The sequence below is a fragment of the Arthrobacter sp. SAFR-179 genome, assembly GCF_059414945.1.
Genome location: NZ_JBPFDM010000002.1, coordinates 1 through 115,343, shown reverse-complemented (window position 1 = coordinate 115,343; position 115,343 = coordinate 1). Strand labels below are relative to the sequence as shown.

99 protein-coding genes and 1 tRNA gene (1 of these 100 running past the window's edge) are annotated in these 115,343 nt (G+C 65.9%); 39 read left to right on the top strand and 61 right to left on the bottom strand.

Annotated features, from left to right (window positions below):
• Both sufB and ACR65K_RS04890 read right to left on the bottom strand, forming a co-directional pair.
• Nucleotides 1–812, bottom strand: partial view of a Fe-S cluster assembly protein SufB gene (gene sufB / locus ACR65K_RS04895; RefSeq protein WP_056333736.1) — the 5' portion only. 652 nt of this gene lie to the left of the window's left edge; 812 of the gene's 1,464 nt are visible here — the first part of the coding sequence; its start codon is at nt 810–812; its stop codon lies beyond the left edge, outside the window.
• 11 nt (nt 813–823) lie between these two features.
• Complete coding sequence (locus ACR65K_RS04890) at nt 824–1,612, bottom strand: helix-turn-helix transcriptional regulator (protein ID WP_440151566.1); 789 nt, start codon at nt 1,610–1,612, stop codon at nt 824–826.
• 126 nt (nt 1,613–1,738) lie between these two features.
• Between ACR65K_RS04890 and ACR65K_RS04885 the strand changes: the two genes are divergently transcribed.
• From ACR65K_RS04885 to ACR65K_RS04875, 3 genes are read left to right on the top strand one after another with little or no spacing between them, the layout of a single operon-like run.
• Nucleotides 1,739–2,707, top strand: a complete 969-nt coding sequence (locus ACR65K_RS04885; RefSeq protein WP_440151564.1) for an ABC transporter ATP-binding protein — start codon at nt 1,739–1,741, stop codon at nt 2,705–2,707.
• A complete protein-coding gene (locus ACR65K_RS04880) occupies nt 2,704–3,471 on the top strand; it encodes an ABC transporter permease (protein WP_440151563.1) in 768 nt (255 codons plus the stop codon). The genes ACR65K_RS04885 and ACR65K_RS04880 overlap by 4 nt, the downstream gene beginning before the upstream one ends.
• Nucleotides 3,472–3,478: 7 nt before the next feature.
• The gene (locus tag ACR65K_RS04875) at nt 3,479–4,441 is read left to right on the top strand and encodes a COX15/CtaA family protein (protein ID WP_440151562.1); all 963 of its coding nucleotides are present in this window, start codon (nt 3,479–3,481) and stop codon (nt 4,439–4,441) included.
• A gap of 97 nt (nt 4,442–4,538) precedes the next feature.
• Here the strand turns inward: ACR65K_RS04875 and ACR65K_RS04870 are convergent, their stop codons facing one another.
• Both ACR65K_RS04870 and ACR65K_RS04865 read right to left on the bottom strand, forming a co-directional pair.
• Nucleotides 4,539–6,794 carry a SulP family inorganic anion transporter gene (locus ACR65K_RS04870; RefSeq protein ID WP_440151560.1) on the bottom strand — a complete coding sequence of 752 codons (2,256 nt, stop codon included), beginning with the start codon at nt 6,792–6,794 and terminating at the stop codon, nt 4,539–4,541.
• A 188-nt stretch (nt 6,795–6,982) separates the two neighbouring features.
• Nucleotides 6,983–7,942: a heme o synthase gene (locus tag ACR65K_RS04865; RefSeq protein ID WP_056334012.1), complete on the bottom strand. Its 960-nt coding sequence runs from the start codon at nt 7,940–7,942 to the stop codon at nt 6,983–6,985.
• A 519-nt stretch (nt 7,943–8,461) separates the two neighbouring features.
• On the opposite strand from ACR65K_RS04865, the gene tkt reads away from it, so the two are divergent.
• From tkt to pgl, 6 genes are read left to right on the top strand one after another with little or no spacing between them, the layout of a single operon-like run.
• Nucleotides 8,462–10,579 (top strand): transketolase, encoded by a 2,118-nt coding sequence (gene tkt, locus ACR65K_RS04860; protein WP_056334009.1) that lies wholly within the window; start codon nt 8,462–8,464, stop codon nt 10,577–10,579.
• Between the two features lie 27 nt (nt 10,580–10,606).
• On the top strand, nt 10,607–11,722 hold the full coding sequence (tal, locus tag ACR65K_RS04855) for a transaldolase (RefSeq protein WP_056333723.1): 1,116 nt from the start codon (nt 10,607–10,609) through the stop codon (nt 11,720–11,722).
• A 5-nt stretch (nt 11,723–11,727) separates the two neighbouring features.
• The gene (locus ACR65K_RS04850; RefSeq protein WP_056333720.1) at nt 11,728–13,359 is read left to right on the top strand and encodes a phosphoglucose isomerase-related protein; all 1,632 of its coding nucleotides are present in this window, start codon (nt 11,728–11,730) and stop codon (nt 13,357–13,359) included.
• 15 nt (nt 13,360–13,374) lie between these two features.
• A complete protein-coding gene (gene zwf / locus ACR65K_RS04845) occupies nt 13,375–14,934 on the top strand; it encodes a glucose-6-phosphate dehydrogenase (protein ID WP_440151559.1) in 1,560 nt (519 codons plus the stop codon).
• Nucleotides 14,931–15,872 (top strand): glucose-6-phosphate dehydrogenase assembly protein OpcA, encoded by a 942-nt coding sequence (locus ACR65K_RS04840; RefSeq protein ID WP_056333718.1) that lies wholly within the window; start codon nt 14,931–14,933, stop codon nt 15,870–15,872. The genes zwf and ACR65K_RS04840 overlap by 4 nt, the downstream gene beginning before the upstream one ends.
• A complete protein-coding gene (gene pgl / locus ACR65K_RS04835; RefSeq protein WP_056333717.1) occupies nt 15,862–16,680 on the top strand; it encodes a 6-phosphogluconolactonase in 819 nt (272 codons plus the stop codon). Before ACR65K_RS04840 ends, pgl begins: the two co-directional genes overlap by 11 nt.
• On the opposite strand, the gene ACR65K_RS04830 is transcribed toward pgl, so the two are convergent.
• The 17 genes from ACR65K_RS04830 to ACR65K_RS04750 form a co-directional block, all read right to left on the bottom strand.
• On the bottom strand, nt 16,633–17,031 hold the full coding sequence (locus tag ACR65K_RS04830) for an RNA polymerase-binding protein RbpA (protein WP_056333714.1): 399 nt from the start codon (nt 17,029–17,031) through the stop codon (nt 16,633–16,635). The genes pgl and ACR65K_RS04830 overlap by 48 nt on opposite strands.
• 136 nt (nt 17,032–17,167) lie before the next feature.
• A complete protein-coding gene (secG, locus tag ACR65K_RS04825; protein WP_056333711.1) occupies nt 17,168–17,425 on the bottom strand; it encodes a preprotein translocase subunit SecG in 258 nt (85 codons plus the stop codon).
• Between the two features lie 48 nt (nt 17,426–17,473).
• The gene (tpiA, locus tag ACR65K_RS04820; protein ID WP_056333709.1) at nt 17,474–18,289 is read right to left on the bottom strand and encodes a triose-phosphate isomerase; all 816 of its coding nucleotides are present in this window, start codon (nt 18,287–18,289) and stop codon (nt 17,474–17,476) included.
• Nucleotides 18,290–18,412: 123 nt separating this feature from the next.
• Complete coding sequence (locus ACR65K_RS04815) at nt 18,413–19,639, bottom strand: phosphoglycerate kinase (RefSeq protein WP_440151558.1); 1,227 nt, start codon at nt 19,637–19,639, stop codon at nt 18,413–18,415.
• Between the two features lie 10 nt (nt 19,640–19,649).
• Nucleotides 19,650–20,660, bottom strand: a complete 1,011-nt coding sequence (gap, locus tag ACR65K_RS04810; protein WP_142031193.1) for a type I glyceraldehyde-3-phosphate dehydrogenase — start codon at nt 20,658–20,660, stop codon at nt 19,650–19,652.
• Nucleotides 20,661–20,919: 259 nt separating this feature from the next.
• On the bottom strand, nt 20,920–21,546 hold the full coding sequence (locus ACR65K_RS04805) for a superoxide dismutase (protein ID WP_056333700.1): 627 nt from the start codon (nt 21,544–21,546) through the stop codon (nt 20,920–20,922).
• Between the two features lie 101 nt (nt 21,547–21,647).
• Nucleotides 21,648–22,628 carry a DNA-binding protein WhiA gene (whiA, locus tag ACR65K_RS04800; protein WP_015937022.1) on the bottom strand — a complete coding sequence of 327 codons (981 nt, stop codon included), beginning with the start codon at nt 22,626–22,628 and terminating at the stop codon, nt 21,648–21,650.
• 9 nt (nt 22,629–22,637) lie between these two features.
• On the bottom strand, nt 22,638–23,657 hold the full coding sequence (locus ACR65K_RS04795) for a gluconeogenesis factor YvcK family protein (protein ID WP_440151556.1): 1,020 nt from the start codon (nt 23,655–23,657) through the stop codon (nt 22,638–22,640).
• Complete coding sequence (gene rapZ, locus ACR65K_RS04790) at nt 23,657–24,580, bottom strand: RNase adapter RapZ (RefSeq protein WP_056333693.1); 924 nt, start codon at nt 24,578–24,580, stop codon at nt 23,657–23,659. Before rapZ ends, ACR65K_RS04795 begins: the two co-directional genes overlap by 1 nt.
• A gap of 86 nt (nt 24,581–24,666) precedes the next feature.
• Nucleotides 24,667–26,682: an excinuclease ABC subunit UvrC gene (gene uvrC / locus ACR65K_RS04785; protein ID WP_440151555.1), complete on the bottom strand. Its 2,016-nt coding sequence runs from the start codon at nt 26,680–26,682 to the stop codon at nt 24,667–24,669.
• Nucleotides 26,683–26,725: 43 nt separating this feature from the next.
• On the bottom strand, nt 26,726–27,394 hold the full coding sequence (locus ACR65K_RS04780) for a lysophospholipid acyltransferase family protein (RefSeq protein WP_440151553.1): 669 nt from the start codon (nt 27,392–27,394) through the stop codon (nt 26,726–26,728).
• Nucleotides 27,381–28,097 (bottom strand): HAD hydrolase-like protein, encoded by a 717-nt coding sequence (locus ACR65K_RS04775; RefSeq protein WP_440151551.1) that lies wholly within the window; start codon nt 28,095–28,097, stop codon nt 27,381–27,383. Before ACR65K_RS04775 ends, ACR65K_RS04780 begins: the two co-directional genes overlap by 14 nt.
• 79 nt (nt 28,098–28,176) lie before the next feature.
• On the bottom strand, nt 28,177–31,101 hold the full coding sequence (gene uvrA, locus ACR65K_RS04770; RefSeq protein ID WP_056333683.1) for an excinuclease ABC subunit UvrA: 2,925 nt from the start codon (nt 31,099–31,101) through the stop codon (nt 28,177–28,179).
• A 47-nt stretch (nt 31,102–31,148) separates the two neighbouring features.
• On the bottom strand, nt 31,149–31,529 hold the full coding sequence (locus ACR65K_RS04765; RefSeq protein WP_440151549.1) for a GntR family transcriptional regulator: 381 nt from the start codon (nt 31,527–31,529) through the stop codon (nt 31,149–31,151).
• On the bottom strand, nt 31,526–33,337 hold the full coding sequence (locus ACR65K_RS04760; RefSeq protein ID WP_440151547.1) for an ABC transporter ATP-binding protein: 1,812 nt from the start codon (nt 33,335–33,337) through the stop codon (nt 31,526–31,528). Before ACR65K_RS04760 ends, ACR65K_RS04765 begins: the two co-directional genes overlap by 4 nt.
• Nucleotides 33,334–35,079 (bottom strand): ABC transporter ATP-binding protein, encoded by a 1,746-nt coding sequence (locus ACR65K_RS04755; protein ID WP_440151546.1) that lies wholly within the window; start codon nt 35,077–35,079, stop codon nt 33,334–33,336. Before ACR65K_RS04755 ends, ACR65K_RS04760 begins: the two co-directional genes overlap by 4 nt.
• Before the next feature lie 154 nt (nt 35,080–35,233).
• Nucleotides 35,234–36,013, bottom strand: a complete 780-nt coding sequence (locus tag ACR65K_RS04750) for a trans-aconitate 2-methyltransferase (protein WP_056333668.1) — start codon at nt 36,011–36,013, stop codon at nt 35,234–35,236.
• Nucleotides 36,014–36,110: 97 nt separating this feature from the next.
• Here ACR65K_RS04750 and ACR65K_RS04745 point away from each other — a divergent pair, with 97 nt between their 5' ends.
• The 3 genes from ACR65K_RS04745 (at nt 36,111) to ACR65K_RS04735 (ending at nt 40,530) form a co-directional block, all read left to right on the top strand.
• Nucleotides 36,111–38,654 carry a DEAD/DEAH box helicase gene (locus ACR65K_RS04745; protein ID WP_440151544.1) on the top strand — a complete coding sequence of 848 codons (2,544 nt, stop codon included), beginning with the start codon at nt 36,111–36,113 and terminating at the stop codon, nt 38,652–38,654.
• A gap of 21 nt (nt 38,655–38,675) precedes the next feature.
• Complete coding sequence (locus ACR65K_RS04740; protein WP_440151542.1) at nt 38,676–39,191, top strand: GNAT family N-acetyltransferase; 516 nt, start codon at nt 38,676–38,678, stop codon at nt 39,189–39,191.
• A 64-nt stretch (nt 39,192–39,255) separates the two neighbouring features.
• Nucleotides 39,256–40,530, top strand: coding sequence for an alpha/beta fold hydrolase (locus ACR65K_RS04735; protein ID WP_440151916.1), 1,275 nt, complete (start codon nt 39,256–39,258; stop codon nt 40,528–40,530).
• Here ACR65K_RS04735 and ACR65K_RS04730 read toward each other — a convergent pair.
• Together ACR65K_RS04730 and ACR65K_RS04725 are read right to left on the bottom strand one after the other, a co-directional pair.
• The gene (locus tag ACR65K_RS04730; protein WP_440151541.1) at nt 40,516–41,922 is read right to left on the bottom strand and encodes an MFS transporter; all 1,407 of its coding nucleotides are present in this window, start codon (nt 41,920–41,922) and stop codon (nt 40,516–40,518) included. The genes ACR65K_RS04735 and ACR65K_RS04730 overlap by 15 nt on opposite strands.
• A 133-nt stretch (nt 41,923–42,055) precedes the next feature.
• Nucleotides 42,056–43,084 (bottom strand): TerC family protein, encoded by a 1,029-nt coding sequence (locus ACR65K_RS04725; RefSeq protein ID WP_440151539.1) that lies wholly within the window; start codon nt 43,082–43,084, stop codon nt 42,056–42,058.
• A gap of 340 nt (nt 43,085–43,424) precedes the next feature.
• Between ACR65K_RS04725 and ACR65K_RS04720 the strand changes: the two genes are divergently transcribed.
• The gene (locus ACR65K_RS04720; protein ID WP_440151538.1) at nt 43,425–44,750 is read left to right on the top strand and encodes an ABC transporter substrate-binding protein; all 1,326 of its coding nucleotides are present in this window, start codon (nt 43,425–43,427) and stop codon (nt 44,748–44,750) included.
• 113 nt (nt 44,751–44,863) lie between these two features.
• Here the strand turns inward: ACR65K_RS04720 and uvrB are convergent, their stop codons facing one another.
• Both uvrB and coaE read right to left on the bottom strand, forming a co-directional pair.
• Complete coding sequence (gene uvrB, locus ACR65K_RS04715; RefSeq protein ID WP_142121678.1) at nt 44,864–46,963, bottom strand: excinuclease ABC subunit UvrB; 2,100 nt, start codon at nt 46,961–46,963, stop codon at nt 44,864–44,866.
• 79 nt (nt 46,964–47,042) lie between these two features.
• Nucleotides 47,043–48,257, bottom strand: coding sequence for a dephospho-CoA kinase (gene coaE / locus ACR65K_RS04710; RefSeq protein WP_440151537.1), 1,215 nt, complete (start codon nt 48,255–48,257; stop codon nt 47,043–47,045).
• Nucleotides 48,258–48,335: 78 nt separating this feature from the next.
• Here coaE and ACR65K_RS04705 point away from each other — a divergent pair, with 78 nt between their 5' ends.
• Nucleotides 48,336–49,025 (top strand): IMPACT family protein, encoded by a 690-nt coding sequence (locus tag ACR65K_RS04705; protein WP_440151535.1) that lies wholly within the window; start codon nt 48,336–48,338, stop codon nt 49,023–49,025.
• A complete protein-coding gene (locus tag ACR65K_RS04700; protein ID WP_440151533.1) occupies nt 49,009–49,509 on the top strand; it encodes a GNAT family N-acetyltransferase in 501 nt (166 codons plus the stop codon). The genes ACR65K_RS04705 and ACR65K_RS04700 overlap by 17 nt, the downstream gene beginning before the upstream one ends.
• A gap of 105 nt (nt 49,510–49,614) precedes the next feature.
• Here ACR65K_RS04700 and rpsA read toward each other — a convergent pair whose 3' ends face one another.
• The 3 genes from rpsA to polA all read right to left on the bottom strand — a co-directional run bounded on the left by rpsA (nt 49,615) and on the right by polA (nt 55,345).
• Nucleotides 49,615–51,090 (bottom strand): 30S ribosomal protein S1, encoded by a 1,476-nt coding sequence (gene rpsA, locus ACR65K_RS04695; protein WP_440151532.1) that lies wholly within the window; start codon nt 51,088–51,090, stop codon nt 49,615–49,617.
• Nucleotides 51,091–51,328: 238 nt separating this feature from the next.
• Complete coding sequence (locus ACR65K_RS04690; RefSeq protein ID WP_440151530.1) at nt 51,329–52,627, bottom strand: GNAT family N-acetyltransferase; 1,299 nt, start codon at nt 52,625–52,627, stop codon at nt 51,329–51,331.
• A gap of 75 nt (nt 52,628–52,702) precedes the next feature.
• Nucleotides 52,703–55,345 (bottom strand): DNA polymerase I, encoded by a 2,643-nt coding sequence (gene polA / locus ACR65K_RS04685; protein WP_440151915.1) that lies wholly within the window; start codon nt 55,343–55,345, stop codon nt 52,703–52,705.
• Nucleotides 55,346–55,562: 217 nt separating this feature from the next.
• Here polA and ACR65K_RS04680 point away from each other — a divergent pair, with 217 nt between their 5' ends.
• Nucleotides 55,563–56,027, top strand: coding sequence for a hotdog fold thioesterase (locus ACR65K_RS04680; RefSeq protein ID WP_142031171.1), 465 nt, complete (start codon nt 55,563–55,565; stop codon nt 56,025–56,027).
• Nucleotides 56,028–56,038: 11 nt separating this feature from the next.
• Here ACR65K_RS04680 and ACR65K_RS04675 read toward each other — a convergent pair whose 3' ends face one another.
• The 6 genes from ACR65K_RS04675 to ACR65K_RS04650 all read right to left on the bottom strand — a co-directional run bounded on the left by ACR65K_RS04675 (nt 56,039) and on the right by ACR65K_RS04650 (nt 60,050).
• Nucleotides 56,039–56,599 (bottom strand): dihydrofolate reductase family protein, encoded by a 561-nt coding sequence (locus ACR65K_RS04675; protein WP_440151529.1) that lies wholly within the window; start codon nt 56,597–56,599, stop codon nt 56,039–56,041.
• 89 nt (nt 56,600–56,688) lie between these two features.
• Complete coding sequence (locus ACR65K_RS04670; RefSeq protein WP_440151527.1) at nt 56,689–56,910, bottom strand: hypothetical protein; 222 nt, start codon at nt 56,908–56,910, stop codon at nt 56,689–56,691.
• Nucleotides 56,907–58,154 (bottom strand): inorganic phosphate transporter, encoded by a 1,248-nt coding sequence (locus tag ACR65K_RS04665; RefSeq protein ID WP_440151526.1) that lies wholly within the window; start codon nt 58,152–58,154, stop codon nt 56,907–56,909. The genes ACR65K_RS04670 and ACR65K_RS04665 overlap by 4 nt, the downstream gene beginning before the upstream one ends.
• A gap of 152 nt (nt 58,155–58,306) precedes the next feature.
• Nucleotides 58,307–58,813, bottom strand: coding sequence for an HAD domain-containing protein (locus ACR65K_RS04660; RefSeq protein WP_440151524.1), 507 nt, complete (start codon nt 58,811–58,813; stop codon nt 58,307–58,309).
• Nucleotides 58,814–58,830: 17 nt separating this feature from the next.
• Nucleotides 58,831–59,517 (bottom strand): hypothetical protein, encoded by a 687-nt coding sequence (locus ACR65K_RS04655; RefSeq protein ID WP_440151523.1) that lies wholly within the window; start codon nt 59,515–59,517, stop codon nt 58,831–58,833.
• A gap of 101 nt (nt 59,518–59,618) precedes the next feature.
• On the bottom strand, nt 59,619–60,050 hold the full coding sequence (locus ACR65K_RS04650; protein WP_440151522.1) for a VOC family protein: 432 nt from the start codon (nt 60,048–60,050) through the stop codon (nt 59,619–59,621).
• Nucleotides 60,051–60,226: 176 nt separating this feature from the next.
• Between ACR65K_RS04650 and ACR65K_RS04645 the strand changes: the two genes are divergently transcribed.
• Nucleotides 60,227–60,847, top strand: a complete 621-nt coding sequence (locus ACR65K_RS04645) for an L-threonylcarbamoyladenylate synthase (protein WP_056333608.1) — start codon at nt 60,227–60,229, stop codon at nt 60,845–60,847.
• Nucleotides 60,848–61,009: 162 nt separating this feature from the next.
• Here ACR65K_RS04645 and ligD read toward each other — a convergent pair whose 3' ends face one another.
• The gene (gene ligD, locus ACR65K_RS04640) at nt 61,010–62,032 is read right to left on the bottom strand and encodes a non-homologous end-joining DNA ligase (RefSeq protein ID WP_440151520.1); all 1,023 of its coding nucleotides are present in this window, start codon (nt 62,030–62,032) and stop codon (nt 61,010–61,012) included.
• Between the two features lie 88 nt (nt 62,033–62,120).
• On the opposite strand from ligD, the gene ACR65K_RS04635 reads away from it, so the two are divergent.
• Nucleotides 62,121–62,807 carry an alpha/beta hydrolase family protein gene (locus ACR65K_RS04635; RefSeq protein WP_440151518.1) on the top strand — a complete coding sequence of 229 codons (687 nt, stop codon included), beginning with the start codon at nt 62,121–62,123 and terminating at the stop codon, nt 62,805–62,807.
• Here the strand turns inward: ACR65K_RS04635 and ACR65K_RS04630 are convergent.
• The 7 genes from ACR65K_RS04630 to ribA form a co-directional block, all read right to left on the bottom strand.
• Nucleotides 62,804–62,950, bottom strand: a complete 147-nt coding sequence (locus ACR65K_RS04630) for a hypothetical protein (protein WP_440151516.1) — start codon at nt 62,948–62,950, stop codon at nt 62,804–62,806. The genes ACR65K_RS04635 and ACR65K_RS04630 overlap by 4 nt on opposite strands.
• Before the next feature lie 144 nt (nt 62,951–63,094).
• The gene (hrpB, locus tag ACR65K_RS04625; protein ID WP_440151515.1) at nt 63,095–65,716 is read right to left on the bottom strand and encodes an ATP-dependent helicase HrpB; all 2,622 of its coding nucleotides are present in this window, start codon (nt 65,714–65,716) and stop codon (nt 63,095–63,097) included.
• Between the two features lie 42 nt (nt 65,717–65,758).
• On the bottom strand, nt 65,759–66,352 hold the full coding sequence (locus tag ACR65K_RS04620; RefSeq protein ID WP_440151513.1) for a hypothetical protein: 594 nt from the start codon (nt 66,350–66,352) through the stop codon (nt 65,759–65,761).
• Between the two features lie 13 nt (nt 66,353–66,365).
• Complete coding sequence (locus ACR65K_RS04615) at nt 66,366–66,668, bottom strand: hypothetical protein (RefSeq protein WP_440151512.1); 303 nt, start codon at nt 66,666–66,668, stop codon at nt 66,366–66,368.
• Between the two features lie 260 nt (nt 66,669–66,928).
• Nucleotides 66,929–67,444 (bottom strand): flavin reductase family protein, encoded by a 516-nt coding sequence (locus ACR65K_RS04610; RefSeq protein ID WP_440151511.1) that lies wholly within the window; start codon nt 67,442–67,444, stop codon nt 66,929–66,931.
• A gap of 188 nt (nt 67,445–67,632) precedes the next feature.
• Entirely contained in the window at nt 67,633–68,589 is a 957-nt protein-coding gene (locus tag ACR65K_RS04605) for a 5'-3' exonuclease (protein ID WP_440151510.1), read from the bottom strand.
• Between the two features lie 60 nt (nt 68,590–68,649).
• Nucleotides 68,650–70,506 (bottom strand): GTP cyclohydrolase II RibA, encoded by a 1,857-nt coding sequence (gene ribA / locus ACR65K_RS04600; protein ID WP_440151508.1) that lies wholly within the window; start codon nt 70,504–70,506, stop codon nt 68,650–68,652.
• 201 nt (nt 70,507–70,707) lie between these two features.
• On the opposite strand from ribA, the gene ACR65K_RS04595 reads away from it, so the two are divergent.
• Complete coding sequence (locus ACR65K_RS04595; protein WP_440151507.1) at nt 70,708–72,030, top strand: BNR-4 repeat-containing protein; 1,323 nt, start codon at nt 70,708–70,710, stop codon at nt 72,028–72,030.
• Between the two features lie 17 nt (nt 72,031–72,047).
• Here ACR65K_RS04595 and ACR65K_RS04590 read toward each other — a convergent pair whose 3' ends face one another.
• From ACR65K_RS04590 to ACR65K_RS04575, 4 genes are all read right to left on the bottom strand, one after another.
• Nucleotides 72,048–72,665, bottom strand: coding sequence for a dihydrofolate reductase family protein (locus ACR65K_RS04590; protein WP_440151506.1), 618 nt, complete (start codon nt 72,663–72,665; stop codon nt 72,048–72,050).
• A gap of 35 nt (nt 72,666–72,700) precedes the next feature.
• On the bottom strand, nt 72,701–74,701 hold the full coding sequence (locus tag ACR65K_RS04585) for a vWA domain-containing protein (RefSeq protein ID WP_440151504.1): 2,001 nt from the start codon (nt 74,699–74,701) through the stop codon (nt 72,701–72,703).
• Between the two features lie 14 nt (nt 74,702–74,715).
• The gene (locus ACR65K_RS04580; protein ID WP_440151503.1) at nt 74,716–76,104 is read right to left on the bottom strand and encodes a magnesium chelatase ATPase subunit I; all 1,389 of its coding nucleotides are present in this window, start codon (nt 76,102–76,104) and stop codon (nt 74,716–74,718) included.
• Between the two features lie 113 nt (nt 76,105–76,217).
• Nucleotides 76,218–76,961: an SGNH/GDSL hydrolase family protein gene (locus ACR65K_RS04575; protein WP_440151502.1), complete on the bottom strand. Its 744-nt coding sequence runs from the start codon at nt 76,959–76,961 to the stop codon at nt 76,218–76,220.
• A 236-nt stretch (nt 76,962–77,197) separates the two neighbouring features.
• On the opposite strand from ACR65K_RS04575, the gene ACR65K_RS04570 reads away from it, so the two are divergent.
• Complete coding sequence (locus ACR65K_RS04570) at nt 77,198–78,025, top strand: MBL fold metallo-hydrolase (protein ID WP_440151501.1); 828 nt, start codon at nt 77,198–77,200, stop codon at nt 78,023–78,025.
• On the opposite strand, the gene ACR65K_RS04565 is transcribed toward ACR65K_RS04570, so the two are convergent.
• Entirely contained in the window at nt 78,022–78,846 is an 825-nt protein-coding gene (locus ACR65K_RS04565; RefSeq protein ID WP_440151500.1) for a DUF1206 domain-containing protein, read from the bottom strand. The genes ACR65K_RS04570 and ACR65K_RS04565 overlap by 4 nt on opposite strands.
• 206 nt (nt 78,847–79,052) lie before the next feature.
• Here ACR65K_RS04565 and ACR65K_RS04560 point away from each other — a divergent pair, with 206 nt between their 5' ends.
• The 5 genes from ACR65K_RS04560 (at nt 79,053) to ACR65K_RS04540 (ending at nt 84,938) form a co-directional block, all read left to right on the top strand.
• A complete protein-coding gene (locus ACR65K_RS04560; RefSeq protein ID WP_440151914.1) occupies nt 79,053–81,611 on the top strand; it encodes an excinuclease ABC subunit UvrA in 2,559 nt (852 codons plus the stop codon).
• A gap of 48 nt (nt 81,612–81,659) precedes the next feature.
• Nucleotides 81,660–82,523 (top strand): SDR family NAD(P)-dependent oxidoreductase, encoded by an 864-nt coding sequence (locus tag ACR65K_RS04555; protein ID WP_440151499.1) that lies wholly within the window; start codon nt 81,660–81,662, stop codon nt 82,521–82,523.
• A 113-nt stretch (nt 82,524–82,636) separates the two neighbouring features.
• Nucleotides 82,637–82,936, top strand: coding sequence for a hypothetical protein (locus ACR65K_RS04550; RefSeq protein WP_440151498.1), 300 nt, complete (start codon nt 82,637–82,639; stop codon nt 82,934–82,936).
• 317 nt (nt 82,937–83,253) lie between these two features.
• Complete coding sequence (locus tag ACR65K_RS04545) at nt 83,254–84,687, top strand: flotillin family protein (protein WP_440151496.1); 1,434 nt, start codon at nt 83,254–83,256, stop codon at nt 84,685–84,687.
• An 8-nt stretch (nt 84,688–84,695) separates the two neighbouring features.
• Nucleotides 84,696–84,938: an NfeD C-terminal domain-containing protein gene (locus ACR65K_RS04540; RefSeq protein ID WP_440151495.1), complete on the top strand. Its 243-nt coding sequence runs from the start codon at nt 84,696–84,698 to the stop codon at nt 84,936–84,938.
• Between the two features lie 28 nt (nt 84,939–84,966).
• Here the strand turns inward: ACR65K_RS04540 and ACR65K_RS04535 are convergent, their stop codons facing one another.
• From ACR65K_RS04535 to ACR65K_RS04525, 3 genes are read right to left on the bottom strand one after another with little or no spacing between them, the layout of a single operon-like run.
• A complete protein-coding gene (locus ACR65K_RS04535; protein ID WP_440151494.1) occupies nt 84,967–85,998 on the bottom strand; it encodes an aldo/keto reductase in 1,032 nt (343 codons plus the stop codon).
• Between the two features lie 14 nt (nt 85,999–86,012).
• Nucleotides 86,013–86,900: an SMP-30/gluconolactonase/LRE family protein gene (locus tag ACR65K_RS04530; protein ID WP_440151492.1), complete on the bottom strand. Its 888-nt coding sequence runs from the start codon at nt 86,898–86,900 to the stop codon at nt 86,013–86,015.
• A gap of 15 nt (nt 86,901–86,915) precedes the next feature.
• Entirely contained in the window at nt 86,916–87,062 is a 147-nt protein-coding gene (locus ACR65K_RS04525) for a hypothetical protein (RefSeq protein ID WP_440151491.1), read from the bottom strand.
• A gap of 204 nt (nt 87,063–87,266) precedes the next feature.
• Between ACR65K_RS04525 and ACR65K_RS04520 the strand changes: the two genes are divergently transcribed.
• Complete coding sequence (locus ACR65K_RS04520; RefSeq protein WP_440151489.1) at nt 87,267–88,433, top strand: cytochrome P450; 1,167 nt, start codon at nt 87,267–87,269, stop codon at nt 88,431–88,433.
• A gap of 22 nt (nt 88,434–88,455) precedes the next feature.
• Here the strand turns inward: ACR65K_RS04520 and ACR65K_RS04515 are convergent, their stop codons facing one another.
• Nucleotides 88,456–89,208: a lytic transglycosylase domain-containing protein gene (locus ACR65K_RS04515; RefSeq protein ID WP_440151487.1), complete on the bottom strand. Its 753-nt coding sequence runs from the start codon at nt 89,206–89,208 to the stop codon at nt 88,456–88,458.
• A 115-nt stretch (nt 89,209–89,323) separates the two neighbouring features.
• On the opposite strand from ACR65K_RS04515, the gene ACR65K_RS04510 reads away from it, so the two are divergent.
• Nucleotides 89,324–89,839, top strand: coding sequence for a nucleoside/nucleotide kinase family protein (locus ACR65K_RS04510; RefSeq protein WP_440151486.1), 516 nt, complete (start codon nt 89,324–89,326; stop codon nt 89,837–89,839).
• Between the two features lie 25 nt (nt 89,840–89,864).
• Here the strand turns inward: ACR65K_RS04510 and selB are convergent, their stop codons facing one another.
• From selB to ACR65K_RS04495, 3 genes are all read right to left on the bottom strand, one after another.
• On the bottom strand, nt 89,865–91,661 hold the full coding sequence (selB, locus tag ACR65K_RS04505; RefSeq protein ID WP_440151485.1) for a selenocysteine-specific translation elongation factor: 1,797 nt from the start codon (nt 91,659–91,661) through the stop codon (nt 89,865–89,867).
• 3 nt (nt 91,662–91,664) lie between these two features.
• Nucleotides 91,665–92,996, bottom strand: a complete 1,332-nt coding sequence (gene selA, locus ACR65K_RS04500) for an L-seryl-tRNA(Sec) selenium transferase (protein ID WP_440151484.1) — start codon at nt 92,994–92,996, stop codon at nt 91,665–91,667.
• Between the two features lie 36 nt (nt 92,997–93,032).
• Nucleotides 93,033–93,127 (bottom strand) — tRNA-Sec (locus ACR65K_RS04495).
• Between the two features lie 58 nt (nt 93,128–93,185).
• Between ACR65K_RS04495 and selD the strand changes: the two genes are divergently transcribed.
• On the top strand, nt 93,186–94,196 hold the full coding sequence (gene selD, locus ACR65K_RS04490) for a selenide, water dikinase SelD (RefSeq protein WP_440151483.1): 1,011 nt from the start codon (nt 93,186–93,188) through the stop codon (nt 94,194–94,196).
• 15 nt (nt 94,197–94,211) lie between these two features.
• Here selD and nrfD read toward each other — a convergent pair whose 3' ends face one another.
• The 4 genes from nrfD to ACR65K_RS04470 all read right to left on the bottom strand — a co-directional run bounded on the left by nrfD (nt 94,212) and on the right by ACR65K_RS04470 (nt 100,372).
• Nucleotides 94,212–95,303: an NrfD/PsrC family molybdoenzyme membrane anchor subunit gene (gene nrfD / locus ACR65K_RS04485; protein ID WP_440151482.1), complete on the bottom strand. Its 1,092-nt coding sequence runs from the start codon at nt 95,301–95,303 to the stop codon at nt 94,212–94,214.
• On the bottom strand, nt 95,300–96,307 hold the full coding sequence (locus ACR65K_RS04480) for a 4Fe-4S dicluster domain-containing protein (RefSeq protein WP_440151481.1): 1,008 nt from the start codon (nt 96,305–96,307) through the stop codon (nt 95,300–95,302). The genes nrfD and ACR65K_RS04480 overlap by 4 nt, the downstream gene beginning before the upstream one ends.
• Entirely contained in the window at nt 96,308–99,595 is a 3,288-nt protein-coding gene (fdh, locus tag ACR65K_RS04475; protein WP_440151479.1) for a formate dehydrogenase, read from the bottom strand.
• 513 nt (nt 99,596–100,108) lie between these two features.
• A complete protein-coding gene (locus tag ACR65K_RS04470) occupies nt 100,109–100,372 on the bottom strand; it encodes a hypothetical protein (protein ID WP_056333533.1) in 264 nt (87 codons plus the stop codon).
• Between the two features lie 385 nt (nt 100,373–100,757).
• On the opposite strand from ACR65K_RS04470, the gene bioB reads away from it, so the two are divergent.
• The 3 genes from bioB (at nt 100,758) to ACR65K_RS04455 (ending at nt 102,892) form a co-directional block, all read left to right on the top strand.
• The gene (gene bioB / locus ACR65K_RS04465) at nt 100,758–101,810 is read left to right on the top strand and encodes a biotin synthase BioB (protein ID WP_440151478.1); all 1,053 of its coding nucleotides are present in this window, start codon (nt 100,758–100,760) and stop codon (nt 101,808–101,810) included.
• Nucleotides 101,811–101,853: 43 nt separating this feature from the next.
• Nucleotides 101,854–102,081, top strand: coding sequence for a biotin synthase auxiliary protein BsaP (gene bsaP / locus ACR65K_RS04460; RefSeq protein WP_440151477.1), 228 nt, complete (start codon nt 101,854–101,856; stop codon nt 102,079–102,081).
• Between the two features lie 208 nt (nt 102,082–102,289).
• The gene (locus ACR65K_RS04455; RefSeq protein ID WP_440151476.1) at nt 102,290–102,892 is read left to right on the top strand and encodes a TMEM175 family protein; all 603 of its coding nucleotides are present in this window, start codon (nt 102,290–102,292) and stop codon (nt 102,890–102,892) included.
• Between the two features lie 43 nt (nt 102,893–102,935).
• Here the strand turns inward: ACR65K_RS04455 and ACR65K_RS04450 are convergent, their stop codons facing one another.
• Nucleotides 102,936–104,102, bottom strand: a complete 1,167-nt coding sequence (locus ACR65K_RS04450; protein WP_440151475.1) for a hypothetical protein — start codon at nt 104,100–104,102, stop codon at nt 102,936–102,938.
• A 581-nt stretch (nt 104,103–104,683) separates the two neighbouring features.
• Here ACR65K_RS04450 and ACR65K_RS04445 point away from each other — a divergent pair.
• The 8 genes from ACR65K_RS04445 (at nt 104,684) to ACR65K_RS04410 (ending at nt 112,984) form a co-directional block, all read left to right on the top strand.
• Nucleotides 104,684–105,133 (top strand): rhodanese-like domain-containing protein, encoded by a 450-nt coding sequence (locus tag ACR65K_RS04445; protein ID WP_440151474.1) that lies wholly within the window; start codon nt 104,684–104,686, stop codon nt 105,131–105,133.
• A gap of 135 nt (nt 105,134–105,268) precedes the next feature.
• Nucleotides 105,269–105,745, top strand: coding sequence for a hypothetical protein (locus ACR65K_RS04440; RefSeq protein ID WP_056333507.1), 477 nt, complete (start codon nt 105,269–105,271; stop codon nt 105,743–105,745).
• 164 nt (nt 105,746–105,909) lie between these two features.
• Complete coding sequence (locus ACR65K_RS04435) at nt 105,910–106,953, top strand: LacI family DNA-binding transcriptional regulator (RefSeq protein WP_056333504.1); 1,044 nt, start codon at nt 105,910–105,912, stop codon at nt 106,951–106,953.
• 209 nt (nt 106,954–107,162) lie between these two features.
• Nucleotides 107,163–108,623: an extracellular solute-binding protein gene (locus ACR65K_RS04430; RefSeq protein WP_440151473.1), complete on the top strand. Its 1,461-nt coding sequence runs from the start codon at nt 107,163–107,165 to the stop codon at nt 108,621–108,623.
• Complete coding sequence (locus ACR65K_RS04425) at nt 108,620–109,549, top strand: carbohydrate ABC transporter permease (RefSeq protein ID WP_440151472.1); 930 nt, start codon at nt 108,620–108,622, stop codon at nt 109,547–109,549. Before ACR65K_RS04430 ends, ACR65K_RS04425 begins: the two co-directional genes overlap by 4 nt.
• Before the next feature lie 8 nt (nt 109,550–109,557).
• On the top strand, nt 109,558–110,469 hold the full coding sequence (locus tag ACR65K_RS04420) for a carbohydrate ABC transporter permease (protein WP_440151471.1): 912 nt from the start codon (nt 109,558–109,560) through the stop codon (nt 110,467–110,469).
• A gap of 23 nt (nt 110,470–110,492) precedes the next feature.
• Nucleotides 110,493–112,010 (top strand): glycoside hydrolase family 32 protein, encoded by a 1,518-nt coding sequence (locus ACR65K_RS04415; RefSeq protein WP_056333493.1) that lies wholly within the window; start codon nt 110,493–110,495, stop codon nt 112,008–112,010.
• A gap of 29 nt (nt 112,011–112,039) precedes the next feature.
• Entirely contained in the window at nt 112,040–112,984 is a 945-nt protein-coding gene (locus ACR65K_RS04410) for a carbohydrate kinase family protein (protein ID WP_056333490.1), read from the top strand.
• Nucleotides 112,985–113,048: 64 nt separating this feature from the next.
• Here the strand turns inward: ACR65K_RS04410 and ACR65K_RS04405 are convergent, their stop codons facing one another.
• Together ACR65K_RS04405 and ACR65K_RS04400 are read right to left on the bottom strand one after the other, a co-directional pair.
• A complete protein-coding gene (locus ACR65K_RS04405) occupies nt 113,049–113,999 on the bottom strand; it encodes an aldo/keto reductase family protein (protein WP_440151913.1) in 951 nt (316 codons plus the stop codon).
• Nucleotides 114,000–114,055: 56 nt separating this feature from the next.
• Complete coding sequence (locus ACR65K_RS04400; protein WP_082566754.1) at nt 114,056–115,123, bottom strand: LacI family DNA-binding transcriptional regulator; 1,068 nt, start codon at nt 115,121–115,123, stop codon at nt 114,056–114,058.
• Nucleotides 115,124–115,343 lie beyond the last annotated feature (220 nt).

Below are 115,343 nucleotides of genomic sequence, written 5' to 3'. Positions count from 1 at the left end.
ATGATTTCCACCACTGCGGAGTGCAGGGAATCCGACGTGTAAATGGGAGCCGTGCAGCCCTCAATGTAGTGGACGTAGGAATCCTCGTCCGCGATGATCAGGGTCCGCTCAAACTGGCCCATGTTTTCGGTGTTGATGCGGAAGTATGCCTGCAGGGGGATGTCCACGTGGACGCCCTTGGGAACATAGACAAAGGAGCCGCCGGACCAGACTGCCGTGTTCAGGGAGGCGAACTTGTTGTCTCCCACCGGGATGACGGTGCCGAAGTACTCCTGGAAGATCTCCGGGTGTTCCTTCAACGCGGTGTCGGTGTCCAGGAAGATGACGCCCTGCCGCTCAAGATCCTCGCGCAGCTGGTGGTAAACAACCTCGGACTCGTACTGCGCGGCGACGCCGGAAACCAGGCGCTGCTTCTCGGCCTCGGGGATGCCCAGCTTGTCGTAGGTGTTCTTGATGTCCTCGGGGAGGTCGTCCCAGGAGGCAGCCTGCTTCTCGGTGGAACGGACGAAGTACTTGATGTTGTCGAAATCGATGCCCGACAGATCCGCACCCCAGGTGGGCATGGGCTTGCGGTCGAAGTACTTCAGGCCCTTCAGGCGCAGGTCAAGCATCCACTCCGGCTCGCTCTTCTTGGCCGAAATGTCCCGGACGACTTCTTCGCTGAGCCCACGGCGTGCGTTGGCGCCGACGTCATTCTTGTCAGCCCACCCGTACTCGTAGTTGCCGATGCCGTGGAGCTCGGGATTCTTTTCCAGAATCTCCGAGATCACAGTGTTTTCGGCTACTGCTTTCTCTGATAGTTGGTCCGTCATCACGGCCTTTCTTACTGATGGTTGGTTACTTCGTCCAGGCTGGCGGGGGCTGCACCCGGCGCGGTGGCCGGTTTGGCAGACAGCCTGCCTGTAGGAATGTGGGTGGTGCAGACGTGGCCGCCGCGCGCCAGGGTGGAGAGGCGGCGGACGTCAACGCCCACCAGCCTTGAGAAAACTTCGGTTTCGACGTCGCAGAACACCGGGAAGCGGGCCGCCAGTTGCTGGATGGGGCAGTGGCCCTGGCAGAGCTGCACGCTCGAGAGTGCGGCGGGCAGCGGTGCCTTTGCCTCGATGGACGCGGCGGAGGCGACAAAGTTGTCGCGGGTCAGGGCGGCTGCGAGTGCATTGGCACGGTCCCGGATGTCCGGCCCAGCCTGCTCGATTTCGGGTGCGTAGCGGCGCTCCATGTCCGCAAAACGCTCCTCGGCGAAGGCGCGCACCGCATCCGGGCCGGCCACCTTTTGCAGCTGCTGGAGCGCAAGGGCGGCGATGTCCAGGTAGTCGTTGCCCAGGCTGGACTGGCCCTGGGAGCTGAGGACGTAGCGGCGGGCGGGACGGCCGGCACCTGCTCCGGGCTTGGCCACCTTCTTGACCTCAATGACGCCGGCACGGGAGAGGTGGTCCAGGTGGCGCCGGACAGCGGCCGGGGTGAACCCCAGCATGTCTCCGAGCTCGGCCGCGCTGACAGGTCCGTGTTCCAGGACGGCAGCGAGGACCCGGTCCCGGGTGCGCTCGTCGGCATCAGCCACAGGACTTGATGCCGCGGCACCGGCCACGGGCACAGCAGTAGCGTTGGTCATGGAATACACAACACAATCATGTCGTAATTTAGTCCCGCACTCCAGTAAGGGCAGGCTGACCTTGGCTGCCCCAGCCGCTAAGCCGGTGCGGAGATCGGGAAATACTACATCCCGTAGAATACTGTGGTGCGATTCCCCCAGTCCCCCGTCCTGTCCATCCATGGGCTCATTAAGGACGTTGGCCCCCTTTCCAGTCTCGACGGAAAGATGCTCAGGGTTGTCAGCGGCGTTTCACTTATCGCCGAACGCGGACAGGTAACCGCGCTTCTGGGCGCGAACGGCGCCGGAAAGACCACCACGCTCGAATGCGCCCAGGGCCTGCAGAAACGCAGCGGCGGCAGCATTTCGCTGCTGGGCCAGGACCCGGCGGCGGCAGCAGCTGACTTGCGTTCCCGCGTCGGTGTGATGCTGCAGGACGGTGGCCTCCCGCCGTCGGCACGGCCCCTGCCACTGCTGCGGCACATCGCAGGGCTGTATGCCCACCCGTGGCCCCTGGAGGACCTGGTGGGCAGGCTGGGCATCGACACCTTCAGCCGTACCAGCGTCCGCAGGCTGTCCGGCGGCCAGAAACAGCGTCTCGCTCTCGCCGCCGCCCTTATCGGCAGGCCGGAAGTCCTCTTCCTTGACGAGCCCAGCGCGGGGCTGGACCCGCAGTCCCGGCAGCTGGTCTTCGACCTGATCGCCGAGCTGCGGGACAGCGGGATGGGGATCATCCTCACCACCCACCTCATGGACGACGCCCAGCGCCTGGCGGACTACGTGTACATCATCGACGGCGGCCGCAACGTTGCGGAAGGGACCGTGCAGGAGCTGCTGCAGCGCAGCCCGGCCGACTCCCAGGGCGGGGAGCACATCCGGACGCTGGTGTTCGAGGCCCCGGCGGGCCTGGACCTGGCCGCGGTGCTGCCGGACGACGTGGACGTTTCCGAATCCCGCGCCGGAAGCTACACCGTCACCGGGGCCCTGACCCCGGGCCACCTCTCCGCTTTGGCCCAGTGGTGGGAAGCGAAGGGCGTCATGCCCACATCACTGAGCCTCCAGGCGCGTAGCCTTGAAGACGTCTTTCTGGACATTTCGGGAAAGGACATCCGATGAGCACGGCAGCAACGCAGGAGACGCAGGAGCCGGCCTCCCTGCTGCGCCGCGTCCTGCTGCAGGGCAAGTACGAGGCACTGACGATGCTGCGGAACGGTGAACAGCTGATCCTGGCAGTGGTTTTGCCGCTGCTGGCGCTGGTCGGCCTCACGGTGACCCCTTTCCTGGACGGAATGGGCTCCAGCCGCATCAACGTGGCGGTTCCGGGGATCCTGGCCCTGTGCGCGATGTCCACGGCGTTCACCGGCCAGGGCATCGCCACCGGCTTCGACCGCCGCTACGGAGTGCTCCGGTTCCTGTCCACCACACCGCTGGGCCGTGGCGGCCTTATTGCCGGCAAGGTCCTTTCGGTCCTGGCCGTCCTGTGCCTGCAGGTGGTGGTGGTGGGGCTGGTTGCCCTGGCGCTGGGATGGCAGCCGACGGCGGCGGGCTGGCTCCCGGGGCTGGCACTGCTCGCGCTGGGCGCAGCGGCTTTCACCGCGCTGGGGCTGCTGGTGGCCGGAACAGTCCGACCGGAGGCCACGCTGGCCATCACCAACCTGCTGTGGATCCTCCTCGGTGCCCTGGGTGGCATCGTGATACCCGCTGAAAGACTGCCTGCCGCGGCGCAGGCCATTGTGCACTTCCTGCCGTCCGGCGCCCTGGGCGAGTCACTGCGGGCTGCCTTCCTGGACGGCGCCGTAGACGGCGGCGCCGCCCTCATCCTGCTGCTCTGGACGGTTATCGCCGGGGCCGCAGCCATCCGTTGGTTCAAGTGGAATTGAGATAATCGTGACCACGGCTTCACGCCTCCCCCAACTCGCCGGCCGCCTGGCATCGCGGCTCCCACGCACTGTGGACGCCAGGATCCGCCGCCTCGCCGTCGCGTCCCTGATCGGCCAGACGCTCCTGGTGGTCACCGGCGGCGCGGTTCGCCTGACCGCGTCAGGCCTTGGCTGCCCCACCTGGCCCCGGTGCACCACGGATTCACTGGTGAACACGCCCGAGATGGGCATCCACGGCTTTATCGAATTCGGGAACCGGCTCCTGACGTTCGCGCTGGCCGCCGTTGCCGCCCTGATGCTGGTGTACCTGTGGAACCTGAGGAAGGAACGCAAGGACCTCTTCCTCCTGGCCCTGGGCCTGCTGGCCAGTATCCCCGCCCAGGCAGTGATTGGCGGCGTCACGGTCCTCACTAACCTCAACCCGTGGGTGGTTGGGCTGCACTTCCTGGTTTCCATGGCGCTGGTGGTATTCGCCACGCTGCTGGTCAACCGGGCCTTCGGACGGACCGGCCGCTTCCTTGCCTCCCGGCCCGCCGTACTGCCCGCCGTGCTGCGCCCGGTGACGGCCGCCGTCGCCCTTTTCTCCGCCGTTGCCGTGATGCTGGGTGTGGTGGTCACGGGGGCGGGCCCGCATGCCGGTGACGCTGACGCTCCCCGCAACGACCTGGACTGGGATCTGTTCTCCCACATCCATGCTGTGCCCGCCTACCTGGTGACGGCCGGGACCGCGGTGGCCCTGGTGCTGGTCTTCAGGCGTGGCATTAAGGGGCGCTTCCGGACGGCCGTCCTGGCACTCCTGGGCGTCACCGTGCTCCAGGCCGTCATCGGCTTCACGCAGTACTACAACGGCATTCCGGCACTGCTGGTGGCCGCCCACATGCTCGGCGCCGCCCTGCTGATGGCGGCGTCAACGAACGCCTGGGACATCGCCCACTCCAGTCCCCTGGAATCCTCCGGGGCAGCGGAGTAGGCGAACGCCCCGCCCCCTGGAAGCGCGGCAGGCGCCCCGGCCCCTGATGGGACCGGGGCGCCTGCCGGTTTCGGACTCCCTTGGGAAACCCGGGACGTTACCGTTCCGCGAAAGCCTTGACCTGAGACGTGGCGTCGCAGGCAGGGTCGAGATTTTCGATGCCGCTGGCCGTGATCTGCAGGACCCGGGCGGTGGAAATGTCGTAGAAGAGGCCGGTGGCCTGGACCTTCCCCGCAGCCAGCGGCGGGCCCGCCACCGGGTGGTTCTGCAGCTTGGCCAGCTGCACGGCCACATTGACCATCGCCAGCTGGTCCACGCGGCTGTATCCCGCTGCGGCCGCCTGACGGCCCACCGGATGACCTGCCAGCAACTCCGTGTGACTTGGCCGGGCATGGTCCAGCCACCGCCCGAAGGCCGGCCCCAGGCTACTGTTGTCTCCGCCGTCGGCTTCTGCGAGCAACGCCTTCATGGCACCGCAGTTGGAGTGCCCGCAGATCACCAGCGACTGCACCCCCAGGCCGTTGACGGCGAACGACAGGGCTGAAGCGGTCGAGTCGTCCTGGCCGTTGCCGCACACCACATTGCCGATGTTCCGCAGCGTGAGGAGGTCGCCGGGACCGCTGCTGGTAATCAGGTTGGGATTAACGCGGGAATCCACGCAGGCCACGAACAGGCTGTCCGGATTCTGCGCTTCCGTCAGGTCATGCACCAGCGGGCGGACCTGGTGGGCGAACCGGCGGTGGTATTTATTGACGCCCTGCAGCAGTGGCTCCTTACGGGGCGGAAGGGGCAGTTCGGCGGCCTCCTCCCGCCGGGGAGCCTGGTGGGCAGCGTCCTGGAAGACCGTGTTGCCGTGCTCCTCAAGATTTACCGTGCCGCCCGCGGCCTGGTGCTGGAGTTGCCAGGCCAACAGGGCTTCCCGGAAGGAATGGTCAACGTAGTCCGCGTTCAGCTCCACCACCACGTCCGTGGCGTCGGGGACAGACTGGAGGACGTGGTTGAGCCTTGGCAGTGCGAAGAAACTGCACGATCCCGCGACGGTGACGCGCCAGGGCGCTGACGGCGCGGCGGGACGGTGGGCCTTGATGGGGGCCCGCAGGACACGCCACAGCACACTGGCAGCGGCGAGGGCCAGGCCAATCATGACACCCTCAAGCAGGTTCAGGAACACCACGCAGACAAGGGTCACGGCGTAAATGGGGAGGTCACCCGTCCGCAGGCTGGTCCTGATATCGGCCACCTTGATCAGGCGCGCGCCGATTACCACCAGCAGGCCGGCCAGGACGGCCAGCGGGATCAGCTGGATCAGGCCGGCAAAGAGGGCAGAGAAGGCCAGGACCCACACACCGTGCAGAACTGCAGATGCGCGAGTGGCCGCACCCGCCTCAACATTTGTGGCGCTGCGGACAATGACGCCCGTTACGGGCAGCCCGCCGAGGGACCCGGAAACGATGTTGGCCGTGCCCTGGCCGATGAGCTCCCTGTTGAGGTTGGTCCGGGGGCCGGTTTGCATCTTGTCCACGGCAACGGCGGAGAGAAGCGACTCGATGCTGGCGATCAGGGCCATGGTCAGGATGGCGAAGGCGAAGGCGCGCCAGTTGCTGTCCGGAAGCTGCGGGAGGGCGACCGCATCGACGATCGAGCCGTCCAGTGAGATGCGCTCGACGCCGGGGGCAAAGGCCACGGCCAGTGCCGTGCCTGCGGCGACGGCGGCCAGTGGGCCGGGAATCCGCCGGACCGCGGCGGGCAGGAACTTCCAGCACAAGAGGATTGCAACGACGGTGAGTCCCAGCAGGGCTGCGTGCAGTTCCAGGTTGGTGATGGCTGCCGGCAGTGCGGCGAGGTTCTCGAGGGCCGAGCCTGCCGGCTTTGATCCGAGGAGTACGTGGAGCTGCTGCAGGATGATGGTGACGCCGATGCCGGCGAGCATTGCCTTGACCACTACCGGCGAAACGGCCAGGGCGGCCCTGCCCACGCGGCTGATGCCCAACAGGAGCTGCACGACGCCGGCGGCTGCGGTGATTGCGCAGGTCACCTGCCAGCCAAACTCCTGGACCAGGCCGGCCACGACGACGGTAAGGCCCGCTGCGGGTCCGCTTACCTGCAGCGGTGAGCCGCCAAGGCTTCCGGCCACGATTCCGCCAACTGCTGCGGCAATGAGCCCGGCCATGATGGGCGCTCCCGACGCGGCTGCGATGCCGAGCGAGAGCGGGAGGGCCACCAGGAACACCACCAGGGATGCCGGTACGTCGGCACCGAGATGGGCAGCAAAGGACGGGCGGGGAAATCTGAAGCGGTTTTTACCCGGCGGGCTGTGGCTGGGGGCCGGGACCGTGGAGGGACGGGCTTCCATGGATTTTCCTTTGGTCGAGGGAAGGGTCCGCTCCACCGTAAGCAGCTTGTCATTCTTGATGACAGTTAACGTGACGGATATGACAGAAAAGTCATACCCGTCCAGCCTCCCTCGGTTATGACACAGGTTGTTAAAGCAGATGGCGGCCCCCACCATCAGGTGGGAGCCGCCATGGCTGTTGCCTGGGCCTACCCGGCGATGACTGCATTCCCGACGAAGGGGTCCACCGCCAGTGCGATGAACAGCAGGGTCAGGTAGCTGATGGATCCGTGGAAGACCTTCATGGCGCGCTTGTCCTGGACGTCCTCGCGCTGGGCGCGGGCGTAGAGAGCGTGTGATTCGTAGAGGAACCATGCGCCTGCAATGACTGCCGTGACGGTGTAGACCCAACCGGCCCCTCCCGCCGGGATCATCAGCAGCGAGCAGGCCACCATGGCCCAGGCGTACAGGACCACCTGGACGGACACCACTTTGGCGCCAGCGATGGCACCAAGCATGGGGACGTTGGCGTTCCGGTAGTCCTCGCCGTAGCGCATGGACAGGGGCCAGTAGTGCGGCGGCGTCCACAGGAAGATCACCATGAACAGGATCACCGCCGGCCACTCGACGGAGTTGGTGACGGCAGCCCAGGCAATCAGTACCGGGAAGCAGCCGGCGGCACCGCCCCAGACGATGTTCTGGGCCGTGCGCCGCTTGAGGATCATGGTGTAGATGACAACGTAGAAGAAGATGGCGGCCAGCCCGAGCCAGGCCGAGAGGGGGTTGGCACCGAACCACAGGATCACGATCGCGGCCGCGCCCAGCAGCCAGGAGAAGACGAGGGCCTCGCGCGGGGTGACTTCGCCCGTGACCAGGGGCCGGTTTTCCGTACGGTGCATCAGCTTGTCGATGTCGCGGTCGATGTAGCAGTTGAACGCGCCGGCGCTGCCGGCGGCGAAGGCGCCCCCAACCAGCGTGGCCAGGATCAGCCCGATGGACGGGAAGCCCCGTTCGGCATAGATCATGGTGGGCAGGGTGCTGACCAGGAGCAGTTCGATCACGCGCGGCTTGGTGAGGGCGAGATACGCCTTGGCCTTACGGGCAAACCCGGCGCCGGAGGCCCGGGATGCGTTCAGCGGCGTATCTGTAGTGCTCACGGTGGCAGTCACCCGTTCTGTGTGGCAGTTGAGGCTGGCAATGCAGCTCCGGTCGTGCGGCCCGGACCCGGGCACGGCACAAAGGGAGGAAATGCTCCAAGAGCGTGCAACAGTCGGGAAACCCCGGGCGGCGATAGCGATGCCCATCCGGCGTTGGCCTTCGAATATCATACCGCGCCGCAGGCCCTGTCCCGGCCCTTCCATATGCGCAATTGATTGCTCACGGGCCCATTCGAGCAGATTAACTCAACCGGTCGGAATGCTGATTCACAAAAGGGGAAATTGCGTCCAAAACGTGAGATTTGGCCCGCCCGGAGAATGGATACGGGCTAAGCTGTCACCAGATCAGCACGCAGCAAGAAAGCGGTGGAAAACGCATTCCCGCTGCTGTCCGTGACTGAATGCAAGGATCAACGTTTCGATGGTGAACGGCTGGTACACACCGCAGCGGGCGCCACGCAGTGCGCCCTTAAACGGAGCCGGTGTACCGCCGCCATCAGCACAGAGAGGGGCCCGGTTTTCGTGCCACATTTGGAAGAGCAAGAACTGTCATGGACCAGCTTGGACCAGCGTGCCGTGGATACCATCCGCGTCCTGGCCGCCGACGCCGTGGAGAAGGTGGGCAACGGCCACCCCGGAACCGCCATGAGCCTTGCGCCGGCCGCGTACCTGCTTTTCCAGAAGCTGATGCGCCATGACCCGCGCGATCCGCAGTGGCTGGGCCGCGACCGTTTCGTGCTGTCCCCCGGCCACACCTCGCTCACCCTTTACATCCAGCTGTTCCTCTCCGGCTACGGCCTGGAGCTGAAGGACCTGGAAGCGCTCCGCACCTGGGGTTCGCTGACCCCGGGGCACCCCGAGTACAAGCACACCGCCGGCGTTGAGATCACCACCGGCCCGCTGGGCCAGGGCCTTGCATCCTCCGTGGGCTTCGCTTACTCCCAGCGCCGCCAGCGCGGCCTGTTCGACGCCGACGCCCCCGCCGGCGAATCACCGTTCGACCACACCATCTGGGTCATTGCTTCCGACGGCGACCTCCAGGAAGGCGTGACGGCCGAGGCTTCCTCGCTGGCCGGCCACCAGGAACTCGGCAACCTCGTGGTCATCTACGACGAGAACCACATCTCCATTGAGGACGACACCGACATCGCCTTCACCGAGGACGTCCTGAAGCGTTACGAAGCGTACGGCTGGCACACGCAGCGGGTGGACTGGACCCGGACCGGCGAATACAAGGAAGACGTCCAGGAGCTCTACAGCGCCCTGCTCGCCGCCAAGGCCGAAACCTCCAAGCCGTCCATCATTTCACTGCGCACCATCATCGGTTACCCCGCACCCAAGAAGCAGAACACCGGCAAGATCCACGGATCCGCCCTCGGTGCCGACGAGGTGGCCGCATTGAAGGAGGTCCTGGGCTTCGACCCCGCCAAGTCCTTCCAGGTGGACCAGGAAGTCCTTGACCACGCCCGCCAGGTGGTGGAGCGCGGCGCGTCCGAGCGCAAGGAATGGGAAGAGACCTTCAACGCCTGGCAGGCAGCCAACCCGGAAGGCGCAGCACTCCTGCAGCGCATCGAAGCGCAGGAACTTCCGGAGGGGATCGACGCAGCCCTCCCGGTCTTCCCGGCCGGCAAGGACGTTTCCACCCGCGCAGCATCGGGCAAGGTCCTCAACGCCCTGGGCCCGGTCATGCCCGAACTCTGGGGCGGCTCCGCCGACCTTGCTGAGTCCAACAACACCACCATTGAAGGCTCCCCGTCCTTCGTGCCGGCCTCCAAGCAGACCGGCGCCTGGTCCGGCAACCCCTACGGCCGCGTGCTGCACTTCGGCATCCGCGAGCACGCCGCGGCGTCGATCGTGAACGGCATCAGCCTTGCGGGCAACACCCGTGCGTTCTCCGGAACCTTCCTGATCTTCAGCGACTACCAGCGTCCGGCCATCCGCCTGGGTGCCCTCATGGGTGTGCCGTCGCTGTACGTATGGACCCACGACTCCATCGGTCTGGGCGAGGACGGCCCCACCCACCAGCCGGTGGAGCAGCTCGCCTCGCTGCGCGCCATCGTGGGCCTGGACGTGGTCCGTCCCGGCGACGCCAACGAAGTGGCGGCGGCCTGGAAGACCATGCTGGAAAACCACGCCAACCCGGCAGGCATCGTCCTGACCCGCCAGAACATCCCCACCTGGGAACGGGGCGCGGGCGACGCCGACGGTGACACCTTCGCTTCCACGGCAGGTGTGGCAAAGGGCGGTTACGTCCTGGCTGAGGCATCAAAGGACGGCGCCACGGTGCCGGCCGACGTGATCCTCATTGCCACCGGTTCCGAGGTCCAGCTGGCCGTCCAGGCCCGCGAAGCCCTCCAGGGCGAAGGCATCGCAGCCCGCGTCGTCTCCATGCCGTGTGTCGAATGGTTCAAGAAACAGGACGCCGCCTACCGCGAGTCCGTTCTGCCCGCCGCCGTCAAGGCACGCGTCTCGGTGGAAGCAGGACTGGCCCTGGGCTGGCGCGAATTCGTCGGCGACGCCGGCCGTTCCGTCAGCCTTGAGCACTACGGCGCTTCCGCGGACTACAAGCGCCTCTTCCAGGAGTTCGGCATCACGGCAGAAGCAGTGGCTGCCGCAGCCAAGGACTCCCTCTCCAGCCTCCAGGCCTGAAACCTCATCTTTTAGGAGATACGAAAAATGACTACTCCCACCCAGCAGCTCTCCGACGCCGGAGTCTCCATCTGGCTCGACGACCTTTCCCGCGGACGCCTGCAGACCGGCACCCTGCGCAAGCTCATCGAAGAGAAGAACGTGGTTGGTGTGACCACCAACCCGTCCATCTTCCATGCTGCCATCACCTCCGGCACTGACTACGACAACATCATCGCCGCCAAGGCAGCCGAAGGCGCCAGCGTGGAGGACACGATCTTCGAGATCACCACCACGGACGTCGCCGACGCCTGCGACCTCTTCGCACCCGTGGCTGCCGCCACCAGGGGCGTTGACGGCCGCGTCTCCATTGAGGTCGACCCACGCCTTGCCTGGGACACCGCAGGAACCATCGCGGAGGCCAAGCACCTCTCGCAGCGCGTGAACAAGGACAATGTCCACATCAAGATCCCGGCAACCATCGAGGGCCTTGAGGCCATCACGGCAACCCTCGCCGAGGGCATCAGCGTCAACGTGACCCTCATCTTCTCCCTGGAGCGCTACCGCGCCGTCATCAACGCCTTCCAGTCCGGCCTGGAGCAGGCCAGGGAAAACGGCCACGACCTCTCGAAGATCCACTCCGTGGCATCGTTCTTCGTCTCCCGCGTGGACACGGAAATCGACAAGCGCCTGGACAAGATCGGCACCGACGAGGCCAAGGCCCTCAAGGGCAAGGCCGGCCTGGCCAACGCCCGCCTGGCCTACCAGGTCTACGAAGAGCTCTTCGCCACCGAGCGCTGGGCCCTGCTCGCTGACGCAGGCGCACTCCCCCAGCGTCCCCTGTGGGCTTCCACCGGCGTGAAGGACCCGGCCTACCCGGACACCCTCTACGTCACCGAGCTCGTTGCCCCCGGCGTGGTGAACACCATGCCCGAAAAGACCCTGGACGCCACCTTCGACCACGGTGTGGTTACCGGGGACACCGTCACCGGCACCTATGACGAAGCAAACGCCACCCTCGACGCCCTGGAAAAGCTGGGGATCTCCTACAACGACGTCGTAGCACTCCTTGAAACGGAAGGCCTGGACAAGTTCGTGGCCAGCTGGAAGGAACTGCTGGCGGACGTCGAAGGCGCCCTCGCCTCTGCACGGAAGGCTTCCTAACACCTATGAGCACTCTCAGCTTCGACGCCACCGGCGCTGCCCAGCAGGCGCTTGACCAGCACCTTCCCGCCCTCGTGGAGGACCGGGTCGCCACCCGGATCTTCGCCAAGGACCACACCCTGTGGGGTCCCGACGCCGAGTCCGAGTCAGCAATCCGCCTCGGCTGGGTGGAGGCGGCAACAGTCTCGCAGCCTTTGGTCAAGGACATCCTGGAACTCCGCGACGCCCTGCGCGCCGAGGGCGTCAGCAGGATTGTGCTCTGCGGCATGGGCGGATCTTCGCTGGCCCCAGAGGTTATCGCAGGTACCGCCGGCGTCGAGCTGACAGTGCTGGACAGCACGGACCCGGACCAGGTCCGGGCTGCCCTGGCTGACCGGCTGGAGCAGACCGCGATCGTTGTCTCGTCCAAGTCCGGCTCCACGCTGGAAACCGACTCGCAGCGACGGATTTTCGAGCAGGCCTTCACCGAGGCCGGCCTGGACGCCAAGAGCCGGATCATCATCGTGACGGATCCGGGTTCCCCGCTGGACATGGCCTCCCGGGAAGCGGGCTACCGCGCTGTCTTCAACGCCGACCCCAACGTCGGTGGCCGGTACTCCGCGCTCACCGCGTTCGGCCTGGTTCCTTCGGGCCTGGCCGGCGTGGATATCCAGGCGTTCCTGGACGAGGCTGAGGAAGCTGCCGAAATCCTGAACGATGACGCCCCCGAAAACATCGGACTGGCCCTGGGTGCCGCGCTGGGCGGAACCAGCCCCTTGCGGAATAAGATCGTCATTGCCGAGGACGGCTCCGGCATTGTTGGGTTCGCCGACTGGGCTGAACAGCTCATCGCTGAATCCACCGGCAAACTGGAAACCGGCATCCTGCCGGTTGTCGCGGGTCCGGATGCCCCGGAGGTAACCTCCGGCGCCCCTGACGTCCTGGTGGTGCGGCTCGTGGCCGCGGATGCCGACGTCGAACCCGTCGACAACCAGGTGGCCATTGCCGGCGGCCTTGCCACCCAGATGATGGTCTGGGAATTCGCCACGGCCGTTGCCGGCAGGCTCCTGGGCATCAACCCCTTCGACCAGCCTGACGTCGAGGCCGCAAAAGTGGCCGCGCGCGGACTCCTGGACGCCCAGCCGGAGCCTACGCCTGCAGCGTTCGTCGATGGCGCCATTGAGGTGCGTGGCGGGGACTGGCTCGGAAACGCTGCCACCGCAGAGGGCGCCGTCAAGGCCCTGCTGGGGACCCTGGCCGCGGACAGCTACCTGAGCGTCCAGGCGTACTTTGACCGGTTGGCCTTCGCCAACCTGGAGGGTATCCGGGACGAACTGGCCGCCGCCACCGGCCGCCCGGTGACGTTCGGCTGGGGCCCGCGCTTCCTGCACTCCACCGGCCAGTTCCACAAGGGCGGACCTGCCATTGGCGTCTTCCTCCAGGTTACGGCGACGCCCGCCGAGGACCTGGGGATCCCGGACCGGCCCTTCAGCTTCGGCGAACTCATCGCCGCGCAGGCTGCAGGAGACGCCCAGGTCCTGGCCGGGCACGGCCGTCCCGTGCTGCGCCTCCACCTCACCGACCGTGCCGCCGGCGTGGCGCAGCTGCAGGACATTGCCGCTGCCTTGTCCACCCGCGCGTCCACCACCGAAAGCTAAGGCACAAAAGCAACCATGCCAGAAACTGAATACGGCAGGAAGGGCGCGGGCCGCGGGCGCAATCCGCTGCGTGACCCGCGTGACCGCCGTTTGAACCGGATTGCCGGTCCGTCGTCGTTGGTCCTCTTTGGGGTGACGGGTGATTTGGCCCGGAAGAAGTTGATGCCGGCTGTGTACGATCTCGCCAACCGGGGGCTGTTGCCGCCGAGTTTCGCGCTGGTGGGGTTCGCCCGCCGGGAGTGGGACAAGGAGGATTTCGCCGCCGAGGTGAAGGCTTCGGTGCAGGCTCACGCCCGTACACCGTTTGATGAGGCGGTCTGGAACCAGTTGTCCGAGGGCATCCGGTTTGTCCAGGGCGAGTTCGACGACGATGCAGCCTTTGAGCGGCTGGGTGAGACGATCAAGGAACTCGACGATGTCCGCGGCACCCGCGGGAACCACGCGTTCTATCTGTCGATTCCGCCCAAGGCGTTCGAACAGGTCTGCCGCCAGTTGTCCAAGCACGGCCTGGCGCAGGCCGAGGGGGACAAATGGCGGCGCGTGGTGATCGAAAAGCCGTTCGGGCACGACCTTGAGTCGGCCCGAAAGCTGAACGACATCGTCGAGTCGGTGTTCCCGCCGGACGCGGTGTTCCGGATCGACCACTACCTGGGCAAGGAAACGGTGCAGAACATCCTGGCACTGCGTTTCGCCAACCAGTTGTTCGAACCGTTGTGGAACGCCAACTACGTTGACCACGTCCAGATCACCATGGCAGAGGACATCGGCACCGGCGGCCGGGCGGGGTATTACGACGGCGTGGGCGCGGCCCGCGACGTGATCCAGAACCACCTGCTGCAGCTGCTCGCGCTCACGGCCATGGAGGAGCCCATCTCCTTCAACGCCGATGACCTGCGGGCCGAGAAGGAAAAGGTCCTCGCCGCGGTCAAGCTCCCGGAGGACCTGTCCACGCACTCAGCGCGGGGACAGTTCACCGGCGGCTGGCAGGGCGGCGAGCAGGTCCAGGGCTACCTGGAAGAGGAAGGCATCCCGGCCGATTCCACCACCGAGACCTACGCCGCGGTCCGCGTGGACATCCACACCCGCCGCTGGTCCGGGGTCCCGTTCTACCTCCGTGCGGGCAAGCGGCTGGGGCGGCGGGTGACGGAAATCGCCGTCGTCTTCAAACGCGCCCCCAACCTGCTGTTCCGGGACCACGGCGAGGACGATTTCGGGCAGAACGCGGTAGTAATCCGGGTCCAGCCTGACGAGGGCGTGACCATCCGGTTCGGTTCCAAGGTCCCCGGCACCCAGATGGAAGTGCGGGATGTGACTATGGACTTCGGCTACGGCCACTCCTTCACCGAGTCCTCCCCGGAGGCCTACGAGCGGCTGATCCTGGACGTGCTCCTGGGCGAGCCGCCGCTGTTCCCGCGGCATGAGGAAGTGGAGCTGTCCTGGAAGATCCTCGACCCGTTCGAGGAATATTGGGCCTCGCTGGCAGAACAGCCCGAGCCCTACGCCCCGGGCTCCTGGGGCCCCGCCTCCGCCGACGAGCTGCTGGCCCGTGACGGACGAACCTGGAGAAGGCCATGATCGTTAACCTGCCCGACACCACCACCTCGAAGGTGTCCAAGAAACTCATGGCCCTGCGCGAGCAGGGAGGCGTGATCGCCCTGGGCCGGGTCCTGACCCTGGTGGTCGTGACCAAATCCGGGCTCGAGGAAGAAGCGATCGAGGCGGCGAACGACGCCAGCCGGGAACACCCCTGCCGGATCATCGTCCTGGCCGACGCCGGGAAGGATAACGAGGACCGCCTCGACGCCCAGATCCGGGTGGGCGGGGACGCCGGCGCCTCGGAAGTCATCGTCCTGCGCGGCTACGGTCAGCTGGCCCACGAGTCCGAATCCCTGGTGGCCGCGCTGCTGCTCCCGGACGCCCCGATCGTAGCCTGGTGGCCGCACGGCGCCCCGGAAAATGCCTGCGAGACATCCATCGGTGCGATCGCGCACCGCAGGATCACCGACTCCGCCAACGAACCGGACCCGCAAGCGGCACTGGAACGGATCCACCGCACCTACAAGGCCGGGGACACAGACCTCGCCTGGACCCGGCTGACTAACTGGCGGATCCAGCTCGCGGCGGCCCTGGATGAGGTGGACTCCTCCCCGGTCACGGCCGTCGCCGTCGAAGGCGCCTCGGACTCACCGTCCACCATCCTGCTCGCAGCGTGGCTCACCCTGACCCTGGACGCCCCCGTCACCATCGTCGCGGACCCCGCCGGAACCGGCATCCGCCGCGTCCGGCTCACCCGCCCCGGCGGCGACGTCCAGCTCTTCCGACCCGGACTCTCCGTGGCGGAACTGACCCAACCAGGCCAGCCCGCCCAGCGCATTTCACTGCCGAGGCGCAGCCTCCGCGACTGCCTCGCCGAAGAACTCCGCCGCCTTGACCCGGACGAAGTGTTTGGGGAAGTGATTACTATTGGACTGCCACGTACCAATCTAAGGAGCGTCCGACCCAGTGAGCGTTGACCCACGAGTAAGCATCCATCCGGATTCGTCCGTCCTCATGGCCGCCATCGCGGCACGGCTGATCACCAAGCTCGTTGATGTCCAGGACAAGTACGGCGAAGCCACCGTGGTGCTCACCGGGGGAACCGTGGGGATTGGCACGCTGAAGGCTGTTGCGGATTCACCGGCAGCACCCGCCGTCGACTGGTCCAAGGTCAACTTCTGGTGGGGTGACGAACGTTTCGTGGGGTCCACTGATCCTGAGCGGAATACCAGGCAGGCGTTCGACGCATTGCTGTCCCACATCCCCGTGGACCCGGAGCGGGTGCATTCCCCTGGTTCCGCAGATGAGTTCGACACTCCGGAAGAGGCCGCCGAGGACTACGCACGCCGGCTGCGGGACGCTGCTGCAGCCGAGCATGCCGCTGACATGTCCGACGACCGGCCGGAGGAACCCTCCGCACTCCCCCGGCTGGATGTGGTGCTGCTCGGCGTGGGACCCGACGCACACATTGCATCACTGTTCCCGGAACAGGCCGGCATCCGCGAAAAGGACCGCACGGTGGTGGGCGTCAGGAACTCGCCCAAGCCGCCGCCGCTGCGGATTTCCCTTACCCTGCCTGCCATTAATACTGCGGCGGAGGTATGGATGGTTGTCGCCGGGGAGGACAAGGCAGGAGCGGTGGGATTGGCCCTGGCCGGAGCCAACCCGGTCCAGGTACCAGCCTCCGGTCCCCGCGGAACGTCGCGTACCCTGTGGCTGATCGACGAGAATGCAGCCTCACGGGTCCCGCAGCAGTTGGTCCGGAAGGACGCCGCGGGCGCGTAGCTTTTCCAACGCTCCGGCCAGGACAGCTTCGGCGTCCTGGCCGGAGCGTCGTTCTTTAACGTATTCCAGGTGGCTTTTGTAGCCGTCGTCAAAGGGGTCGTCAGCTGCCGCGGCACGGCCGTCCCGGGAAGCCGCAGCGCCGCAGCGCCTGCAGTCCCACATCCTGGGAATCTGGTCCTCCGGCATCTTCAGGAACACGGGCTGCGTCTCGTGCCCCTTGGCGCACCAATAGGACACGCGGATGCGCGGCAGCGGACGCGACGACGACGAGTCGGTGGACTGAAGGCTCGAACCGGACCCTGCCGTCACGCCGGCGCGGGTGCCCCTGAACCCGGATGATGGGTGGACCATAACGACTCCTGCCTCGAAGGGAGCGCCGGCGGACCTGCAGCTTAAACAAGACTGTGGCTGCCGGTTTTCCGACAGCCACAGTCTAATTTGCAGGCTTTATGACCGGCAGGGCCTAAAGGACCTTGTCCCGCAGGGGTCAGGAATCCCCGGCCCCGCTGAACCGCATGATCAGGCCGAGGGCAATGATCACCACGCCCCAGGTGACGCCCAGGATGATGGTGAAGCGGTTGAGGTTCCGTTCTGCCACGCCTGAAGAGCTGAGGCCCGAGCTCATGCCGCCGCCGAACATATCGGACAACCCGCCGCCGCGTCCCTTGTGCAGGAGGATCAACAGCGTCAGCAGGAGGCTGGTGATCCCCAGGAGGATCTGCAGAATGACATGAAGAACGTCCACGACGGCCTTTCAGAAGTTGGGATTGCGGGAGTATTGGCTGGCTACGGACTAGTCCGTGACCAGGTGGCTCTCGAACCTGACAATATTAGCAAACTCGGCCGGGTCCAGGCTTGCGCCGCCCACCAGCAGGCCGTCCACGTCGCGTTCCTGAAGGATCGCGGCCGCGTTGTTGGCCTTCACCGAGCCGCCGTAGAGCAGGCGGGTTTTGCCGGCCGTTTCCGCTCCAAACAGCGACTCCAGCTCGGCGCGGATGGCGGCGCACATTTCCTGGGCGTCCTCCGGTCCTGCCACTTCGCCGGTGCCGATGGCCCAAACGGGTTCATAGGCCACCACCAGTTCAGCGGCCTGCTCGTTGGTGAGCCCGGCCACGCCGGCGCGGAGCTGCTGCAGCGTGTGGTCCACGTGCGTTCCGGCCTGGCGGATCTCCAGGCCTTCGCCCACGCAGAGCACGGGAACCAGGTTGTGCTTGAAGGCAGCTTTGACCTTGGCGTTGAGGACCTCGTCGGATTCGTTGTGGATGGTCCGGCGTTCGCTGTGGCCCACCAGGACGTACTTGCAGCCGAGCTTGTTCAGGAACTGCCCCGAGATGTCACCGGTGTAGGCTCCCGAATCGAACTGGGACAGGTCCTGGCCACCGTAGGCGACCTGGAGGTCGTCGCCCTGGACCAGGGTCTGGACACCGCGGAGGTCCGTGAACGGCGGGAAGACGGCTACCTCAACGCGGCTGTAGTCGTGCTTGGCGTCGGAGAGGGTCCAGGCCAGCTTCTGCAGGAGCGTGATGCCCTGCACGTGGTCCATGTTCATTTTCCAGTTGCCCGCGATGAAGGGCTTGCGGTCGAAAGCGCCGTTCGTTGACGTAGTCACGTAATCTCCAAAAAGTTCTTGATATGGGTGCGGCCGGCAGGCTGCCGCGGGCAACCTGCCGGCCGGAGGACTGTGAAGTCCGGTTGCTGCTGGTCAGCAGCGGGTGGTTCTACCGGCCGGGTTCTATCGGTCCAGGACGCTCAGGCCGGGGAGTTCCTTGCCTTCAAGGTATTCAAGGCTGGCGCCGCCGCCGGTGGAAATGTGCCCGAACTGGTCATCACTGAATCCCAGGGTGCGGACTGCGGCAGCAGAATCGCCGCCGCCCACCACGGTGAATCCCTCAGTCTCGGTCAGGGCCTGCGCGATGGCACGGGTGCCTGCCGAGAACGCCTCGAATTCGAAGACACCCATGGGGCCATTCCAGAAAACCGTCCGCGCACCCTTGATCCGCTGGGAAAAGGCAGCCGCGGTATCGGGCCCGATGTCCAGGCCGATGCCCTGGGCGCCGAAGCTGCTGCCTTCAATCGCGTCGGCCGCCACGGTTTCGTGCTGGGCGTCGGCAGCAAACTTCTCCGCCACCACGACGTCCGTGGGAACCACGAATTCGGTTCCGGCGTCAGCTGCGCGCTTCAGGTAGTCCTTGACAACAGGTATTTGGTCTTCCTCAAGGAGGCTCGAACCAACCTTGTGGCCAGCCGCCGCCAGGAATGTGAAGAGCATGCCGCCGCCCACCAGGATGGTGTCAGCCTTGCCGATCAGGTTGTCAATCACCGCAAGCTTGTCCGAGACCTTGGAACCGCCCAACACCACCACGTAGGGGCGCTGGGTGTCAGCGGTCAGCTTCCGGAGGACTTCCACCTCCGTGTGCACCAGGTCGCCCTGGTATGACGGGAGCCGGGTGGCGACGTCGTAGACACTGGCGTGCTTGCGGTGGACGGCACCGAAGGCGTCGTCCACGTACGCGCCGTTGCCGCCGGTCAATGCCACAAGCTCGTCCGCGAAGGCTCCGCGTTCAGCGTCGTCCTTGCTGGTCTCGCGGGCGTCGAAGCGGACGTTCTCGAGGACAAGGGCTTCGCCGTCCTGCAGCGATGCGGCGGCCGCCTTGGCGGCATCGCCGACGGTGTCGGCGGCCAGGGTGACCTTGAAGCCTGCCAGTTCGGCGAGGCGGTCCACTGCGGGACGGAGGGAGTACTTGTCTTCCGGGGCGCCCTTGGGGCGTCCGAGGTGGGCTGTAACCAGCACGCGGGCACCGGCGTCCGTGAGCTTTTGCAGCACTGGCAGGGAGGCCTTGATACGGCCATCATCAGTGACTGTAGAGCCGTCGAGCGGCACATTCAGGTCACTTCGAACCAGAATGTACCGCCCGCGGACACCTTCAGCGATCAGTTCGTTGAGGGTGTGAGATGTCATGTGTCTAACCCTAGCCCAGCTTGGATGCCACAAGCTCCGTGAGGTCAACGAGGCGGTTGGAGTAGCCCCATTCGTTGTCATACCAGGAAACAACCTTGACCTGGTTGCCGATGACCTTGGTCAGGCCGGAGTCGAAGATGGAGGACGCGGGGTCACCGACAATGTCGGAAGACACGATGGGCTCGTCCGTGTAGGTCAGGAAGCCCTGCAGTTCTTCGGACTCAGCCGCACGCTTGAGGGCAGCGTTGACTTCCTCCACGGTGGTCTCGCGGGAGACCGTGACAGTGAGGTCGGTGGCCGAGCCGGTGGGCACGGGGACGCGGATGGCGTAGCCGTCCAGCTTGCCCTTGAGCTCCGGCAGGACCAGGCCAATGGCCTTGGCGGCGCCGGTGGAGGTGGGGACCATGTTGATGGCGGCAGCGCGGGCGCGGCGCAGGTCCTTGTGCGGGCCGTCCTGCAGGTTCTGGTCTGCGGTGTAGGCGTGAACGGTGGTCATCAGGCCGCGTTCGATGCCGAATTCGTCGTTGACCACCTTGGCCAGCGGGCCGAGGCAGTTGGTGGTGCAGGATGCGTTGGAAATGATGTTGTGCTTGGCGTTGTCGTAGAGGTTGTGGTTCACACCCATCACGATGGTGATGTCCTCGTCCGAGGCAGGAGCGGAGATCAGGACCTTCTTGGCACCGGCCTGGATGTGCTTCTGGGCGTCGGCTGCCTTGGTGAAGAAACCGGTGGATTCGATGACGATGTCCACGCCCAGCTCGCCCCACGGGAGGTTGGCGGGATCGCGCTCGGCGAGGACCTTCACAACGTTGCCGTTGACGACGATGTTGCCGTCCTTGACCTCGATGGTTTCCTTCAGGCGGCCGCCGACGGAGTCGTACTTGAAGAGGTGGGCCAGAGCTTCGGGGCTGGTGAGGTCGTTGACTGCAACGATCTCGAGGTCCGCGCCCTGAGCGAGTGCTGCGCGGAAGTAGTTGCGGCCAATACGGCCAAAGCCGTTGATACCAATACGGGTCGTCACTTTTTCAGTCTCCTTGGTGCTTTCAGAAGCACAACTAGTTGAGCGGGCTATCAAGCCAACTAACAGATCCCGCACGCCATTGGGCAGAGATGATTAACACGGAGGGCGACCAGCCTCATTGCTGAAGGCTAACCGCCTTCCGTGACCTATCTTACGTTTAACTGGGTCCGCCCCCGCAAGTGCGGGGGCGGACCGTCCACATCCCGGCCAGTTTAAGTCCGAATGTGAAGTTTGTTACAGCGGGGTATAACCCCGGTCACTACGGGAGGGTGATGAGGCCCGTTGCGTTGGTGCGTGCTGCCTCGAAGCGCTGGGCGACATCTGCCCAGTTGACGATGTTCCAGAACGCCTTGACGTAGTCGGCCTTCACGTTGACGTAGTCCAGGTAGAAGGCGTGCTCCCACATGTCCAGCATCAGCAGCGGGGTGGTGCCCAGGGCGGTGTTGCCCTGCTGGTCGTACAGCTGCTCGATGACGAGGTTTCCACCGATGGGTTCGTAGGCGAGGAAGCCCCAGCCCGATCCCTGGAGGCCCAGGGCAGCGGCGGAGAACTGTGCGCGGAAGGCATCGAAGGAGCCGAAGGCGTCATCGATGGCGGCAGCCAGCTCACCCTCGGGCTTGTCGCCGCCGTCCGGGGAAAGGTTCTTCCAGAAGACGGAGTGGTTGATGTGGCCGCCGGTGTGGAACGCGAGGTCCTTGGAAAGCCGGTTGATGTTGGCGAAGTCGCCCTTTTCGCGCGCCTCGGCCAGCTGGGCCAGGGCGTTGTTGGCGCCCGCCACGTAGGTGGCGTGGTGCTTGCTGTGGTGCAGTTCCATGATCCGCGCAGAGATGTGCGGTTCGAGGGCGGCGTAATCGTAGCTGAGTTCCGGCAATACGTACTCGGTCACAAAATCCTCCAATATCGTGGACCCGCAGGCCCGGTTGGTAACTCTCGGATCGTGCATCCGGGCAGCTGGTGCCCGGAATTATTTTTGATTCTATGGGGCGGTTACTCGTCCAGCATTTCAGGCGTCACATTGGCGTCCGTTCCGGGGATGCCCAGGTCAAGCGCACGCTTGTCCGCCATGGCCAGCAGGCGCCGGATCCTGCCGGCAATTGCATCCTTGGTCATGACGGGATCGGCCAGGCGGCCCAGCTCGTCCAGGCTTGCCTGCTTGTGCGCCACCCGCAGTTCACCCGCGTACTTGAGGTGGTCCGGAACGTCGTCGCCCAGGATCTCCAGCGCCCGGTCCACCCTTGCCCCTGCGGCCACGGCTGCCTGCGCGGAACGGCGCAGGTTGGCGTCGTCGAAGTTGGCGAGCCTGTTGGCGGTGGCCCGGACCTCCTTGCGCATGCGGCGTTCCTCCCACACCATCAGTGCGTCGTGCGCTCCCATGCGGGTGAGGAGTGCGGCAATGGTGTCGCCGTCGCGGATGACCACACGGTCCACTCCCCTGACTTCCCGGGCCTTGGCCTGGATGTCCAGCCGGCGGGCCGCGCCCACCAGGGCCAGCGCTGATTCCGGCCCCGGGCAGGTGACCTCCAGCGAGGATGACCGGCCGGGCTCCGTGAGTGAGCCGTGGGCCAAAAAGGCTCCGCGCCATACGGCTTCGGCATCTGCCGCGGATCCATTGACGACGGCGGACGGCAGGCCGCGCACGGGGCGTCCCCTGCCGTCCAGGAGACCGGTCTGGCGGGCCAGCGCCTCGCCGTCCCGGACCACGCGGACCACGTAGCGGCTGGCGCGCCGGAGCCCGCCGGCCGACACCACGATGATCTCGCTCTGGTGTCCGTAGACCTCGGCGATCGCGGCACGGAGCCTGCGGGCCGTCGAGGCGAGGTCCACTTCCGCCTCGATGACGATCCGGCCGGAGATGATGTGCAGTCCCCCGGCGAACCGGAGCATGGCGGAGACTTCGGCCTTGCGCACTGATGACTTCTTGATGTCCAGACGGGACAGTTCTTCCTTGACTGATGCTGTCAGTGCCATGGCACCTTCCTAACTGTTCCCAAAAATGTCCTGGTACGCCGTCGCCAGCCGCAGCGGCTCGTGGACAGGGCGGCGTCCCGACGCCCCTACTTTACCCAAGACCACCTCTGCCCCGATCATGCCGGCTGCCTTCTCGAACTCCTGCCGGTCCGGTACGGACGTGGGGTCGGCCAGGACCACGTCCACGCTGAACTCCGGGGCGTACCGCCGAAGGACGTGCAGGTGGTCCGCCGCGGTCATGCCGGTGGTTTCCTTGGTGTCCATGGCGAGGTTCATGGTCAGGCAGCGCTTGGCGGGCGTGCTGCAGAGCGCCTGGCGCATTTCGGGCAGGAGCAGGTGCGGCAGGACTGACGTGTACCAGGAGCCCGGGCCCAGGACCACCCAGTCCGCCAGCTCAATGGCGGTCAGGGCGTCCGTGCAGGCGGGCGCCGCTTTGGGCAGGAGCCGGACTTCCTCGAGCGAACCGGCTACGGCACACCGCGCCTGGCCATGGATGGTCTCCAGTGCCGTTCCGCCGTCCGGTGAGGTCACGCGCACATCACCCTCAATGGTGAGCGGGACGGTGGACATCGGCAGGACCTGGCCGCGGGCGCCGAGCAGCGCGCCGGCCCACTTGAGCCCGGCAACGGTATCGCCCAGCAGCTCCCACAGCGTGACGATCAGCAGGTTCCCCATGGCGTGCTCGTCCAGCGACCCGCCGGGCCCCTTCCCGGCACGGAACCGGTGCTGCATGACATCGCGCCAGGTGCGGCCCCAGTCGGTGTCGTCGCAGAGCGCGGACAGGGCCATGCGGAGGTCTCCCGGCGGAAGGACGCCGTACTCCTCGCGCAGACGTCCGGAGGAGCCGCCGTCGTCCGCCACCGTGACCACCGCGGTAAGTTCGGAGGTGAGCAGGCGCAGCGCGGACAGTGAGGCCGCCAGGCCATGCCCGCCCCCCAAAGCCACCACGTTGGGGCCCTTGTCCTGCTGGCCCGAGCCCTTGCCTGTGGCGGGCGGCACCAGGGGCAGGGCTCCGGTGAACAGGGCCATTATTCGCGGCCCAGATCCCGGTGCGCGGTGGTCACCGTGACCCGCGGGTACTGCGCAAGCTTCTTGGAAAGCTCCTCTGCAACCGCCACGGAGCGGTGTTTGCCGCCCGTGCACCCGACGGCGATGGTGGCGTAGTGCTTGTTCTCCCGGCGGTACCCCTCCAGGACGGGTTCCAGGGCCAGGACGTAGCGGTCCACGAAGTTCTTGACGCCCTCGGCCTCCAGCACGTAATCGCTGACGTCCTTGTCCAGGCCGGTCAGCGGGCGCAGCTGCGGCACCCAATGCGGATTGGGAATGAACCTGACGTCGGCCACATAGTTCGCGTCCACCGGCAGGCCGTACTTGAAGCCAAAGCTCATGACGTTCAGCCGCAGGGCCACCGGCCCGGTTTCGCTGAACAGTTCAGTGATTGCGGTGGCCAGGCCATGGACGTTGTAGTTGGAGGTGTCCAGAACGACGTCGGAGCTGTCGCGCAGTTCCTGCAGCAGCTCGCGTTCAGCAGCGATGCCGTCCAGGATCCGTCCACCGCCCTGCAGCGGGTGGGGCCGGCGCCCCTGTTCGAACCTCCGGACCAGGACGTTGTCGCTGGCGTCAAGGAACAGGACACGGAAGGTGACCCCGCTTGCGGCGAGAGCCCCCAGGGCCGCGCGGATGTCCGCGAAGAGGCCCTTGCTGCGGACATCGATCACTACTGCGAGCCGGGGAATCGATTGCGGGGCGTGTGAGACGAGCTCCGCCAGCGTGCCGAGCATCTGGGGCGGGAGGTTCTCCACGACATACCAGCCGTGGTCTTCCAGGGCGTCCGCCGCGGTGCTCCGCCCGGCGCCGGACATTCCGGTAACCACCAGCAGCTCCGCTTCGAGCGGTTTGACAGGCTCCAGCCCGTCCTGATCCGCTCCGGATCCCGCCGTCGTGTCTGCCATGAAGCCTGCCCCGTTTCCTCGTTGTCCGCCGGCAGCCGCAATGGCGCTGCCCGTCCTTTACCCTAGCTAAGTTTCCGGGGCCGGCGCTAAGTCTCGATGATTTCACCGGTGGTCATGTTGATCGCGGGCACGGCAACGGCCTCGGGTCCGTCGGACCCGAAGTGGTTCACGATGGCGGTGGCCAGTGCCGGACCAATCCCCTTTGCCTGCGCCAGCTCTTCCACAGTGGCGGCCTTGACGCCCTTGACCGATCCAAAGTGGGCCAACAGGGCTTTCCGCTTGGAGGCGCCGAGGCCCGGGACGGCGTCGAGCGCCGACACCGTCATGGCCTTGCCCCGCTTTTGCCGGTGGAACGTGATGGCGAAGCGGTGCGCCTCGTCACGGATCCGCTGCAGCAGATACAGCCCCTGCGACGTGCGGGGCAGGATGACGGGGAAGTCGCTGTCCGGAAGCCACACTTCCTCCAGTCGTTTGGCCAGGCCCACGACGTAGACGTCGTCGATGCCCAGGTCCCTCAGGGCACGGGCCGCCGCGTTCACCTGAGGCTGCCCGCCGTCCACCACCACCAGGTTGGGTGGGTAGGCGAATTTTGCCTTGGGGGCAGGTGTGGTGGTGTCCAGTACGGAACTCTTGTCCACCGCCACTTCCTGGGCCGCATCCTGCCCGTCGGAGGCCAGGACGGATTCATCCACCTGGGCAGACTTGTCCTGCAGGTAATGGCGGAACCGCCGGGTCAGGACGTCATGCATGGCCGCCGTGTCATCGTTTGCAGCGGGGCCGGTGATGGAGAACTTGCGATAATCGGACTTCTTGGGCAACCCGTCCTCCACCACCACCATTGACGCCACCACGTTGGTGCCCTGGACATGGGAGACGTCGAAGCATTCGATCCGGAGCAGGGGCACGGGCAGGTCCAGCGCTTCCTGGAGTTCCTGAAGGGCCTGGGACCTGACGGTGATGTCCCCGGCGCGCCGCGTCTTGTGGAGTTTCAGCGCGTGCTCGGCATTTTCGCGGACGGTGGACATCAGCGCCGCCTTGTCTCCGCGCTGCGGCACCCGGATGTCCACCTTGGCACCGCGGATGCCGCCCAGCCATTTGGCGAGGTCCTCCCCGTTGCTGGGTGCCACGGGCACCAGGACTTCGCGGGGCAGCCGGCCGTGGGTGTCGCCGTCCTCGCCGTAGACCTGCTGCAGCAGGTGCTCCACGAGGTCCGGAGTGGTGAAGTCCTCCACCTTTTCCACCACCCAGCCGCGCTGGCCGCGGATCCTGCCGCCGCGGACATGGAACACCTGGACTGCGGCCTCCAGTTCGTCTTCATGCAGGGCGAAAACGTCGGCGTCGGTATCCTCGGCCAGCACCACTGCGTTCCGCTCGAAGACCTTGCGCAGGGCGGTGATGTCGTCCCGCAAACGTGCGGCGTGCTCGTAGTCGAGTTTCGCCACGGCGTCGGCCATCTGTTTTTCCAGCTTGGTGATGAACCGCTTGGCCTCGCCGCCCATAAAGGCGCAGAAATCCTCCGCCAGTGCCCGGTGGTCTTCCGGCTCGATCCGCCCCACACATGGGGCGGAGCACTTGTCGATGTATCCCAGCAGGCAGGGGCGTCCGCTGGCCTGCGCGCGCTTGAAGACGCCGGCGCTGCAGCTGCGGACCGGGAAGACCCGGAGCAGGGTGTCCATGGTTTCGCGGATGGCACCGGCAGTGTAGGGGCCGAAGTAGCGGGTGCCTTTGCGCTTGTCCCCCCGCATGACCTGTACCCGGGGGTACTTCTCGCTCATGGTCACGGCAAGGTAGGGATAGGTTTTGTCATCCCGGAACACCACATTGAAGCGCGGCTTGAATTCTTTGATCCAGGTATATTCGAGCTGCAGCGACTCCAGTTCGCTGCCAACCACGGTCCACTCGACGCTGCTGGCCGCGTGGACCATGGCGTAGGTCTTGGGCAGCAGCCCGGCCGGGTTGGCGAAATAGGAGTTCAGCCGGGACCGGAGGCTTTTCGCTTTGCCGACATAGATGACCCGGCCGTGCGGATCACGGAAACGGTAGACGCCCGGGTTGGTGGGGATTTCACCGGTTTTGGGCCGGTAACTTGCTGGGTTTGCCACCTATCAAGTCTACTAAGCCGTGCCGGGTCTCCCTGCCAGGCGGCTATTCTGCGGTCTTGCTCTGGTTGTAGCTGGTGGAGCGCTGCTGGCCGCTGAGTTCGGCAATGGCATCCATGATCCGGTCCGTGACTTCCCGGCGGGCAGGAAGGGAGTGGTCCGGCCCGGTCTTGTCGAAGTAAAGCGGCTCCCCCACTTTCATGGTGAAGTGCTGCGGCCTGACCCCCTTTTCGCCGGCACGCTGGAGCTCCTCGGTGCCGATCAGGCCCACGGGAATCACGGGCGCCCCGGTGGTGAGCGCCAGCCAGCCGACCCCGGTGCGTCCCCGGTAGAGGATGCCGTCACGGGAACGGGTTCCCTCCGGGTAGATTCCGATGCCGCGGCCTGCCTCAAGGATGTCCAGGAGCGTCTTGAGCGCCTGGACACTGGCGGCCTGTTCGCCGCGCTCCACCGGGATGGAGCCCACGGATTCGAAGAACGCCTTCATGACCTTGCCTTTGACGCCGCCGGTGGTGAAGTATTCGGCTTTGGCAAAGAAAGCGACCGGCCTGGGCATCAGTGCCTGCACGATCACGCTGTCGAAGAAGGACAGGTGGTTGGGAGCCACGATGAAGGGGCCGTCGGAGGGGACGTTTTCCAGTCCGACGACGGTGGGCCGGCAGGTGCCGGCAATCAGGTTGCGCGTGGTCCAGCGGACGGCATCAAACATTTCCATCGTTGCTCACCCCGCTCATTGCCGCAGCGTGGACAGCCTGCAGCCGCTCGATGACGTCGACCAATTCCCCGTGGGTACTGACGACGGCCACAGAGCCGGCTTCCTCCAGTTCGCCGTCCGGCGCGAATCCCCATGCGACGCCGATGCAGTCCAGTCCGTTGGCGATTGCGCCGGACACGTCCTGGGCGCGGTCCCCCACCATGATGGCGTGCTGCGTGTCCAGGTCCCGCAGGGCGGCGGCGATGATTTGGGTCTTGCCCAGCGGGACGCCGTCCACTGCCGCTTCGTCATCGGCGGAACCGTGGATGCCATGGAAGAATCCGTCGATGCCATGGTGTGCCAGTACTTTGTGCGCCAGGCGCTGGGGCTTTTGGGTGGCTACTGCCACAGGCTGTCCCGCGGCGGCGAAGGATTCCAGGATGTCGCGGATGCCCGGGTACAGCCGGCTTTGGGCTATCCCTGTGGACACATAGTGCTCGCGGTAGCGGCGGACCACCTCTTCCAGGCGGTCCGCCGGGACCTTTGCCACGTTGAGCAGGGAGTCGCTCAGTTTGGGGCCGATCATCGCATCGAGCAGGTCCTGGCCGGGAATCGGGAGTCCCAGTCCACGGAGGGCTGAGGCAATTCCCTCGGTTATTCCACCTGCAGGGTCGACAAGAGTGCCGTCCAGGTCAAAGATCACGGGCACTGTTGTTGAAGTCACCGGGTTAGTTTCTCACGACAGCAGGAGTGCCTGAAACTCGCATTCCCCGGGAGGAATACTTCGCCGGAATTTCCCCCGCTTAGCCGAGTATTTCGGCCAGGAATTTCCCCGTATGGCTGGTGCTGGACTTTGCCACCTGCTCCGGGGTGCCGGCGGCGACAATTTGGCCGCCGCCCGAACCGCCGTCGGGTCCCAGGTCAACCAGCCAGTCGGCACTCTTGATGACGTCGAGGTTGTGCTCGATGGTGATCACGGTATTGCCCTTGTCCACCAGCCCCTGCAGGACCATGAGCAGCTTGCGGATGTCCTCGAAGTGCAGGCCCGTGGTGGGCTCGTCCAGGACATAGATGCTGCGCCCGTTGGACCGCTTCTGGAGTTCCGCCGCGAGCTTGACGCGCTGGGCTTCACCGCCGGAGAGGGTGGTTGCAGGCTGTCCCAGGCGGACATATCCCAGTCCCACGTCAACCAGGGTATTCAGGTGCCGTGCGATGGGCGAGAATGCCGCGAAGAACTCGGCGCCCTCTTCGATGGGCATGTTGAGGACGTCGGCGATGGTCTTGCCTTTGTAGTGCACCTCGAGCGTCTCCCGGTTGTAGCGTGCGCCGTGGCACACTTCGCAGGGGACGTAGACGTCAGGGAGGAAGTTCATCTCGATCTTCAGCGTGCCGTCGCCGGAACATGCCTCGCAGCGGCCGCCCTTGACGTTGAATGAAAAGCGGCCGGGCAGGTAGCCGCGGACCTTCGCCTCGGTGGTCTCGGCGAAAAGCTTGCGGATGTTGTCGAAGACGCCCGTATAGGTGGCCGGATTGGAGCGGGGGGTGCGGCCGATGGGGCTTTGGTCCACGTGGACCACCTTGTCCAGGTGCTCCAGCCCCTGGACCGTCTTGTGCCGCCCGGCCACCTGCTTGGCGCCGTTGAGCTTGTTCGCCAGCACCTTGTACAGGATTTCGTTGACGAGCGTTGACTTGCCCGAACCGCTCACGCCCGTCACTGCGGTGAAGAGCCCCAGCGGGAAGGCGGCGTCGACGTTGACGAGGTTGTTCTCCCGTGCGCCAACCACCTTGATCTCGCGCTTCTTGTCGTACTTGCGGCGCTTTTTGGGCACCGCGATGGCCTTGCGGCCGGACAGGTAGTCGCCGGTCAGTGATTCCCTGTTGTCCAGCAGTTCCTTGTACGTTCCCGAGTGGACCACCTGTCCACCGTGCTCGCCGGCGCCGGGCCCGATGTCGACGACCCAGTCCGCTACATGGATGGTGTCCTCGTCATGTTCGACCACGATGAGGGTGTTGCCCATGTCGCGGAGCCGGGTGAGGGTTTCGATGAGCCGGCGGTTGTCGCGCTGGTGCAGGCCAATGGAGGGTTCGTCGAGGACATAGAGGACGCCTACCAGGCCGGAACCGATCTGGGTGGCCAGCCGGATGCGCTGGGCTTCGCCGCCGGAGAGGGTGGCGGACGGGCGCTCGAGGTTGAGGTATTCGAGGCCCACGTCCAGCAGGAAGGTCAGGCGGGCCTGGATCTCCTTGAGGACCTGGTGGGCGATCTGCGCTTCGCGCCCGGTCAGGACCAGGTTGTTGAGGAACTCCGCGCAGTCCCGCATGGGCAGGGCCGCAACCTCGGCGATGGACTTGCCGTTGATCAGCACCGACAGGGATGCCGGGTTGAGCCGCGCGCCGTTGCAGGCGGGGCACGGAACCTGCCGCATGTATTCCTCGTACCGGTCGCGGGCCCAGTCGGAATCGGTCTCGCCATGCTTGCGGTGGACGTACTGGATGGCACCTTCAAAACCGGTGCTGTATTTGCGTTCGCGGCCGAAGCGGTTGCGGTACTGCACCACCACCTTGTGGTCCTTGCCGTGCAGGATGGTCTGGCGCACGTCCTTGCCCAGCTTCTCCCACGGCGTGGCCATGGAGAAGCCCACTTCCTTTGCCAGGCCTTCCAGGAGCCGGTTCCAGTACTCGGTGGTGGCGGTGCCCATTGACCAGGGCGCGATGGCGCCCTCCGACAGGGACAGCTCCGGGTTGGGAACGATGAGTTCCTCGTCCACCTCGAGGCGGGTGCCGATACCGCTGCAGGCGGCGCAGGCGCCGAAGGGGTTGTTGAACGAGAAGGAGCGGGGCTCGATTTCGTCGATGGCGAGCGGGTGCTCGTTGGGGCATGCGAGGTTCTCGGAGAACGCCCGGATCCTTCCGGGGTCGTCGGCCTCAAGGTCCACGAACTCCGCCAGCACCCGGCCTTCAGCCAGTCCCAGGGCGGTCTCGATGGAATCGGTGAGCCGCTGGCTAATGCCTTCCTTGACTACAAGGCGGTCCACCACCACTTCGATGGTGTGCTTGAACTGCTTGCCCAGCTTGGGGGGATCGCTCAACTGGACCAGGTTGCCGTCCACCCGCGCGCGGGAGTATCCCTTTGCACTGAGTTCCTTGAAGAGGTCAACGAACTCGCCCTTGCGTCCGCGCACCACCGGCGCCAGGACCTGGAAGCGGGTTCCCTCGTCGAGTTCAAGAAGCTGGTCCACGATCTGCTGCGGTGTCTGCTTGGACACGGGTTCGCCACAGACGGGGCAGTGCGGCCTGCCGACACGGGCCCACAGCAGGCGCATGTAGTCGTAGATCTCGGTGATGGTGCCTACGGTGGACCGCGGGTTCTTGCTGGTGGATTTCTGGTCGATGGAGACCGCCGGGGAGAGGCCTTCGATGAAGTCGACGTCGGGCTTGTCCACCTGGCCAAGGAACTGCCGTGCATAGGCGGACAGCGATTCGACATAGCGTCTCTGGCCCTCGGCGAAGATCGTGTCGAACGCGAGCGAGGACTTGCCGGATCCGGACAGGCCGGTGAAGACGATCATGGCATCACGCGGCAGGTCGAGGTCCACGTTGCGCAGGTTGTGCTCCCGCGCGCCCTTCACCACGAGGCGGGAGAGGTCCGGGCGCTGCGGTGCGGCAGCGGAGGGGACAACGGGGGAAGCGGAGGGGGCAGGGGTTTCTTCAGCTACGGCTTTAGGCACCCCATTATGCTAATCGAAAACTTTTTCGAACACTTACGGTTCCGCCATCAGGGAACATCGTAGGCGGCCGCCAGGATCTTCACTGCCTCGGCGAAACTGGCCCCTTGGGATTTGGCGGCGGCGGCGTAGGCGGAAGCCGCGGCCGACAGGCCTCCCAGCCGCTCATCCCGTGCGGCAACCACCGTCCCGTTGCGGCCGCGGGTGGTAACGATGCCGGCAGCCTCCAGTTCCTTGTACGCCCTGGCCACGGTGTGCGGGGCGACGTCCAGCTTCTCCGCGAGGGCCCGCACGGCAGGCAGCCTGGCACCCGGTGCCAGCGCGCCGCTGTCTGCCAGGTGGATGACCTGGAGCCGCAGCTGCTCAAACAACGCAACAGTGCTGGCCGGGTTGGGCCGCCAGGAACCGGGGAAGCCGGCGCCGTTACTCACAGGCCACCCTCCAGAACGCCGGCGCGGCCGTCACGTTCGGCGAACTGCGCGTTGTACAGCCTTGCGTAGTAGCTGTTGGCAGCAAGGAGGCTTCCATGCGTGCCCTGCTCGACGATGCGTCCATGGTCCATGACGAGAATTAGATCAGCGTTCCGGATGGTGGACAAACGGTGCGCAATCACGAAACTGGTCCGTCCCTGGCGGAGCCGCTGCATCGCCTGCCTGATGAGCAGCTCGGTCCTGGAATCCACGGAGCTGGTGGCTTCATCCAGGACCAGCACGCTGCGCCCGGCAAGCTGTGCCCTGGCGATGGTGATGAGCTGGCGCTGCCCCTGGCTGAGCGGCTCCCCGCTGTTCTCCAGCATCGTTGCGTAGCCGTGTGGCAGGGATCTGATGAAACGGTCCGCGTAGGTGGCTTCGGCGGCGGCAACGATGGCAGCATCCGTGGCACCGGGCAGGCCATAAGCGATGTTTTCCCGGATTGTCCCCGCAAAGAGCCAGGAATCCTGAAGCACTACGCCGAACCGGGCCCGCAGCTGGTCACGGGGAATGTCGGCGATGTCCCTCCCGCCCATGGTGATCCGTCCGGAGGAAGGTTCCAGGAACCGCATGAGCAGGTTCACCACAGTGCTCTTGCCCGCGCCGGTGTGTCCTACGATGGCCACTGCCTGGCCGGGCTCCACCGTGAAGGTGAGGTTGCGGACCGCCGGGACGGAGCCCGGGTAGCCGAACGTGACGTCGTGGAAGGCTATGCGCCCTGCTGCAGCCACGCCGGTTGCCTTGCCCGGGGGCTCCTGCGGGTCTTCGCCGGCGTCCAGGAGCACGAAAACCCGTGCTGCGGATGCGGCGCAGGACTGCATCACGTTCAGCAGCCCGCCGATCTGCCCCACCGGCTGGGTGAACAACCGGCTGAACTGAATGAATGCCTGGACTCCGCCAATGGTCATGGTTCCGGCGATGACCTGCAGCGCCCCCACCACGGCAACAGCAATGTAGTTAAGGTTGGACATCAGCACCATCAGCGGCTGGACCACCCCGGCTGAGTATTGGGCTTTGGCCGCTGCCCGGGCAAGGCGGCCGTTGCTGGCCCTGAACACCTCCGCCGCCTGTGCCTGCCGGCCAAAAGCCTTGATGACTTCATGCCCGCTGACGAATTCCTCCACGTGTGCGTTGAGCTCGCCCGTTTCCTTCCACTGCCTGGCGAAGTGCTCCTGGGACCGCCTGGCCACCAGGACGGTGATCCAGGTGGAGACCGGAACGCTGGCAATGGCAATGGCCGCCAGCAACGGCGAGATCCACAGCATCATGGCCAGGGAACCGCACAGCATCAGAACGGACACGATGAGCTGGGTCAGGACCTGGTTCAGGGCCTGTGCAATGTTGTCGATGTCATTCGTGGCCCTGCTCAGGACGTCACCACGGGAGCGTTGCCGGAAATAGGTCGAAGGGAGGCGGTGCAGCTTGTCCTCAACTGCTGCACGCAGGCCGTACATGAGTCCCTGGACTGCGCGTGCGGTCAGCGCGCCCTGGATCCAGTTAAACAGGGAGGCAAAGACGTACATGACGGCCACGGCGGCCAGCAGGATTCCGAGGCGCTGGTCAAGGCTTCCCTGGAAGATGCCATCCACCACCACGTCAGTGGCGTCGCCCAGGTACTTTGGGGCGGCAACGTTGAGAGTCGCGAAGGCGCAGGTTGCCGCCACCGCACCGAGCATCTGCAGTCGGAAGGGGCGCAGCAGTCCAAGGAGCCTTCCGGCCGTCGGCCAGAACCTGTGCTCCGTCTCCCCTGCTTCTTCCACCGCCGTCACGGCGTGCCGTCCAGCGCGAGCTGGGACTCGGCGATTTCCCGGTACGTGGCGGACGTTTCCAGCAGCTCCTGGTGCGTTCCCTGCGCCACCAGCCGGCCGTCGTCGAGCACCAGGATGCGGTCCGCGTCCTCCACGGCGGAAAGGCGCTCGGCAACAATGATGATCGTTGCGTCGGCGAGCCCCTGCTCCAGGGCCTGCCGCAGCCTCGTATCGGTGTCGTAGTCCAGTGCGGAGAAGCTGTCGTCAAAGAGGTACAGGGGTGCCTTTCGCAACAGGGCCCTTGCGATGCAGAGCCGCTGCCGCTGCCCGCCTGAGAGGCTGGCACCGCCCTGGCCCACCGGGGTTGCAAGTCCAAGCGGGAGGTCGCGCATGAACCGCATGGTCTGGGCCGCCTCCAGGACGGCCCAGAGTTCCCCATCCGTGGCGTCAGGGGCCGCCATCCTCAGGTTGTCTGCGATGGTTCCGGTAAACAGGTGGGAGTGCTGGGGCACGATGGCCATGGCAGCGCGGAGCTGGTCCAGGGGCAGGTCCCGGATGTCGTGGCCGGCCAGGGTGATGCTGCCTTTGGTCGCCTCAAGGAAACGTGGAATCAGGTTCAGCAGCGTGGTCTTGCCGCTTCCGGTGGAGCCAACGATTGCGGTGGTAGTGCCGGGAGCCGCGGTGAAGGTGATATCCGCCAGCACGGGCGCTTCTGCTCCCGGATAGGAGAAGGCAACACCCTGGAACGCCAGCGTTGCCGGCTGCTTTGGCAGGCCGGCCACGGGCTTCGCCGGCGCGGCGGCGCTGTGGCCGGCCGGATTGGGGACGGACGGCTCGGTCTCCAGGACCGCCTGGATGCGTTCGGCGCAGACTGCGGCACGCGGCGCCGTCATCAGGACGTACATGGACATCATGATCGCCAGCAGGATTTGCATAATATAGGCAATGAATGCCGTCAGCGCGCCAAGGTTCATCAGTCCAGCCTGGATGCGGTGCCCACCGAACCATACGATGGCAACCGAGCTGGTATTGACCACCAGCATGATCATGGGCAGCATCCCCGCCACCAGGAGCGCAGACTGCAGGTTGTTGGCGGTTAATCCCGCGTTGGTCTCCGCGAACCGCCGGATCTCATGGTCCTGGCGGACAAAGGCGCGGATGACGTCCGCACCGATGATCTGCTCGCGCAGGATCCCCCCCGACCGGTCGAGCAGGTCCTGGCCCTCACGATAGAGCGGAATCAGGCGCCGGACGATCAGGTACATGATCAGCAGGAGCAGGGGCACGATGACGATCACCACCAGGGACAACGCCATATCCTGCTGTACGGCCAGGACGATGCCGCCGATGCCCATGGCGGGCCCTGCGAAGAGCATGGTGAAGACAAGTACAGCGAAAGCCTGGATCTGCTGCACATCGTTCGTTGCCCGGGTGGTCAGGCTTTGCGTTCCGAACAGGGCCACGTCCTGGGAGGACAGTGACTGGATCCGGGTGAAAACCTCGGCCCGCAGACGGTGCCCCGTCCTCATGGCCACCACCGCACCAAGGTAGCCCGCCGCAATGGCGGATGCCGCCTGCACCACGGCAATAACGGCCATGAGCACGCCAAGTCGCGCGATCACCTCCGGTTTGCCCGCAACGATCCCATCGTCGATGATGGCCGCGTTCACCGTGGGCAGCAGCAGGTTTGCCGCTGCCTGGACCAGCTGGAGGAAAACGATCGCCCCAACGTACGCGTATTGACCGGCAAGCTGCCGCCTCATGAGTCCGACCAGCAAAATACCCCCTGTAAATGCCTGGGCCGCAGAGGGGGCCAGCGGCTTGACCCCTAAACCACAGTCGTCATTGTAAGCCAGATCACTTTCCGCTGCTGTCACAGCCTGTGACCGGCTGGAAAACCATGCGGCGGGCTCGCGCTCAGCCCGCTTTGCGCCCCACGGCGAATATCCGGCGGAACGGAAAAACGGTGCCATGGACACCGCGGGGATAGGCATCCCGCAGGGCGGCCGCGTATTCGGCTTCGAAACGCGTGGCGTCGTTATCTTCGAGGACGGCCATGACGGGCCGCAGTGCCGTGCCCCGGACCCATTCCAGCACCGGGTCCGGCCCGGGCAGGACCTGATGGTAGGTGGTTTCCCACGCGTCCGCCGCACAGCCGGCGTCGAGCAGGATGCCCAGGTAGTCCCCCGGCTCCCCCACTGACTCGCCGCCCCGCAGCACCCCGTCCAGCTTCGCTGCCCACCGGTGCGACCCCGCGAGCTCCCGCATGAGCGAGTGCGAGGGGGCATTGAAGTTTCCGGGCACCTGCATGGCAAACCAGGCCCCCGGCCGCAGAACTTCCAGCCATTTCCGCATCATGTCCTGGTGGCCCGGAACCCACTGCAGGGCTGCATTGGTGACCACAACGTCCGTCTCCGGAGCCGGCATCCAGTCGGCAATGTCCGCCTGCTCGAACTGAAGGGAGGAACCTTCCTCCACCAGGGCTGCCGCCTTTGCCAGCATCTCCGCGGAGGAATCCACACCCAGGACCTGGGCGCCGGGCCAGCGTTCAGCCAGGGTGGCCGTGAGGTTCCCCGGTCCGCAGCCCAGGTCGACCACCCGTGCGGGAGCGTCGGCATGGATCCGGGCTGTGAGATCGAAGAACGGCCGGTTCCGGTAGTCGCCGAACTGGACGTACTTCGCGGGGTCCCATTTCATAAAATTCTCCAGCTTCTGACGCACACACGGGCAAGGCGTAGCCTAACCCGCAACGGACTCCTGATCCGCCCGCAACGTGGCACTAAGGTTGAAGTCAATGAAACTCGTTGACCAGCTGAGCGATCTGTCCGCCCCCGTCCAATCCGCCGCCGTCGACCCCGACGCCCTTTACACCCGGTTTGTGGAGTGGACGGAAAGCCGGGGCCTGTCGCTGTACCCGGCACAGGACGAGGCCATCATGGAGCTGGCAACAGGGGCGAACGTCATTCTGGCCACCCCCACCGGGTCGGGGAAGTCCCTGGTGGCCATTGCGGCACACTTCCAGGCCATGGCGCAGGGCCGCCGAAGCTACTACACAGCGCCGATCAAAGCCCTGGTGTCCGAAAAATTCTTCGCGCTCTGTGAGATCTTCGGGGCAGAGAACGTCGGCATGATCACCGGTGACTCCGGGGTGAACCAGGATGCCCCCATCATCTGCTGCACCGCCGAGATCCTGGCCAACATTGCGCTGCGCGAAGGTTCCGCAGCCGAACTCGGCGCCGTGATCATGGACGAGTTCCACTTCTACTCCGACCCGCAGCGGGGCTGGGCCTGGCAGGTCCCCCTGCTGGAGCTTCCACAGGCGCAGTTCCTGCTGATGTCCGCCACCCTGGGCGATGTCACCCGGTTCGAAACGGGGCTCACGGAGCTGACCGGCCGCGCCACCACTACCGTCAGCTCCGCCGAACGGCCCATTCCGCTGCATTACTACTACCACCAGACTCCCGTCCACGAGACGCTGGAGGAGTTGTTGTCCACCCGGCAGGTGCCCGTCTACGTGGTGCACTTCAGCCAGCTCGAAGCGATCGACCGCGCCCAGAACCTGATGAGCATCAACGTCTGCACCCGGGAGGAGAAGGACAGGATCGCGGAGCTGATTGCCAACTTCCGCTTCGCCGCCGGGTTCGGTAAGACGCTTAACCGCCTCGTGCGCCACGGGATCGGCGTGCACCACGCCGGAATGCTGCCCAAGTACCGCCGGCTGGTGGAGCAGCTGGCGCAGGCGGGGCTGCTGAAGGTTATTTGCGGCACGGACACGCTGGGGGTGGGGATCAACGTTCCCATCCGCACTGTGCTGCTCACGGCTTTGAGCAAGTACGACGGCGTCCGCACCCGCCTGCTCAACTCACGCGAGTTCCACCAGATTGCGGGCCGGGCCGGGCGGGCCGGCTACGACACCGCCGGGACGGTGGTGGTTCAGGCACCCGAGCATGTAATCGAGAACGTCAAGGCGATGGCCAAGGCCACCGCCAAGTTCGGGGACGATCAGAAGAAGCTGCGCCAGGTGGTGAAGAAGAAGCCGCCCGAGGGTTTTGTTTCCTGGGGTGAGCCGACGTTCAAGCGGCTGGTGGAATCGGTGCCGGATCCGCTGACGTCCAGCTTCACGGTGACACACGCCATGCTGATGAACCTGATGGAACGGCCCGGCGACCCGTTCGCGGCGGCACGGCGGCTGCTCACGGAGAACCACGAGCCGCGGTCCTCCCAGCTGCGGCTGATGAAGAAGGCCCTGGGCATTTACCGGGAACTGCTGGCCGCCGAGGTTATCGAACGGATCCCGCCGGAGGAACAGGGCACCGACGGCCGCACGGTCCGGCTGACCGTCCACCTGCAGCCGAACTTCGCCCTGAACCAGCCGCTCTCCCCCTTCGCACTTGCCGCACTGGAACTCCTTGACCCGGAGTCGCCGTCGTACGCTCTGGACGTGGTCTCCGTGATCGAGGCGACCCTGGAAAAACCCCGGCAGATCCTGTCCGCCCAACAGAAGAAGGCGCGTGGCGAGGCGGTAGCGGCCATGAAGGCCGACGGCATCGACTACGACCAGCGGATGGCCATGCTGGACGAGGTCACCTACCCCCAGCCGCTCGCCGGGATCCTGGGCGAAGCGTTCGAGGTGTACCGGAAGGCCGCGCCCTGGGTGGGAGACTTCGAACTCGCGCCCAAGTCGGTGGTCCGCGACATGTACGAGCGGGCCATGAACTTTGGCGAATTTGTCCAGTTCTACGGCCTGGCCCGGTCCGAAGGAATCGTGCTGCGGTACCTGGCCGATGCCTTCAAGGCGCTGCGCCAGACAGTCCCGCAGGACATGCTTCGCGAGGACCTGGCGGACCTGACGGCCTGGCTGGGCGAGCTGGTGCGGCAGGTGGACTCCAGCCTCCTGGACGAATGGGAGGAACTGGCTTCCGGGGCGGCGCCGACGCCCCACGACGCACCGCCGCCTCCACCGCCGTCGCTCACCTCAAATATCCGTGCGTTCCGGGTGATGGTGCGCAACGAGATGTTCCGGCGGGTGGAACTTTTCGCGGACGAGGACGCCGCCGCGCTGGGAGAGCTCGACGGCGGTTCCGGCTGGGGTGCAGAACGCTGGGAAGACGCGTTGGACGACTACTTCGACGAACACGACGATATTGGGACAGGGCCGGATGCCCGCGGGCCGGGCCTGCTCATCATCACTGAGGAACCCGGAACCTGGAAGGTCCGCCAGATTTTCGATGACCCGGCGGCCAACCACGATTGGGGTATCACGGCTGAGGTGGATCTTGCCGCGTCCGATGCCACCGGAACAGCGGTGGTCAGGGTGACGGACGTCAACCGGCTCTGACGCCGGCGGTAAGCTCGAACAATGAGTGTAATCCGCCCCGCAACCCCGAATGACGTGCCCGCCATCCTCCGGATGATCCATGAACTGGCCCATTACGAGAAGGAACCCGACGCCGTCCGGAACACCCCCGAACGGCTGGAGCAGGTGCTCTTCGGCGCGACCCCCCGCGTCTTCGCGGCCATGGCCGAGAACGCGGCGGGCGAGGTGCAGGGCTTCGCCCTGTGGTTCCTGAACTACTCCACCTGGGAGGGCGTGCACGGGATCTACCTCGAAGACCTGTATGTCACTCCGGAAGCCCGCGGCGAAGGACACGGCAAGGCCCTGCTCCAGCACCTTGCGGCCATCGCCGTTGAGAACGGCTACGCACGGGTGGAATGGAGCGTGCTGGACTGGAACGAGCCTTCCATCAATTTCTATCGCCGCCTCGGCGCCCTCCCCATGGATGGCTGGTCCACCTTCAGGCTGACTGGAGAAGCACTGGACCAGTTCGGCCGGGCACCGTCCCGCATGTCCCTTCCCGCTTCCTCCCGTGGCTGACGCGCGGCAGGGCCAGGCGATCGTGGCCGGGCATGAGGTCAGGGCCCGGCATGAGTTCCGTGGCATGCGCACCGTGGAGCACTGCTTCACAGTCCCCCTGGACCATTTCGCTTCAGTGGACGGCTCCGCGGAAACCATCAACGTCTTTGCCCGGGAGTATATCTCAGCTGCACACAGCGAGGAGGCCGCCTCACAGCTGCCGTGGCTCCTCTTCCTGCAGGGCGGCCCCGGCGGCCGCGGCAACAGATGGGGTTCCCTGGGCGGATGGGGCAAGGCGGCAGCACAGGACTTCCGCATCCTGATGCTTGACCAGCGCGGCACCGGGCTTTCCACACCCCTCGACCGGACCACCCTGCCCGTCCGCGGAACCGCAGCGGAGCAGGCCGCCTACCTGCAGCACTTCCGGGCCGACTCGATCGTGGCGGACGCGGAACTGATCCGCCAGGCGCTGGAATCACCGCCCTGGACCATCTACGGCCAGAGCTACGGGGGCTTCTGCGCGCTCACCTACCTGTCCTTTGCGCCGGAGGGCCTGCGGGAAGTGCTGATCACGGGCGGGCTCGCCCCACTCACGGGCAGCGCGGATGACGTGTACCGGGCAACCTACCAGCGGGTGGCTGCCCGCAACGATGAGTACTTCCGCTGGTATCCCGAGGACAGGGAGGCTGTGGAGCGGATCGCCCGCCACCTCCGCTCCACGCCCGAATTCCTGCCCGACGGCGGGCCCCTCACCGTGGAACGGTTCCAGATGGCCGGCGCGTTCCTGGGCGGCAACACGCGCGTGGACAGCCTCCACTACCTGCTCGAGGACGCCTTTGTGGAAACGCCCGCAGGACCCAGGCTCTCCGACGCGTTCCTTGAGCAGCTCCACAGCGTGGTTTCCCGCCGCTCCAATCCGCTGTACGCGCTGATGCACGAATCCATCTACGGCCAGGGCGGGGCAACCAATTGGTCCGCCTGGCGGATGCTCGGCGAGAACCCGTGGTTCCGGCCGGACGCCGATCCCCTGCTGCTGACCGGCGAGATGGTGTACCCGTGGTACTTCGAGCAGGACCCCGCCCTCCGGCCGCTGCGGGACGTGGCAGAACTGCTGGCCGCCAAGCAGGACTGGGCGCCGCTGTACAGCCCTGAGGCATTGACGGCGAACACCGTTCCCGTGGCAGCAGCGGTCTACTCAGACGACATCTACGTGGACCGGGACCTTTCCCTGCGGACTGCAGCGGCCGTGCGCGGGCTGCAGGTCTGGGAGACGGCCGACTTCCACCACGACGGAATCGCCGACGACGGTGAAAGGATCTTTGCGCGCCTGCTGGGCATGGTGCGGTCAGGTGGCCGCTGACTGCCGGCGTGACAGGCGGGTGACAACCGCCGCGGCCAGGACCGCCGCCCCGATGGCCCCACCCAACAGGTTCAGGCCAAGGTAGCCGGCGAAGCCCAGGACCAGCCCGGACAGGGCGCCGCCAACGGCACCCGCGGCGCCCATCAGCATGTCGGAGACACCCTGGACCGCCACCCGGGCGTCCTGCCCCACGCTTTCGGCCAGCAGGGTGGAGCCTGAGATCGTTGCCGCGGACCAGCCCACGCCCAGCAGCACCAGCCCCACGGCCACTGCCGCAGTGGAGGACTGGCCGAACCCGGCAACGACCACGGCCGCGATCAGCACGGTGAAACCGATCATGATGGTCTCCACCCTGCCGGCCCTGTCGGTCAGCCAGCCCATGAGCGGGGAGAGCGCAAACATCCCGGCGATGTGCAGTGAAATAGTGAAGCCGATGATGACCAGCACGTCCCCTTCGGCAACGTGCCCTGCATGTGGTCCCGGTCCTTCCACCAGGTGCTGGAGGTGCAGCGGCGTCATGGACATCACGCCGACCATCACCGCATGCGCGGCCACGACGCCGGTCACCGCCAGCAGGGCTGTCCGCGAGCTCCGAATGGCGCCCAGGCCGCGGCTGAGCGAGCCCCGGGCAGCCGCCGCTGCGGGCACGGCGGCAGGGGCAGGGACGGCAGTGGCAGGGGCGGCAGGAACCCCGGCCGGCGCTCCTCCTGCGGGTGCTTGCCCTGCAAGCGGGACAACACCGGCAGCATTGGTCCCGGCACGTTGGCGGGCCAGCAGCAGCGGGTCCGGGCGAAGGCCGATGAACAGGATCACCGTTGCAATAAGGAGCCCGGCGCCGGAAATCACGAACGGGCCCGCGACCGGCGGCAGCCCCAGCGCCGCTCCCACGGCTGCACCTGGCTGGATCAGGTTGGGCCCGGCCACCGCGCCCACAGTCACCGCCCAGACCACGGTGGACAAGGCCCGCCCGCGGTGCTCGGCCGCGGCGAGGTCGACGGCGGCAAACCTTGCCTGCAGGCTGGCCGCCGTGCCCACGCCGATGCCCGCGGACCCCAGGAGCAACAGGACGAAGAGGCCGAACACAACAGCCAGCACCATCAGCACGGCGCCTGCCAAAGCCGCGGAGAGACCGGCCACCTGGCCGGCCCGGCGTCCACGCCGCTCGGCAAGCGACGCCAGGGGCAGCGCCGCCGCGGAGGCCCCAAGGGTCATGACCGTCGCCACGGCACCGGCCCACGCGCTGGAACCGGAAAGCTCCACGGCCAGGATCGAGCCGATGGACACCGTTGATCCAGTCCCGAGTCCACTGAAGACCTGGGCCACGCTCAAAAGCACGACAGTGCGCCGCTGCACGTGGCGCACGTCCTGCTCCAACACAAGGGTGCGGGCCATGTTCAGAGCATAGTCCCGCGGCGGCGGGCGCCACAGGGGGTTTGGTCCGCTGCCTCCTAAAGGGGTTTAAAAGGCGGGATCCCGGCCGCGCAGGCGGCCGGGATCTTCCGGATTGAATGAGCGGGGCGGGCGCCTACTCGGCGTCGCTGTGGCTCTTGCGCGCGTCTTCCTCGAGCCGGGGATCGATCTTGGCAGCCTCAGCCTTGGAGCTGAGCAGGCTGGCGACCACGGCGATGATGATGGTGCCCACGATCACGGCCAGGGAGACAAAGGTGGGGATCTCCGGAGCCCATTCGATGTGCTGTCCGCCGTTGATGAAGGGCAATTCGTTGACGTGCATTGCGTGCAGGACAAGCTTGACGCCGATGAACGCAAGGATGAAGGACAGTGCGTGCTTCAGGTAAATCAGCCGGTTCATCAGGCCGCCGAGCAGGAAGTACAGCTGCCGCAGGCCCATCAGGGCGAACAGGTTGGCCGTGAAGACAATGAAGGGGCTCTGGGTCAGGCCGAAGATGGCGGGAATGGAGTCCACCGCGAACAGCAGGTCCGTAAGGCCGATGGTGATGAAGACGATCACCATGGGAGTGAAGACCTTCTTGCCGTTGACCGTGGTGCGCAGTTTGCCGCCGTCGAACTTTTCGGACATGGGGATGACCTTGCGGATCCTGGCGATCAGCGGGTTCTCCCGGTCCTCTTCCTCTTCGCCTTCGTCCTGGGCCTGCTTCCAGGCCGTCCACAGCAGGAACGCACCGAAGATGTAGAACACCCAGCTGAACTGCTCGATGACGATGGCGCCGAGCATGATGAAGATGCCGCGCAGGATCAGGGCGATGATGATTCCCACCATCAGCACTTCCTGCTGGTATTTCCGGGGGACCGAGAACCTGGCCATGATGATGATGAACACGAACAGGTTGTCGATGCTGAGGCTGTATTCCGTGACCCAGCCGGCCACGAACTGGCTGCCGAACTCCGGACCCGTGAAAGCAAACATGGCGCCGGCGAAGGCCAGGGCCAAGGTGACGTAGAAGGCCACCCACAGACCGGCTTCCTTCATGGACGGTTCGTGCGGGCGCCGGACCACCAGGAGGAGATCGATCAGGAGAATCAGGCCGAGGACGACAAACGAGCCAACCTCGAACCAAACGGGCAAATCAAGCACAGGGCAGCCTTTCGCAGGGTACACAAGAATGGTGTAAGTCTCTCCGGCCAGCCTGTGCACTTGGTGCTGATGTGGCGGCCCGCTACGCCCGGCGGGGCAACTGTGCCCTGCGTGTTGACGATCGTAGCGCTTGGGATACTCCCCTACGTGGCTTTAACTGTACCCCAGCCGGGTGGCGGCGCGCGCCCGGAGGTCCGGCAGGTATCGCGGCGCAACAGCTTGGATAACGTTTTCCCCCAACCCGTTGACGACCCGCAATTCCGGTTGGAATAATTTCGCTGGAGCCAGAAAACGCTTTCTCACTCTGTCAGATGTCCGTCCCAAAAATCAAGGTTGGTCAATGAAGACTCCTCATCGCACTGGCATGGTGGTCAAAGCCCTAGCCACCGCCGCTGCCCTGGCCATGCTGGCCAGCGGCTGCTCGTCCTCCCCGTCGGCCTCGGGCGACAGCGGAGGAAATGTCACCGTCCGCTTCACCTGGTGGGGGAACGACCTGCGGAACAAACAGACGCAACAGGTGATCGATGCATTCCAGGCATCCCACCCCAACATCAAGATCCAGGCTGAGCCCGGAGTATGGAGCAGCTACTGGGACAAACTGGCCACCACCACCGCGGCCAACGATTCGCCCGACGTCATCCAGATGGACCAGGCCTACATCGCCGAGTACGGCGGCCGCGGCGCACTGCTGGATCTGTCCAAGCAGGGGAACATCGACACATCCAAAATTGACCAGGACGCCCTCAAATCCGGTCAGGTCAGCGGCAAACAGTACGGCCTGAGCACCGGCCAGAACGCCAAGGCCGTGATGATCAACACCAAGATGTTCCAGGACTACGGAGTTCCCATCCCGGACGACAAGACCTGGACCTGGGACGACTACACGAGGACCGCCGCCCAGATCGCCGCGGCCGCGGGGAAGGCCGGCCAGACAAATTACGGCAGTTCCTACTCCTTGACCGACTCCGACCTGAATACCTGGGCCATGCAGCACGGCGAGTCACTGTACTCGGAGGACGGAGGCCTGGGCTTCAAGGAAGACACCGCCACGTCCTTCTTCCAGAACGTGCTGAACCTGCGCAACCAAAATGCGGCCCCTCCGGCCAACATTGCCACCGAGGATATCAGCGCCCCCGTGGAACAGACCCTGTTCGCCACCGGCAAGACGGCCATGTCCTGGTGGTGGACCAACCAGGTGAACGCGCTCCAGTCAGCGTTGAAGACGGACGTAAAGATCCTCCGCGCGCCCAGCTCCACCGGCAGCGCCAAGGAGAACGGCATGTCCTACAAGCCGTCCATGTTCTGGTCAGTTTCCTCGCGCAGCAAGCACCCGAAGGAAGCCGCCGAAGTGGTCAATTACATGCTCAATAACCTGGACGCGGCCAAGACCATCCTGACCGAGCGCGGTTTCCCCACCAACTCTGAGGTCCAGACCGCGATCGACCCGCTGCTTACACCCGCGGACAAGGCGGCCGCGGCGTTCCTGAAGGACATCAAGCCGGATCTGAAGAGTGGTCCGCCGGTGCCTCCCACCGGTTCCTCTGGGGTGCAGGCGCTGATCCAGCGGTACAGCACCGATGTGCTGTTTGACCGGAAATCCCCCGCTGATGCGGCCAAAGGCCTGATGCAGGAAGCAAAGGGAATGATCGACTCGGCCAGGAAGTAAAGGCCGCAGCATCGTTGGGAAAAGCATGACGGCGGGCACCCGGGTGGGTGCCCGCCGTCATGCTACGCCGAGCCTGCGTGGAGATGCGGGGCCTGGGTGGAAGCGCACCGTCCCTAGGCGTGGCCGGCGGCCTGCATCTGGCGCAGTTCTTTCTTCAGTTCGCTGACTTCGTCGCGGATCCGGGCTGCCACTTCGAACTGCAGTTCGGCGGCGGCGCCATGCATCTGTTCCGTCAGCTGCTCGATCAGGCCCACCAGGTCCTCGGCCGGTGCAGCGGCGAGGCCATCGGCACGTACCTGTGCGCCGCCCTTCGCACCGGACTTGGCGCGTTTGGCACCCTTGGCCAGGCGGTTGTTCTTCAGCAGTTCCTGGGTGTCGGCGTCTTCCTTGGCCAGCTGGTCCGTGATGTCCGCGATCTTCTTCCGCAGCGGCTGCGGGTCCACGCCGTGTTCCTTGTTGTATGCCACCTGGATGGCGCGCCGCCGGTTGGTCTCGTCGATGGCGTTGGCCATGGAGTCGGTGATGCGGTCCGCGTACATGTGCACCTGGCCGGATACGTTGCGGGCGGCACGTCCGATGGTCTGGATGAGGGACGTGGACGAGCGCAGGAAGCCTTCCTTGTCCGCGTCCAGGATGCTGACCAGGGACACTTCGGGAAGATCGAGGCCCTCGCGGAGAAGGTTGATGCCTACCAGGACGTCGAAGGAACCCATGCGCAGTTCGCGCAGGAGCTCCACCCGCCGCAGGGTGTCCACGTCGGAGTGCAGGTATTCAACCTTGACGCCGTGGCCCAGCAGGTAGTCCGTGAGGTCCTCGGCCATGCGTTTGGTCAGCGTGGTCACCAGGACCCGTTCGTCCTTCTCCACCCGGGTCTTGATTTCACCGAGCAAATCGTCGATCTGGCCCTTGGTGGGCTTCACCACCACCTCCGGGTCAACCAGGCCGGTGGGGCGGATGATCTGCTGGACGAACCCGTCCGCCTTGCCCAACTCGTACTTGCCGGGCGTGGCGGAAAGGTAGACGGTCTGTCCCACCCGTTCCAGGAACTCGTCCCACTTCAGGGGCCGGTTGTCCATGGCGGACGGCAGGCGGAAGCCAAAGTCCACCAGGTTCCGTTTGCGGGACATGTCGCCTTCGTACATGGCGCCGATCTGGGGAATGGTCACGTGGGACTCATCCACCACCAGCAGGAAGTCGTCCGGGAAGTAGTCCAGGAGGCAATGGGGCGCGGTGCCAGGCCCGCGGCCATCGATGTGGGATGAATAATTCTCGATGCCGTTGCAGAAACCCATCTGCTGCATCATCTCGAGGTCATAGGTGGTGCGCATGCGCAGCCGCTGGGCCTCCACCAGCTTGTTCTGGCTTTCCAGCACCTTCAACCGGTCGGCCAGTTCATCCTCGATCCGCTTGATGGCCCGTGCCATCCGTTCCGGCCCGGCGACGTAGTGCGAGGCCGGGAACACGTACATCTCTTCTTCGTCCCGGATGACTTCGCCGGTCAGTGGATGGAGGGTCTGGATGTTCTCGATTTCGTCCCCGAAGAATTCAATCCGGATGGCCAGTTCCTCATACATGGGAATGATTTCCACGGTGTCTCCGCGTACCCGGAAGGTGCCGCGGTGGAAGTCCATGTCGTTGCGGGCGTACTGCATGGCGACGAACTTGCGGAGGAGGTGGTCCCGGTTCATCTCGGCGCCTTTTCGCAGGGTCACCATGCCCGCGATGTATTCCTCGGGGGTTCCCAGGCCGTAGATGCAGGAAACGGTGGCCACGACGATCACGTCGCGGCGCGTCAGCAGCGCGTTCGTGGCAGAGTGGCGGAGTCTTTCGACTTCCTCGTTGATGGAGGAGTCCTTCTCGATGAAGGTGTCCGTCTGGGCCACATACGCTTCGGGCTGGTAGTAGTCGTAGTAGGAGACGAAGTATTCCACCGCGTTGTTGGGCAGGAGCTCGCGGAACTCGTTGGCCAGCTGGGCGGCGAGGGTCTTGTTCTGGACCATCACCAGGGTGGGGCGCTGCACCTGTTCGATGAGCCAGGCGGTGGTGGCACTCTTGCCGGTACCCGTGGCACCGAGCAGGACAACGTCCTTCTCACCGTTGTTGATGCGCTCCGTCAGCTCGGCGATGGCGGCCGGCTGGTCGCCCGCGGGCTTGAATTCGCTGATGACTTCGAAGGGCGCTACAACACGGTTGATCTCCTGCGCAAGGCTCATGGATCTAATCTACAGCCGGGCACCGACAGTGAACGGTCCCGTCCGTTACAGGCGAACAGAGGCCGTGCGGGTTCCTGCCTTAGGACGTGTACGACGGCGGCACCCACCCGGTTGCCTCCGCCCAGGCGGACATCCGCGGCCACGCCACGTCCGTGAACCAGGGTTCCTTGGCTTCGGCGTATCCGTTCGTGGTGCCCGAACCGGCAAAGCGTGCTGCCAGCCCGGCCTTGTGTGCCGCGTAAAGCTTGAGCGCCGAGGGATCGCTCCGCAGCCAGTCCCGGAACATCAGGGCGTAACGCCAACCGGCCGAGCCGGCCGCCCGGACATGCACATTCGCGGCACGGCACGGGTCCGCGTTGGCGTGGAACCGCTTCAGCCATTCGGACTGATCTGCAGCGCCGGGTTTTGGGGTGTCGGATTCGATCCCCCGCACCGCCGGGAAACCGGCAGCAGCCAGGAGCGGCGCGATCCTGGCCGCTGCCTCCAGGTCCGGCACCGCAACCTGCAGGTCAATGACATCCTTGGCGGCCAGGCCGGGAACGGAGGTGGAGCCGATGTGGTCCACGGCCAGGATGAGTCCGGGTGCCGACGCCGCCAGCCTGGCCGCGATCCTCGTGGCCTGCTGCGCCCATTCCGGCCGGTACGGTTCCAGCACCGGTCCCCCATTCCGCGGGGCACGGCTGGCCGCCGCCAGGTTGCGGGCAAAAGGCACCAGCCGCCCGTCCCAAAGCCTGTCCACCTGGTCAAGCAGCTGCTGCACTGTCCCTGAGTTGTCCAGGACCGCGTCGGCAGCGGCCAGCCGTGCCTCACGCGTGGCCTGTGCGGCCATCCGTGAACGCGCCGCTTCCGCGGTCATGCCGCGCAGCTCCTGCATGCGCTGCAGCCGCACGTCCTCCGGGGCATCCACCACCAGCACCAGGTGGAAGGCACTCCCCTGCCCCGTCTCCACCAGCAGGGGGATGTCCTGGACCACGATCGCGTCGTCCGGCGCCGCTGCCGTGATGGCCGCGGCGCGGGCGCGGACCAGGGGGTGGACGATGGCGTTCAGCGCAGCCAGCCGCTCCTGGCTGCGGAACACCGCCGCGCCTAGCCGTGCCCGGTCGAGCCGCCCGTCGCCGTCGAGCATCTCGGCGCCAAACTCCTCCACAATCCGGCGCAATCCCTCGGTTCCGGGCTCCACCACTTCCCGCGCCAGGGCATCAGCGTCCACCAGCACGGCGCCCCGTTCCTGCAACCGCGCGGCCACTACGGATTTCCCTGATGCGATCCCGCCCGTCAGTCCAATTTTCAGCACGCCGCCAGCCTACTAGCCCACGCGGTCGGCTTCGGCGACGGTGGGACAGGCGGTTTGGTGGGGCCTAGACTGGGGCGGATGCAAGAGCAAGACAGCCGGGCCACCTCGTACGCCACGCTCGCGGCCGGCCAGGACTTCCGGCACGAACTCGAAATCAAACGCTCCCGGTTCATCACCGTCCTGCGCAGGGCCGGGACCGAGGAGGAGGCCCGTGACCTGGTGGCGGTCCTCCGCCGCGGGTTCCACGACGCCCGGCACCACTGCTCGGCGTTCGTCATCGGGCCGGACCGCAGCATCCAGCGCTCCAGCGACGACGGCGAACCCGCCGGAACCGCCGGCATCCCCATGCTCGAGGCACTGCTGAAGCGTGAGACGGCGCCTGGGGTGAGCGACCTCAGTGACGTCAGTGCCGTCGTCGTGCGCTATTTCGGCGGCGTCCTGCTCGGCGCCGGCGGCCTGGTCCGGGCCTATTCCGAGTCGGTCTCCGCAGCCCTGGAGCTGGCACCCCTGGTGCGCCGCAGCAGGCTCCGGATCTGTTCCGCCGCCGTACCGCACGCGGCTGCGGGCCGGCTGGAGAACGATCTGCGTGCCGCCGGCACCGTCATGGCGGAATCCAGTTACCAGGACCGGCACACGGTGCTGCGCATTGCCGTGCCGGACCATGCTGCCGCGATTGCCGCCGCAAGCGACCGCATCCTGCAGCTCACGGCGGGGTCCGCTACGCTCACTCCCAATGGAACGGAATGGGTGGATGAACGCCTCACCTGATGTGACCCTGGTGGACGTTGACGAAACTGTAGCGGACCAGCTGCTCCAGCTGGCCAAACGCGATGCCTCCCCGGATGAGGTGGCGCCCCCGCTGGGCGGCCCCGGCTGGAACCTGGAGCGCACCGCCTGGTTCTACAGCTACCACCACGCTGCCGCCGGCGGGCTGGACGGACCCGCTGCGGAAAAGTCCTGGGCCGTCTTCAGCGGCGGGCGGGTTGCCGGCTCGGTGCGGCTCAAGCGCGTCACCAGTGCGGGCACCCCGTCCGCCGAGACTGGTATCTGGCTTGGCCGGAGCTTCCGGGCGCGCGGGATCGGAGGTGCTGCCCTGCATCTGGTGCTGGAAGAGGCCCGGAGGGCCGGCCTGTCGCGGGTAACCGCCCGCACTTTGGCGGGCAACGCCGGCGCCCAGCGCCTTCTCGCCTCAGCCGGCGCCCAGCTTATCTTCGACGACGACGGGACTGTTCGCGCCGTCGTCGAACTTTAAGGACAGACCTGCAGCACGAAGCCGGCGCACCACATTAAACGACACAGACCCCCTGCCATTGGCAGGGGGTCTGTTGCGTTGGCCCGGAATCCGGACCGGCGGCAATTAGTTGCCGGTCAGCTTCTCGCGCAGGGCAGCAAGTGCCTCGTCCGAAGCCAGGGTGCCGGCACCGGTGTCGGTGGCAGCAGGCTCGGAGGAGTAGCTGGTGGTGCCGGAATCGCTGTCGCCGGACGTTGCAGCTGCAGCGTCGTCGGCAGCGTGCTGGGCAACCTGCTTCTTGTGGGCTTCCCAGCGGGCCTGGGCGTCAGCGTACTGCTGCTCCCAGGCTGCGCGCTGGTTCTCGTAGCCTTCAAGCCACTCGTTGGACTCGGGATCGAAGCCCTCGGGGTACTTGTAGTTGCCCTCTTCGTCGTACTCTGCGGCCATGCCGTACAGAGCCGGATCGAATTCGGTGCTGTCGGCGTCGACGCCCTCGTTGGCCTGCTTGAGGGACAGCGAAATGCGGCGGCGCTCCAGGTCGATGTCGATGACCTTGACGAACAGCTCGTCGCCAACGGAGACAACCTGCTCGGCCAGCTCCACGTGGCGGACAGCCAGCTCGGAGATGTGGACCAGGCCTTCGATGCCGTCCTCGACGCGGACGAACGCACCGAACGGAACCAGCTTGGTGACCTTACCCGGAACAACCTGGCCCAGGGCGTGGGTGCGGGCGAAGGTCTGCCACGGATCTTCCTGCGTAGCCTTGAGCGACAGGGAGACGCGCTCGCGGTCCAGGTCCACCTCGAGAACCTCGACGGTGACTTCCTGGCCAACTTCGACAACCTCGGACGGGTGGTCGATGTGCTTCCAGGACAGCTCGGAAACGTGAACCAGGCCGTCTACGCCGCCCAGGTCCACGAATGCACCGAAGTTGACGATGGAGGAAACAACGCCGGGACGGACCTGGCCCTTTTCCAGCTTGTTGAGGAAGGTGGAGCGGACCTCGGACTGGGTCTGCTCGAGCCATGCACGGCGGGACAGGACCACGTTGTTGCGGTTCTTGTCCAGCTCGATGATCTTGGCTTCGATCTGCTGGCCGATGTACGGAGCCAGGTCGCGCACACGGCGCATCTCGACGAGGGATGCGGGCAGGAAGCCGCGCAGGCCGATGTCGAGGATAAGACCACCCTTGACAACCTCGATGACGGTACCGGTGACGACACCGTCTTCTTCCTTGACCTTCTCGATGTCGCCCCAGGCGCGCTCGTACTGCGCGCGCTTCTTGGAGAGGATCAGACGGCCTTCTTTGTCTTCCTTGGTGAGCACCAGGGCTTCGACCTGATCGCCAACGGAGACAACGTCTCCGGGGTCAACGTCGTGCTTGATGGAAAGCTCGCGGGAGGGGATGACACCTTCGGTCTTGTAACCGATGTCGAGCAGGACTTCGTCGCGGTCGACCTTGACGACGGTACCTTCGACGAGGTCTCCGTCGTTGAAGTACTTGATGGTGGCGTCGACAGCTGCGAGGAAGTCCTCAGCGGTACCGATGTCGTTAATCGCGACTACGGGGGTACCGGGCTTCTCGGTGGAGGTGATGGTCATGTAGTAGGGGCTCCGTTGTGGATAGTTAGTCGGTCAGGCAAACCGGCGCGCCCGCGTTATGGAACGCAGGCGCGATTCGCGGTGAATCCGACGGATCCTCCGGGTCATCCTGATTTTGTGGATTGCTTTCAATGCAGCCCTTAAGGGGCCGCAAGTGCGTGCACGTGGTACACGCCCGTTTATTCTAGTCGCTGCCCGCAATTCGGGTCAAAGCGGGCGTGCAGGACACGGGAGGAGATCAGAAGTGGGTCAGGCAGTGTGTTGCCCGTTCCACCGCGAACATCTGCTGCGCCTTGAATGCTGCGCCGGGAGTTGCCTCGCAGACCTTGCCTGCCGCCTTGAGCGTTACGGGGCTGATTCCGCCGAGGTAGATCGAGGACAGGGCCGAGACATCCAGAGCCAGGTCAGCCTTCTCTCCCACGGGGACAGGTTCGACGGCGGCCTGGCCGCCTTTGACCTCCAGGGCGAAAGTTCCTGCAGTGAGGCCCAGCGGGTCCTCAACGTTGAGGACCAGCCGGCCGTCAACCGGGTAGTGCCGCGCCGAGAGGGCCTGCGGGACGTCCAGGATCCGGAGCCAGAGCATGTCGCGGCTGTCGGAGGCGTCGATGCAGCGTGGATCCACCAGCGCCCACGCCAGCGGATCATCCACCGGCGCTTCATTCCACGAAATGCGTTCAACGAGGTCGATGGCAGCCAAATACTGCCAGAGCTCCAGGTAGGCGTGATCCGTGGCAGCCAGGAGGTCCACCACTTCCACCGTGGCGGGCGTGGTGTCCCAGCCGGCGAACTTGTAGGAGACGTACCCGTCCACCCTGCCGTCCGGCCCGTAGTGGAGCGCTGCCTTGATGGCAGGGTCTTCCTTCCCGTCACGGCCCAGCGACCCCGATGCCAACTGCCGGTACCACTCCTGGCGACCCAAGGATCCGGGAGTGTGGCGGTGTACCCGGGCGAAAACTGTGGGGGCAACGTCGAGCAGGACTTTGGGATCAGCCACCTCTACGGTCCCCGTGGCCTGGTGGCGCAGGTTGAACCGGGCCGTCGTGTCCACCTTGACAGTGCGTTCCATGCTGGCGACGCCATAGCCGAACCGTCCGTAGATGCTTCCCTCGGATGCAGTGAGCGCGGCCACTGCAATGCCGTCATCCTTGGCTGCCTGCAGGTCCCCGGTCATCATGCGGCGCAGCAGGCCTCGCCGGCGGTGGGAGGTCCGAACGGTAACGGCGGTGACCATTTGGGCTTCAAGCATCCGGCCAAACCCGATGTTAAGGGTCTTTCGGAACGTTCCGAAGGTGGCCACAGGAACCTCGGCCGGGAGCGAGTGCTGCGCTGGCGTTCCCGTCTGGTAGGCGCCCGTGAAGATCCTGCCATCTGCCTCGTAGGTGGCCATTGAACGCGCAACATGCTCGGGAGTGCGGGTCGAGTCGTGGAAGCCGAAGGCAACTGCTCGCGCCCATGCCTCCGCCTCTGCGTACCCGTCCCTGCCTTTGGACACAGCGGGAAAGCGCCGGATTTCATAGTTTCCGCTCAGATCACCCATTTACCCGAGCCTAGTCAATGCATCCGGCCGCTGACCAGCCTAAACGTATCCTCTTCGGAGAGTGCTCCGCCGAGCCTAGTGCCCGGCGTCGTACCAGCTGGGTCCGACGCCGATCTGGACTTCCAGGGGCACGCTCAGGTCGGCAGCTGCGGCCATCTGTTCGGTAACGAGCTTCTCCACCGCGGCCCGCTCCCCGGCGGCAACTTCCAGGACCAGTTCGTCGTGAACCTGGAGCAGCATCCGGGATTTCAGGCCCTGCGCCTGCAGTTCGGCGTGGACACCCAGCATGGCGCGCTTGATGATGTCCGCCGCGGAGCCCTGGATGGGGCTGTTGAGGGCAATGCGCTCTGCGTTCTCGCGCAGCTGGCGGTCCGTGCTGGTGAGGTCCGGAAGGTAGCGGCGGCGTCCCTCGATGGTGGCGGTATAGCCGTCCACCCTGGCCTGGTCCACCACGCCCCGGAGGTAGTCGCGGACGGCGCCGAAGCGGTCGAAGTAGTCCTTCATGAGGGTCCGGGCCTCGTCGACGGAGATCTCCAGCTGCTTGGACAGGCCGAAGGAGGTCAAACCGTAGGCAAGGCCGTAGGACATGGCCTTCACCTTTGAGCGCATGGCGCTGGTGACCTGGTCCGTGGGGACGTGGAAAATGTTGGAGCCGACGAAGCGGTGCAGGTCCTCGCCGTCCTTGTACGCCTGGATCAGGCCGGCGTCCCCGGAAAGGTGCGCCATGATGCGCATCTCGATCTGGGAGTAGTCGGCAGACAACAGGCATTCGTAGCCATCGCTGACCACGAAGATGCCGCGAACGCGCCGGCCCTCCTCGCTGCGGATGGGGATGTTCTGCAGGTTGGGGTTGTTGGAGGAGATCCGTCCCGTGGCTGCCACGTTCTGTGCATAGGTGGTGTGGATCCGGCCGTCTTCCGCCACGGACTTCTTCAGCGACTCGATCATCTGCCGCAGCTTGGCGGCCTCCCGGTGGGCCATGAGCTGGACCAGGAACTCGTGCCCGGTCTTTTCCAGGAGGTTCTTCAGGGACGCAGCGTCCGTGGTGTAGCCGGACTTGATCTTCTTGGTCTTGGGCAGCTGGAGTTCCTCGAACAGGACGGTCTGCAGCTGCTTGGGCGAGCCCAGGTTGACTTCGTGGCCGATGGCCGCGAACGCCTGTTCCTGCGCCTGGTCGATGACCCGGGCAAGGTCGGCAAGCTGCTCGTCCATTTTGTCCATGTCGATCGCGATGCCGGCGAGCTCCATGTCCGCAAGGACGCGGCTGACCGGCAGCTCGAGGGTGGACAGCAGTTCCTCCGCCCGGCGCTCCTTGAGCTCGTCCGCGAAGTAGCGGCTCAGGGCCAGCACCACCGCGCCTGCCTGGACCAGGGAGTCGGCGGCAGCGTTGTCGTCGCCGTCGAACGAAAGTTCCAGCTGCCCGGCTTTCGCCGTGGCGGCCGGGATTCCCACATTGAGATGGTGCTGGGCAAGTTCTGCCAGTTCATAGGTGCGGCGGTCCGGCTGGATGAGGTAGCCGGAGATGGAGGTGTCATCCACTACGCCTTCCAGCTCAAGGCCGCGGGCCGTAAGTGCCTTGAGCGCAGCCTTGAAGCCGTGCATTACTTTGGGTGCCTCGGGGTCGCGCAGCCAGGCGGCCAGCGCATTCTCGGTCTCCGCGTCCTGGCCGGCGAGGTCGACGTAGACAGCGGCATCACCGCGCACAATGGCCAGAGCGGCCGCGTCCTCACCGATCCGGCCGGGCACGAGGTCCACGGCGAGGGCGGTCCGCTGACCCGCACCGGCTGCCAGGAAAGCGACAAGTTCCGCGGCAGTGGCCGGCGTGGTGTAGTCCGGGGTTTCGATGCTTTCGCGTTCGGCAGCGGGAGCGTCAGTGTCGCCGTAGAGGGCAAACAACCGGCCGCGGATGGCCTTGAATTCCAGCTGGTCGAAGAGATCTTCAATCGCGGCCTGGTCGGGGCGCGGCTGGTAGAGGTCCTCCAGCGTGACGGGCAGGTCCAGATCCGTGTGGAGTTGGTTCAGGCGGCGGTTGCGCTTCACGGCGTCGACATTCTCCCGCAGGGCGTCGCCCACCTTGCCGCCGATGGAGTCAAGGTGTTCCAGGACGCCTTCCAGGCCGCCGTACTGGTTGATCCATTTGGCCGCGGTCTTGGGCCCGACGCCCGGCACGCCGGGAAGGTTGTCCGCGGTCTCCCCCACTAGGGCCGCAAGGTCGGAGTAGCGGGACGGGCTGACGAAGTACTTCGCTTCAATGGCGGCAGCATCCATCCGGGGAATGTCGCTGACACCCTTCCGGGGGTAGAGCACGAAGACGTTGTCGGTGATGAGCTGGAAGGCGTCCCGGTCGCCGGAGACCAGCAGGACCTCGAATCCGGCCTTCTCACCCATGGCGGCAAGGGTGGCCAGGATGTCATCGGCCTCGTAGCCGGGCATCTTGATGGTCTTGATGCCCCAGGCCTCCATGACCTGGGCGATGAGGTCGATCTGGCCGCTCATCTCGCGGGGCGTTTCGTTCCGGCCGCCCTTGTACTCGCTGTACTCGGTCTTCCGGTGGGTGGACTCGTCCGAGACATCGAATGCAACAGCGACGTGGGTGGGCTGCTGCTCCTTGATGAGGTTGATCAACATGGAGGTGAAGCCATGGATGGCGTTGGTGTGCTGGCCGTTGGAGGTGGAGAACTTGTCCGCGGGCAGGGCGAAGAAGGCACGGAACGCCATGGAGTGGCCGTCAAGGACCAGCAGGCGCGGCTGCCCTGTGATGGGAATGACGGGTGCTTCCGTGGCTGAAACAGACCCACCGGCAGCGGGGGCGGCGGCCTTTGCAGCGGGCCGGGGCGTGGAGGACGAAAGCTGCGCGGCAGCCGCCTCTTCGATGGCCGAAGACGGGAAAGGGGCCGGTTTGGTTGTTTCACTCACAGGTGCCAGCCTAGTTGCCATGACAGACAATTTCACGCCGGGTGCTTTCGCTGAGGAGCTTGCAGCCGCCGGAATTCCCGACCACATGCACGGCTGGCTGGGGAGGTTTGGCGTCGGGGCCCTGGTGGTCAAGATGGGCATCCATTTCCTGGAGATGAGTCCGGAACGTACCGTTGCCACCATGCCCGTGGAGGGGAACACGCAGGTGGCAGGAATCCTGCATGGCGGGGCGCATGTGGTGCTGGCGGAGACGTTGGGCTCGTTCGCTGCAGGAATGCATGCGGGGCCAGGCAGGCACGCCGTCGGCATTGAGGTCAACGCGACCCACCACCGGTCCATCGCGAAGGGCCTGGTCACGGGTACCTGCACGGCGATCCACCTGGGCCGCACGCTCGCCACCCATGAGATCGTCATGACCGACGGCCAGGGACGGCGCCTGTCAACGGCCCGGATCACCAACATGCTCAGGGACAACGCCGGCTGACGCGGCGGCCGTCAGGGCTGCGGACTTGTCCTTCCGGGCATCAGGTAGCGCAGCTCGACGATCCCCCTGCCCAGGGTGCTGGAGGCAGCCAGCTCAAGCGGTGGCGTCGGGCCCTTCATCGGCAACAGCCGCTTCCCGCCGCCCAGCACCACCGGTATGACGGAGAGGATGATCTCATCCAGAAGCCCGGCGTCCGCGAACTGGGCGGCCAGGTTGCCGCCGCCCACCACCCAGATATTCCTGTCGCCTGCAGCACTGCGGAAGTCCGTGACGAATTCCTGGATGTCACCGCGGACGAACGTGATGTCCGCCCCGTCCGGGGCACGGTATTCGTGATGCGTGAAGACGTAGCTGGGCGTACCGGTGTAGGGCCACTTGCCGGGCTCATGTTCCATCAGCCAGGCGTAGGTTTCCCCGCCCATGACGATGCAGCCCACACCGGCCATAAACCCGTTGTAACTCTCGGCACCGCCCTCGAAGCCGTCAAACTGCCGAAGCCAGCCGAGGTCGTCCGTGGAGGTAGCGATGAAGCCATCTATGGACGCGGCCACAAAGTATTGGATGCGCGGCATGGCCCCAGCCTAGACAAGCGCACCGGCCCAGCCAAGGGGCCAATCCCTGTCCAGGGCCCCGCACCTGCCCGGGCTGCGGCCCGGAGTTGCTACTTCGAGAAGTACGGAATGATCAGGTACAGCCCCACCAGGACAGCCAGGCCGCACAGGCCGAAGCAGATGTAGGCGAAGGAGCGCTTCAGGCCCGGTGAGGTCTGTTCCGCGTCAGCGGCGATGGCGGTCAGCCGGACGCCGAGCGAGTAGAGGGTGACCACTGTTGCGGAAGCTATCAGGGTGGCGCCGGCAACGGCCAGGAGTTCCAACCACTTCATCGCCGATTCTCCTTGGGGTTGTTGGCTTTGGCGTCGGCCTTGGCTTTTGCCTTGGCTTCGGCCCGGGCGCGGGCCATGGCTTTCTTCTTGGCGAACCGGACGGCCTGGCCGGCTTCCTCGACCTCGACGGCATTCTGGTGGCTCACGGAGGACTTGCGTGAGTAGAAGAACATGAAGAGCACTGCGCCGGTGCCGGCGACGGCGGCGATGAGGACGCCCACGACGCCGGTCTTCACCAGCAGGGCGGTCAGGGCACCCACGATGCCGGCGGCCGGCAGGGTGAAGAGCCATCCGAGCGCGATTTTGCCCACCATGTTCCAGCGGACGGTGGTTCCGCGGCGTCCCATTCCGGAGCCGATGACGGAACCGGAAGCCACCTGGGTGGTGGAAAGGGCGAAGCCCAGGTGGGATGAGGCGAGAATGGCTGAGGCTGTGCTGGACTCGGCTGCGAAACCCTGGGCGGGCTTGACCTCGGTCAGGCCCGAACCCATGGTGCGGATGATCCGCCAGCCGCCGGCGTAGGTGCCGATGGCGATGGCCAGGGCGCAGGCGGTGATGACCCAGAGCTGCGGACCGGATCCGGGCGTCTGGGTTCCGGCGGCGATCAGGACCAGCGTGATGATGCCCATGGTCTTCTGGGCGTCATTGGTGCCGTGCGCCAGTGCCACAAGGCTGGACGTGAAGATCTGTCCGGTGCGGAAACCACCGCGCTTCTGGGTGAGCTTGCTGCCCGTCTCGGGGTCATGGCGTGAGGTGAGGGCGTAGGCAAGGCGTGTGCACACGTATGCGGCAAGGCCTGCAATAACCGGGGCGAAGATGGCCGGCAGAATGACCTTCTGCAGCAGCGTCTCAAGATTGACGGAGCTGAACCCGGCACCGACGATTGCGGCGCCGATCAAACCGCCGAACAGCGCGTGGGAAGAGCTGGACGGCAACCCTTTCAGCCACGTGATCATGTTCCACAGCACGGCTCCCATGAGACCGGCGAAGATGATCTCGGGAGTGATCTGGACACCGCCGGATCCCTCGCGGATGATGCCGCCCGATACCGTCTTGGCCACCTCGGTGGAAAGGAAGGCGCCCACCAGGTTCAGGACGGCTGCCAGGGCCACCGCGGTTTTCGGTTTGATGGCGCCGGTCGCGATGGGCGTTGCCATGGCGTTCGCGGTGTCGTGGAAGCCGTTCGTGAAGTCGAAAAATAGTGCCAGTGCGATGACCAGCGCCACCATGAAGGTGATATCCACCTGTTGCCCAATCTGCAGAGTCGACGTTCAGCAGTTTCTCTTACCCGGCTGCCTTGCACAGCATAGTTCACCAGCTGTTTGCTTGGAATGACTTGCGGCGATGGCACAACCGGCGGGAAACCTTATCGATCGTACGCGTCCCGGGCATGAGGTCAAAACACGGACCGGGACAGGAAAGAGCGGAGCAGGTCCAGTTCTGCGGGCGTGATTCCCTGGCGCGGATGCGGTGACACCGTGAGGATGCGCCTGCCCAGGAAACGCGCCCATGATTGTGCTTCAGCCTCGAAGCCCAGCTGGTCGTCCACCCATGCGACGGCGTCGGGCCCGGTATTTTCGACGTCCTCCTGGATGGCCCGGAGCTTCCACCAGCCGGTCCCGCCGGCCGCCCCGTCCGCGGCAAGGTATGGCCAGCTGCTGCCTTTAATTCCGACGGCGGGGCAAAGGTATTGGGGCGCCAGCTCCTCCCAGCTGGTAAGCCAGACACAACGCAGCCCGGGCGTCAGGGCAAGGTAGTTGAGCCCGGCCACGAGTTCGGCGGCGAAAGTCACGGGCAGCAGTCCAGCGTCGGCGTGCTGCCAGGCGGACCCCCAGCCGGTGGTTCCGCCCGGGCCGAATGGACAGACCACGCCGTCGACATCCAGATAAAGCGTCCGCCCCACGCTGCACCTAAAAGGCTTCAGCCCTGGTGGAACTGCGGCGGCCTGGAGCCGGCACCCAGTTGCGGGGCTATTTTTTCCTCAAGGGCCGCAACGGTGGCGTCCGGCAGGACGATGAGCCCGTCCAGTTCACGGCGTGCCCGCTTGTAGGCTGCCTGCCGTTCGGCCGGGGTAGCCGCGTGGTTCTCCGCAATCATCAGGAGTTTCCGCGCAGTGGCCAGCCGTTCGCGTTCGGGTCCGCTGAACTTGCTGTCCCTGATTCGCCTGGCTTCACGCTCGGCCACATCCAGGGCCACCGCGAAGTTATTGACCGCCTGCCGGTATGCGTCCAGGCCGGACAACGATGTCAGGTGTTCGGCGGAAGGGGGGCGTTGGCCGTCAGCTTCCCGTTTGGCGCGCAGGAAGGCCACCGTTAGCGGTTCCCGCACGTCCGTCATCATGGGAAAATCGATGAGCTTGCCCACGTCGAGCTCATATTCAAGCCATCGCCGGTTGCTGGCGTCGTGGGTGTCCATCAGTGACTGCACCTCGGCCACGGATGCCCTTTCGGCTTCAAGTGCCTGGTTCCGGAGGTTGTCCAGTTCAGCCCTGCGCCGGTACCTGCGCTCGGCGCCGCGCCGCCAGCCGCCCGCCCAGCGGCCGGCCAGCGCCATCAGTGGGAACACCATCCACCATTTGTCGGACAGGAACTCCATGAGGGGCCTCACGCATCAATCCTCCCAGCCCGGAGGCCCGGCCTCAAGGCATAGCGCAGATCCAGGCGGGCGGCCGGGAGGCACCGACCTGCCGCGCCGCAGGCCCTCGCCGCTTACGGTGCCGGCGCGGGCTGGGCCGCGTTGACGTTGACCAGCCACGCTACGCCGTACCGGTCGGTGCACATGCCAAAGACGTCACCCCACGGTGACTGTTCCATCGGGACAGTCACCGCTCCCCCATCAGCGATCAACTTTTCGTAGTAGCCGCGCAGCTCCACCTCGTCGTCACCGCTGACGGAGATGGAAATTGCGGAACCCGGGTGGTACTCCATGCTGTCGGGGGTGTCAGCGCCCATGATCACCAGGCCCTGGGTGGTGGTCAGCATGCCGTGCATGATCTTTTCCGCTTCCGCCGGATCCTCGCTGGCCTGGAAGTCGCCAAAAGTACTGAGTGTCAGCTCGCCGCCGAACACCGACTGGTAGAAGTTCATTGCCTCACGGGCATTGTCCCTGAAACTGATGTAGGGGTTGAGGATCGTTGGCATGGGGAGCTCTCCTTCACAGGGGCCGGAACTGCGCCGGCCGGAACGTGGGCAGACAACATCCTGCCCCATCCCGCGGCAACCCGGTAGGGGAAGTCTCCCCTGTTCACCCCGTATTTCAGGACGCCTGCCGTGGGCATATGGTGCGGCGGGGCGCGCGGGAACGTAGGCTCGGGGACATGGCCAGATTCTTTGACGTTCATCCCCAGGACCCCCAGCCGCGCGCCATCTCGCAGGCGGTGAACATCATCCGGGACGGCGGCCTGATCGCCTACCCCACGGATTCCTGCTACGCGTTAGGAGCGCAGATGGGCAACCGGGAGGCCCTGGACCGGATCAGGAGCATCCGGCACCTGGACGACAAGCACCACTTCACCCTGGTCTGCCGGGATTTCGCGCAGCTGGGCCAGTTCGTGAACATCGGCAATGATGTCTTCCGCAGCATCAAGGCCGTTACTCCGGGCAGCTATACCTTCATCCTGCCTGCCACCAGGGAGGTTCCCAAGCGCCTTCTCCACCCGAAGAAAAAGACTGTCGGAGTGCGGATTCCTGACAACCGCGTTGTCCAGGCGCTCCTGGCCGAACTGGGCGAGCCGCTGCTGTCCAGCACGCTGCTGCTGCCGGATGAGGAAGAGCCGCTGACTGTTGGCTGGGAGATCAAGGAGCGGCTGGACCACCAGGTGGACGCCGTGATCGACGCCGGAGACTGCGGCGCCGAGCCCACCACCGTGGTCGACTTCTCCAGCGGGGTGGCCGAGGTTGTCCGGCGCGGCATGGGCGATCCGTCCCGCTTCGAATAGCCCGCCCGCCTGCCCTGTCCGGGTCCGGGCCCCGGCTGGCCGTCACGGGGCACTTTGCGGCCGGCCGCCGTCGGGAATCACGACGACGGCCGGCGTGTCCGCGCCAAAGTGCCCCTTGTTGGGGCGCAATGGTGAGTCCTGCTTGGCTCAGTCCTGATAGGTTCAGTCCTGTTTGCGGGCCCGGCTGGGCTGGACCCGGGGCGGCTCGCCCGGCATCTTCGGATAGTCCGGTGGGAAAGGCATTTCCCCCAGGCCGGCTTTGCAGTCGCGGTCCCACCACTCCAGCAGGGTGTCGATGGTGCCCGGATGGGCGCTGAAATCCGCCCAAGGGTCCCCCCCGGTCTTCAAGCGTTCGGGAACCGTCAGGATGGTGAAGTTCTTTGGATCGGCGTTCTCCAGCTCCTCCCACGTGATGGGGCAGGACACGGGAGCGTGAGGCAGCGCGCGGGGGCTGTAGGCGCCGGCGATGGTGCGGTCGCGGTTGGCCTGGTTGAAGTCCAGGAACACCCGCCGGCCGCGTTCTTCCTTCCACCAGGCCGTGGTCACCTTGTCCGGGATGCGGCGCTCCACTTCCCTTGCCGCCGCGATCACTGCATGCCGGACGTCGAGGAACTCGCGCGTTGCTTCGATGGGTGCATAGACATGGAGTCCGCGGTTTCCGGAGGTCTTGATGAAGCAGGCCAGACCTGCCTCGGCCAGGACGTCCTTAAGCACCAGCGCAGCGGGGACGGCGTCGTCGAAGTCGGTTCCCGGCTGCGGGTCAAGATCGATGCGCAACTGGTCCGGGTTGTCCGTGTTTTCCGCCCGGGACGGCCAGGGGTGGAACACCACGGTGTTCATCTGCGCGGCCCAGACGGCTGCAGCAGGCTCGTCGAACACCAATTGCGGGTGTGACCGTGCGCTGGGGTAGACGACCTTAACGGAGCGGATGAAATCCGGCGTGCCCTTGGGCGGATTCTTGGAGAAGAACTGCTCACCCTCGATGGTGCCGGAGAACCTCTGCAGCGACACGGGCCGGTCCCCGTTGGCGGCGATGAACGCCTCCCCCACGTCGCAGATGTAGTTGACCAGGTCCAGCTTGGTAAGGCCCAGGTCCGGCCAGAGGACGCGGCTGGGACTGGAAATGCGCATGTCACGCGGCCCGTTGGGACCCTGCACTGTGATGGTGGTCTGTTCGCTCGCCATGGGGACAACGTACACCCAGCCACGGGCAGGAACCGGAACATCATGCCTGACTCCCGCGGACCAGGCAGGACTCCGGCATGATGGTTCCATGCCCGCAGCCGATCAGCAGTTCACCGTCACCGTTGGTGACACCACCTTTTCCGCCGCGTATGCCCGCCCCGCAGATCCCACCGCCACTGTGGTGGTGGCACACGGTGCGGGTGCAGGGATGGATCATCCGTTCCTCCGCGGATTCACTGATGCCCTGAACGGCCTGGGACTGGCCACGCTCCGCTTCAACTTTCCGTACCGTGAGGCAGGGCGGAAATTCCCTGACCGCCCTCCGGCCGCCATCGCCGCCTGGCGGGCTGCCATGGATACGGCCCGCGCCCGGGCCGATGCCAACGGTGACAGCGGCCCGGTCTGGGCGGCGGGCAAGTCGTTCGGCGGCAGGATGGCGTCCATGGCTGTCGCCGACGGCATGGAGGCCTCCGGCCTGGTGTATCTGGGCTACCCCCTGCATGCCCCCGGAAAGCCGGAAAAGCTGCGTGATGAGCACCTGTACGGAATCACTACACCGATGCTGTTCCTGCAGGGAACCCGCGACACCTTTGCGACGCCCGGCATCCTGGCGGACGTCGTGGCCCGGATCGGGCCCAACGCCGTGCTGCAGTGGGTGGAGGGCGGTGACCACTCGTTCGCGGTGGCGGGGAAGAAGCGGGACGCCGATGAGGTGGGTGCGTCCCTGGCAGCCCCCGTGGCAGTGTTCATCGCAGCGCAGGCATCGAGTCGCTAGGCAGCGTCCTCGTGCCACCAGCCTTCCCAGGCAGCCGAGGTGAGCCGGCCTTCCGGAAATGAGCCTGCGTCGCTGTTGCGGAAAGCAGCGGCGTCGCTGCGGTGCCCGTCCAGCAGGAGGTTGAGGCTGTTCAAGAGAAACATGGCGTACGTCCTTCCGTAGGTGGATGCGGACTGCGTCGTCCGCGTGGGAATGAGCCTAGGCCAGCGATGTTTCAGCACGTCGACAGGACGTTTCGGCCGTGTATCGGACTTTTCACTCCCGGGTCCAGCCACTGGGAAGAACGCCTATTTGCGCTGCTTGGTGCGTGCCGTGGCGGGGGCCGACAAAGGGTCCTCCGGCCACGGATGCCTGGGGTAGCGGCCCCGCATTTCCGCACGCACCTGCGTGTACGGGCCGGACCAGAACGAGGTCAGGTCATCCGTCACGGCGAGGGGCCGGCGCGCCGGGGACAGCAGGTGGAACAGGACCGGAACACGGCCGCCCACCAGTTTTGGGGACTCAGCCAGCCCGAAGCACTCCTGCAGTTTCACCGCAACCACGGGCGCTGCGGCGTCGTCCCCTGGTTCCGGATAGTCGATCCTGACCCGGGAACCGCTGGGGACCTTAAGGTTCTCCGGCGCAAGCTCGTCCAGCCGCCCAGCCTCGGGCCAGGGCAGCAGCCGGTGCAAAGGGTGCGCCAGGTCAACCGAGGTGACCGGTTTCCCGGCGGCAAGGTCCCCCAGCTCGGGTCCCAGCCACTCTTCCAGCCGGTCCAGCAGCGCCACGTCCGACACATCAGGCCAAGGCGCTCCGAGCTCCCGGTGCAGGAAGGCGAGGCGGCGCCGGAAGGACGCCGCCGCCGTCGACCATGACAGGACTGCAAGTCCGCCGGACTGCAGCGCAGCCGCCACCGCCCTCCTGCCCTGTTCAGCGCTGGGCCGCACTGGTGTGGTGGAAAGCACGATCGATCCCAGCCGCCTGGTCTTGCGCGCGCTGAGCCGGCCTCCAGTGAATTCCGCGTCCACGGTGTCAGCCAGCAGATGCGATGCCGCCGTTTCGGCAATGCCAAGGGAAATGGGGGCGGCGGCACGGATGACGGCGCCGGTGCCGGCCGCGTCCCTGCCTTCCGCGCGGGTTACGTCGGCCACGGCGATCCACTCATGGCCGGACAGGGTGCTGCCCACCGGGAGGCCTGCCCTGGTCCCGGAGGACAGCAGGTACTGTTCCGCGCCGTCGCTGCCGGGGGCACGGCGGGCCACGCGGTCAGGAAAGGCGAGGGCGACGACGGCCCCAACAGCATCGCCTCCAGTGGCGGGAAAGGCGGGAACTGCCGCCGCGCCGTCCTGTTGCCGCCGTGCCAGTGCGGCCAGCCGTCTCGACTCCTCCGCCCATCGCTTTCCCGCCGCGCCTGTGTCGGCACGGAGCTGGGCCAGCAGGCGGGGCAGGTCCGCTCCGGGCGCCCGGTGGTCCCCGGACAGTGCGGCCACCACGTCGGCAGCAAACTGGTGGCCGGTGGAGGTGCCGCCGTCGAGCAAAGCTCTTGCAAGCCGCGGATCGGCGGGGATGCGGGCGAGGGCCCGGCCAGCTGCCGTCACCACGCCTTCATCGGTGACGGCGCCCAGCTCCCGGAGCACCTCTACGGCGTCGTCCATGGCCTGCCGGGGCGGCGGGTCCGGTAAAGCGATCCCGTTGCCACCGGGTGCGCCCCAGCAGGCGAGGACCAGGGCGGCGCCGGTCAGGTCCGCCACGTTGATTTCCGGCGTTACGTGGGCGGGAGCCGCACCGTAGGCCTGCTGGGAGTAGCAGCGCACCACGGTTCCCGGACCCTGCCGCGCGGCGCGCCCTGCGCGCTGGTCTGCGGAGGCCCGTGAGCAGGAGACGGTAACCAGGCCGCTCATGCCCCGGCCGGCGTCCCGCCGCGGTTCCCGGGCCAGGCCGGAATCAATGACCAGCCGGACGCCGGGCACTGTGAGGGAAGACTCGGCAAGATCCGTGGAGACGATGATCCGCGGGAGATCCCCGGGACCGCGCCCCGACACTGCCCTGTCCTGCTCCGCCGGGCCCACCTGGCCGTGAAGTTCCAGCACGTCCACCTGGCTGCCCACCCGACTGCGCAGCGAGGCTGCAACCTGGGAAACCTCCCTGGCACCCGGCAGGAACACGAGTGCGTCCACGGACCTGTCGGCAGCAACAGCATGGACATGGGCGTCAGCGGCGCTCGCAGCGACGTGGTCCAGGAAGGCGCGCGCCACACCCCTCGCATCCAGCCGCGGGACGGGCGCCGGGAGCCACTGCACTTCCAGTGGATGGTTCACGGAAGGGCAGTCCACGACGGGTGCCGCGCCGCCGCCGTCGGCATCCCCCAGCAGGGCGGCGAACCGTGGTGCGTCCAGGGTTGCGGACATGGCGACGACGGCGAGGTCGCCCCGCAGCGCACGGACCTCCGCGATCATGCCGAGCAGAAGGTCCGTTTCCAGGCCCCGTTCGTGCACCTCGTCCAGGACGACGGCGGCAGTACCCTCCAATCCGGGGTCTGCCACCAGGCGGCGCAACAGGATCCCCGGGGTGACAAATTCGATCAGGGTGTCCGGGCCGGCCTGGCGTTCCCCGCGAACCGTGTACCCCACGCGCCCTGGCGGCCGGCTGCCATCGAGCGTTGAGAGGCGCCGGGCGGCGGCACGGGCGGCCACCCGCCGCGGCTGGGTGACCACCACCCGGCCCTGCCGGCCGTAAAGATTAGCCAGCAACGGCGGCACGAGCGTGGTTTTACCCGTCCCCGGCGGCGCCTGCACCACGGCCGCGCCCGGCGAACCAGCGCTTTCCAGCGCATTCCGCAGTGCGGAAAGGGATCCTTCGAAGGCAAGTCCGGCTCCGATGGCGCCAAGATCGAAGGCGCCGGCACCGGGGCGGACGTCAGCAGAAACCATCCGTCCATTCTGCCCTGACCGGGACGTTGTCCGTTGCTGTGGTCAGGGCTTGCCCGGACCCTTGCCCTTGCCTTTGGCTTCCTTCGCAGCCTCCGCCCGCTCCTGGCCCGGAGCTTCCGGGGCGGACTCCCCGGGCGCGGGGGCGGCCGGCGCCGGCGCGACGGCGGGGACGGCCGGTTCCACGGGAGCAACCTGGTCCTGCCCGGTGCCGGCGAGGGCAGGGACGGGCGTGACGGCGTCGGGCGCTGTGACAGGGGGCGCCGCCGCGGAGGCTGCCGCGACCTGTGTAGCCAGATCAGTCCGGACGGCCGACAGTGCGTTCTCGATGCTGCGGTACCGCGACGCGGAGAGCCGGCCATTGGCTGCCGCATCCCCCAGGTCCTTCTCGAGGGCATGCAGGGCGGCCAGCGCCCCGTCCATCCTGTTCTCGGCCGCGGCCTGGCTGATGCTCAGCACCCGGATCTGGAAACCCCGCAGGACGTTTTCGTCAGCATCGCCCGAACGGATGCCGGCTGCACCCCCAACCAGCGCAGCCGCAACAAGGGCGCAGCACAGGACGATCAGCGCGCGGGCTCCCGGACGGCCCTGCGGCACGGACTGCGCCGCGCCGGCCGCCACGGGCTGCACTTGTTCCATTGGTGGCTGCACCTTAAGCGGCATGCCGGCCCCGCAGCGGGGCGGTGCGGGCAGTCCGGACAGGGAGAACAGTCACAGGAGCGTACTCAGCTTCCGGGGGTGCCACGGGAGCGGTCCGCGCAGGCGAGGCGGGCCGGGCCAGGAGAAGCCGAAGGCCGGTTCGCAGGGCGGTGGCGATCAGCAGGCCGATGCCCACACCCAGGAGTACGTGGCCGGCGAGATGGTGCTGTGCCGCTCCCACGCCCCGGTTCACCGCCACCGCAGCGCCCCCAATGGTCAGCATCAGTGACAGGGCCGTACCGAATATTGCGCCCATAGCTCCTGCTCCAATCCCATTTTAATCAGCAAGCTTACTAGTAATGCTCAGCAAGCTTACTACTTGATGGGCCCAAGGCAAGCGTTCGACGAATTCCGGGCTGCTGACGGACCGCGACATCGTGGTGAAGTGCCTGGCCGAAGGCGGCGACCCGCGCAGTGCCAAGGCCGGCAACCTGGCCGAAGGCAAGCCGGTCACCATTGGAACCGACGACTCGATTGAGGAAGCGATCCGCGATGACCGGCTTCTCCTGTTCCGGCTCAGCCCGCCGCTTCGAGCAGGCGTTCCGCCGGGCGGAGGCCGGCGTACCGGCCTTTGAAGAACACCAGCGGCTCGGCGTCGTTCCGGGCATCGAGGTGGCGTACCGCTGCCACCACGATGGTGTGGTCGCCGCCGTCGTACTCTTCATGGAGCCCGCAGTCGATCCAGGCGAGCGCGTCATCCAGCACGGGATTCCCCAGCGGTGAGCGGGCATGGCTGACGCCCGCGAACTTATCCGTACCAGAACGGGCAAACTGCCCCGCCAGGTGCTGGTGTTCCGCCGGGAGGATGTTCACGGTAAACGAGCCTGCCCTTCGCAGCGCGGGCCAGGTGGTTGATGTGCGGGCCGGGCTGAACGTGACCAGCGCCGGCTCCAGCGACAGGGACGCGAAGGACTGGCAGGTGAAGCCGGCGGGCCCGTCCGCAGTGGTCGCCGTAATGACCGTCAGGCCGCTGGCAAATGTTCCAAAAATATCCCGAAGCCGGCGCGGAGAAAGATCTGAAGTGACTGACATGGAAAGTGGCCTCTCATCTGGATCGTTACCTCACCAAACCATCAGCGATTCAACTCCTTCAAGCCGCCTGAAATGCGCCGACCCGGGACGCAACGAATTGTCACGCCCGTACTTTCGGCGTCATGGGCGCCCCGCTGTGCGGGGCGGGATTGTCGTTGTTTGACGCAACAGAATGAGGTGCCCGGTGATCAGGACGGCCCCGCAGGCTGCTGCTGCAGGTCCAGGGCGGCGAGCAGGCGGCGGACCGAGCCGCCCAGGTTCCAGTCGGCGGCCAACTGCTCCAGTTCCGCCCGCCGGTCCCCCGTCACGGGCTGCAGGCGGGCGCCCGCTTCTTCAAGGGTGGGCAGCTCCAGGTTACGCACCAGCCGGACGACGGCGGGGGCTGCTTCCAGGTAGGCGGCGGCGGCTGAGAGTTTGGCCCTGACAGGCGCGGATACACCCGTGCCCGGCTCCTCCGCGGCCGCCAGCAGGCGTTCGAGGGTCCCGTATTTCAGCAGCAGGGACGCGGCCGTCTTCTCGCCGATCCCGGCCACGCCGGGCAAGCCGTCGGAGGCGTCTCCCCGGAGGGTGGCATAGTCTGCGTACTGCTGGGGCAGGACCTTGTACTTGGCCACCACCGTTTCTTCCGTGATGACTTCGAGGTTCTTCATGCCGCGGGCGGTGTAGATCACCCGGACGGCCCGCTCGTCGTCGCATACCTGGAACAGGTCGCGGTCGCCTGTAACCACGTCCACCGGGAAGCCGGCATGGCTCGTGTAGGTGCCCACGACGTCGTCGGCCTCGTGGTGCGCCGCGCCCACAATGGCGATCCCGGCCAACTCCAGTACGCGGCGGATCATGGGCAGCTGGGCCTGGAGGCCCTCGGGCACCACTTCGACGTCGGTCCCGCCCGGAACTGCTTCGTCCACACGGTGGGCCTTGTAGGTGGGGAGCAAGTCCACCCGCCATTGCGGACGCCAGTCATCGTCCCAGCAGGCCACCAGGTGGGTGGCGTGGTAGTCGGTGCTGAGCCGGGCGATCATGTCCAGCAGCCCGCGGACGGCGTTGACCGGGGTCCCGTCGGGACGGCGGATGGTGTCCGGCAGGCCGTAGAAGGCGCGGAAGTACAGGGAGGCAGTGTCGAGCAGCATGAGGCGCTGGGGCATACCTTGATCCTGACATGGAAATGGCCGGCGGGGCAGCAGCCGGACCCGGCGCCGCGGCGGCTAGAAGGACCGCATGGTGAGTTCCAGGCCCAGAAGTCCGCGTCCGGCCTGCTCCAGGATGGGGTCGATGCCCAGGGTGGGGTGGTTCAACAGCACGCCGACGTCCCGTTGGATGCGCTGGAGCGGGTGGGACAGCCGGTGCATGCTGCCGCCCGATCCACCCGCTGCCAGGCGGACGGCTTCCTGCGCGGCTTCCGCAGCGAGGGCGAGCGAGAGCCGGAACGGCGCGCGCTGAGCCTCAGGCAGTCCGGCGTCAGCCTGCCCCTCGGAAGGCAGCAGGGACAGCGCGGCCTGCCAATGGAGTTGTGCGGTGGACACCGCCCCTGCTGCCCTGGCGTAGCGGGCCTGCGCCAGGACCGAATCCGCCTGCCGCACAAAGCTGCCGTTCCGCTCCTTGTGCATCAGCAGCTGGTGCCGGAACAGGTCCAGGGCGTACTCCGCGGAGCCAACCGCCACTGCCGGCGCTACCAGGTTCAACAGGGTGGTCATGGGTGCGTGGATCAGCGGGTCCCGGTGCAGGAGGCTGCCGGGATTGTCGGGACCGGTGAGCTGCGCCCAGTCCATCATCCGATGGCCGGGGACAAAGAGCCCGTCCGCACGGAGGTCATTGCTGCCGGTCCCCCGCAGCCCGTCGGTGTGCCAGGCGTCCAGCAGCTGAAGGTCCGCGTTGGGAACCAGTGCCTGCAGCCGGACCCCGTCAAGCTGTACGGCCAGCAGGGCCCACTGCGAATGCATGACGCCCGAGGCGAAACTCCAGTGGCCGGAGATGGCGTAGCCCCCGGGCACCTTTCGTGCCGAGCCAACAGGCGCGCTGGTGGCGGCGGCGAGCGGCATGTGCCCGTTGGCGAAGACTTCTTCCTGCACCTCCCGGGGCCAGCGGGCCAGCATCCACGCGTGCTCGGTGAGGTGTCCGGCGGTCCAGGCGGTGGAGGCACATCCCCGGGCCAGGACCCTCACGGCTTCGCCGTAGCTCTGCGCACCCAGCCCGTACCCGCCCACGCCCGCGGGTGCGAGGATGCGGAAGACGCCGGCGTCCTGCAGTTCCTGCACGGTTACGGCGGGCAGGCGGCGCAGCTGTTCGGCTTCTTCGGCCCTGGCCCGCAGCCCCGGAACCAGGGCGTCCACGCGGGCGAGCATCCCGGAATGCCCCGGCGCCTTTCCCGCCGCAGCCTTCGCCGGGCGTACGACGCCGGCCCTGCTGAGTTGGAGCGTATGCCCGGTTCGGTCGCGCTTGGCTGCGAGGTACCGCGAGTTGGCCTCCGAGAGGTGGACACCCGTGGCAACCTGCTCCTCGATATCGATTCCCAGCGCCGTCAGCTGGGCCGCCTTGTCAGGGTTGTTGCTGAGCAGCCGCACCCTCGCGGCACCCACGGCGCGGAGCATTTGGGCTGCCGCCGCATAGTCCCGCTCGTCCTCGCCGTGGCCCAGTGCAAGGTTCGCGTCATACGTGTCCAAGCCCTGGTCCTGCAGGGCGTACGCATCAAGTTTCGAGTAGAGGCCAATCCCCCTGCCTTCCTGGCGGAGGTAAAGCAGGAATCCACCGGTGGCAGTGATGTCCTCCACGGCTTCCCGGAGCTGCGGCCCGCAGTCGCAGCGCTCGCTGCCAAACACGTCACCGGTCATGCACTCGCTGTGCACCCGGACCAGCGGCGCCGCCGCTCCGTCCAGCAGCACCTGCTCCCACCCGCCCAGGGCGAGCAGCAGGTGCTCCCGGCCGTCGGCCAGGCCATGGAAGGTCATCACTTCCGCGGAGGTGCTATAGCCGTCCGGAAAACGCAGGGGAACGGTGACCCGGGTGCGGATCGTGGCCGCACGGAGATCAGCCGGCAGGGCTGCGGGGTGGACAACTGCTGTCATGGTGGGCCTCGTCATTTTACCGGAAATAGTTGAAACTTAAAGTAACTATACCGCGGCATTAGTTAAAGGTTCAAGTGTTCCGTGTCTTTTAAGGTCCTGCAGGCTGCCCCTGGCACATCCCCATGATCGGGTTGCTGACCGACCGCGATCGACCGCCGTGTTGTCGTTGACCCTCCGAAGCCCGTACGTAACGATAACGGGATGACATCCAGTATCGAAGGCAGGGAATTCGGGCATGGCTCGCCGGAAACCATCAACGACAACGGCGCGTGGTGCTGGTTCCAGGACGAGCGGGCCCTGGTGGACCCCGTCAACAAGACGCTGTTGGTGGGTTCCGTAGCCGCTCCGGAGGGCCCGGACGGCGAGCGCCGCGGCGGCAACATTGAAGTCGCCGTCCTGGACCTGGCCTCCGGGAGCAGCACAGTCCACGTCCTGCACCACAGGCTGGAGCCTGACGACCATGATGCCCCGGCGCTGCTGGTCAGGCCGGACGGCCGCTACCTTGCCATGTACGCCAGGCACAAGACTGACAACTACTCCCGCTGGCGGATCTCCGTCCGGCCCCACGACGCCTCCGAATGGGGCCCCGAGGAGCGCTTCGACTGGACGGAGCTGGCCGCAGGGCGCGGCGCAACGTATTCCAACCTGCACCGGCTGGACTCCGAGTCGCGCGTGTACAACTTTGTCCGGGCCATCAACGACGATCCCACCCTGATGGTCTCGGGGGACGACGGCAGTACCTGGAGTTTCGGCGGGAAACTCTTCACCCGGCCCAAAGTGGGCTACGTCAACGGCTACACCCGCTACTACGCCAACGGCACTGACCGCATTGACCTCATCACCACGGACCACCACCCCCGCGACTACAACAACAGCATTTATCACGGCTACATCCGGGACAATGCGCTGCACGACGCCGAAGGGCGGGTGGTGGGCAAGCCGCTGATTGGCTCACCCGGCGTCGACCAGGCCTCCCTGACCACCGTCTTCGAGGCCGGCACCGAACTGGACGGGGACGTCCTCACCCACGGCTGGACGGTTGACCTGCGGGGGCGGGATGGACACCTGGCCGCCATCATCAGCTGCCGGGCCAACGACGTCAACGGCGCCCTTGAACGTGAGCAGATGCTCGACGTCGATGATCACCGCATGCTCTACGCGCGCTTCGACGGAACGCGCTGGCGGCTGAACCATCTCGCCGTCGCGGGGCCCGGACTGCTCCCCCACGAGCAGGACTACACCGGGCTGGGGGCGGTGGACCCCTACGACCTTGACCGGGTGTACATTTCCACGCCGGTGGACCCCCGGACCGGCAGCACCACGGCCCACTACGAAATCTACCGCGGCCGGACCGTTGACGAAGGCGCGTCGTGGGAGTGGGAGGCAATAACGGCGAACTCAGCGGTGGACAACCTCCGCCCCATCGTTCCGCCGGGGGACTCTTCCGTCCACGCCGTCTGCTGGTTCCGGGGCATCATGCGTTCGTCCCAGGCGTATGAAACAGAAGTGGTGGTGCTGCGCTGACCAGTCACCACCCGGCGTCAGGGCTGCTCGCTGAGCGGCGGGCGGTCTATCACGCGGGGAATGTACTCAAGCAGCTGGAGGCGTCCGTCGAAGATCCTGCTGTCCACCAGGTCCAGGGCGACGTCCGGGTAGCCGTCGTAGATCCGTTCGCGTCCCGTGCGCCCGGTGATCAGGGGGAAGACCACCAGCCGGAACCGGTCCACGAGGCCCGCTGTGACCAGGGAACGGCAGAGGCTGAGGCTGCCGAGGGTACTCAAGGGCCCGGGATAGGTCTGCTTCATCTGCCTGACGGCCTGGACCGCGTCCCCGGCCACCAGTTCGGAGTTCGGCCACCGGAGGGGTGCTTTCAGGCTGGAGGAGAACACCACCTTGGGAACGGCGGCAAGGCCCGTCAGGGTTGCACTTTCGTCCTGCGAGTATCCCGTGCCCCCGGTTGCAGCGTCCTCTGACATCCCTGACATGAGGCGGTAGGTGTTCGCACCCAGCAGGAACGTATAGTCCTTCCCGGCCTCCTGCTGGAGCCAGGCCAGGTATTCCGGACCCTCAAGGCCCCACCAGCCCGGCCACCCCTCACCCGACGCGAAGCCGTCCAGGGTGATGATCAGGTCCACCATCAGCTGGCTCATGGCGCCCATGCTATTCCCGGCCCGGAAGCCCGGCAAGGGACCGGTCAGAACCAGTCGCCGTCGGCGTAGGCGCTGCGGACGTGTGCACGCAGGTACTCCCCCACCACGGCTGCGCCCAGGTCGCCCACCTCCGGCGCCACCACCCGGCCGTCCACGCGCCGCGCCATCCGCTGGACGAACCGCTCCAGGCCGGGGTCGTTGCCCAGCCGGAAGAATGTGGTCTGGACACCGGACCGGCCCAGGCGGTCCAGTTCGGCAATGGTGGCACGGATGGTCTCCGCATCCGGCGGCCAGTTGAACCAGGAGTCCCCATCCGGCAACAGGTGCGCGGTGGGCTCGCCATCGGTGACTACCAGCAGGACGGGCTGCATGGATGGATGGCTTCGGAAGAAACGGCCCGCCAGCAGCAAACCATGGTGCAGGTTGGTGCCCTGCTCGCGGAGCGCCGGCAGGGCAGTGAGTTCGGCGATATCCATGGACTGCGCGTAGCGGCCGAAGGTGATCAGCTGCAGCCGGTCGCCGCGGAAGCGCGTGGAGACCAGGTGGTGCAGTGCGAGCGCGGTCCGCTTCATCGGAACCCACCGCCACTCGGCAGCCATGGAGAAGGACACGTCCACCAGCAGGGCAACCGCCGCCTGCGTGCGTGCCTCCGTCTCCGCCACTTCGATGTCGCCGACGGCGAGGCGCAGTCCGCGGCCCGGGTCACCGCCGTCGGCCATGATGCGCCGGATGGCGTTGGTCATGGTGCGGGTGACGTCCCAGGGCTCGCGGTCACCGAACTCCCACTGCCGGCTTGAGCCCGTCTGTTCCCCGGCGGCCCCCGCCATTCTGGTGTCCCGGTTTCCCTGCCGCCCGGAGAGCTGCCTTGCGGTATCCCGGAGCAGTGCTTTCCCCAGCCGCCGCATGGCCTGCGGAGACAGCCGCAGGTCGCCATCGGTGCCGCGCCGCAGGTAGCCGCCATCCTGCATGGCCCGCTCGATCTCAGCGAGGGTGCGGGCGCTCACGGCGGCATTCTCACCGAGCTGGCGTGCCAGGGCATCGAGGTCCAGGTCATCAAGCCGGGAGCCGTTGTAGGACTGGGAGAGTTGCTCGGACAGTTCGTCGAGCTCGGCGATGTCCTGCAGCACACCAGTCCCGTCACCAAGCCCCAGGCCTTCCTGCCCTTCGAAGCGTTCCGATCCCGTCCAGTCTTCGCCGGGACGCAGCGCCTGCAGGGCGGCGTCGAGCTCACTGAGCTGCGCCATCAGTTCCGGCGAGCCGAATGCCTGGGCGGACAACCGCATCAGCTCGTCACGCTGCTCAGCGGACATGGACTGCAGGAGCCGCTGGGCCGCCGCCGCGCGCTGGGCCAGGGCATCCACCAATTCCTCCACGGATTGCGGATTTTCCGGAAAGTACTGGCCGTGCCTGGCCATGAACTCCTGGAAATCGGCGTCCGTGTCTTCGCCCCGCCGGTGTTTGGCCAGCAGCTCATTGAGGTCCCGGAGCATGGCATTTACTGCTTCGCGGTCCTCATCGGTGGCGCTCTCCAGCGCCTGCTTCATGCCGGCGAACCGCTGTTCAAGGACCTCCCGGCCCAGCAGGTCCTTGATCCGGTCGTACGCTTCCCTGGCCGCGCTTGACTGCCAGTCGTAGGACGCAAGCTCATTGACGGCCGCCGCCGTGGAGGGCGGGAGGTTTTGCAGCTGCATCTCCCGGAAGGCACGGTCCGTGTCATCCATCATGGCGTCCCGGGCCAGCTGCTTGCGTTCCTCCAGCACGGCGGTGTCCAGGAGTTTCTTCACTTCATCCAGGGTCCCGTCCAGCCGGTGTCGGCTGAGCAGGTCGCGCCGCCGCTGCTGGACGCGCCGGGCGAGGTCGTCCAGCCCGTCGCGGTCCCGCCCGCCGCGCCGCAGGAACTCCTGGAGGGCATGGCGCGGCGAGTAGCCTGCCATCACGTCTTCGGCGACGGCGTCAAGCGCCTCGGCCAGGTCAACCGGCGGGGCGAGCGGGTCCGGGCCGCCGGTGTACCGGCCGTACCTGGCGGACCGCTTGTGGATGGCCATGGTGCCTCCTGAGGCTAGCCGTAAATGGTTTCCTCGTCGTCGGATTCCTTGGAGATCCGACGGCCGAGGTACAGGCCTTCGAGCGCCAGTTCGACGGCGGCTGCGAGCTGTCCGTCATTTGTGGCGCCCAGGCGCCGCCCAATTTCGTCGTAGAGGCCCGAGCCATTCAGGGACGGGAGGTTGCCCAGGAACTCCTGCGCGGTCACCTGTTCCCCGGTGGTGACGGTCCGGTGCCCGTCGAGGGCGGCCACGAGCGGGCCCATGTCCAGGCCCTGGAAGTGCGCCCTGACAGCTTCGGCGGTGGCGGTGCGCAGGAGGTGGTCGAGGACGCCCTGTTCGCGTCCTTCCTCGCCCGATTCGAACTCGATTTTGCCCGTCAGGACTTCCACGGCCGGCTCGAGGTCGATAATCCGGGCCACCGCCTGCTCCTCGCCCCGCAGGCTTGCCCGGCGCAGCGCAGCGGCGGCCACCGTCTCAGCCCCGGCGATGGCGAACCGCGCGGAAACGCCGGAAGTCTGGTTGATGGCCGGGGACTGTCGCAGCGCGCGGGTGTAGCGGGCCAGGATCTCCAGGATGAAGGGCGGGACGTCCGCCACCAGCCGGCCCTCCTGCAGGATGACGGAGACCTCGTCCTCCAGTTCGATCGGGTAGTGGGTCCGGATCTCCGCACCAAAGCGGTCCTTCAGCGGCGTGATGATGCGGCCGCGGTTGGTGTAGTCCTCCGGGTTCGCGGACGCGGCAACCAGCACGTCCAACGGCAGCCGCAGCACGTAGCCGCGGATCTGGATGTCCCGTTCCTCCATGACGTTGAGCATCGCCACCTGGATGCGCTCGGCAAGGTCCGGGAGCTCGTTGATGGCGATGATGCCGCGGTTGGAGCGGGGAATGAGCCCGTAGTGGATGGTCTCGGGATCTCCCAGCCGGCGGCCCTCGGCCACTCGCATCGGATCGACGTCGCCCACGAGGTCGGCCACCGAGGTGTCCGGCGTGGCCAACTTTTCCACGTATCGCTCGGACCGGTGCCGCCAGGCGATGCGCAGCCGGTCGCCCTCGGTCAGGACCCGGGCACGTGACTGTTCGGTCATAGGTTCGAAGGGGTGCTCGTTCAGCTCAGAGCCCTCGATGACGGGAGACCACTCATCCAGAAGCCCGGCCAGGGTCCGCAGCAGGCGGGTCTTGCCCTGTCCCCGCTCACCAAGCAGGACGATGTCGTGTCCGGCGATGAGGGCCCGCTCGAGCTGCGGGATCACGGTCCGGCTGAAGCCGAACAAACCGGGCCAGGGGTCCCGCCCCGCGGCCAGGGCGGCGAGCAGATTGTGGCGGATTTCGTGGCGCAGGTCCTTGTGGACATACCCTGCGGCACGCAGTTCACCAACGGTAAAAATATCGGGGCGGTCAGTCACCCCTCTACGGTAAGCCCCGCCCTGCGGCTAATCGAGAGATTCCTCCAGATTCCTCTGTTCGGCGATTATTCCGGTCCGGATGGGTTGGGTCCAACCAGCGGGCACCGGCACCCTCACTGGGCGTCGGGATGTCCCTGCGCGGCGGCCGCCGCAGGGGCCGCCTGTTCGAGGTGGGCGCCGATGTGCTCCAGCAGGTAGTGCTGTCCAAGCACGGTGGGGTGGTCGCCGTCCGGGCCGATGAGATCGTCAAAATCATCGCTGATCCAGCCCTCGGCGATGGGATCCACGAACTCACCGCCCGCCCGCCGGGCAGCGGCCCTGAGCTGGTCGCTGATGTCCACCAGGGCGGGATCGGGGATTTCAGAGTACGACGGCGGGCCCACCACAATGAGCTTCGCCTCCGGGGCCAGTGCTTCGGCACGGTCCATCGCCGCCAAGGCGGCGTCACCAATATCTGCGGGCGCATGGCCCAGGTCATTCTCCGACCCAAAAAAGACAACGATGCCGGTATCCGGGGTCACGAAGCTTTCAACCTCGGTGCCGAAAGTACCGTCAAGGTCACCGGTGCTGAGGTAACCGCTGCCGTTCTCGGCGGCATTAACCACCTCCAGGCCGGCGCCCAGCGGGTCTTTGCGTAATAACGCCGGCCACGCCTGCTGCGGCGACGTGCCGTGACCGGTGCTCAGCGAGTCCCCCACAACCACAACGCGGACCGGAGGGGCGGCCGTGACCGGCGGCTGCGTCTGGGCGGTACTCCCGGACGTTACGGCCAGGACCAGGCCAACCGCACCCGCAGCTATTACCCGGCCGGGAAGTCGGTGCACGGGATGGCCCTGCGGCAGCACGCCGTGATGCATCGGTCCACCTCCTGCCTGCACATCGTCACGGGACGGATGGCGGCGGCTGCGCGCCGCCATCCGTCCTCTGTCCGTGTCCCATCGTAGGCAATGGTGGGAATACTGTAGGGCCAAGGTGACCAGGATCAAAGGATGCACAGCCACTGCACAGGAACTTTAGGGGCGTTAGGTACCCCCGGTGCGCGCGCCAACTGGGCATCCGCTTTACGCGGTTGCCTGCGGGCTACGCTTTACCTGTGTATCGGCAAACCATCGGGTGGGACCCCGCAACCAGCCTTTCCGAGCAGGCACCGGGCGTCTATTTGGCGGAAGGGCCGGCCTCCAACTGGATTGTGGTCCGGGACGGGAAGGGGTTCATCCTCGTTGACAGCGGTTATCCCGGTGACCGCCGCCACGTCCTTGCCTCGCTCCGCTACCTGGACCTGGAACCCGCGGACGCCCTTGCCCTGCTGCTCACGCACGGCCACGTGGACCATACGGGCTCCGCGGCTTTCTTCTCCGAGTCCTTTGGAACCCCCGTCCTGTGCGCCCCCGGTGAGCTGGCGCACGTCCAGGGGAAGGAAAAGCACCAGGTCACCCTGGGGCAGGTCCTCATCCGGGCGTGGCGGCCGCGGGTGTTCCGCTGGATGGTGCACGCCATCAGGGCGGGCGCATTAGCGGCAAGGCCCGCCACGCGGGCGGAGGCGTGGGACGCTGCCACGCTCCGGGCCCTGCCCGGCCGGCCTGTGGCCATCTCCGTACCCGGACATACGCCCGGCAATGCGGCAATCCTCCTTCCGGAAGCCGGCGCCATCGCCATCGGTGATTCGTTTGTCAGCGGCCACCCGATCAGCCGGACGTCCGGTCCGCAGATGCTGCATCCGATGTATCACGCAGATCCGGGCGCGGCGCTCGCCGCAGTGCGGAACCTGGCCGGCGTCGACGCCTCGGTTGTCCTGCCGGGCCATGGGCCTGCCCTGCGCATCCCGCTGGCCGAGGCGGCAGGCAGAGTGACCGGCCGGCCGCGGACACGTTCCCGCGCATCCCGGCAAACCCGCCGCACCGGGCTCAAGGGCGCAAGCTAGAACTTTCCGTAGCGGGCCCGGGCCATGGAATACACGCCGTAACAAATGAGCCCGGCGGCGATGGCGGCCAGGAGGAACACTCCGTACGGCTGCGCTCCGAGGGTCTTCAGCCCGCCATCCAGCCCGGAGGACTTGGACGGATCGGCGGTTGCGGCGGCCACGATGATCAGCACACCAACGACGGCGAGCACTACGCCCTTCGCGGCGTAGCCGATGGTTCCGATCCATTCCACGGCTGTCCGGGCCTCGCCGGGGTCCTGCAGGTCTTTCATGAATTTCCGCGTGATGCCGCGATAGGCGTAATAGCCTCCGGCGCCGATGATTGCCAGCCCCACCGCGATCAACAGCACCACCCCTGCAGGCGCTCCCATCAGCTTTGCAGTGAAATCGCTGGCGGACTGGCTGGAGTTCTTGCTGCCGCCGGAGGCAAAGACGGCAAAGGTGAAGGCCAGGAACCCGAAGACAACAGCTTTGCCCACGGCGCTGGCGGCCTTTTTCAGCTTCTTCTTGGAGTCAGTCTCTGAGCGGGCCCCAAAAACGGCTTCGCTCAGCATCCACAGGGCAAGCGCAGCGCAGGCAACAGCTCCCACCCAAAGCAGGATCCCGCCGCCAGGTTTGGACGCCAGGGCTCCGATTGCTCCCGACTGGTCGGCTTCACCGCCCTGGCCCCTGTCCAGCTGCAATGCGATGACGCCGACCAGGATGTGGACCAGGCCGATGAAGACAAATCCGGCGCGGGCCAGAATACGGACCGCGGGGCTGCGGCTCGCCGATGCGGCCTCGGATACTGCCCTGTTCGCTCCCTGCGACGCGTTGCCCATGGCCGGCCCTTCCACTTTATGCAGTTGATCTCTCGGTCCCCCGGGCGGGGTCTCGTGCATGCCGGCCCCGCGGGATGATTCAGTGTAAATCCGTCCGCGCCCTCCCGACAGATCCCCCAAGTTCGGGCCACGGACGGATGACCACTAGAGTCGAAGCGGTGCATGCCGAACAGAACGTTGACCAGCTGACCGCCCTGAACCCAGACATGTTGGGCCTGCCCACAGAGTCGGCCGGCCACGGCGAAGACGGCTTCGTCCGCGTGCGCGGTGCCCGTGAGAACAACCTGCGCAACGTCAGCGTAGACGTGCCGCGGGACGCGATTGTGGCGTTCACGGGAGTGTCGGGCTCGGGCAAGTCGTCGCTGGCCTTTGGCACCATCTACGCGGAGGCGCAGCGCCGCTTTTTCGAGTCGGTGGCGCCCTATGCCCGCCGGCTGATCCAGCAGGGCCACAACCCCAAGGTGGAGCAGATCACCGGGCTGCCGCCCGCCGTCGCACTCCAACAACGGCGCGGCACCGCCACTTCCCGGTCCACCGTGGGGACCGTGACCACCCTCTCCAATTCGCTGCGCATGCTGTTCTCCCGCGCCGGCAGCTATCCCGGCGGCGCTGCCCCGCTGGATTCGGATGCCTTCTCCCCCAACACCGCGGCAGGCGCCTGCCCCGAATGCCACGGTCTGGGAACCGCCCACACGGTCACCGAAGCATCACTGGTTCCGGACACGTCCCTCAGCATCCGAGACGGCGCGATCGCCGCCTGGCCCGGTGCCTGGCAGGGCAAGAACCTGCGCGACATCCTGACCCACCTGGGCTACGACGTGGACGTTCCCTGGCGGACGTTGCCCCGCGAACAGCGGGACTGGATCCTCTTTACCGGGGACCAGCCCGTGGTGGAAGTGACGCCGCAGCGGGACCGCGTGGCCAAACCGTACAAGGGCCGGTTCTGGAGTGCCAAAAGCTACGTGATGCACACACTGCTTGACTCGAAAAGCCCCGCGATGCGGGAGAAGGTGCTGCGCTTCATGGAAACGGGACCGTGTCCGCAGTGCGATGGCACCGGGCTTCGGCCCGAGGCCCTTGCGGTGACCTTCGCCGGGCACACCATTGCCGGACTCAATGCCGTGCCCATGACCGAACTGGCGGAGATCATCCGCCCCACCACCCTGCTGGCCACGGCAGGCACGGCGTCGCGGAAGCAGTCCTCTGAGTCCAATGAAGTGGCCGTGGCCATCACCCGCGACCTGCTGCAGCGCATCAACGTCCTGCTTGACCTTGGCCTGGGCTACCTGGCGCTGGGCCGGGCCACGCCAACGCTCTCGCCGGGCGAGATGCAGCGTCTCCGGATTGCCACCCAGCTTCGGTCCGGGCTGTTCGGGGTGATCTATGTGCTGGACGAACCGTCAGCCGGGCTTCACCCCGCTGATGCCGAACCCCTCCTTGCGGTGCTGGACCAGTTGAAGGCCTCGGGAAATTCGGTGTTCGTGGTGGAACACAACATGGACGTGGTCCGCCGCGCCGACTGGCTGGTGGACGTGGGTCCCCGCGCCGGCGAGGACGGCGGGCAAGTGCTGTACAGCGGGCCCGTCCAGGGCCTGGACGCCGTGCCAGGGTCAGTGACACGGCCGTTCCTGTTCCCCGGGAACCCAGCAGGGTCAAGGGCCGACGGCGGGAGCGGCACGGGTGCGGCGCGGGAGGCCGCTGGTTGGCTGGAACTGCGCAGCATCAGCCGCCACAACCTGCGGAACCTGGATGCGGCCTTTCCGCTCGGTGTCCTGACGGCCGTCACGGGCGTATCAGGTTCCGGTAAGTCCACCCTGGTGAGCAAGGTTCTCGCGGATATTGCCGGCACCTCCCGGCAGGCCAGTGATGACAGCCGTGTGGCACGTGACGAGCCGGACATTGACATGGACGAAGACGGGGGCCCGGGCAGCGTGGGGCACGTTGCCGGCCTGGAGCGGATCGACCGCACGGTCAAGGTGGACCAGAAACCCATTGGGCGCACACCCCGATCCAACCTGGCCACCTATACGGGGCTCTTCGATGCGGTCCGCAAGGAGTTCGCTGCCACCGATGCCGCCAGGAGCCGCGGGTTCGGCCCCGGGCGCTTTTCCTTCAACGTGGCCGGCGGACGGTGTGAGACGTGCCAGGGCGAGGGCTTTGTGGCCGTGGAGCTGCTCTTCCTTCCCGGAAGCTACGGACCCTGCCCGGAATGCAACGGATCGCGCTACAACCCGGAAACCCTGGAGGTCACCTACCGGGGCAGGAATATAGCAGAGGTGCTGGGAATGACGGTCAATGCAGCGGCCGGCTTCCTGGCAGGGGTTCCCGCCGCGGCGCGTTCCCTACAGACACTCCAGGAGGTAGGCCTGGGCTACCTCCGGCTGGGGCAGCCGGCCACCGAGCTTTCCGGCGGTGAGGCGCAGCGGATCAAGCTGGCCACTGAACTGCAGCGGGCCCGGCGCGGCCACACGCTCTACCTGCTGGACGAGCCCACCACGGGACTGCATCCGGCCGACGTCGAACTCCTGATGGCCCAGCTCAACCGCCTGGTGGACGCCGGCAACACGGTGATCGTCGTAGAACATGCCATGGACGTGGTGGCCGGAGCGGACTGGGTGATGGACCTGGGGCCCGCCGGTGGCGACGCCGGCGGTAAGCTCGTCGCCGCCGGCAGCCCGGCCGCCGTCGCGCGTTCCGGCAGCAGCCGCACCGCGCCCTACCTGGCCGCCGCCCTCCGGGACCGTTACGCCGGGGCGGAACGGTAGCGGCTTTGGGCTCTTGCCCCGGCTCGTGGGCGGGCGTAGGACAGAGGAATGCGTTCCCACCAGGCGGTGCTTCCACACGACGTGCTTCGCGGCCGGGTGGCGGTGGTGACCGGCTCGAGCCGCGGTCTTGGATTCGCCATGGCCCGGGAACTGGGCCTGCACGGTGCGGCCGTAGTGCTGGCAGCAAGGTCGGACGACGCCGTTGCTGCCGCCGTCGAACGTCTGCGTGCTGACGGCATCGCGGCGTCCGGGAGGTGCTGCGACACCGCCGACCTCGCCGACGTGGAAGCACTCCGGGACGAGGCCATCAGCCGCGGGACGCTGGACATCTGGATCAACAACGCCGGCACGTCGGGCGTCTACGGGCCCACTGCGTCGACGCCCGTGGATGACTTCACCCGTGTGGTGCGGACCAACATCCTGGGCACATTCCACGGGGCCAGGGTGGCCCTGCCGGTGTTCCTGGCACAAGGCCACGGCGACCTGGTGAACCTCTATGGCCAGGGTGACCGGGGACCCGTGGCGCTGCAGAACGCGTATGCATCAAGCAAGCGGTGGGTCCACCAGTTCACGGAGACGCTGCGGCTGGAAACCAAAGGTACGGGCGTGCGGGTGCACGGCATGAATCCAGGCCTGGTGGAAACGGACCTCCTGGGGCGGGTGGCGTCCCAGCCGGGGTTCGAGCACCGCCTCGGGGCCCTGCAGGTGGTGGTGGCACTGTGGGGGCAGAGCGCCGGGCAGGCGGCACGGCCCATCGTTGGTCTTGTGACATCCGACGCCGCGGAGTTCCGCTTCCTGACTAAAAGACGTCTGGTGACCCGCGGGTTACGGAACATACTGGGCGGACGCCTGCGCAGGACAAACAGGATGCCGCTGCAGGTCACCGTGGTGCATCCGGACCCGCAGCCCTGAGAGGGTGACCCTCCAGCGGCCTCCGTTAGGTAACCGAGACCTTGCCAATGCAGGGTTGTGACGCGGAACACACTATGCTCGACAGCACCATCCGGACCGCGGGAAGAGGCACCATGAGCATCGATATTGAGGTTGGGTCCATCTGCAGCACCGGGGATTCGGCGCGTTTCGGCGCCGCAGCTGACGTTATCGCGACCGCCATGGCCGTCACCATGCAAAGCGTCCTGGAACGCCACGTGGCCTACAACTGGGTCTGGACCGATGAGATCCGCTGCAGGGGGTGCAACGCCAGCCTGCCAATACCATTCCTTGCGAGCACACGTGCCAATGCGGACCGCGTTTTTGCGGCCCACCGCTCAGCGGAAGTGGAAGCGCTCCTTGCTATGGGTTCGGGTCTTCTGAATCGGCGCTGATCACTACCACCGGCTGGAAGGGGCCTTCGAGAGTGGTCCGCCCCAGTCATCGCGGCGCCCACGGCCTGACCCACTGGCGCCAAGCGGAACGGGACGTGGCCGGAGGACGCACTGTCCGCCGTCGTACGCCCGTTTCCGTTGCTGCAGGCAAATATCTGTTCCGCTCTGGACTCTTGGCCGGGGGCATATCAGACTGTCTACAACAGTTGGCCGCCGGGCCCGAATTGTCTGCGCTTTCAATGCCCGCGTAAATGGACGGCTGCATTTATTGGGGTTTTACCGTGAGGCATTCTTCACGGCATTGAAAGGACCTGGCCATGCCGGACTTTGCACCGTTCTTCCCGCTGATTGCCATTATTTTGGGCGTGCTTGTTGCCATTGTTTTTATCTGGGTGGCAACAAAGCTGATGTGGAAGGTGGCAGAGCCCAACGAGGCCCTGATTATCTCCGGGCTGACCCGGGGAACCCTGGAAACCAGGGCGGGAATGGATTTCAAGATTGTCACCGGCAAGGGTGCCCTGGTCCTTCCCGGCCTCCAGACGGTACGGCCATTGTCACTCACGTTGAATGAAACCGAACTCAAAGTTTCCTGCGTCACCTCGCAGGGCATCCAGGTCATTGTTGAAGGCGTGGTGATTTACAAGATCGGCGACGCGCCGCCCTTTATCGCCAATGCAGCCCGCCGGTTTCTGGGCCAGCAGCCCAAAATGCAGAGCCAGGTGTACAACGTCTTTGAAGGCCACCTCCGCTCCATTATCGGCAGCATGACGGTGGAAGAAATCATCCGGGAACGGGACAAGCTGGGGTCGCAGGTGCGCAGCGCCAGCGGCGTGGAAATGGAAAAGCTGGGCCTGGTGGTGGATTCGCTCCAGATCAAAGACCTGCAGGACCCCACCGGCTACATCCAGAACATCGCAAAGCCTCACATCGCCCAGGTGAAGATGGAGGCCCGGATCGCCGAGGCCACCCGCAACCGGGAAGCGGCGGAGAAGGAGGCGGAAGCCGCGGCCCTGATCGCAGACGCACAGAGCGTCTCGGCAATCCGGCAGTCGGTGGCGCAGGCCAACGCGGAACGGGCCAGGGCAAACGCCGCCCAGGCCGGGCCGCTGGCTGATGCCACGGCGCGGCAGCAGGTGGTGGTCCAGGAAACCGAAGTTGCCAAACTCGAGGCGGACCGTGAGGAGCAAAAGCTGCAGACAAGCATCCGGAAGCCTGCTGACGCGAAAGCCTATGCCAAGCGCACCGACGCCGAAGGCCAGAAGGCGGCGGACATCAGCGCGGCCGAGGCTTTGGCGCGGCGTACCGAGCTTGAGGCCCAGGCCAACGCCCGGCGCACGGAACTGCAGGCCCAGGCGAATGCCACCGCCGCTGCCGCCGCGGCCGGCGCAACCAAGGTCACCGGCGAGGCCGAAGCCGCAGCAACCAGGGCCAAGGGCGACGCCGCGGCGTCCGCCATCAAGGCCAAGGCGCTGGCCGAGGCGGACGGCATCAAGGCCCGGGCCGAGGCCCTGGGCACCAACCAGGACGCGGTCATCTCCCAGCAGCTTGCCGAGAACATGCCCGCCATCATCGCGGCGGCAGCTGAGCCCTTCTCCCACGTGGGCAACATGACCGTCCTCAACGGCGGCGAGGGCGTCAACAAGATGCTGGGCGGCATCCTGGCGCAGGCGGGCGACTACCTGCCGGCCCTCGCGTCCGCGCTCCGAAAAGGCGAGGACGTCAAGCATCCACCCAAGGCACCAGGTGCGTAGGGCTGCCGGTGCACAAGGACGTTGACCGGAGCCTGACCGGGAAGATCGGCCGGGTGACCGGGCGCATCGGCCCGGGCACCATCGGCGAAGTCATGCTGCCCTACCTGGGCGGCATCATGGCGTTCCACGCCCACCCGTACGACAAAACCAGTGAGTTCCCGGCGGGCAGTGAGGTGCTGGTGATCTACTTCGAGCCGCCGCAAACGGTGTATGTGGACGAGCTTCCGGACGTGCTCAGGCACCCCGAGTAGCCCCTTCCCCGGACCTCCCTTGAAGGAGCTACCGGCCGCCCTCCATTTTGCGGCTGCGCTGCTCCTGAGCCATCGGCCCATAGGGATAAACGCCAGTCTGCGGCTGGCTGGCCCGGGTGAGCCGGTCGACTTCATCGGCATCGAGCTGCAGGTCGGCGGCGGCGAGGTTGTCGGCGAGCTGTTCGGTGGTCCGCGCCCCCAGGATCACGGACGTCACGGCAGGGCGGTCTGCCAGCCAGGCCAGGGCCACTTGGGACGGGCTTACGCCGTGGGCGTCCGCGATGTCCTGGACAGCGTCGATGACAGCCCACGTCCGCGGGTTCTCGTTGCGCGCCTTCCATGCCTCCATGCCACGTTCGGGGTTTTCGCCCAGGCGTGTTGCGCCGGAAGGGCGCTGGTCGCGCTTGTACTTGCCGGACAGCCAGCCGCCGCCCAGGGGCGACCAGGGCAGCAGGCCGATTCCGGCGTCAAGCGCCGCCGGGACAATCTCGAATTCGATGTCCCGGACCAACAGGCTGTACTGGGGCTGCAGGCTGACGGGCGGGTTCCAGCCCTGGTTGCGTGCCACGTGCACGGCTTTGGTGAGTTGCCAACCCAGGAAGTTCGAGAAGCCGTAGTAGGCGATCTTCCCGCGGGTCACCGCGTCATCCAGGAAACGGAGCGTTTCCTCCAGGGGTGTGATCGGGTCCCACGCGTGCATCTGGTACAGGTCGATCTGTTCCGCGCCAAGACGGCGGAGGGAATCATCAAGGGCACGCGTCAGGCGCCGGCGGGACGTTCCGACGTCGTTCGGTGCCGTCCCCATGGGAAAGCGCCCCTTGGTGGCGATCACCGCTTTGTCCCTCACCTCGGGCCGGCTGGCCAGCCAGCGGCCGATGATTTCTTCAGAGGCTCCAGCGCTGTAGACGTCAGCGGTGTCAATGAAGTTCCCGCCGGCTTCGAAGTAGCTGTCCAGGATAGCGTGGGAAGCTTCCTCCGTCGCCTCCGCGCCGAACGTCATGGTGCCCAGCGCATAGCTGGTGACGACAGCGCCGCTGTGGCCCAGGGTTCGATACTGCATAGTTGTCCTCGCAATCAGGGGTGGATAGGCGGAAAGCTGCGCGCGGCCGCGTCCTTGGCGGTGGTGCGGATCCGGTACAGGCTGGTGGTTGCGGTGATGTACAGGTCGTGGCCGTCCGACCCACCAAAGCACAGGTTCGAAACGGTCTCGGGCACGGCAACGGAGTCCAGGAGCTCAAAGGACGGTGAGTAGATCCTTATGGACGGACCCGCGGAAGTCCAGATCCTGCCCAGGACATCGACCCGCAGTCCGTCGGCCGGAAAACCCTCTTCCAACTCCAGCACCCCTGTCCTGCTGCTGCAGCGGCCCTCATGCACGCTGTAGGTGGCGATCCGCAGGGGTACGCCATAACGGGAGCCGGCGGTATCGGCGACATAGAGGAGGGATTCGTCAGGCGAGAAGGCGAGCCCGTTGGGGTGCACCAGGTCGGTGACTTCCGCCGTCATTGATCCCGTGGCGGGCTCGTAGCGGAACACATGGCAGCCGCCGTACTCCTGCTCACCTTCGTGGCCTTCCTTTGTCCCCGGAAGGATTCCGTACGGCGGGTCGGTGAACCAGATGCTGCCGTCACGGGCAATGACCACGTCGTTGGGTGAATTCAGCCTGCGGCCCTCGAAGGAATCCACCACGCCGGTTACTGTTCCTTCCCGGTCGCGCTCCACCCTGCGAAGGCCGTGGCTGCACTGGACCACGCTGCCGTCGGCATCCAGGGTGCGGCCGTTGGTGAATTCGACGCCAACTGCGTACTCCCGGGTGGCACCGGTGGCCGGGTCAAACTCGAGGATGCGGTTGTTGGGGATGTCACTCCATCGCACTGTCTGCGACGACGGTACCCACAACGGTCCCTCGGCCCATACGGAGCCCGTGAACAAGCACTCCAGCGGGCCAGTCGTCAGATCCATGCGTCCGAACTTACCCTAGGCCGGGTTTTGGGTCTGCGTGACGCGCAGGCTGCCGTACCTTTCCATCCGATACATCAGCTGCCGGTAGACGAACTGCTGGAGGGGCAACGTCCACAGCGGGCCAAGCCGTTCCTTGTCGAGCCGAAAGGCGTATGCAGCCATGAGGACCCCGCCACAGTAGGTGCTTCAGGCGTACAGCTGCTTTCGGCCATGAACTGCCAGGGCCGTCGACGGCGGGACTAATGACCCACGCGCAGGCTTTGGTTAAGATCAAGGTTCCATGCTCAATCATTGACGGGTATGGCGTATTTAAGGGCATGGCGGCCCGTCGTGCCGGCAGAGCGCCACGGAGGCAGAGAGGCCATCATGGACATCACACAGCTCGCCGGATATTCGCTTGACCCTTTTCCCCTTTATGAACGGATGCGGGCAACAGCCCCGGTCTTTCAGGATGACCGATCGGGGAGCTGGCACGTTTTCCGGTACGACGATGTCCAGCGCGTGCTGTCCGAGCACGCAACCTTCTCGTCCCGCATGGGCGGTGATGATCCATCCGGTTCCGGACAGCTCTTCGCCGCAAGCCTCATCACCACCGATCCCCCACGGCACCGCCAGTTGCGCTCTCTGGTCACTCAGGCGTTCACGCCAAAAGCCGTTGACGCGCTGGCTCCACGCATCGCCGAACTCACGGACGAGCTTGTGGAAGGGATCGCTGCCCGTGGCGGGGCAGACCTGATCAAGGAACTGGCATATCCGTTGCCGGTCATCGTGATTTCCGAGCTCATGGGCATCCCGGCGGAGGACCGCGAGCGTTTCAAACAATGGTCGGACGTGATCGTCAGCCAGACCCGGACTGGGCCTGCAGGCGGCGGAGATGATGCCACCGCCGCAGAGATGATCGGGTACTTCCTGGCCCTCATCGACCAGCGCCGGAGCCGGCCCGGCGAGGACCTGATCAGCACCTTGCTGGCCGCCGAAATAGACGGCCAAAAACTGACGGTGCCTGAACTGCTCGGCTTCTGCAGTCTGCTGCTCGTCGCCGGCAATGAGACCACCACCAACCTGATCGGCAACGCCGTTTTATGCTTGGCAGAGTCGCCCGGCACACTCGAGCGTGTCCTTGAAGAGCCCGCCCTGCTGCCCCAGACCCTCGAAGAGGTGCTGCGCTTCCGGTCGCCGGTCCAGTCGATGTACCGGGTAAGCGTGGCGGAGACAGTCCTGGGTGAGCAGCGTATCCCGGCAGGGGCACCGATCGTGGCCTGGATCGGCTCCGCCAACCGGGACGGGCAGCAATTCCGGCGGCCGGCTGAGTTCGACATTGACCGCAGCCCGAACCGGCATCTGGCCTTTGGGCACGGAATCCACTTTTGCCTCGGCGCGCCACTGGCCCGGCTGGAGGCCAGGATTGCCCTGGAGGCGCTGCTGGCCCGCTTGCCCGGGCTTTCCCTGGAACCCGAAGCGCAGCTGGAACGAATGGAGAGCACCATTGTCTACGGGCTGAAGGCACTTCCGGTCAGGCGGCAGCCCGCCTGACCGGCAGGTGGGGCCGCCCGGCCTATTCCGGAGTGTCCGTTTTTTCGGCATAGTCGGCGGCCTGGGCCTGCACCTGGCGAATATAGGCATCGGACTGGTTGTAGGAGTGGACGGCGTCTGTCCATCCCCGCGCGGTTGTCAGGTTCCGGCCGTGGCCGCACAAATACGTGGCGGCGCTGAGGGCGGCGTCGTCAATGTTGGAGGGATCCGCGGTTCCGTCGCCGTTGCCGTCCCTTCCTGCAAGCCGCCACGTGGAGGGAATGAACTGCATCGGCCCCACGGCGTGGTCCCAAAGGGCGTCATCGTCCAACGCACCCCCATCGGTGTCCGCGATGGCAGCGAATCCATCGCCGTTGAGGCTTGGACCCACGATGGGGCCGCTCGCCTGCCCGTCGGCGCCAAGCGTGCCGCCGCCATAAGTTCCGTGGGCTGATTCGACGAAGCCCACCGCCGCAAGCGTATTCCAGCCAATTCCGCACCCCGGGGTGGAACGATTGGCCGTGTCTGCGGCAGCAACGTAGGCCCGCAGCGCGCGGGCAGGGATCCCTGTCTGTGCCGTGGACCGCACCAGCCACTCGGCGTCCGGGCTCCGCGTTACGTTCAGGGCAGTATCCATCCCGGTGGGCCGGGCCTCGAAGAGCACCCGGGCCTGCGGCGGTGCGGAGAAGGCGGCCCGGGCGTCCGCACCGGGCTGCCGCAGGAACCAGAAGGAGAATGCCGTACTGACGCAAACCACGAACAGGCCAAAGACCACAAAGCGTTTTACACGGAGCACTGACTAATCAAACCATCAAGCTTCCACGGCCGGTGAGCGGAACGGTTTCCAACACCCCACCTGGCATCCAAGGACATGATTGATTCCACGGCACCTGGAATCGTTACCATCAGGCATGGGCAGAAAGAACTACCTCATCGAGGGTGGCTCCGGAACCGGCAAGACCGCGGTCTGCAACGAATTGCGGCGGCGCGGCTATCAGGCCATCAATGGTGACCGCGAACTGGCCTATCAAGGCGATCCGGAAACCGGTGAACCGTTGGCCGGCATTACAGGCGTCTCCGTGCACCACCACCACATCTGGCGGGTGGACAAGGTGAAGGCCCTGATCGCGGACCAACGGGAGGCGATGACGTTCTTCTGTGGCGGCTCCAGAAACCTCTCGAAGTTCATTGGCCTGTTTGACGCGGTATTCGTTCTTGAGGTGGACCTCGCCACGCTGCATCAACGGCTTGACGGGCGCCCGGAGGATGAATGGGGAAGACGCCAAGAGGAACGGGAGTTGATCGAGCGCCTGCATCTGACACGGGAAGAAATCCCACCAGGCGGCATCACCATCGACGCCACCGAGCCGCTTGAGCGCGTCGTGGACGACATCCTGCGTCAGGTTGACATGGGACGGTCGGCATAATTTCCCGTCGACACCGGCCGCGCGGTCAGCGCACCACCATGCGGTGGCCCGCATCCAGCCGCTGGGTCCAGCCGCGGGAATCGAGATGTTCCAGCAGCGGAATGGCAATCCGTCGTGTCGTGTCGAGTGCCTGGCGTGCCTCGCTTGTGGTGAAGGGCTGGTCCAGGCGGGCCAAGGTACGCATCGCCAAGGCTGGCGCCGTGGGCAGCAGCACCACGCCGTCGCGCAGCCGCAGCAGCCGTCCCGTGCGTTCGGCGGCGGCCAGTTCCCGGGCGCCGAGGCCCAGGGCAGCCAGCTCGTCGGCTTCCGGGGCATGGAACGCGTCCGCCCTGAGTCTGCGCTCCAACTCGGCGATGGCCGGCTCCACGGGGCCAAGGTTTCCCTGGCTGCCGGGCAGCCGGATATGGCCGCTGTCCTGATCAAGGGCTGCCCCACGGATGACCTGGGGAAGAAGCCTCTCGTCGGGCAGCCTCAGCAGGTCCCGCGCCGCGCCCATGGAAAGGCCGGGTGCCAAGGGATCGCGCTCCTGCAGCGCCTGGACCGCAGCCCGCAGCCGCTGCTGCCATGCCTCGAGGACAGGGACATGCACCCACCAATCCCCCAAAGCCCGTACCCCCGACGGCGGCTCCGCGTCCTGCCCGGGCAGCAGACCGAGCCTGCGCAGATGCTGCACCTGGACGGCTCCGCGGGCTGCTACTTCTCCCAGCACATCTCCGGCGGGGTCCATGGCTGCAAGACGCTTCGCCCAGCGGGCGCCATCACCGCGCCGTTCCAAGGCCGGAGGGTCGGCATCGAGGACACGTGCCCCACCCAGCACCGAGCGGCTTCCCGGGTCACGCAGCACCATCCGGTCTCCGAGGACAAGCGGCAGGGGTCTGTCCAGGACGAGCCGGGCGTAATCGGTTCCGAAGGGTCGCAGCCGGGCAGGCACGGAGGCCGTGCCAACATGCACAGTGAGTTGTTCCGGCACCTCTGAATAGGCGACGCCGGTGGTCCGCTGGATGCCGACCACGCCGGTGGCCGGCCATGCATCGGGAGTAAGCAGCGCATCCCCGCGCCGGATATCCGTTGGGGCAACGTCCCGCAGGTTCAATGCAACCCGGCTGACCGGCTCCACTGAGGCGTGGAAGGTATCCCGGCTTTGCAGGCCGCGGACTGTGACGGTGCGGGAACCGGCGTGGCCCAGCAGCTCCAGCCGGTCACCCTGGACGATCGTTCCTGCTGCCAGAGTTCCGGTCACCACCGTGCCGGAACCGGTGATCGTGAACGAGCGGTCCACCCACAACCGGACCCGCCCATCTATGGCGGGACGCGGCACGCTGGCCAGGACGCCGTCGAGCGCTGAACGCAGGTCGGCCAAGCCGGTACCGTCGATGGCGGAGACGGCAACCGCCGGCGCGTCCCTCAGTCCGGTCCCGGCCAACTCCACGCGGGTCCGTGCAAGCACGTCGGCCACCCGTTGGCTGGACGCCCGGTCCGCGCGGCTAAGGACCACCACGCCGTGTTCTATCCCAAGCGCAGCGACGGCGTCCCGGTGATCGCTTGACTGGGCCTGCCAGCCCTCATCGGCGGCTACGACAAAGCAGACCACCGGCGCCGGTCCGATCCCGGCAAGCATGTTGCCGAGGAACCGTTCGTGGCCCGGTACGTCAACGAACGCAACATCCTGTCCGGACGGCAGCGTTGTCCAGGCATAGCCCAGGTCAATGGTCAGCCCGCGGCGCCGTTCTTCCTCCCAACGGTCCGGCTCCATGCCGGTAAGGGCGCGGACCAGGGTGCTTTTACCGGAATCGACATGTCCGGCGGTGGCAACGACGTGCACTGATCAGCCTGCCCTGCCTGCATCCGCGCCCTCACGGGTTGCCAATGCTTGCCGTACCGCATCGAGAATCGTGTCGTCGTCCGCTGCCGGCACGCAGCGCAGGTCGATCAGGCAGGAACCATCATTGACGCGCGGCAGGACGGCGGGGTCGCCTGTGCGCAGTCGGCCGGCGATTTTCTCAGGGAGCCGGAGGGCCCATCCGGGCAGGGGAACTCCGGGGGCACCGCCGCCGCCCACCCTGCCATCATGGGCCACAACGGGCACATCGAGGGCCTGCGCCAGCCGCTCCGTACGTTGGCGCAACTGTTCGACGTCGGCGTGCAGGGCCTGGACAACCGGCGGCGCTGCGCCCGCGACGGTCGCCTCCAGGGCGGCGAGGGCAAGTTTGTCGGCGCGGACCGCACGGGCGAGCGGGTGGCGGGCCAAGCGCGTGATGATCTCCCTGCGGCCAAGCAGCAGGCCCGCCTGGGGGCCGCCCAGCAGTTTGTCACCGCTGGCTATGACGACGTCGGCCCCGCTCGCCAGGGCGGACGCAACATCCGGCTCGTCCGGCAGGTAAGGATCGGGAGCCAGCAGCCCGCTGCCCAGGTCAGCCACGAGTGGTACCCCGTGTGCCGAGGTCAGCCGGCTCAGTTCGTCGAGCGGAACGGCGGACGTGAATCCGTCCACGCGGAAGTTGCTGGGGTGGACCTTGAGTACGCAGCCGGTGTCCGGTCCGAGCGCGGCGGCGTAATCATGCAGGTGTGTCCGGTTGGTGGTGCCCACCTCGTGCAGCCTCGCACCGGTCGACTCCATTAGATCGGTCAACCGGAAGCCGGCACCAATCTCCACGAGTTCGCCCCGGCTCACCACCACCTCCCGGCCGGCGGCCAGGGCTGTGGTGGCCAACACCAGCGCCGCAGCTCCATTGTTGACCACCAGGGCGTCCTCGGCGGCGGGACAGGCGGCGAGCAATGCAGCCCGGGCGCCGGCGCCGCGTCGGGAGCGGCTGCCGTCTGCCAGGTCCAACTCCACGTCGACGTAGCCACTGGCCGTGAGAAGGGCCTCCACCGCAGCTGTGGAAAGGGGCGCACGCCCCAGGTTCGTGTGGACGATGACGCCGGTGGCGTTGAGCACCGGCCGCAGGGTCGTGGCGGTGCGTGAACCCAGCGCGGCGAGCAGGGCTGGTTCCACATCGCCGGGGGGGAGATCGCCGCACCGGGCCTGCTCCTGGACTTGCCGGACCAGTTCGCGGATGACGCGCTCGTGCAGCCTTGTCCGGGCCTCGTGAACGGCCGGCAGTGCCAGCAGGTCGTTCGTGCGGGGAATCAGGCGCCGGGGATCGACCTGGTCCACAGCCCTCCTCATGTCGCGGCATTCACTGCCGAAAGTTGGCGGTGGCGGACGGGAATCGAACCCGCCAGGCCGAGATGCTCAGCCGCACCGGTTTTGAAGACCGGGGGGCCCACCAGGACCCGGACGCCACCGCGCCTCAATATAGCAGGTTGTCCTGCGGGGTAGGCTGGGCGGGTGAATGAGGCTCAGATGTCAGTTCAGCAACTCGATCATGCTGCCGCCGGGGCGCTCCGGCTCACCGACTATGCCCACGGCGGGGGCTGTGCCTGCAAAATTCCGCCCGGCGAACTCGAAGATGCGGTCCGCGGGCTGATCGGCCACCAGGGCGCAGAGGTCCTGGTTGGCCTTGACAGCGGTGACGACGCGGCGGCCGTCCTGGTGCGCGACGATCTGGCGGTCCTTACCACCGCCGACTTCTTCACTCCCGTCGTCAACGATGCGTTTGACTGGGGCCGCATCGCCGCCGCCAATGCCCTCTCGGACATCTACGCGATGGGCGGCCGGCCGGTCACCGCGATCAACCTCGTTGGCTGGCCCCGCGGAGTCCTGCCGCTGGAGTTGATGACGGAGGTGCTCCGCGGCGGCCTGGCCGTCGCGTCTGAAGCAGGGTGCCCCGTGCTCGGTGGGCACTCCATCGACGATCCGGAGCCAAAGTACGGCATGGCCGTAACCGGTGTCGCCCACCCCGACCACCTGCTCCGCAATGATGCCGCCCAGCCGGGGATGCCGATCACGCTGACCAAGCCACTCGGCGTCGGGCTTCTCAACAACCGGCACAAGCAGACCGGCGAGGTGTTCGCCGAAGCGGTAGAAACGATGGCGTCGCTGAACCGCGACGCAGCCGAGGCCGCGGTGGCCGCCGGCGTCCGGGCAGCGACAGACGTGACGGGTTTCGGCCTGCTGGGACACCTGTACAAAATGGTCCGTGCCTCGGAAGTGGGCGCCGTGATCGACCGCTCAGCGGTACCGCTGATCGAAGGGGCCCGTGAGGCGCTGCGGGATGGCTTCGTCTCCGGCGGGACCCGCCGCAACCTCGACTGGGTGCAGCCGCACGTGGAGGCCGGTCCCGGCGTCACCGAAGACGATCTGCTGGTCCTGGCGGATGCCCAGACATCCGGCGGCCTGCTGGTGGTCGGCGAGCTGCCCGGTCACCCCGTGATTGGCCACACCACCGCGGGTCAGGGCATCCAGGTCCGCTGAAGCCCGGCAGCGCGCTCAGCCGGCAGTAGTGATCGCGTCGCCGGTGACGCCCGCGGCACGGCGGGCCGCGAGCCGGTTCTTTTGCGGTTCTATGGTGTAGCGGGGATCCCTGGCAGAGGCGAGCCCCGCTTCGAATACCCCGAAGCGGGTCAGGGCCGACGCCGAGAGCAACGCCAGGCCCGAAACCGCCGCCACCACACGGTTACGTCCGCCCAGCAGTGTCCCCAAGCCACCGGCCACCGCCAGCCGCTCGCTCCACTTCAGCATGGCACCTGCCTTGCCGTGGTGGAGGGGCTCGGCTGCTATCGGATCCATCCGGCGTTCCATCACCTTCATGGCGGCGACGTCACCCAGGACGCCCAGCACGGCGAGTTTGCGTGCAGGCCCGGTCTCCCGGACCGGTGTGGTGATCATGGCGAGCCCGGCAGATGCGAGGCAGGCCGAACTCACGAAGACAAATGGCAGTTCCTCGTGCGCGGCGTTCCATGTAGGTGTGGCGGTGTCGCCAAGCAGCACCGCCGTGTAGGCCGCCAGCGGCCCGGCGAAGACCGCAGCTTCGAATCCGGCCGGTCCCTCAACGGCCTGCAGCACCTTCCGCAACACACCCAGCGGAAGCCGCGTTCCGCTCATCCGGTCGATTTCCGCCACGGCAGTAACGGCGGTGCCGGCGCTGAACGCACTGAGAATCCAGGAGCCCACGCTCATGGGCGAGGTCACCTTGAAGGTCCGCAACATGTGCAGGAAACGCTCCGGCCTGCCCAGGTCCTTCACCAAGGCAACGGCACCGGCGCTCACCGCAGTCAACGCGCTGAGCCGGGCATTGCGGCAGAGGATCGGCCGTCCGGTCAGTTGACCGCCGAGGCCGAGCAGGGCGGACCCTGCAGCAACGCCGCCCAGGAACAGGTAGATGGCGACGTCATCGCCCCATGGCGCCGGCTTGACCACCGGGCGGCCGTAGTAGGAGGTGAAGTCCGGCTCCGGCACCATGGGCATTTCGCGGGAGCCGTCACTGTTGTCCCGACGGCGGCCCGTGCCGCGCTTGACGCCCTGCCGGCGGCGGCGGGCAGGCTCGGATGGCCGGAAGCTGTCGAACTCTGAGAGGGTCACGCACGTCCTCCCAGGAAAGCCAGGGCAGCTGCCGCTGCCATGCCCGCTACTGCCATGCCGGCCCGGCGGTACATCCGGGGCAGATCGGCAGTGGGCACCCGGGGGTCCGGCGGCAGTCCATAGACTTCGGGTTCGTCCAGCAGCAGGAAGACAGATCCGGTACCGCCGACGCCGTCGTTCTCGTTGGCGCCGTAGAGCCTCGCTTCGGTCATGCCCTGCGCATGCAGCGTGGCGACGCGTTCCCGGGCCGTGTCCACCATGTCGTCGTGGTCGCCGAACTTGATGGACGTCGTCGGGCATGCCTTGGCGCAGGCAGGCGTCTCGTCTGCCACCAGCCGGTCGTAGCACAGCGTGCACTTTTGGGCGATGCCCTCGTTTGGCACCGTGGGATGCTTTGCGTGCTGTTCTTCCCTGCTGGTGGCGACCTTGACTGTGCCGTTGCTGCGGCGCTCGATCACGCCGAAGGGGCAGCCGGCCACGCAGGTTCCACAGCCGTTGCAGACATCGTCTTGGACCACCACGGTGCCGAATTCGGTGCGGAACATCGCCCCGGTGGGGCAGACGTCCAGGCATCCGGCGTGGGTGCAATGCTTACAGACGTCAGAGGACATCAGCCACCGGAAGTCTGCCGTATCCGGCGGCGTGGTGTCCGCGTCCGCCAAATCAGTCCCTGCGAGTGCCGCCTGGGGCGGACCGATGCGCGGCATGCCCAGGCTGACCAAGGCCCGGCCTGATTCCCGCGCCTCCTCGATGCGTTCCTGGCCCTGCTCAATGAACGCCACATGCCGCCAGGTGCTGGCACCCAGGGACCCAGTGTTGTCGTAGGAGGACCCAAGCAATTCCAGGTTGCCGTCCTGCGGGTTATGGTTCCACTCCTTGCAGGCAACTTCACACGCCTTGCAGCCAATGCAGATTGAGGTGTCGGTGAAGAACCCCTTGCGCGGGTGGTTGTGCTCCCAATGGGCATCGGCGGTAGGGTCGGTCGGTCCGGTCAGTTGGCCCATCTAGTCCTCCATCGTCGGATCGGTGACGGCGCGGTTACCGGTCTCGGTGGTCAGTCCGGCGCGCGCCTGGTACTCGGCAACCAAGGCAAGCAGTTGCTCGCCCCGGGGCCGGCGGCCCGGCCGGATGTCGCAGGAGGCCACCTTGGATTCCTGGATCTGGACGTTTGGGTCCAGAGTCACACCCAGCAAATCGTTGGCCGCATCGCCACTGACCACGGCATTGCTGCCGACACCCCAGTGGTAGGGCAGCCCGATCTGGTGCACGGTGTGCCCGCCGACGGCCAGGGGCCTCATCCGGTCGGTTACAAGCACCTTCGCCTCGATGGCGGAGCGGGGCGAAATGATGGTGGCCCACCCGTAGGGCTCCAGTCCGCGCTCAGCGGCCAGTTCGGGCGAGACCTCGCAGAACATCTCCGGTTGCAGCTCCGACAGATACGGCAGCCAACGGCTCATCCCGCCGGCTGTATGGTGCTCGGTGAGGCGGTAGGTGGTGAAGACGTACGGGTAAACGTCTGCACCAGGGGTGCCGGCACTTGGCGCACTGAGGTTATCCGCGCGGGGGAACACGAGCCGCGCCGGACTCTGCTGTTGCGGGTACAGCGCGTTGGCCACTGGCGATTCCTGAGCCTCGTAGTGGGTGGGCAGGGGCCCGTCCATGAGTCCCTTCGGCGCGAACAGCCAGCCCTTGCCGTCGGCCTGCATGATGAAGGGATCATCACCGCTGAGGGCGGCTGCACCACCAACGGACGGGTCCGGGTGGCTGCCTGGTGCCCGGTACAGCGGGAAGTCGGGCACGTCGTCCCCGATCCATTTACCCTGCTCCTGGTCCCACCAGATGTACTTCTTCCGCTCGCTCCACGGCTTACCCTCAGGGTCGGCCGACGCGCGGTTGTAGAGGATCCTGCGGTTGGCCGGCCAAGCCCAGCCCCATTCCGACGCCGCCGGCCCCTGTTCCTGGCCCGGCTTGCGGTTTGAGGCGTGGTTGAAGCCGTCGGCGTACACCCCGGTGTAGATCCAGCAGCCGGCCGACGTGGAACCGTCAGCGCGGAGTTCCGTGTATGCGGAGAGCGGTTTTCCTGCCTCAGGGCCCGCCAGGTGGCGGCCGTTGATTTCGGCAAGCACCGACTCGGCATCCGGATCTCCGTGCTCGTCCACGGGATAATCCCACGTCAGGTCCAGCAGCGGGCGATCCCGTTCGTCCTTGGAATCGGCCAGCTTCTCCCGGATCCGTTGGCCCAGCTCGAAGAAGAACTGCAGTTCGCTTTGGCACTCCCCCGGCGGTGCCACCGCCTGGTGCCGCCACTGCAGCAGCCGCTGGGTTTGCGTGAACGAGCCCGCTTTCTCCACGTGGGTTGCGGCCGGCAGGAAGAACACCTCAGTCTCGATATCCTCGGTGCGCAGCTCGCCGGATTCGATTTCCGGACCGTCCTTCCACCAGGTTGCCGACTCGATGAGATTCAGGTCCCGCACCACGAGCCACTTCAAATGCGACATGCCCAGCCGTTGCATGCGGCCGTGGGCAGAGCCCACAGCAGGGTTCTGTCCGAGCAGGAAGTAGCCCTCCACCTCGTCCTCGAGCATGCCCATGACCGTCTCGTAGGTACCGTGGGCACCGGTGAGCCTAGGCAGGTAGTCGTAGGCCCAATCGTTGTCCTCGTTGGCGGCGTCGCCCCACCAGGCCTTGAGCAGGCTGATGGTGTAGGCGTCGGCATCAGCCCAGTAGCCCTTTTGTTGTTTCGACCCCACAGCTTCCAGGTATTCGCCAAGGCTGTCATGGCGGCCGGCACTGGGCATCGGGAGGTATCCGGGCAGCAGGTTGAACAGGGTGGGGATGTCGGTGGAGCCCTGGATACTCGCGTGGCCGCGCAGGGCCATGATTCCGCCGCCGGGGCGTCCCATGTTTCCCAGCAGAAGCTGCAGGATGGCTGCAGCCCGGATGAACTGGGCTCCCAGGGAGTGCTGGGTCCAGCCGACGGCGTAGGCGAAACAGGTGGTCCGGTCGCGTCCCGAGTTTTCAGTAATGGCACGGGCCAGGTACTCGAAGTCAGCGACGTCGATACCGCACATGTCCCTGACCATCTCCGCCGTGTAGCGGGCGTAGTGCCGCTTTACGATCTGGAAAACCGTCCGGGGGTCCTGCAGGGTATCGTCACGCTGCACTTCGGCATGCTCCAAGGGCGGGCCGCCGCTGCCGTAGGCATGGCCGGCAGCACGGGCCGTGGCATCCTCGCCGTGTTCCGAGCCGGGCCCGGGATCATCAATCGTGCCGTCCTCTGCTTCCGCGTAAGACCAGGACGACGTGTCGTACGCCCTCTTCTCCGGATCGAAGCCGGAGAAGAGGCCGCCCAGGTCCTCGGCATCGCGGTAGTCGTCGTGAACCAGGGTGGCTGCGTTGGTGTACGCGCCGACGTACTCCTTGAACCAGAGGTCGTTGGTAATGACGTAGTTAATCAGGGCGCCCAGGAGCACAACATCAGAGCCTGCACGGATGGGAATGTGCTTATCCGAAACCGCCGACGTGCGCGTGAACCGCGGATCGATGTGGATAACCTTCGCACCACGGGCCTTAGCTTCCGCCACCCACTGGTACCCCACCGGGTGGCACTCGGCCATGTTGGAACCCTGAATGATGATGCAGTCAGCGTTGGCCATGTCCTGCAGTGATTGCGTTGCACCACCGCGTCCAAACGAGGCTCCCAAACTGGGAACCGTGGCGGAGTGTCATATGCGGGCCTGGTTCTCGGTCTGCACCGCCCCTGCGGCTGTGAAGAGTTTCTTGATCAGGTAGTTTTCTTCGTTGTCCAGGGTGGCCCCGCCCAGCGAGGCTATGCCCATGGTGCGGCGCAGAAGCCTGCCTTGGTCGTCTTCCTGCTGCCACGTCCTGCGGCGGGTTTCGATGAAGCGGTCCGCCACCATCTCAACTGCCGTCGCCAGGTCCAGATGTTCCCACTCAGTGGAGCGCGGTGCGCGGTAAAGCACCTTTATTTGCCGGCCCGGCGAATTGACCAACTGCTCGCTGGCAGAGCCTTTGGGGCACAGGCGACCGCGGGAGATGGGTGAATCCGGATCTCCCTCGATCTGGATGACTTTTTCGTCCTTGACGTAAACCCGCTGCCCACAGCCGACGGCACAATACGGGCATACGCTTTGCACAACGCGGTCTGCGGTGGCCGTCCGTGGAGCTATTGCCTGCGTTCGGGGCGAGGTGACAGATGGACCACGCCCCAGTAGGTCGCCCGTGGTCAGTTGACGGACGACCGGCCATTGAAGAAAACTTCGCGGTGCCATTTCAGGAGCATAACCCAAAGGACAGCGGCAGCGACAGAACAAAGCAGGGCGCGTCTTCCCCCGTGATGCGGCGCACCTGCAGAGCCCTCACGAGGCCTGCGGGCGATCCCGGGCGGCAAGGACGGCGAGGTCACGGATCAGGCGCTGCACCTCATGCTCGCGCCCCCGGGACGGCGAAGTTTGATAACCGACAGTGGTTGTTACCAAATTCTGTTGGGGCGGTGCGGGTACAGGAGATACTCCCTTTCCCGGCGCCGCAGCACGGGCTTCCTTGGGTGTCAGCGGCTTGCTTGTGCTCATGGCCCCCCTTGACCTGCTTTTTCGGGGAACATCCCCGACGTAATGCGTGTACGGACACTCTAAAAAGCACTACGGGCAGACGGAAGGTATTTCGTCCAGCATCGGGACTTATTGCTTCAATCTTGAGGTTGGGCTCATTGTCGACGGTCGACCGGCGATCGGCAGGGCCTTCCGGCGGGCAGAGCCCGCCTGGCAGGAACCTGAGGGATGACGTTATTCGAAGAGCTCGATGCGCGGTTCGCCTTGGACGCCGCTGCGGTGCATGGCGTCACGCAGATCGCTTCTACCGAGGAATGCCCTTGCGGTTTCCACAGTGTCGAAATGATGAATGACGAGGACGTTGTTCGGATCATCGACCACGCGGTGGACCGATTCCTGGGTCACCCCGCCGTCTTTCTGCATGTCGCCGACCGAGTCGTAAACTTTGCGCCACGCGTCGTAGTCGGCAACACGATGAAGGATGTGGGCAACGGTCATGGCGCTTCTCCTTTGAAGCGTGCCGCACCGTTGGCCTGGGCCCGGTGCTCCCCTGGCGGACGACACCTCTGCCCTGACGGTGCATGCACATTTTCTTGCGGCGGCCCGGGATTGGTCCCACCATTGGCTGTGTTACTCCGGCCCGGGGGTGCTGTCAATCGCCGCAGCCATCCGCCACCCGTATAGCGGAACCGGAAGTCCGACACGCGTGCCGGCCCTGATTAGCGCCTGAGCATACGGACAGCTGAGTCAGAACGACGTCGGCCCTGACCACGTCATGCACGCCCTGGCGGATTCTTTGTTGAACCCCTCCAAAACAGGGTCGCCGAAGGAGAACTAGCGTCTGCTCTGAGGGATATTCCAAGCAGACGTGAAGGACCACTTAATGACGATCCAGCCAGACCTTCCCATCGCAGCGAGCCGCGAGACCGGCACAGGCGGAGGCTACGGCATCCTCGAGACCGCCCGCGTGCAGGTCCTCGAGGACGGCATCGGCCTGAGCCAGACACAGCTCGAAGAGGTCCTCCGCCTCCCGGACGATGCACTTCCCGCGGCGCTGGAACTGGCGCACCAGGTCCGGCTCCGGCACTGCGGCGAGGACGTGGAGGTGGAAGGCATCATCTCCATCAAGACCGGTGGCTGCCCCGAGGATTGCCACTTCTGCAGCCAGTCGGGCCTCTTCGACTCCCCCGTCCGCGGTGTCTGGCTGGATATCCCGGAACTGGTCAAGGCCGCCAAGGAAACAGCTGCCACCGGAGCCACCGAGTTCTGCATCGTCGCAGCCGTCCGCGGACCCGACATCAAGCTGATGAACCAGATCAAGTTCGCCATCGAACGCATCACAGCAGAGGTGGACATCAACATCGCGTGCTCGCTGGGCATGCTCACCCAGCGCCAGGTGGACCAGCTCAAGGACTGGGGTGTCCACCGCTACAACCACAACCTGGAAACAGCGCGCAGCTACTTCCCGGAAGTGGTCACCACCCACACCTATGAGGAACGGCTGGAGACCTGCGCCATGGTCAAGGAAGCGGGCATGGAACTGTGCTGCGGCGCCCTGATCGGCATGGGCGAAAGCCTGGAGCAGCGGGCCGAACTCGCCGCCCAGCTCGCGGCACTGGAGCCCCACGAGGTACCGCTCAACTTCCTCAATCCCCGGCCCGGAACACCACTGGAAAACCAGGGCATCATGGACGGCAAGGATGCCCTCCGCGCCATCGCCGCATTCCGCCTGGCCATGCCCCGCACCGTGCTGAGGTACGCGGGCGGCCGCGAGCTCACCCTCGGCGACCTCGGCACCCGCGATGGCCTGCTCGGCGGAATCAACGCCGTCATCGTGGGCAATTACCTCACCACGCTGGGCCGCCCTGCCACCGCAGACCTGAACCTGCTCGTGGACCTCAACATGCCCATCAAGGAACTCCAGAAGACGCTGTGATCCCCAACCAACCTCGCAAGCTCGGCCAGGGCACCCTGCGGTCGTGGCCCCAGGCGTGACGAGGTCAGCCGCGGGAAACTTTTGCGGGCACTGCGGCGAGGCGTACGACGGCGGCGACGTGCCGCCGTCGTACGTTCACCACCGCTGCGGCGAGCGCCTGACGATGGAGCCGCCGCGCTACTGTGCGGCCTGCGGGCGCCGGATGAAGGTACAGGTGACACCGCTGGGCTGGACGGCGGAGTGCTCCCGCCACGGAGTGCGTACATCATGAGCGGCGTGGGCCTGATGCAGGGGGACCAATCTTGGGTTTTGGCGGTCGGCCCCTGGCACAGCAGCGGCGAGTGAAGAAATAGCCTTGGCCGGCCTCGCGTTAGGCTGGCTGGGCAGCAAGCTCGTCATTGCCGGGCCCAGGGCGCCGCAACGCTCAATCGCACACTGCATAAGTAGTCGTCAGTGAGCCTTCCGAAGGAACCCACTTCATGAACAAGAACCGGCTCGAAGCATTCAGCGACGGCGTCCTGGCAATCATCATCACCATCATGGTGCTGGAACTTCACGTCCCCGAGGAGCCAACGTGGGAGGGTGTGGCGGGTATCCTGCCCACCTTGTTCAGTTACTTGCTGAGTTTCGTGTACGTGGGCATCTACTGGAACAACCACCACCACATGATCCACCTGGCGAGCCGGGTGAACGGCGGGATCCTATGGGCCAACCTTCACCTTTTGTTCTGGCTGTCGCTGTTTCCGTTCACCACACGGTGGATGGATGAATCCGGCTTCATGCAGGTCCCTGTCCTGCTTTACGGCATCAATCTGCTGTTAGCCGCGATCGCCTACTTCATCCTCGAACGCCGGCTGATCGCCGTGCAGGGCAGGAGCGGGGCCCTCGCCAAGGCTGTCGGCCGGGACTGGAAAGGCAAAGCTTCCCCGCTGATCTATCTCCTTGGCATCGGGCTTACCCTTGTCCAGCCCCTGCTCGGGATTGCCGTCTATACAGTCGTTGCGCTGATCTGGCTGGTGCCGGACCGGCGCGTGGAACATTTCGTCGCCTCGGCCCACCACAGTGACGTCGGAAACGGCTAGGGCGGCACGGGCAGGCCAAAGAAATTCCCGCCCACGTTCTGCTTTAGCCCCTGAGGTCGATGTAGGCGTGCCAGTACCGGGCGTTGTTTCTCGCGGATGCCAACACCACCAGGCCGGTCTGGCTGGTGACGTTTTGTTTGGTTGACGTGGGGTCGTTGATGTCTGTGTCGGTACTGCTGCTGATAATCGGTGTGCCGGCGCCGGGCGCGAAGGAAACGTTGTTAAGCGGCGATTTCTTGTAATAGATGGTGCCGCCCACCTCGGGCGCGACCGCGAACATCCAGACCTGGCCGTGTTCCTCGTCGATCATGACCATGGGCCGGGTATGGAGGTCCTGCACCTCACCAAATTCAGCGCTGGTCCAGTCGCCTTTGCCGTCGCGCACCAGGAGCGCCACCAATGTCTGGCCTGCGTTTCGATTGGCTGTCTTGATTGCAGCGTAAAGACGCCCGCTGCCGTCGCTTGTCAGCTGCCTGAGGTTCAGATGGTCGTTTGCGCATCCGCCTTTGCAGTTCTTTCCTCCGCCGTAGGCCACCTCCGTCTGCCACGACTTGTCCGGCTGGCCGTCCTGGTGAACGGCAAAGTAGAACTTCTTTTGCCCGGGCTTCTGGTTACTCCACATGATGCCGATCTTGTCCCCCTGGAAGGACGTGACTGCGGAGATGTCGTCGTAGTGCACCTGGGCGTTGGTTGTGGGCAGGACGAAGGGAGTGGCCCACTCCGTGTCGCTGGTGGTCGAGTGGTTGACGTAGACACGGTTGCTGTTGTCGGACGAAACGATGGTGTAGGTCACCCATAGCTTGCCGAGGGAGTCTTTGGCGACTGTTATCGATTCCGTACTCCCCTTGTGAAGGGTGACGGGGAACCCGGCGTCTTCTGAGTAGGTCTTCGCCGCTGAGTTGTAGCTGAAGCGGTGAAGCGCTGCGGACCCGGAGGTCACCGCGTCCTTGGATGGTGGCGAGCTCCACTCCGAGCGCACAGTGGTGCCGGACACGACATAGAGCTTGCCGTCCTTTGCGTCCCACAGCGCGTCACCGCGCGCGTTCGGCCGTGCATCAACAACCGTTCCCGTCTCCTGCCACGCCTGTGTTGCGACGTCGAGCCTGTGAATTGTCGTGGCATGTGCTGACGGGCTCCACAACAGCCCCCACCAGCTCCCGTCCTGGAACCAAAGCTTGCTTTGGGCCTTGTCCGCCGTCGGGGTTTTCACGCCGTCCCCTGCGTAGGACGGCCCGGGAATTCCGATGTCGGCGGCCTGGGCCGGTACGGGAAGTGCGACAGCGCCGGCCGCCGCGACTAACAGAGCAATGAAAAGGCGTAGCAGACGCATAACGGTCCCCTCAGAGTTATGTCGGTGGACTAATTCTTTTGCTGATCAATTCCTTCAGGTGCAACGGCTGTACCCATGAATTGCCGGTGCCAGTTCGTGGCGATGGGAATGCCGCCAGTGGACGACGACGCGGAGGCCACTTCATCACCTCCAGGCAGGAACACTGTACGTCCGCCATTCGTCCGCCCGGCATACCCTGAATGGCAGCGGAGCAAAAAAGGGGAGGCTGAAGGGGGCCCGTTAGGTAGCCACGTTCCAACTCCCCTTTCCGCCGACGAGCAGGCGCTGGGCGAGGTGTGAATATCAACGGGAGGCGACAACAGGACCATGCATGGCCTTTATCTCCTTACTGGCGCATATTGCCCCGATTCTCTCCATACCCTTGTAATGGGGACAAAGAGCTAGTCCTCGTTCACTTCAGGGTGGAACGATGGAGCGATAAGCAGAAGGCGGGCAAAACCGTGAAGCAGTTTGATATTCCCGACGACGGCGCCGGCGTTGGTCAGCCCCGTTCAGATCCGAGCGATTCCCCTGCGGCTCTGACCATCGATCAATTACTACTTGAGAGCCGGGTCGGGCTCGAACGCGTTCACCCTTCGGATCTCGAGCGGGAGATGGCAGCGGGCGCCTTTGTTGTGGACACACGCCCTGTCGATCAGCGGGACCGCGACGGTGACCTTCCCGGAGCTGTCGTCATTGACCGAAATGTCCTCGAGTGGCGGCTCGATCCTTCCAGCCCCCACCGGCTCCCGATCGCGGACGATCCCGGCCGCCGGGTCATCGTTGTCTGCAACGAGGGCTACAGCTCCAGCCTCGCCGCGCACACGCTGCAGCGGCTGGGGCTGAAACGTGCCACCGACCTGATCGGCGGTTTCCAGGCCTGGGCAGCGCTGCGCAAGCAGTCCGACTAAAACCCCGCGCCGGATAGGCCCAGCACAGGTACGCCGTCTTCCAGCTCTTGGACGGGAGGATCGAGTACCAGGTACTCGTGTGCTTCAAGCCGCAATAGCTTCTACTGGTATTTGTACTGGAAGGAGAACGTCAACATGACCCCTCGCGAACCACAGGCCCTCAACTTCCGGCACGGAGGGCACGCCTACGAGCCCACCCAGGACGAAGCGGGAGAGCGGTTGAAGCCGCGGCTGTGGCCTGTTGGCCCGAGTGAGAGCTACGGGAAAGTGGACTTTGACGACGGCGAGGGAAAGACCGTCCTTACCCTTTATGTTCAGCGCGGGTCCGAAGAAGAGTACGTCCTGCACGTCGAGCACCTGGCCGCACCGCTGCGGATAGGTGGTACGGTCCTCCGTCTGAGTCCGGCACCGCACCTGGAGAGAGACGCCGCTGGCTTCCGCCGGATCACCACTGCCCGTTCCGCCGCCGTGAAGGCCCAGGCCGAGCTGGACGCCGCTGTCAGCGCCGCCCGCGCAAACGGGGACTCCTGGGAGGTTATCGGTGCTGCCCTCGGCACGTCCGCCAGAATTGCCCGGGAGCGGTTCGGACACGCTGGGACGACGACGAAATAGGCCACCGGCAAGCGCCGGACGTTCCCCTGGTTGCCCGGCCCCAACGGACAGGGCATCAGAACGTTCCTTTACCCTGCAGGCCCCCCTCATCGTGGCCTAAGCCAAGGCGGCCTGGCCTCACACGAGTTAGGTATGCTAAGCCCAAAGGCAGGGGATGGATCAGCATGGCCAAACGCAAAGCAACGGCACTGGATGTGGCACGACGGGCGGGGGTGTCCCGCAGTGCGGTGTCACTGGTACTAAACGGCAGGGCGGACGGCAACGTCACTGCCGAACGTCAGGAGAGGGTGCTCCGCGCTGCGGCGGAGCTAAATTACACGCCCAACTCCGTTGCCGTCAGCCTGCGCAACCAGCAGACCTCAACGATCGGCATCATCACGGATGACATCGTCACCAGCCCCTTCGCCGGCCGGCTGATCAGCGGCGCGTCGCGCACAGCCTTGGCCCGCGGATACATGGTCCTGGTGGTGGACACAGAACATGACACGGCCCGCGATGGCGCTGCGGCGCAGCAACTCGTGCACCGGCAGGTCGACGGAATCATGTACGCCACCGGCAGCCTGCGCGAAATTACCGCCCCGCCGGCGATGCTCACCCTGCCAGCCATTCTGGCCAATTGCACCGATGCCGGCTCGCGGCTCCAGTCGGTAATACCGGGAGAGATCGACGGCGGACGCGCTGCGGCACGGTTGCTTCTTGACCTGGGCCACCGCCGCATCACCCTGTTGACCGGAACACTCAGCTCGCCCGCTGCTCCGCAGCGCGAGCAGGGTTACCGTGAGGCCATGGAAGAGGCGGGGCTGGCCCGTGAACAACAGCACGTCCACCTGACCGGATGGGACATCGATGAGGGCTATCGGGCCGCTTCCTCCGTCCTGGGCGGCAGAGACCGGCCGACGGCGGTCATTTGCTCCAACGACAGGGTTGCCACCGGCGTTTTGCTTTACGCGGCGGCCGCCGGACTCCGTGTACCCGAGGATCTGTCCGTGGTGGGCTACGACGACCAGCAGAACCTCGCTGCCAACCTTGTTCCCGCCCTCACCACGGTGGCACTTCCGCACGCCGAAATCGGAGCAGCGGCCATGTCCCTGCTGTTGGATGCCGTGGAAGGAAAAGCACCGGCAGCTGAGCAAGTGGAAGCAGGCATTCTCTACATGCCCTGCCGGATCATCCCGCGGGCGTCCACTGCAGCGGTCCCGGCGGGCTAACCTGGCGGACCGTTTCCGCATTGCTTCGCTGCTGAAGATGTTCGGCCAAGGATGACCTGCCCCGCCTCCGGCCGGAGCCCGCTGTGCGCCCTTGGCCAGGTACCTGGCGCACGTAATTCGCGGTCACTAAAGCACCAGTAAAAAATGCTACTTGACACGTGTTAGGCGCCATACCTACTCTACTTAACACGTGTTAGGAGGAGACGACAATGACGTCTGAAAAGACACCGGGACAAACAAGTCCCCCACATGCACCGTCGTCCGGCAGCGGACTTTCACAGCTCACGCGGCGTTCCATGCTGGGCCTTACCGGCCTGGCTGTTGCGGGGGCCACCGTCGGCGCCTGGCCCCGACTGACCGGGAGTGACATTCCGGGCCGCGGGAGCAAGGCCCTGAACATCGCCATCCTTGGCACCTCGGCCGACGCAGCAGCCCGGCAGGGCCTGGTTAACGCCTTTACCTCCGCCCACCCCGACATTCCCGTGCAGCTGCAGGCCATCCAGGGCGCAGACTGGAAGGACTTCTTTTCCAAAATCCTCACCATGGTGGCCGCCGGAACACCGCCTGACGTCGTCTACGTGGCCACCGAGGGCGCCCAGCTGTTCGCGGACAAGCTCGCCGAGCCGCTGGATGATTATGTCCGCCGGGACGCTGCGGACATGAGGGACTACTTCGACGACGTCCATCCGAGCCTGCTGGAAGCCTTCATGTACCAAGGCAGTCTGTACCAGCTTCCGCTGGACTGGAACGCGGCGAACATGTATTTGAACACCACCACCTTTGCCCAGGCAGGCCTTGACCGCCCCAAAGACGACTGGACCCAGGACGACTTCAGCGCAACCCTCCGCGCCCTGCGGAAAGCACGCCCGGCCGACTTCACGCCGTACTACTGGACCAACCGGCTTTTCGGCGGAGTAGTGCCGTGGCTCTACGCCAACGACACCAGCTTCCTTACCGAAACCAAGGCTCCCGGCGGGGACTGGCTTTGGGACCGTTTCTACCCGAACGACCCAGCCCGGGCCACACGCGGCGGCGGCTACCTGTGGCAGGCTCCCAACGCCGAGGACGGGCGGGTTATCGAAACCTTCGACTACCTCCGCGAACTCGTGTCCGAAGGACTGGGCGTACGGCCTGAATCCGGGGGTGGAAACGCCCTGGTGGGCCTGTTCGGCAACAACCGCATCGGCGCAACGCCGGCAGGCGGTTACTGGGCGCAGGGACTGCACGAGGCAGGAATGACTGCCGACCAATTCGATGTGCAGTTCTTCCCCCGTTGGCGGACGCAACGGCATCAGTTCGGCGCTGCCGGCTATGCGATCATGCGCACGGCAAAGGACAAGGACGCCGCCTGGGAATGGGTTAAGTTCTGCTCCAGCCGGGAGGCGATGCAGTTGGCCATTCCCAAGCCGAACACCACTCCCACCCGCCGTTCGATGGTCAATGAGTCCTTTTACGCGGCCACCGGACCCAGGCATTGGAAAGTCTTCTACGACACCCTCGACAAATTCCCCACCTCCGGCCCCATCCCGGCTCCGCCCCAGCAGGCCGCCGTCGAAACTGCCCTTATGAAGAACGTTTCCACCGCTGTCAGCGGCAGCTCCGCTGATGTGCGGGCCGCGATGGGTACCCTGCAGCGCGATCTCGAGCTGGCTCTGAGGAGGAACTCATGACCACAACGTCCACCGCCCCACGCCACACCTTTAAACCGCCGGCAGCGCGCCGCTCATTCGTTGAGCGATGGCTGGCAATGATTTTCCTTGCGCCCACGCTGCTGGGGATGGCCCTGTTCACTTTCCTGCCGATCATCGGATCGCTGGTTCTGGCTTTCTTCCGCTGGGACATCATTTCCGCACCCCAGTTCGTCGGTTTCGCCAATTTCGCCTCCCTGGCACAGGACCCCACCGTTCGCGTGTCGTTCCTGAACACCATCGTGTTCGTCGTCGTCGCGGTCATCCTGCAACTCGGCATCGCGCTCAGTCTTGCTTCCATGCTGCAGGCCAGAATGCCGTCCTGGCTCAGGGTGTTCCTCCGGTCCACCTTCTTCTTTCCCCTGGTCCTTTCCGCCGCGTCGGTGTCCATCTTCATGCGGTACATGTTCAACGAACAGTTCGGCGTGGTGAACTGGCTCCTGTCGCTCGTCGGCATTCCCGCAGTGCCGTGGCTGACCAGCCCCGCGGCCTCCGCCGCCGTCGTTGTCCTGGTCTATGTCTGGCAAAACTTCGGATTCTCCTTCCTGCTCTTCCTCGGTGCGCTGACCAACATCCCCAAGGAACTGCACGAGGCAGCGAACCTGGACGGTGCCACAGGCTGGAAACAGTTCAGCAATGTCACCCTTCCGCTGATCAGCCCCACGGTGCTCGTCGCCTCCGTCATGGCCATCATCAGTGCCCTGCAGGTCTTCGACCAGCCCTACGTCCTGACCAACGGCGGTCCCGGCGATTCCACCCGCACCGCCGTCATGGTGATCTTCGAATCCGCCTTCCAGCAACTGGAATTCGGCGAAGCCTCGGCTATTGGCCTGGTACTGACCGTGCTGATCCTGGCCGTCACCGCCCTGCAATTCCGGCTCAGCCGCCGCTTCGTCTTCTACCAGTGAGGTCCCTCATGTCCAGCCAGACCCTGCATACCGGGACCAAGAAGCATACGGGTTCCACCACCGGCACACCGGCCACCCGCAAGCACTACCGCAACCGCCGCCTCCCGGCTGCCGCAACCGTCGGGAGGTACACGGCCCTGGCCGTGGCTGCCGCGCTGACCCTCGGCCCTGTCCTGTGGACGCTGTCCACTTCGCTGCGGACGCCGTCGGAATCATTCAACCTGCCGCCGTCCTTCCTGCCCATCAACCCGGACTTCACGGCTTATCAAGAGGTGTTCAAGCAGATCAACGTTGGCCTCCTCGTCCTGAACAGCGCGCTGGTGACCGGCCTGATCGCACTTGGCCAGATGGCTTCCGCCACCCTGGCCGGCTACGCCTTCGCCCGCCTGGACTTCCGCGGAAAGAACGCCATCTTCTCGCTGGTGCTGGCCACCATGATGGTCCCTGTGCAGGTCACGATCGTCCCCGTATTTATGCTCATTCGAGGGATGGGCCTGTCCGACACCCCGCTGGCCCTGATCCTGCCGGCCATTCCCACCGCCTTCGGCACGTTCCTGATGCGCCAATACTTCCTGGGCCTGCCAAACGACTTTGCGGAAGCAGCCGCCCTGGATGGTGCCGGACCATGGCGGATCTTTCGTTCTGTCTATGTCCCCCTTGCGGTCCCCGGCATGGCAATCGTCGGGATCCTGGCCTTCAATTTCCACTGGAACGAGTTCTTCCGGCCACTGATCCTGACCATCAGCGAACAGAACTTCACCCTCCCCCTCGGCCTGGTAACGCTCCAAGGCAACCTCGGCACGGGGAGCATATCGGTGGTCCTCGCCGGCGTGATCCTGTCCATGCTGCCCGCACTGGTGGTCTTCATCTTCGGCCAGCGCACCCTGCGCGAGGGCCTCACGGCCGGCGCGAGCAAATAACACCAAACCTCAAAAGGAACCTCGTGGACACACTTACTTCGACTCACACCGCAGCCACAGCAGGCAGCTACCGTCCGGCCCTGCACTACACGGCAAAAGACACCTGGCTCAATGATCCCAACGGCCTGATCTTTCATGACGGCGTCTACCACCTGTACTACCAGAACAACCCGCTGGGAAATGTCTGGGGAAACATGTCATGGGGTCACGCCACCTCCACCGATTTGCTGACCTGGACTGAACACCCAGTGGCCATCGCGTGTGATGACAACGAAGACATCTTTTCCGGCAGCATCGTCTACGACCGCCACAACACCAGTGGATTCGGCAGCGGGTCCGTAGCCCCGCTCGTGGCCATCTACACCAGCGCTTTCAAACCGGGCTCCGTACACGAGGGCGTCCAGGCCCAGTCCCTGGCCTACAGCCTGGACGGGGGCTATACGTGGACGAAACATGGAGGCAACCCTGTGCTTGACCGCGGGTCCGCCGAGTTCCGCGACCCCAAGGTCATAAGGTACGACGGCGGTGCGGGCAGCTACTGGGTGATGGTCGCCGTCGAAGCCACGGACTTCCAGGTGGTGCTCTACAAGTCAGACGACCTGAAGAGCTGGGAACTGCTGAGCACTTTCGGCCCCGCAAACGCCACAGGCGGCGTCTGGGAATGCCCTGACCTGTTTCCCCTGCCGGTGGACGACGACCCTGAAAACCTCAAGTGGGTCCTCACCGTCAACCTCAACCCCGGTGGTCCCAACGGCGGCTCAGCCGGCCAGTACTTTATCGGCGACTTCGACGGGACCACGTTCACCTCCGACAGCACCGTAACCGAAGGCCTCCAGGACCCTGGCCGGCTGGGAGATTACCGGTGGCTGGACTGGGGCCGGGACTACTACGCCGCTGTCTCCTTCAGCGACGCCCCGGACAACCGCCGGCTCATGATCGCCTGGATGAACAACTGGGAATACGCCAACCACATCCCCACCTCGCCCTGGCGCAGCCCCATGAGCCTCGCCCGCGAAATTTCGCTCCGGACCAGCGGTGGAGAGCTGTGCCTGGTCCAGCAGCCGGCCGGTGACTGGGGCGGCCTGGCCGATCCGGAAGCGTTCTGCCTTTCTGGAACCACCATCCACGATGGCGTGCAGGTTCTGCCCGGCGCCGCCGGCACGGTCCAGCGCATTGACGTCAGCTTCACCTCCGGAAGTGCAGAGGAATTCGGTCTCATCCTGCGTGGAGACGGCGCGAAGGGAACCCGCGTGGGCATCCGCCCTGATGAAGGCACCCTGTTTGTTGACCGGCGGGAATCCGGGCAGACAGGCTTCCACGATTCCTTCCCCTCCATCGATACCGCTCCGGTACGGGGAAAGCAGGGCTCCTACGACCTCACCATCTTCGTGGACCGCTGCTCTGTTGAAGTGTTCGCCCAAGACGGCCAGGTCACCATGACCGAACTGATCTTCCCGGCCGAAACATGCACCAGCCTCGCCGTCTACGCCGTCGGCGGTGCTGCAACCATCCGCAGCCTCCAGGTCAAGCAGCTCGCGTAGCGCGGCACCCACAGCAAGGAACAACGAAAATGGATAACAGCGGCAAACCGCACTCTTCGCGGCAGGTATTGGACGTCGTCGTTGTCGGGGAAGCCCTAACCGACGTCGTCACCACTCCGGCGGGGACGCATGAGTATCCCGGCGGGTCGCCGGCCAATGTCGCCTACGGCCTGGCCCGTCTTGGAGTCAGCACGGGGCTGCTCACTTCCATGGGCGCTGACCGCCGTGGTGATGCGCTCGAGGAGCACCTCACCGGCGCCGGCGTGATGATCCTGCCCGGCGCCCGGTCGTTGGAGAGAACGTCGACGGCGACCGCCACGATCGCCCGCGATGGTTCGGCCAGCTACGCCTTCGACATCAGCTGGGACGTGGAACCGCTGGACCTGGCACCCGCCCCGCCCAAGGTCCTTCACACCGGTTCGATCGCAAGTTTCCTCTCACCGGGTGCCGGCGCGGTCAAGGCAATCCTCCAGCAGCTCCGCGGCCAGTGCACCATCACGTACGACCCCAACATCAGGCCGGACCTGCTCGGAACCCACGCCCAAGCACGGCACACTTTCGAGGACCTGGTACACCTGACGGACGTCGTCAAACTCAGCGATGAGGATGCCCAGTGGCTTTACCCGGAAAAGACCCTGGAGGAAACTGCAACACACATCCTGGGCTTGGGAGCAGACCTGGCTGTCATCACCAAGGGATCATCAGGCTCATTGCTCGCGACCCCCACCACGAGCCTCAGCATCCCTGCAGTAAAGACCTCTGTTGCTGACACCATCGGCGCCGGCGATTCCTATACGTCAGCCCTGATCCTGGGACTCCTCACCCGCGGCACCGGCGGCCTCGCGCCCGCTGTCCTCGACCAGCTGGGACGCACGGCGGCCGCTGCGGCCGCGATCACCGTATCCCGGGCCGGTGCCCGGCCTCCAACTGAAGATGAACTCCGCACAAAGCTTCAGCCCCAGCTTTCGTTCTAGCAGGCCCCTCCCCGCCAAGAACCTGCCTTGGCCGCGGCGCCTATAGGTCACCGCGGCCGCCGGCCTAAACCCGCTCCGGAAATGACTCGACCTTCGCAGGGTCGCGCTCCACAACATCGCCAAGGGCATCGTCGATCAGTTCAAGCGTTTCGGGTCCCAGGACCAATTCGGCAGCCTTGACTGTGTCGTCGAGTTGTTCGGGGCGGCTGGCGCCGACAATCGCTGCGGAAACGTTTGGGTTGGCCAACACCCAGGCCACGGCCAGGGTGGCTAAGGGCACGCCCAGATCCTGGGCTATGGGCTTGAGCTTTTCAACACGTTCCAGCACTTCCGGCTGCATGAACCTGTGTACGGTCTTCAGTCCCCCGTCTTCGTCGCTGAAACGGCTGCCGGCCGGCGCCTTCGAAGCGCCGTATTTGCCGCTCAGCACGCCTTGGGCCAGCGGCGACCAGCAGACCTGGGTAATCCCCAGCTCTTCGCAGACCGGCACCACCTCCGGCTCGATCACGCGCCACAGCATGTTGTACTGCGGTTGGCTCGACACCAGCCGGATGCCCAGTTCGGCCGCCAGCGCTGCGCCGGCACGGATCTCTTCGACGGTCCATTCGGACACGCCGATGTAGTGGGCTTTGCCGGCATGCACGATGTCCGCGAAGGCCCCCATGGTTTCCTCCAGCGGGGTTTCGTAGTCGTAGCGATGAGCCTGGTAAACGTCCACGTAATCCATCTGCAGCCGCCTCAGTGAACCGTTGATCGATTCCATCACGTGCTTGCGGGACAGCCCGCGGTCGTTCTTGCCCGGCCCCGTGGGGAAGAACGCCTTGGTCATGATTTCCACGCCTTCGCGGCGGACTCCCTTCAGGGCCTCGCCGAGCATGGATTCGGCCTTGGTGCCTGCATAGGCATCCGCGGTATCAAAAGTGGTGATGCCCAGATCCAACGCTTTGCGGACGCATTCCGTGGCGAGGTCCTGCTCCACCGTTTCGCCGTGCGTAGCCCAGTTACCCAGCGCTATGGCGCTGACCTACATGCCGCTGGTGCCGAGTTTGCGGTATTGCATGAAGTTTCCTTTCAAGGGGTGCCGGGGTGTCCGGCGGAATGGGAAGAATCCGGGGTGCCGGCAGCTAAGCGCAGTGCACGGGGAGGTGCAGTGGTCTCCCGCACAACCAGGCGCGCGGGACGCACGATGGCAGCAGGGGACCGTCCATCCAGGACGTCCAGGAGGATCCGGGCGGCGTCCCGTCCCTGTTCGGCTACTTCGTGGTCCATGGTTGTCAGGTCCACGACGTCGCCGAGCTCATGATTGTCGAACCCCAGCACGGAGAAATCGCGCGGAACATCCAGGCCTGCCTTGCGGAGGACTTTCAGAACACCGAAAGCCATCTCATCGGAAGCAACAAAAGCCGCTGTCGGGACATGCTCCGAAACCAACAGCCGCGACATGGCAAGGGCACCCCCGGCGACACTGTTCTCATCAAACTGTTCAAGCGTGACGTCCTGGGGCAGACCGGCCGTGGAGAGGGCCTCCCGATAGCCCATGAGCCGCTGCAAGGGAGGGACACCGCCGAGGTTGCTGCCGTCGTCATCACGGATGCCGATGAACGCGATCCGTTCGTGGCCCAGATTCAGCAGGTGCCTCACGGCTGCCTGCCCTGCGCCGGCGTTGTCCACTGATACCGATCCGATGCCCGGTGCTTCCGCACCAAGCAACGCCACTGCCTGGCCTTGGGAAGCGAGCAATTCCAACTCGTCTCCGGTGGGCTGCAGCGCGATGATGATGACGCCGTCGGTCCGGCCATGCAGATGCGCACCGCCGAAGAACCGCTCCCGCTGCGCAAGGGTGGCCAGCTCAAAAAGGAGCACGTCAAACCCGGCTTCACGGAGCGTTTGCGCTGCTTCACCGATGACCTTTCCGAAAAACCACTTTGCCAGGACCGGCACCACAATGCCGACGGCGCGGGTCCTGCCCGTCGCAAGCCGGGAAGCAGCCGGAGACGCCGAGTAGCCCAGTTCCCGCGCTGCCTCTTGCACGCGCTTGCGAGTGGCCGACGATACGCCAGGAATGTCGCGAAGGGCACGAGAGACCGTTGATACCGAGACGCCTGCCATCTCAGCGACCGATTCCACGCTAGCTGTCATGCGCCCATGCTAGGCCGCCGCTGACCGCCACCGCAAGCGCTTGCAACAGGTCACGCCATCCAGTCTTTGCCAGCAATGAGGTTCTCCATCCTGGAGGGACGGAGTCAATGCGGGCACTCCAAGTGAAGTCCAGGAGCAACCCCCCTGTTGCCTCATTGCAATACCTCCGGGAAGCGTAATACGTTGCCTCAATTGAAAACCTCCGCCTTCGCGTGATCGT

Coding starts and splice junctions, on each gene's coding strand:
- ACR65K_RS04840 (WP_056333718.1), top strand. CDS start 14,931: ATGATCGTTAACCTGCCCGACACCACCACCTCGAAGGTGTCCAAGAAA.
- ACR65K_RS04870 (WP_440151560.1), bottom strand. CDS start 6,794: ATGGAAGCCCGTCCCTCCACGGTCCCGGCCCCCAGCCACAGCCCGCCG.
- ACR65K_RS04675 (WP_440151529.1), bottom strand. CDS start 56,599: ATGCCGCGCATCCAATACTTTGTGGCCGCGTCCATAGATGGCTTCATC.
- ACR65K_RS04560 (WP_440151914.1), top strand. CDS start 79,053: ATGTTGGGCCTGCCCACAGAGTCGGCCGGCCACGGCGAAGACGGCTTC.
- ACR65K_RS04400 (WP_082566754.1), bottom strand. CDS start 115,123: ATGACAGCTAGCGTGGAATCGGTCGCTGAGATGGCAGGCGTCTCGGTA.
- ACR65K_RS04510 (WP_440151486.1), top strand. CDS start 89,324: ATGGGCAGAAAGAACTACCTCATCGAGGGTGGCTCCGGAACCGGCAAG.
- ACR65K_RS04615 (WP_440151512.1), bottom strand. CDS start 66,668: ATGGGCGCAATATTCGGTACGGCCCTGTCACTGATGCTGACCATTGGG.
- ACR65K_RS04525 (WP_440151491.1), bottom strand. CDS start 87,062: ATGGCTGCATACGCCTTTCGGCTCGACAAGGAACGGCTTGGCCCGCTG.
- whiA (WP_015937022.1), bottom strand. CDS start 22,628: ATGGCACTGACAGCATCAGTCAAGGAAGAACTGTCCCGTCTGGACATC.
- hrpB (WP_440151515.1), bottom strand. CDS start 65,716: ATGGTTTCTGCTGACGTCCGCCCCGGTGCCGGCGCCTTCGATCTTGGC.
- ACR65K_RS04780 (WP_440151553.1), bottom strand. CDS start 27,394: ATGGAAATGTTTGATGCCGTCCGCTGGACCACGCGCAACCTGATTGCC.
- ACR65K_RS04535 (WP_440151494.1), bottom strand. CDS start 85,998: ATGCAGTATCGAACCCTGGGCCACAGCGGCGCTGTCGTCACCAGCTAT.
- ACR65K_RS04630 (WP_440151516.1), bottom strand. CDS start 62,950: ATGTTTCTCTTGAACAGCCTCAACCTCCTGCTGGACGGGCACCGCAGC.
- ACR65K_RS04430 (WP_440151473.1), top strand. CDS start 107,163: ATGACGTCTGAAAAGACACCGGGACAAACAAGTCCCCCACATGCACCG.
- ACR65K_RS04410 (WP_056333490.1), top strand. CDS start 112,040: ATGGATAACAGCGGCAAACCGCACTCTTCGCGGCAGGTATTGGACGTC.
- ACR65K_RS04595 (WP_440151507.1), top strand. CDS start 70,708: ATGACATCCAGTATCGAAGGCAGGGAATTCGGGCATGGCTCGCCGGAA.
- ACR65K_RS04830 (WP_056333714.1), bottom strand. CDS start 17,031: ATGGTCCACCCATCATCCGGGTTCAGGGGCACCCGCGCCGGCGTGACG.
- rpsA (WP_440151532.1), bottom strand. CDS start 51,090: ATGACCATCACCTCCACCGAGAAGCCCGGTACCCCCGTAGTCGCGATT.
- ACR65K_RS04425 (WP_440151472.1), top strand. CDS start 108,620: ATGACCACAACGTCCACCGCCCCACGCCACACCTTTAAACCGCCGGCA.
- ACR65K_RS04420 (WP_440151471.1), top strand. CDS start 109,558: ATGTCCAGCCAGACCCTGCATACCGGGACCAAGAAGCATACGGGTTCC.
- ACR65K_RS04585 (WP_440151504.1), bottom strand. CDS start 74,701: ATGGCCATCCACAAGCGGTCCGCCAGGTACGGCCGGTACACCGGCGGC.
- ACR65K_RS04745 (WP_440151544.1), top strand. CDS start 36,111: ATGAAACTCGTTGACCAGCTGAGCGATCTGTCCGCCCCCGTCCAATCC.
- tal (WP_056333723.1), top strand. CDS start 10,607: ATGACTACTCCCACCCAGCAGCTCTCCGACGCCGGAGTCTCCATCTGG.
- ligD (WP_440151520.1), bottom strand. CDS start 62,032: ATGGCGAGCGAACAGACCACCATCACAGTGCAGGGTCCCAACGGGCCG.
- ACR65K_RS04795 (WP_440151556.1), bottom strand. CDS start 23,657: ATGGCCCTGTTCACCGGAGCCCTGCCCCTGGTGCCGCCCGCCACAGGC.
- selD (WP_440151483.1), top strand. CDS start 93,186: ATGTCAGTTCAGCAACTCGATCATGCTGCCGCCGGGGCGCTCCGGCTC.
- ACR65K_RS04620 (WP_440151513.1), bottom strand. CDS start 66,352: ATGGAACAAGTGCAGCCCGTGGCGGCCGGCGCGGCGCAGTCCGTGCCG.
- ACR65K_RS04440 (WP_056333507.1), top strand. CDS start 105,269: ATGACCCCTCGCGAACCACAGGCCCTCAACTTCCGGCACGGAGGGCAC.
- ACR65K_RS04470 (WP_056333533.1), bottom strand. CDS start 100,372: ATGACCGTTGCCCACATCCTTCATCGTGTTGCCGACTACGACGCGTGG.
- ACR65K_RS04670 (WP_440151527.1), bottom strand. CDS start 56,910: ATGAAGTGGTTGGAACTCCTGGCCGTTGCCGGCGCCACCCTGATAGCT.
- ACR65K_RS04480 (WP_440151481.1), bottom strand. CDS start 96,307: ATGGGCCAACTGACCGGACCGACCGACCCTACCGCCGATGCCCATTGG.
- ACR65K_RS04755 (WP_440151546.1), bottom strand. CDS start 35,079: ATGAGGCGGCAGCTTGCCGGTCAATACGCGTACGTTGGGGCGATCGTT.
- ACR65K_RS04635 (WP_440151518.1), top strand. CDS start 62,121: ATGCCCGCAGCCGATCAGCAGTTCACCGTCACCGTTGGTGACACCACC.
- ACR65K_RS04550 (WP_440151498.1), top strand. CDS start 82,637: ATGAGCATCGATATTGAGGTTGGGTCCATCTGCAGCACCGGGGATTCG.
- ACR65K_RS04605 (WP_440151510.1), bottom strand. CDS start 68,589: ATGCCCCAGCGCCTCATGCTGCTCGACACTGCCTCCCTGTACTTCCGC.
- ACR65K_RS04575 (WP_440151502.1), bottom strand. CDS start 76,961: ATGCATCACGGCGTGCTGCCGCAGGGCCATCCCGTGCACCGACTTCCC.
- ACR65K_RS04740 (WP_440151542.1), top strand. CDS start 38,676: ATGAGTGTAATCCGCCCCGCAACCCCGAATGACGTGCCCGCCATCCTC.
- ACR65K_RS04680 (WP_142031171.1), top strand. CDS start 55,563: ATGACAGACAATTTCACGCCGGGTGCTTTCGCTGAGGAGCTTGCAGCC.
- ACR65K_RS04720 (WP_440151538.1), top strand. CDS start 43,425: ATGAAGACTCCTCATCGCACTGGCATGGTGGTCAAAGCCCTAGCCACC.
- ACR65K_RS04610 (WP_440151511.1), bottom strand. CDS start 67,444: ATGTCAGTCACTTCAGATCTTTCTCCGCGCCGGCTTCGGGATATTTTT.
- ACR65K_RS04750 (WP_056333668.1), bottom strand. CDS start 36,013: ATGAAATGGGACCCCGCGAAGTACGTCCAGTTCGGCGACTACCGGAAC.
- ACR65K_RS04435 (WP_056333504.1), top strand. CDS start 105,910: ATGGCCAAACGCAAAGCAACGGCACTGGATGTGGCACGACGGGCGGGG.
- ACR65K_RS04520 (WP_440151489.1), top strand. CDS start 87,267: ATGGACATCACACAGCTCGCCGGATATTCGCTTGACCCTTTTCCCCTT.
- ACR65K_RS04880 (WP_440151563.1), top strand. CDS start 2,704: ATGAGCACGGCAGCAACGCAGGAGACGCAGGAGCCGGCCTCCCTGCTG.
- bioB (WP_440151478.1), top strand. CDS start 100,758: ATGACGATCCAGCCAGACCTTCCCATCGCAGCGAGCCGCGAGACCGGC.
- zwf (WP_440151559.1), top strand. CDS start 13,375: ATGCCAGAAACTGAATACGGCAGGAAGGGCGCGGGCCGCGGGCGCAAT.
- ACR65K_RS04690 (WP_440151530.1), bottom strand. CDS start 52,627: ATGGGTGATCTGAGCGGAAACTATGAAATCCGGCGCTTTCCCGCTGTG.
- ACR65K_RS04455 (WP_440151476.1), top strand. CDS start 102,290: ATGAACAAGAACCGGCTCGAAGCATTCAGCGACGGCGTCCTGGCAATC.
- rapZ (WP_056333693.1), bottom strand. CDS start 24,580: ATGGCAGACACGACGGCGGGATCCGGAGCGGATCAGGACGGGCTGGAG.
- polA (WP_440151915.1), bottom strand. CDS start 55,345: ATGGCGTTCCGTGCCTTCTTCGCCCTGCCCGCGGACAAGTTCTCCACC.
- ribA (WP_440151508.1), bottom strand. CDS start 70,506: ATGACAGCAGTTGTCCACCCCGCAGCCCTGCCGGCTGATCTCCGTGCG.
- ACR65K_RS04850 (WP_056333720.1), top strand. CDS start 11,728: ATGAGCACTCTCAGCTTCGACGCCACCGGCGCTGCCCAGCAGGCGCTT.
- ACR65K_RS04565 (WP_440151500.1), bottom strand. CDS start 78,846: ATGGGCAACGCGTCGCAGGGAGCGAACAGGGCAGTATCCGAGGCCGCA.
- uvrB (WP_142121678.1), bottom strand. CDS start 46,963: ATGAGCCTTGCGCAGGAGATCAACCGTGTTGTAGCGCCCTTCGAAGTC.
- ACR65K_RS04645 (WP_056333608.1), top strand. CDS start 60,227: ATGGCCAGATTCTTTGACGTTCATCCCCAGGACCCCCAGCCGCGCGCC.
- ACR65K_RS04700 (WP_440151533.1), top strand. CDS start 49,009: ATGAACGCCTCACCTGATGTGACCCTGGTGGACGTTGACGAAACTGTA.
- ACR65K_RS04735 (WP_440151916.1), top strand. CDS start 39,256: ATGCGCACCGTGGAGCACTGCTTCACAGTCCCCCTGGACCATTTCGCT.
- ACR65K_RS04545 (WP_440151496.1), top strand. CDS start 83,254: ATGCCGGACTTTGCACCGTTCTTCCCGCTGATTGCCATTATTTTGGGC.
- ACR65K_RS04590 (WP_440151506.1), bottom strand. CDS start 72,665: ATGGGCGCCATGAGCCAGCTGATGGTGGACCTGATCATCACCCTGGAC.
- ACR65K_RS04555 (WP_440151499.1), top strand. CDS start 81,660: ATGCGTTCCCACCAGGCGGTGCTTCCACACGACGTGCTTCGCGGCCGG.
- ACR65K_RS04650 (WP_440151522.1), bottom strand. CDS start 60,050: ATGCCAACGATCCTCAACCCCTACATCAGTTTCAGGGACAATGCCCGT.
- ACR65K_RS04730 (WP_440151541.1), bottom strand. CDS start 41,922: ATGGCCCGCACCCTTGTGTTGGAGCAGGACGTGCGCCACGTGCAGCGG.
- ACR65K_RS04530 (WP_440151492.1), bottom strand. CDS start 86,900: ATGGATCTGACGACTGGCCCGCTGGAGTGCTTGTTCACGGGCTCCGTA.
- ACR65K_RS04815 (WP_440151558.1), bottom strand. CDS start 19,639: ATGACATCTCACACCCTCAACGAACTGATCGCTGAAGGTGTCCGCGGG.
- ACR65K_RS04705 (WP_440151535.1), top strand. CDS start 48,336: ATGCAAGAGCAAGACAGCCGGGCCACCTCGTACGCCACGCTCGCGGCC.
- ACR65K_RS04890 (WP_440151566.1), bottom strand. CDS start 1,612: ATGACCAACGCTACTGCTGTGCCCGTGGCCGGTGCCGCGGCATCAAGT.